98 protein-coding genes, 1 other RNA gene, 1 pseudogene and 1 riboswitch (2 of these 101 cut by a window edge) are annotated in these 115,343 nt (G+C 49.6%); of the genes and pseudogenes, 34 read left to right on the top strand and 66 right to left on the bottom strand.

Going from position 1 to position 115,343, the window contains the following annotated elements; genetic code table 11:
* Positions 1 to 626, top strand: partial view of a polymorphic toxin type 23 domain-containing protein gene (locus G499_RS0103210; protein WP_161627683.1) — the 3' portion only. Its footprint begins 295 nt before the window's first position; only the last 626 of its 921 coding nucleotides appear in the window; the start codon falls outside the window, past its left edge; its stop codon occupies positions 624 to 626.
* 57 nt (positions 627 to 683) lie between these two features.
* On the opposite strand, the gene G499_RS0103205 is transcribed toward G499_RS0103210, so the two are convergent.
* From G499_RS0103205 to G499_RS0103185, 5 genes are all read right to left on the bottom strand, one after another.
* Positions 684 to 1,175, bottom strand: a complete 492-nt coding sequence (locus G499_RS0103205; RefSeq protein ID WP_026998755.1) for a hypothetical protein — start codon at positions 1,173 to 1,175, stop codon at positions 684 to 686.
* Positions 1,176 to 1,218: 43 nt separating this feature from the next.
* Positions 1,219 to 2,097, bottom strand: coding sequence for an alpha/beta hydrolase family protein (locus tag G499_RS0103200; RefSeq protein WP_026998754.1), 879 nt, complete (start codon positions 2,095 to 2,097; stop codon positions 1,219 to 1,221).
* Positions 2,098 to 2,309: 212 nt separating this feature from the next.
* The gene (locus tag G499_RS0103195; protein WP_026998753.1) at positions 2,310 to 2,870 is read right to left on the bottom strand and encodes a TetR/AcrR family transcriptional regulator; all 561 of its coding nucleotides are present in this window, start codon (positions 2,868 to 2,870) and stop codon (positions 2,310 to 2,312) included.
* Positions 2,871 to 3,092: 222 nt separating this feature from the next.
* On the bottom strand, positions 3,093 to 4,439 hold the full coding sequence (locus G499_RS0103190; protein ID WP_026998752.1) for a zinc finger MYND domain-containing protein: 1,347 nt from the start codon (positions 4,437 to 4,439) through the stop codon (positions 3,093 to 3,095).
* A 4-nt stretch (positions 4,440 to 4,443) separates the two neighbouring features.
* The gene (locus tag G499_RS0103185; RefSeq protein WP_026998751.1) at positions 4,444 to 4,704 is read right to left on the bottom strand and encodes a hypothetical protein; all 261 of its coding nucleotides are present in this window, start codon (positions 4,702 to 4,704) and stop codon (positions 4,444 to 4,446) included.
* A gap of 165 nt (positions 4,705 to 4,869) precedes the next feature.
* Between G499_RS0103185 and G499_RS0103180 the strand changes: the two genes are divergently transcribed.
* The gene (locus G499_RS0103180) at positions 4,870 to 5,433 is read left to right on the top strand and encodes an ORF6N domain-containing protein (RefSeq protein WP_026998750.1); all 564 of its coding nucleotides are present in this window, start codon (positions 4,870 to 4,872) and stop codon (positions 5,431 to 5,433) included.
* A gap of 584 nt (positions 5,434 to 6,017) precedes the next feature.
* Here the strand turns inward: G499_RS0103180 and G499_RS0103175 are convergent.
* Together G499_RS0103175 and G499_RS0103170 are read right to left on the bottom strand one after the other, a co-directional pair.
* Entirely contained in the window at positions 6,018 to 6,641 is a 624-nt protein-coding gene (locus tag G499_RS0103175) for an LEA/WHy family protein (RefSeq protein WP_026998749.1), read from the bottom strand.
* Positions 6,642 to 6,650: 9 nt separating this feature from the next.
* Complete coding sequence (locus tag G499_RS0103170) at positions 6,651 to 7,004, bottom strand: hypothetical protein (protein ID WP_026998748.1); 354 nt, start codon at positions 7,002 to 7,004, stop codon at positions 6,651 to 6,653.
* A 188-nt stretch (positions 7,005 to 7,192) separates the two neighbouring features.
* Between G499_RS0103170 and G499_RS18500 the strand changes: the two genes are divergently transcribed.
* The gene (locus G499_RS18500) at positions 7,193 to 8,686 is read left to right on the top strand and encodes a hypothetical protein (protein WP_051295861.1); all 1,494 of its coding nucleotides are present in this window, start codon (positions 7,193 to 7,195) and stop codon (positions 8,684 to 8,686) included.
* A gap of 73 nt (positions 8,687 to 8,759) precedes the next feature.
* Entirely contained in the window at positions 8,760 to 9,266 is a 507-nt protein-coding gene (locus G499_RS0103160; RefSeq protein WP_026998747.1) for a hypothetical protein, read from the top strand.
* 193 nt (positions 9,267 to 9,459) lie between these two features.
* Here the strand turns inward: G499_RS0103160 and G499_RS0103155 are convergent, their stop codons facing one another.
* Positions 9,460 to 9,834 (bottom strand): hypothetical protein, encoded by a 375-nt coding sequence (locus G499_RS0103155; RefSeq protein WP_026998746.1) that lies wholly within the window; start codon positions 9,832 to 9,834, stop codon positions 9,460 to 9,462.
* A 461-nt stretch (positions 9,835 to 10,295) separates the two neighbouring features.
* Between G499_RS0103155 and G499_RS0103145 the strand changes: the two genes are divergently transcribed.
* Positions 10,296 to 12,836 carry a M14 family zinc carboxypeptidase gene (locus G499_RS0103145; RefSeq protein WP_026998745.1) on the top strand — a complete coding sequence of 847 codons (2,541 nt, stop codon included), beginning with the start codon at positions 10,296 to 10,298 and terminating at the stop codon, positions 12,834 to 12,836.
* Positions 12,837 to 13,076: 240 nt separating this feature from the next.
* Complete coding sequence (locus G499_RS0103140; protein ID WP_026998744.1) at positions 13,077 to 13,799, top strand: DUF434 domain-containing protein; 723 nt, start codon at positions 13,077 to 13,079, stop codon at positions 13,797 to 13,799.
* Here G499_RS0103140 and G499_RS0103135 read toward each other — a convergent pair.
* Entirely contained in the window at positions 13,788 to 14,078 is a 291-nt protein-coding gene (locus G499_RS0103135) for a hypothetical protein (RefSeq protein ID WP_154658293.1), read from the bottom strand. The genes G499_RS0103140 and G499_RS0103135 overlap by 12 nt on opposite strands.
* Before the next feature lie 125 nt (positions 14,079 to 14,203).
* Complete coding sequence (locus G499_RS0103130; protein ID WP_051295860.1) at positions 14,204 to 17,152, bottom strand: FAD-binding and (Fe-S)-binding domain-containing protein; 2,949 nt, start codon at positions 17,150 to 17,152, stop codon at positions 14,204 to 14,206.
* Between the two features lie 556 nt (positions 17,153 to 17,708).
* Between G499_RS0103130 and G499_RS0103125 the strand changes: the two genes are divergently transcribed.
* Positions 17,709 to 19,184: an MBOAT family O-acyltransferase gene (locus G499_RS0103125; RefSeq protein ID WP_026998741.1), complete on the top strand. Its 1,476-nt coding sequence runs from the start codon at positions 17,709 to 17,711 to the stop codon at positions 19,182 to 19,184.
* Between the two features lie 411 nt (positions 19,185 to 19,595).
* Here G499_RS0103125 and G499_RS0103120 read toward each other — a convergent pair whose 3' ends face one another.
* Both G499_RS0103120 and G499_RS0103115 read right to left on the bottom strand, forming a co-directional pair.
* Complete coding sequence (locus tag G499_RS0103120; RefSeq protein WP_026998740.1) at positions 19,596 to 21,659, bottom strand: tetratricopeptide repeat protein; 2,064 nt, start codon at positions 21,657 to 21,659, stop codon at positions 19,596 to 19,598.
* Positions 21,660 to 21,788: 129 nt separating this feature from the next.
* Positions 21,789 to 22,478 carry a hypothetical protein gene (locus tag G499_RS0103115; protein ID WP_026998739.1) on the bottom strand — a complete coding sequence of 230 codons (690 nt, stop codon included), beginning with the start codon at positions 22,476 to 22,478 and terminating at the stop codon, positions 21,789 to 21,791.
* A 169-nt stretch (positions 22,479 to 22,647) separates the two neighbouring features.
* Between G499_RS0103115 and G499_RS0103110 the strand changes: the two genes are divergently transcribed.
* Positions 22,648 to 24,813 carry a type ISP restriction/modification enzyme gene (locus tag G499_RS0103110; protein ID WP_154658292.1) on the top strand — a complete coding sequence of 722 codons (2,166 nt, stop codon included), beginning with the start codon at positions 22,648 to 22,650 and terminating at the stop codon, positions 24,811 to 24,813.
* Between the two features lie 318 nt (positions 24,814 to 25,131).
* Here G499_RS0103110 and G499_RS0103100 read toward each other — a convergent pair whose 3' ends face one another.
* The 6 genes from G499_RS0103100 to dacB all read right to left on the bottom strand — a co-directional run bounded on the left by G499_RS0103100 (position 25,132) and on the right by dacB (position 30,023).
* Positions 25,132 to 25,638 (bottom strand): hypothetical protein, encoded by a 507-nt coding sequence (locus tag G499_RS0103100; RefSeq protein WP_026998736.1) that lies wholly within the window; start codon positions 25,636 to 25,638, stop codon positions 25,132 to 25,134.
* 54 nt (positions 25,639 to 25,692) lie between these two features.
* Positions 25,693 to 26,562 carry a nucleoside phosphorylase gene (locus G499_RS0103095; RefSeq protein ID WP_026998735.1) on the bottom strand — a complete coding sequence of 290 codons (870 nt, stop codon included), beginning with the start codon at positions 26,560 to 26,562 and terminating at the stop codon, positions 25,693 to 25,695.
* Between the two features lie 325 nt (positions 26,563 to 26,887).
* Positions 26,888 to 27,331, bottom strand: a complete 444-nt coding sequence (locus G499_RS0103090; protein WP_026998734.1) for a DUF2214 family protein — start codon at positions 27,329 to 27,331, stop codon at positions 26,888 to 26,890.
* A gap of 32 nt (positions 27,332 to 27,363) precedes the next feature.
* Positions 27,364 to 27,711 carry a bacillithiol system redox-active protein YtxJ gene (ytxJ, locus tag G499_RS0103085; RefSeq protein ID WP_051295859.1) on the bottom strand — a complete coding sequence of 116 codons (348 nt, stop codon included), beginning with the start codon at positions 27,709 to 27,711 and terminating at the stop codon, positions 27,364 to 27,366.
* 11 nt (positions 27,712 to 27,722) lie between these two features.
* Positions 27,723 to 28,268: a tetratricopeptide repeat protein gene (locus G499_RS0103080; protein ID WP_026998732.1), complete on the bottom strand. Its 546-nt coding sequence runs from the start codon at positions 28,266 to 28,268 to the stop codon at positions 27,723 to 27,725.
* Between the two features lie 231 nt (positions 28,269 to 28,499).
* Entirely contained in the window at positions 28,500 to 30,023 is a 1,524-nt protein-coding gene (dacB, locus tag G499_RS18495) for a D-alanyl-D-alanine carboxypeptidase/D-alanyl-D-alanine endopeptidase (RefSeq protein ID WP_051295858.1), read from the bottom strand.
* A 227-nt stretch (positions 30,024 to 30,250) separates the two neighbouring features.
* Here dacB and G499_RS0103060 point away from each other — a divergent pair, with 227 nt between their 5' ends.
* The 4 genes from G499_RS0103060 to G499_RS0103045 all read left to right on the top strand — a co-directional run bounded on the left by G499_RS0103060 (position 30,251) and on the right by G499_RS0103045 (position 32,635).
* Positions 30,251 to 30,730: a GAF domain-containing protein gene (locus G499_RS0103060; RefSeq protein WP_026998730.1), complete on the top strand. Its 480-nt coding sequence runs from the start codon at positions 30,251 to 30,253 to the stop codon at positions 30,728 to 30,730.
* Between the two features lie 109 nt (positions 30,731 to 30,839).
* Positions 30,840 to 31,538, top strand: a complete 699-nt coding sequence (locus G499_RS0103055) for a leucine-rich repeat domain-containing protein (RefSeq protein WP_081413614.1) — start codon at positions 30,840 to 30,842, stop codon at positions 31,536 to 31,538.
* Positions 31,539 to 31,580: 42 nt separating this feature from the next.
* Entirely contained in the window at positions 31,581 to 32,123 is a 543-nt protein-coding gene (locus tag G499_RS0103050; RefSeq protein WP_026998728.1) for an RNA methyltransferase, read from the top strand.
* A gap of 131 nt (positions 32,124 to 32,254) precedes the next feature.
* Complete coding sequence (locus G499_RS0103045; RefSeq protein WP_026998727.1) at positions 32,255 to 32,635, top strand: hypothetical protein; 381 nt, start codon at positions 32,255 to 32,257, stop codon at positions 32,633 to 32,635.
* Positions 32,636 to 32,904: 269 nt separating this feature from the next.
* On the opposite strand, the gene G499_RS0103040 is transcribed toward G499_RS0103045, so the two are convergent.
* From G499_RS0103040 to G499_RS0102975, 14 genes are all read right to left on the bottom strand, one after another.
* Positions 32,905 to 34,107 (bottom strand): vWA domain-containing protein, encoded by a 1,203-nt coding sequence (locus G499_RS0103040; protein WP_026998726.1) that lies wholly within the window; start codon positions 34,105 to 34,107, stop codon positions 32,905 to 32,907.
* 111 nt (positions 34,108 to 34,218) lie between these two features.
* Complete coding sequence (locus G499_RS0103035; protein WP_026998725.1) at positions 34,219 to 35,052, bottom strand: AAA family ATPase; 834 nt, start codon at positions 35,050 to 35,052, stop codon at positions 34,219 to 34,221.
* A 574-nt stretch (positions 35,053 to 35,626) separates the two neighbouring features.
* A complete protein-coding gene (locus G499_RS18490) occupies positions 35,627 to 37,870 on the bottom strand; it encodes a penicillin-binding protein 1A (RefSeq protein WP_035726456.1) in 2,244 nt (747 codons plus the stop codon).
* 149 nt (positions 37,871 to 38,019) lie between these two features.
* Positions 38,020 to 39,993, bottom strand: coding sequence for a CAP domain-containing protein (locus G499_RS20860; RefSeq protein ID WP_051295856.1), 1,974 nt, complete (start codon positions 39,991 to 39,993; stop codon positions 38,020 to 38,022).
* A gap of 152 nt (positions 39,994 to 40,145) precedes the next feature.
* On the bottom strand, positions 40,146 to 40,754 hold the full coding sequence (locus G499_RS0103020) for a DUF697 domain-containing protein (RefSeq protein ID WP_026998724.1): 609 nt from the start codon (positions 40,752 to 40,754) through the stop codon (positions 40,146 to 40,148).
* 84 nt (positions 40,755 to 40,838) lie between these two features.
* Positions 40,839 to 42,053: a chorismate-binding protein gene (locus G499_RS0103015; protein ID WP_026998723.1), complete on the bottom strand. Its 1,215-nt coding sequence runs from the start codon at positions 42,051 to 42,053 to the stop codon at positions 40,839 to 40,841.
* Positions 42,054 to 42,085: 32 nt separating this feature from the next.
* Positions 42,086 to 42,517 carry a hotdog fold thioesterase gene (locus G499_RS0103010; protein ID WP_026998722.1) on the bottom strand — a complete coding sequence of 144 codons (432 nt, stop codon included), beginning with the start codon at positions 42,515 to 42,517 and terminating at the stop codon, positions 42,086 to 42,088.
* A 99-nt stretch (positions 42,518 to 42,616) separates the two neighbouring features.
* The gene (locus tag G499_RS0103005) at positions 42,617 to 43,318 is read right to left on the bottom strand and encodes a histidine phosphatase family protein (protein WP_026998721.1); all 702 of its coding nucleotides are present in this window, start codon (positions 43,316 to 43,318) and stop codon (positions 42,617 to 42,619) included.
* 8 nt (positions 43,319 to 43,326) lie between these two features.
* Positions 43,327 to 44,400, bottom strand: coding sequence for a phosphotransferase family protein (locus G499_RS0103000; RefSeq protein WP_026998720.1), 1,074 nt, complete (start codon positions 44,398 to 44,400; stop codon positions 43,327 to 43,329).
* A gap of 123 nt (positions 44,401 to 44,523) precedes the next feature.
* The gene (locus tag G499_RS0102995) at positions 44,524 to 45,390 is read right to left on the bottom strand and encodes a hypothetical protein (RefSeq protein ID WP_154658291.1); all 867 of its coding nucleotides are present in this window, start codon (positions 45,388 to 45,390) and stop codon (positions 44,524 to 44,526) included.
* 5 nt (positions 45,391 to 45,395) lie between these two features.
* The gene (locus tag G499_RS0102990) at positions 45,396 to 46,850 is read right to left on the bottom strand and encodes a DUF6850 family outer membrane beta-barrel protein (RefSeq protein ID WP_211231577.1); all 1,455 of its coding nucleotides are present in this window, start codon (positions 46,848 to 46,850) and stop codon (positions 45,396 to 45,398) included.
* Positions 46,851 to 47,125: 275 nt separating this feature from the next.
* Positions 47,126 to 48,349: a DUF4876 domain-containing protein gene (locus G499_RS0102985; protein ID WP_035726290.1), complete on the bottom strand. Its 1,224-nt coding sequence runs from the start codon at positions 48,347 to 48,349 to the stop codon at positions 47,126 to 47,128.
* 26 nt (positions 48,350 to 48,375) lie between these two features.
* Positions 48,376 to 51,105, bottom strand: a complete 2,730-nt coding sequence (locus tag G499_RS0102980) for a TonB-dependent receptor (RefSeq protein WP_026998716.1) — start codon at positions 51,103 to 51,105, stop codon at positions 48,376 to 48,378.
* A gap of 405 nt (positions 51,106 to 51,510) precedes the next feature.
* The gene (locus tag G499_RS0102975) at positions 51,511 to 52,500 is read right to left on the bottom strand and encodes an endonuclease/exonuclease/phosphatase family protein (RefSeq protein WP_026998715.1); all 990 of its coding nucleotides are present in this window, start codon (positions 52,498 to 52,500) and stop codon (positions 51,511 to 51,513) included.
* A 659-nt stretch (positions 52,501 to 53,159) separates the two neighbouring features.
* Between G499_RS0102975 and G499_RS0102970 the strand changes: the two genes are divergently transcribed.
* The 4 genes from G499_RS0102970 (at position 53,160) to G499_RS21665 (ending at position 56,084) form a co-directional block, all read left to right on the top strand.
* Positions 53,160 to 53,543, top strand: coding sequence for a thioredoxin domain-containing protein (locus G499_RS0102970; protein WP_026998714.1), 384 nt, complete (start codon positions 53,160 to 53,162; stop codon positions 53,541 to 53,543).
* Between the two features lie 136 nt (positions 53,544 to 53,679).
* Positions 53,680 to 55,239, top strand: coding sequence for a VWA domain-containing protein (locus G499_RS0102965; RefSeq protein WP_026998713.1), 1,560 nt, complete (start codon positions 53,680 to 53,682; stop codon positions 55,237 to 55,239).
* 306 nt (positions 55,240 to 55,545) lie between these two features.
* Positions 55,546 to 55,920 carry a hypothetical protein gene (locus G499_RS0102955; protein WP_026998712.1) on the top strand — a complete coding sequence of 125 codons (375 nt, stop codon included), beginning with the start codon at positions 55,546 to 55,548 and terminating at the stop codon, positions 55,918 to 55,920.
* Between the two features lie 11 nt (positions 55,921 to 55,931).
* The gene (locus G499_RS21665; protein WP_154658290.1) at positions 55,932 to 56,084 is read left to right on the top strand and encodes a hypothetical protein; all 153 of its coding nucleotides are present in this window, start codon (positions 55,932 to 55,934) and stop codon (positions 56,082 to 56,084) included.
* On the opposite strand, the gene G499_RS0102950 is transcribed toward G499_RS21665, so the two are convergent.
* The 9 genes from G499_RS0102950 to G499_RS0102910 all read right to left on the bottom strand — a co-directional run bounded on the left by G499_RS0102950 (position 56,068) and on the right by G499_RS0102910 (position 63,098).
* Positions 56,068 to 57,486, bottom strand: coding sequence for an OprD family outer membrane porin (locus G499_RS0102950; protein WP_026998711.1), 1,419 nt, complete (start codon positions 57,484 to 57,486; stop codon positions 56,068 to 56,070). The two genes, G499_RS21665 and G499_RS0102950, sit on opposite strands and share 17 nt — an antisense overlap.
* Positions 57,487 to 57,778: 292 nt before the next feature.
* Positions 57,779 to 58,186 (bottom strand): rhodanese-like domain-containing protein, encoded by a 408-nt coding sequence (locus G499_RS0102945; protein WP_035726287.1) that lies wholly within the window; start codon positions 58,184 to 58,186, stop codon positions 57,779 to 57,781.
* On the bottom strand, positions 58,177 to 58,500 hold the full coding sequence (locus G499_RS0102940; protein ID WP_026998709.1) for a rhodanese-like domain-containing protein: 324 nt from the start codon (positions 58,498 to 58,500) through the stop codon (positions 58,177 to 58,179). Before G499_RS0102940 ends, G499_RS0102945 begins: the two co-directional genes overlap by 10 nt.
* Before the next feature lie 86 nt (positions 58,501 to 58,586).
* Positions 58,587 to 59,087 carry a DUF6691 family protein gene (locus G499_RS0102935; RefSeq protein WP_026998708.1) on the bottom strand — a complete coding sequence of 167 codons (501 nt, stop codon included), beginning with the start codon at positions 59,085 to 59,087 and terminating at the stop codon, positions 58,587 to 58,589.
* Positions 59,088 to 59,138: 51 nt separating this feature from the next.
* Complete coding sequence (locus tag G499_RS0102930) at positions 59,139 to 59,708, bottom strand: YeeE/YedE family protein (protein WP_026998707.1); 570 nt, start codon at positions 59,706 to 59,708, stop codon at positions 59,139 to 59,141.
* 108 nt (positions 59,709 to 59,816) lie between these two features.
* Positions 59,817 to 61,226, bottom strand: coding sequence for an MBL fold metallo-hydrolase (locus G499_RS0102925; RefSeq protein ID WP_026998706.1), 1,410 nt, complete (start codon positions 61,224 to 61,226; stop codon positions 59,817 to 59,819).
* A 19-nt stretch (positions 61,227 to 61,245) separates the two neighbouring features.
* Positions 61,246 to 62,022, bottom strand: a complete 777-nt coding sequence (locus tag G499_RS18480; protein WP_051295853.1) for a carbonic anhydrase — start codon at positions 62,020 to 62,022, stop codon at positions 61,246 to 61,248.
* A gap of 16 nt (positions 62,023 to 62,038) precedes the next feature.
* Positions 62,039 to 62,275: a DUF6132 family protein gene (locus G499_RS20855; RefSeq protein ID WP_051295852.1), complete on the bottom strand. Its 237-nt coding sequence runs from the start codon at positions 62,273 to 62,275 to the stop codon at positions 62,039 to 62,041.
* Between the two features lie 19 nt (positions 62,276 to 62,294).
* A complete protein-coding gene (locus G499_RS0102910; RefSeq protein WP_035726286.1) occupies positions 62,295 to 63,098 on the bottom strand; it encodes a sulfite exporter TauE/SafE family protein in 804 nt (267 codons plus the stop codon).
* A gap of 75 nt (positions 63,099 to 63,173) precedes the next feature.
* On the opposite strand from G499_RS0102910, the gene G499_RS22365 reads away from it, so the two are divergent.
* The 4 genes from G499_RS22365 (at position 63,174) to G499_RS0102890 (ending at position 67,370) form a co-directional block, all read left to right on the top strand.
* Entirely contained in the window at positions 63,174 to 63,308 is a 135-nt protein-coding gene (locus G499_RS22365) for a hypothetical protein (protein WP_281171853.1), read from the top strand.
* A gap of 446 nt (positions 63,309 to 63,754) precedes the next feature.
* Complete coding sequence (gene trpB / locus G499_RS0102900; protein WP_026998703.1) at positions 63,755 to 64,933, top strand: tryptophan synthase subunit beta; 1,179 nt, start codon at positions 63,755 to 63,757, stop codon at positions 64,931 to 64,933.
* Between the two features lie 65 nt (positions 64,934 to 64,998).
* A complete protein-coding gene (trpA, locus tag G499_RS0102895) occupies positions 64,999 to 65,796 on the top strand; it encodes a tryptophan synthase subunit alpha (RefSeq protein ID WP_026998702.1) in 798 nt (265 codons plus the stop codon).
* 293 nt (positions 65,797 to 66,089) lie between these two features.
* Positions 66,090 to 67,370, top strand: a complete 1,281-nt coding sequence (locus G499_RS0102890) for an N-acetylmuramoyl-L-alanine amidase (RefSeq protein ID WP_026998701.1) — start codon at positions 66,090 to 66,092, stop codon at positions 67,368 to 67,370.
* 111 nt (positions 67,371 to 67,481) lie between these two features.
* On the opposite strand, the gene G499_RS0102885 is transcribed toward G499_RS0102890, so the two are convergent.
* Both G499_RS0102885 and G499_RS0102880 read right to left on the bottom strand, forming a co-directional pair.
* Complete coding sequence (locus tag G499_RS0102885; protein WP_026998700.1) at positions 67,482 to 69,680, bottom strand: hypothetical protein; 2,199 nt, start codon at positions 69,678 to 69,680, stop codon at positions 67,482 to 67,484.
* Between the two features lie 307 nt (positions 69,681 to 69,987).
* Positions 69,988 to 70,890, bottom strand: a complete 903-nt coding sequence (locus G499_RS0102880) for a class I SAM-dependent methyltransferase (protein ID WP_245576634.1) — start codon at positions 70,888 to 70,890, stop codon at positions 69,988 to 69,990.
* Between the two features lie 273 nt (positions 70,891 to 71,163).
* On the opposite strand from G499_RS0102880, the gene G499_RS0102875 reads away from it, so the two are divergent.
* Positions 71,164 to 72,012, top strand: coding sequence for a universal stress protein (locus G499_RS0102875; protein ID WP_026998698.1), 849 nt, complete (start codon positions 71,164 to 71,166; stop codon positions 72,010 to 72,012).
* A 328-nt stretch (positions 72,013 to 72,340) separates the two neighbouring features.
* Here the strand turns inward: G499_RS0102875 and G499_RS0102870 are convergent, their stop codons facing one another.
* Positions 72,341 to 73,666, bottom strand: coding sequence for an efflux RND transporter periplasmic adaptor subunit (locus G499_RS0102870; protein WP_026998697.1), 1,326 nt, complete (start codon positions 73,664 to 73,666; stop codon positions 72,341 to 72,343).
* A 255-nt stretch (positions 73,667 to 73,921) separates the two neighbouring features.
* Between G499_RS0102870 and G499_RS0102865 the strand changes: the two genes are divergently transcribed.
* Complete coding sequence (locus G499_RS0102865) at positions 73,922 to 74,377, top strand: hypothetical protein (RefSeq protein WP_026998696.1); 456 nt, start codon at positions 73,922 to 73,924, stop codon at positions 74,375 to 74,377.
* A 1-nt stretch (position 74,378) separates the two neighbouring features.
* Here G499_RS0102865 and G499_RS0102860 read toward each other — a convergent pair whose 3' ends face one another.
* The 4 genes from G499_RS0102860 to thiM form a co-directional block, all read right to left on the bottom strand.
* On the bottom strand, positions 74,379 to 75,032 hold the full coding sequence (locus G499_RS0102860; RefSeq protein ID WP_026998695.1) for a TenA family protein: 654 nt from the start codon (positions 75,030 to 75,032) through the stop codon (positions 74,379 to 74,381).
* Positions 75,019 to 75,864, bottom strand: a complete 846-nt coding sequence (thiD, locus tag G499_RS0102855) for a bifunctional hydroxymethylpyrimidine kinase/phosphomethylpyrimidine kinase (protein WP_245576633.1) — start codon at positions 75,862 to 75,864, stop codon at positions 75,019 to 75,021. The genes G499_RS0102860 and thiD overlap by 14 nt, the downstream gene beginning before the upstream one ends.
* A 75-nt stretch (positions 75,865 to 75,939) precedes the next feature.
* The gene (thiE, locus tag G499_RS0102850) at positions 75,940 to 76,596 is read right to left on the bottom strand and encodes a thiamine phosphate synthase (protein ID WP_026998693.1); all 657 of its coding nucleotides are present in this window, start codon (positions 76,594 to 76,596) and stop codon (positions 75,940 to 75,942) included.
* Positions 76,589 to 77,380: a hydroxyethylthiazole kinase gene (gene thiM, locus G499_RS0102845; RefSeq protein WP_035726283.1), complete on the bottom strand. Its 792-nt coding sequence runs from the start codon at positions 77,378 to 77,380 to the stop codon at positions 76,589 to 76,591. Before thiM ends, thiE begins: the two co-directional genes overlap by 8 nt.
* 105 nt (positions 77,381 to 77,485) lie before the next feature.
* A riboswitch (TPP riboswitch) is annotated at positions 77,486 to 77,588 on the bottom strand.
* 581 nt (positions 77,589 to 78,169) lie between these two features.
* Between thiM and hisD the strand changes: the two genes are divergently transcribed.
* Entirely contained in the window at positions 78,170 to 79,453 is a 1,284-nt protein-coding gene (gene hisD, locus G499_RS0102835; protein ID WP_026998690.1) for a histidinol dehydrogenase, read from the top strand.
* A gap of 47 nt (positions 79,454 to 79,500) precedes the next feature.
* Here the strand turns inward: hisD and G499_RS0102830 are convergent, their stop codons facing one another.
* Entirely contained in the window at positions 79,501 to 80,973 is a 1,473-nt protein-coding gene (locus G499_RS0102830) for a sodium:solute symporter (RefSeq protein WP_026998689.1), read from the bottom strand.
* 226 nt (positions 80,974 to 81,199) lie between these two features.
* Here G499_RS0102830 and pdhA point away from each other — a divergent pair, with 226 nt between their 5' ends.
* The 4 genes and pseudogenes from pdhA to G499_RS0102815 all read left to right on the top strand — a co-directional run bounded on the left by pdhA (position 81,200) and on the right by G499_RS0102815 (position 83,411).
* A complete protein-coding gene (gene pdhA / locus G499_RS0102825; protein WP_026998688.1) occupies positions 81,200 to 82,237 on the top strand; it encodes a pyruvate dehydrogenase (acetyl-transferring) E1 component subunit alpha in 1,038 nt (345 codons plus the stop codon).
* A gap of 127 nt (positions 82,238 to 82,364) precedes the next feature.
* A pseudogene (locus G499_RS22360) lies at positions 82,365 to 82,481 on the top strand (TetR/AcrR family transcriptional regulator); the annotation flags it as partial.
* A 3-nt stretch (positions 82,482 to 82,484) separates the two neighbouring features.
* Positions 82,485 to 82,910 carry a TetR/AcrR family transcriptional regulator gene (locus tag G499_RS18470; protein ID WP_245576631.1) on the top strand — a complete coding sequence of 142 codons (426 nt, stop codon included), beginning with the start codon at positions 82,485 to 82,487 and terminating at the stop codon, positions 82,908 to 82,910.
* A gap of 108 nt (positions 82,911 to 83,018) precedes the next feature.
* Complete coding sequence (locus G499_RS0102815) at positions 83,019 to 83,411, top strand: hypothetical protein (RefSeq protein ID WP_026998687.1); 393 nt, start codon at positions 83,019 to 83,021, stop codon at positions 83,409 to 83,411.
* 164 nt (positions 83,412 to 83,575) lie between these two features.
* Here the strand turns inward: G499_RS0102815 and G499_RS0102810 are convergent, their stop codons facing one another.
* The gene (locus G499_RS0102810; protein WP_342663914.1) at positions 83,576 to 86,524 is read right to left on the bottom strand and encodes a DEAD/DEAH box helicase; all 2,949 of its coding nucleotides are present in this window, start codon (positions 86,522 to 86,524) and stop codon (positions 83,576 to 83,578) included.
* A 132-nt stretch (positions 86,525 to 86,656) separates the two neighbouring features.
* On the opposite strand from G499_RS0102810, the gene G499_RS0102805 reads away from it, so the two are divergent.
* Positions 86,657 to 87,253, top strand: a complete 597-nt coding sequence (locus tag G499_RS0102805) for a 5-formyltetrahydrofolate cyclo-ligase (RefSeq protein WP_035726280.1) — start codon at positions 86,657 to 86,659, stop codon at positions 87,251 to 87,253.
* Here the strand turns inward: G499_RS0102805 and G499_RS0102800 are convergent.
* Complete coding sequence (locus G499_RS0102800) at positions 87,215 to 87,469, bottom strand: hypothetical protein (protein ID WP_026998684.1); 255 nt, start codon at positions 87,467 to 87,469, stop codon at positions 87,215 to 87,217. The genes G499_RS0102805 and G499_RS0102800 overlap by 39 nt on opposite strands.
* A gap of 211 nt (positions 87,470 to 87,680) precedes the next feature.
* Positions 87,681 to 90,101 carry a TonB-dependent receptor gene (locus tag G499_RS0102795; protein WP_035726279.1) on the bottom strand — a complete coding sequence of 807 codons (2,421 nt, stop codon included), beginning with the start codon at positions 90,099 to 90,101 and terminating at the stop codon, positions 87,681 to 87,683.
* 232 nt (positions 90,102 to 90,333) lie between these two features.
* On the opposite strand from G499_RS0102795, the gene G499_RS0102790 reads away from it, so the two are divergent.
* The 3 genes from G499_RS0102790 to G499_RS0102780 all read left to right on the top strand — a co-directional run bounded on the left by G499_RS0102790 (position 90,334) and on the right by G499_RS0102780 (position 92,742).
* Positions 90,334 to 90,990 (top strand): MarR family winged helix-turn-helix transcriptional regulator, encoded by a 657-nt coding sequence (locus tag G499_RS0102790; protein ID WP_026998682.1) that lies wholly within the window; start codon positions 90,334 to 90,336, stop codon positions 90,988 to 90,990.
* A gap of 109 nt (positions 90,991 to 91,099) precedes the next feature.
* Positions 91,100 to 91,852: an ABC transporter ATP-binding protein gene (locus tag G499_RS0102785; protein WP_026998681.1), complete on the top strand. Its 753-nt coding sequence runs from the start codon at positions 91,100 to 91,102 to the stop codon at positions 91,850 to 91,852.
* 5 nt (positions 91,853 to 91,857) lie between these two features.
* Positions 91,858 to 92,742, top strand: coding sequence for an alpha/beta fold hydrolase (locus G499_RS0102780; RefSeq protein ID WP_081413613.1), 885 nt, complete (start codon positions 91,858 to 91,860; stop codon positions 92,740 to 92,742).
* Positions 92,743 to 92,996: 254 nt separating this feature from the next.
* Here the strand turns inward: G499_RS0102780 and G499_RS0102775 are convergent, their stop codons facing one another.
* Positions 92,997 to 94,178, bottom strand: a complete 1,182-nt coding sequence (locus tag G499_RS0102775; protein ID WP_026998679.1) for an acyl-CoA dehydrogenase family protein — start codon at positions 94,176 to 94,178, stop codon at positions 92,997 to 92,999.
* Positions 94,179 to 94,438: 260 nt separating this feature from the next.
* On the opposite strand from G499_RS0102775, the gene trpC reads away from it, so the two are divergent.
* Positions 94,439 to 95,233 (top strand): indole-3-glycerol phosphate synthase TrpC, encoded by a 795-nt coding sequence (gene trpC / locus G499_RS0102770; RefSeq protein ID WP_026998678.1) that lies wholly within the window; start codon positions 94,439 to 94,441, stop codon positions 95,231 to 95,233.
* Positions 95,234 to 95,255: 22 nt separating this feature from the next.
* Here trpC and G499_RS0102765 read toward each other — a convergent pair whose 3' ends face one another.
* Complete coding sequence (locus G499_RS0102765; protein WP_081413612.1) at positions 95,256 to 95,699, bottom strand: DUF1987 domain-containing protein; 444 nt, start codon at positions 95,697 to 95,699, stop codon at positions 95,256 to 95,258.
* Between the two features lie 694 nt (positions 95,700 to 96,393).
* On the opposite strand from G499_RS0102765, the gene ssrA reads away from it, so the two are divergent.
* Positions 96,394 to 96,766: a transfer-messenger RNA gene (gene ssrA / locus G499_RS21420) on the top strand.
* Positions 96,767 to 96,866: 100 nt separating this feature from the next.
* Here the strand turns inward: ssrA and G499_RS18465 are convergent.
* From G499_RS18465 to G499_RS0102700, 12 genes are all read right to left on the bottom strand, one after another.
* Positions 96,867 to 97,793, bottom strand: a complete 927-nt coding sequence (locus tag G499_RS18465; RefSeq protein WP_035726275.1) for a DNA/RNA non-specific endonuclease — start codon at positions 97,791 to 97,793, stop codon at positions 96,867 to 96,869.
* 76 nt (positions 97,794 to 97,869) lie between these two features.
* A complete protein-coding gene (locus G499_RS0102750) occupies positions 97,870 to 99,807 on the bottom strand; it encodes an ATP-binding protein (RefSeq protein WP_161627682.1) in 1,938 nt (645 codons plus the stop codon).
* Between the two features lie 383 nt (positions 99,808 to 100,190).
* Positions 100,191 to 101,387 (bottom strand): hypothetical protein, encoded by a 1,197-nt coding sequence (locus G499_RS0102745; RefSeq protein ID WP_026998675.1) that lies wholly within the window; start codon positions 101,385 to 101,387, stop codon positions 100,191 to 100,193.
* A gap of 31 nt (positions 101,388 to 101,418) precedes the next feature.
* Entirely contained in the window at positions 101,419 to 102,366 is a 948-nt protein-coding gene (locus G499_RS0102740) for an outer membrane beta-barrel protein (protein WP_081413610.1), read from the bottom strand.
* Between the two features lie 216 nt (positions 102,367 to 102,582).
* Positions 102,583 to 104,253 (bottom strand): DUF1501 domain-containing protein, encoded by a 1,671-nt coding sequence (locus G499_RS0102735; protein ID WP_026998673.1) that lies wholly within the window; start codon positions 104,251 to 104,253, stop codon positions 102,583 to 102,585.
* Positions 104,254 to 104,276: 23 nt separating this feature from the next.
* Positions 104,277 to 105,935, bottom strand: coding sequence for a DUF1800 domain-containing protein (locus G499_RS0102730; protein ID WP_026998672.1), 1,659 nt, complete (start codon positions 105,933 to 105,935; stop codon positions 104,277 to 104,279).
* A gap of 81 nt (positions 105,936 to 106,016) precedes the next feature.
* The gene (locus G499_RS0102725; RefSeq protein ID WP_026998671.1) at positions 106,017 to 106,421 is read right to left on the bottom strand and encodes a hypothetical protein; all 405 of its coding nucleotides are present in this window, start codon (positions 106,419 to 106,421) and stop codon (positions 106,017 to 106,019) included.
* 137 nt (positions 106,422 to 106,558) lie between these two features.
* Entirely contained in the window at positions 106,559 to 107,755 is a 1,197-nt protein-coding gene (locus G499_RS0102720; RefSeq protein ID WP_026998670.1) for an acyl-CoA dehydrogenase family protein, read from the bottom strand.
* Positions 107,756 to 107,801: 46 nt separating this feature from the next.
* Positions 107,802 to 108,566: a glucose 1-dehydrogenase gene (locus G499_RS0102715; protein WP_026998669.1), complete on the bottom strand. Its 765-nt coding sequence runs from the start codon at positions 108,564 to 108,566 to the stop codon at positions 107,802 to 107,804.
* 53 nt (positions 108,567 to 108,619) lie between these two features.
* Positions 108,620 to 109,441, bottom strand: coding sequence for a peptidoglycan editing factor PgeF (gene pgeF / locus G499_RS0102710; RefSeq protein ID WP_026998668.1), 822 nt, complete (start codon positions 109,439 to 109,441; stop codon positions 108,620 to 108,622).
* Between the two features lie 743 nt (positions 109,442 to 110,184).
* Complete coding sequence (locus G499_RS0102705) at positions 110,185 to 111,072, bottom strand: geranylgeranylglycerol-phosphate geranylgeranyltransferase (protein ID WP_026998667.1); 888 nt, start codon at positions 111,070 to 111,072, stop codon at positions 110,185 to 110,187.
* Between the two features lie 66 nt (positions 111,073 to 111,138).
* Positions 111,139 to 114,891 (bottom strand): sensor histidine kinase, encoded by a 3,753-nt coding sequence (locus tag G499_RS0102700; protein WP_161627681.1) that lies wholly within the window; start codon positions 114,889 to 114,891, stop codon positions 111,139 to 111,141.
* Between the two features lie 414 nt (positions 114,892 to 115,305).
* Here G499_RS0102700 and G499_RS0102695 point away from each other — a divergent pair, with 414 nt between their 5' ends.
* Positions 115,306 to 115,343: the 5' end (the start) of a hypothetical protein gene (locus G499_RS0102695; protein ID WP_026998665.1), read on the top strand. The gene runs 1,240 nt beyond the window's last position; only the first 38 of its 1,278 coding nucleotides appear in the window; the start codon lies at positions 115,306 to 115,308; the stop codon falls past the right edge of the window.

Genomic DNA, 115,343 nt, shown 5'->3' with positions numbered 1-115,343 from the left:
ATACTGAATGGCTTCCACCCGACAACCACAGCCAACTGGCTTATGCGCTAGGCTATACATGGATGTATTATGCCGATCAGCGGCAAACCTCGCAGGCCACAGGATGGATTTTTGCCCAATACCGGCAGTGGCAGCTCTTCACCGAAAACGACATCTTGGGAGCGCCCGGCCAAGACCGTTTCCGAACGGCAAGCCTCGACTTGCGTATGCGCCTCGACCCTATCACGGCCTTGGGTGTACAGATGCGCCTCTGGACAGGCGAAACCTCAGGGCTACCCATCCTTAGCCACCCATCCGGGAAGGGAAGAGGCTACAAAGACCTCTCCCAAAACCTACACGGGCGCTACTCCCACGGAATCGTAGCCGCCTACTTGGCGCAGCAAGTGCCTCCCGGAATGCATGCCCGTGTGGCCTTGGGGCTGGATACCGAAGGAATAAGGCATTTTTTTCAGAACCGCCTTATCCACGATTTGGCCTTTTTGCCCTATGGGCGGCGTTTGTCCAATAATCCGCACTTGCCCAAGCTCGATACCGAAGGCCTCCCTTACCTCGACCTCGAAGGCCAAGAGGTGCGAAAGCCTAGGCTGTTTTTGGGAGGTGAGGGCAGCTGGAGTTGGGTGAAATAGTATACAACTGCCATCAGAAAGGCAATACGCAATGGTGAAGTTGAGGCTGTGTTACACTCACAGTGCGCCAAACTGCGACAGGTGGTGCGAGAAATGCTTGACATGAAACCTGAGCAGGTCTTGATAGCTCATGTTTCCGGCATAGAAGTGGAAATATTCTACTGTGGGGTTGGCCTCACATTTTGCCATCATTTCAGACACAGCTTGTTGCAAGTCTTGCTTGGCGGCGGTAATGTCAGGGTGGATGAGCGCCGGCTTTCCATCTTTAAAAAGCGGGTTGGGCATGTTTTTCATCATAGGGGTGTCGCTATAAAAAAACTGCTGCTTAAAGCGCTGTTGCTCTTCTTTGGGTTCCCGAGCGGGATCCCAAGTTTTGAGGGTAGACTTTCGGGTAGCATCCGCAAGGTGCTCTATCATTTCTTGAGCGATAAAGCTTCCCCACTGGGGCTGTGTGTCTGCGTGGATGTTGTCAAGTGCTTCGGCCAAGGTTTCGGTCAGAAACTGCTTGTCTAGCACTATTTGCTCGGGGCTTTGGAGGTGGGTACTCATGGGATTTGTATTTAGGGTAAACGTTTGATTTACTGTGTGGCGGCTATCGATGTGTCTTGTTGACTTGGGCTAGCGCTTGTCGCATCCAATGTTCGGTCGTTTGCCAAAGGGTGGGCTCAAATTTTTTTCTAAAAAACCCGAAGTGCCCGATACTTTTAGCATCAAGCTCCTTGGGGTGTAGGTATCGGCGTTGTACGATGTCTTGGGGGAGGTATTTGAGCAAGCCTTCTACGGCTTCTTGCGGGGCATAGTCATCGTCTTCAAAGCTCCAAACCAGTGTTGGCGCTTGGAATTGAGCATATTGTTGTCGGGCTTCGGGCAAGAAAGCGAATAAATACTCTGGGTGTTTGATCCATTTTGCCCACTCTAAGGCTACCCCCTTGGGTACATCTTGCCCCAAGCCAAACCGAGCCGGAACATAGCCCCACAGGGCGACATTGATGGGTAATATCAAGTGTGAGAGCGTCCACATCAGTCGTCTGCCCTTGCCTTTCCAAGTTTGCCAGGCTCCTGTTTGTGAGGCCACCATCACGCCCAAGTCGATATGTTGGCTTTGTGGTAAAAGTGGGACGATTTGCCCACCAAAACTATGGCCGATTACGACTTTGGCATAGTCGGGGTGGGTTTGGAGTATGTGCTGCAACATCGCGGCATAGTCCTGAAATATCCAGTCACTCATCGTAGTGGTGGCGTTATGTATGCGATCGGGCTTGTTCTTGCCAAAGCCGCTGTAGGCATAAGTATACACCCAATAGCCTTGTGCTGCCAAGTATGCTGCAAAGTCTGTGTAGTAGCTTTCTTTGACTGCATTGGCAGGATTAAGGAGTACTACTGTCTCATTAGGGTTTTGAGGGGAGTAGGCAGTCCCGTGTAGCAGTCTGCCATCTTGGGTGCGGAGTTTGAGTTCGGTTGTGTTTGTCATTATATGCTAGGTTAGTTTTCAAGTTATCAAGGTTAGTGCTTCGAAGTAGTTTTTCCTCACTTCGGCCATCTACATTCCGATATACTCTGGGAAATACTTCGTATGCAAACGATTGACACACGCTGTGTGACGCTCAGGGCGAAATGTGCTTATAATCATCAAGGCAAGAGCGATATTTATTGAATGTTCATTAAAATTTATTCAACAGAAAACTATCCCAAAAGCCTTTCGGAGCGTTTGAGGGCGTTGAGCAGGTACTTTTTGTCTTGATAAAGTTTGGTCAACATAATCCCCCCTTCAATATCCTGCACGGTAGCTTCGGCCAATTCTCTTGCCTTATCGGGTTGGTATTGGCTTTGGTAAATGAGCTGATATGCGGCTATCCACTCCTCAAAAAAAGCCTTCAGCGTATCGAGATATACAGGTGCGGCGAGGGCAGTCTCCAAGGTGGTATTGGCCATAATACAGCCTCCTTCTGTATTGAGGTAAAGCTTTTCCATAAACTTGGTTACCTTAGCAAGCTTCTCTTGGGGGGTGAGTTCGGGGTTTTGGGCCAATAAGCGTAGCCTCTTGACACTCATCTCAAACACATACTCTAAGACGGCCTGCATCAAGGCCTCTTTGTTCTCAAAATAGTAGTAAAACAGCGAAGCCTTTACCTCACAGGCCTTTGCCAAATCGGCAATGCTGGTGTGATGGTAGCCTTGCTGATTGAATGTCAGGGCCGCTTTTTGTATCAGGCTTTCTTTGGTGGTGATTTTGGCAGTGTCCATAAGTCAAATGTATTGAATGATCATTAAAAATCCAAGATAATCGCTACAGGACTTTCGCCAAGGGCATGACGAAGCACTGGAAAAAGCTGTAGAATATCTACAACATCAGTTAAACACTGAGCAGTAATCATTCAAAAAAAACCTTGTAAGCGCGGGTAATCCCTCTTCGTCTTACAAGGTCTTCGTTTGGAGGACTGCCCTCAACCACCAATATCCCACTGATTAGCGTTTAGCAGCTGCTTTTTGCTTGCGCTTGCGAGCTGCGGCGGTTTTGCACTCGTCGGAGCAATACCGCGCACTCGCGCTGTGTTTGGTGGCTTTTTTACCACAGTGCTTACACTTGATGGTGTAGGTGCGGGTATCCGCATCGGTAGCACTATCCGTATGAGGGCTGCGGGTGTTGGCGCTTACTCCTTTGTTGTTGAAAGATTGTTGCTCGGGCTTTACCTGAAAACCAATAGGCTGAGCATATTCGTTTTTGGGATACCCCAAGGTACTCTGTCCGGGCAAGGCTGCCGGCAGGACTTGGGGGTTGTGGGGTAATCCCTCCGGAGGACTTACCACGCGGCTAAGCATCTGTAAGATAGCCTGCAAATCGACTGGTGGGGTGTTGTGAGCGTTTGTTGGCTGCCATTGCGTGCCAGTGTCTGTACCAGCGGGCGGGGTTTGACTTTCGAGGTATACGCGAAAATCGTAATAGGCCAAATAGGCAATACAAAGCAAGGCCATCAGTTCAAACAAGGCACTCACGCCAAAGCCAGCTACGGCATACTGTTTGGCTTTTTGTTGGACAGCACCGGTTTGGCTCAGGGTAGCATCGCTGAGGCGGTCGAGTTTGCGGTCGCGCTCTTGTTGAAGACGCTCTATCTGCGAACTATAAAACTGTAGCTTACGCTCTTCGGAGGGTGGCGTAGTCAGAAAGCGTTTGGCCTTAATTTGTTGCTGTACTTCTGTCTCGACTTGCTGCATCTTTTGTTTGTACTCTTGGATTTGTAGGGTATAGCCGGCTTCTATCTGTTTGAGGGTTTGGTCAGACTGCTGTGTGATGCTGGCCGTGCTGTCCATCATAGCGAGAGTAAGGCGGTAACAACCTACCGTAGAACTACCCGCACTGATGCCAAAGAGCAGTAGTGAAAGCAACAAGGTAGCCAAGGGAAAGGCACCGCGTTTGAACTTCTCCGAAAATAGCTCGCTCCAAAGCAGGCGCTTGCCCGACTCCAACAAGACTAGCAGCACCAAGGCCACCACGGCGGCCAACCACTCGGCATAGGCAAACTTGGGCAGCAGGAACGAAATCAGCTCATAGATGGCAAATGTAGCCAACAAGGCTCCGAAACACTGCATACAGACACCGGCCAAGGCTGCCAAGCGGCGTTTGAGGCGGTAACTTTCTTGGTAACTTTTATCGCGGAAGCGCTCATAGGCCTCGGCACTGTCGGTATTTAGTACATACTGTTGGTAGAGCTTGTCGGACGCTGCCGGAAACAACTGCTTGCGTGACCAGCGAAAGGGTGAGCTACTCGGGGTGGTAACAGTTTCTTTGGGGGGTGATGTGTTTGACTTTTTCATGACCTCACAGGGGTTGGGTGTTGGGGGTGGGCAATACAATCTGCGGATGCCAATGTTGCACACTGAAACGCACCCCTTTGCTTACCAGGTGCGTAATAAAGGGCAACAGGTGCGCCTTTTCGGCAAATAGCAAGCGGACGTGCCGGGAGTTGTCAAACAGGCGGTACTTGTCGCGCTCTAGGAAGTAGAGCGCATCCGTGATGTGGCGCAAAGTGCGTGCACGGAGCACAGGTTGCGAAGGCGGAACGATGCTTACTTCTATCATACCCAAAAGGCCTTACGGCTTTTTTAATTATCTTTGCAAAGATAGGAAACGGGTTGGTAAAATCAAACAAAGTGGTAACACTTTGTAGACCACCTTTTGGAAATTGGCTAAAAAAGCATTGTTTAGCCCTATTATTGTTTTAAAAATTGTTACCACCTGTAGCGTATGGAAAACCCCGAAAACCTCCCCGAGTTTGAAGCCATTGCCAATACCATCTTGCTCATCAGGGGCAAAAAAGTGATGTTGGATGCCGATTTGGCCAAAGTATACCAAGTAACAACCAAGCAGCTCAACCAAGCCGTAAAGCGTAATATTGAGCGTTTTCCGCCAGATTTTATGTTTCGCCTGACCAAGGAGGAGAAAGAAAAGGTGGTAACAGAATGTGACCACCTGAATAACCTTAAGTTTTCACCCTACGAACCCAATGCCTTTACCGAACATGGGGCACTGATGTTGGCCAGCATCCTCAATACTCCCGCCGCTATCCATGCCTGTGTGCAAGTAGTCCGTACTTTTGTGCGGATGCGCGAAATTGTAGACAACCACGCCATCGGCTTCGAAAACCATATCGCAGAGCGCCTCGCACACCTAGAGCACAAAAGCGAAACACAGTTTCAGAGTATCTTACAGGCCATCCAACAATTGCGTACCGGGGGCAGCCTGCCCGAAGCCCCTTCAGAAGACCTTGAAGACTTTGAGGAGCCGTCAGCGCCAACTCCTGAGGAGTAAACCCACTGCGTGTACAGGCGCTTGCGCTAGGTGTAGTGCAAGCGTGAGCACTTTTCTATCAACATTCCATCCCTTTGGGATGCGTAGCAATTAATCTGACACAGAAAAAAGCATCGTCATTCACTTGGGGTTTGAGATGGTATCTAAGCTGCGTACGGACGTGTAGCACTAATAAACTGAAAAGCCCCTGACTTTTCCTGCCTATGCAGAACAGACACCCAATTAACTAAACCGACCATCACATAAGCCAAGCACCCGCTGTTTTTTCAAAAACAGGCAAAGTCATATACTTTGCTTTCATTGCTTAGCTTTGAAGCCCTCCTTCGGAAGACTTAATGCAGCGGGTGGCATTGCTAAACTATTAGCAGCTGAACAAACACAGGGTTTTCTAAAGCACAATAATATCTCAGAAGAATACATACAGGATGTCTTAAAACGATTTAGAGACCCAACACACTTTTCCTGAGTCTCCAATATGGTCTAATATACACCTTTTAGTGCAACCTAATAAGCCGTGTGCGCACGTGTAAGACAAGCCGTTGACTTGCATAACTACGCACAGGGGCCTTATTTGATTGGCGATGTTACTTCTTCCTCCCAATGTCTTGATTTACTTTGATATAGCCTGGGTATTTAACCATTTTTCCAGCTATCAAAAATGCTGGTTTTACCTTGGCTGTAAAGCGGGTGTTGGCCTTCCCTTGCCCGAATAGGTTGAGGATAAGATTGATAAGCGAACGACCAGTTTCTTTTTTGAAAATTTTGTTGGCTTCAATCGTGATATAAATCGGCATGATGGCGTTGCCTTTGGCCGGTACTTCTATCCTGCGGTCGGTAGTGCCTTGGGTGAGCTCGTTATCGTCAAGTAGGAGTATCCAATCGAGTTGGTTGAGGGCGGCCATCTTATCGTTGGGGTTTTCGACCTGAATATTGAATGTAAAGTTGAGTGGCAACTCCCCCTTGCTCAGCTGGAGCAGCAGCCGCCCTGCGTCGATAATGCTGATGTCACTGATGTCGCGAATACCTTGGATATTGACCCCTCCGAGGGTCATCTCGCTCATAGAATGAAAACTAAACTCACACTCGGCGAAACGTTTGCCTTGAGAAATGGCGCGGCAGCCATCAAGCATAGGCAGTAGACATCCAAGCGCCAAAACCAGCAGTAGGAGCTTCCGCTGCCCTGTAGTAGGTCGATAAAATTGTTGCATAAAATGGGTTTATTGTGGGGTTCGGGTATAGGTCTGGCTTTCGGTCTTGTCAAACAAATCACGTAAAACCAAACGTTTGGGGTTTAGGTCTTCAATACGGCTGATGTGCAAGAGTTGTTGGCCTTGATGGCTATAAATCAACAAAGAGTCGCTCCGTAGCTCATAGCGATAACGGAATATAGTGTCGATGTGGTTGCCTATGACTAGCTCATCACCCCCGAAGTAAAGAGTGTTGTAGCGCTCCCATCGGTTGAGGTGCCACTCTCCAGCCAACTCTAGCGCATCATACTGGTTGCTGAGTGGCTTGGTATCACAGGCCAACAACAAAATACAAAAGCACCAAATATTTTTGAATAAACGCATTATGATTGACGATTTGGGATTTGGGATTGACGATTTGGGATTGACGATTCCAAATCGTAACTCTACAGTCGTAAATCTACAATTGTAATTCGTCAATCTGAAATCATAACTCGTCCTTCCTTCATACTTTTTCGTATATTTGGGTAGCGTATACCTGAAAAACTACTGTACCTAAATTTTTTGCTTCCATGGCCGATAACACATCCCTTACGCCCACCCTGATTCCGGTAGCCCAAAAAGTCAGCACACATCTGCGTAGTAAAGGTGGCGTAATGACCCTTCCCGATGCTTCTGCACTGACTGGTATTTCATTGGAAGAGGCCAAAACTGTGATGACCCACTTGATGAGTCGTTATGATTGCAGGCTCAAGCTCACCGAAAACGGCGACCTTATTTATGACTTTGGCAGCAGCCTCCACCCTCGTGGGCAACGCACTTGGGGCGAGTGGTGGCATGCCGTACAACAGTGGCTTTGGAAGGCTTTTATGATCATCTTCAAGCTCTGGATTACGATTACCTTAGTGGTATATTTCGTCATCTTTTTGGTCATCCTGATAGCCATCATTTTTGCGGCGATGAGCGGCTCAGACAATGACTCTAGCTCTAGTTCCTCCTCTTCTTCATCTAGCTCTGGCGGTGGGCTTTTCAATTTTGTGGGAGATATTTTCTTCGCTATTTTCCGCTGGAATACCTACAACGCCGCCCACTCTTATCACTACGAAACTGACAGCCGGGGCTATCGTTATCGTAGCTATGACCCACCCCCCTCTACCTTGGCCAAGGTGAGTAAGCGCAAAGATGCGGATAAGAGTAAGAACTTTGTGGCCTCGGTTTATGATTTCGTCTTTGGCCCTCCACGCTATGAGCCACATCCTTTGGCCAATCAACAAGAGGTAGCCGCTTATTTGCGCAAAAACCAAGGTATTGTCGTTACTACAGAGTTGATGGGGTTAGCGGGTTGGACTTTGGCCGAGGCAGAAAAGTTTATGGCGGAGTGTGTCGTGCGCTTTGGGGGCGATGTCAGTATCAGCACCAATGGGGTACTCTATGGTGATTTTTATGAACTTATTCGCAGCAAAAACCAAGAGGGCGATGCACCTATCGAGTGGTATTGGGATGAATATGAGGCCGAATACAAGCTTACTGGCAACAGTTTTTGGCGCAATGTGGGGGTTGGGTTTATGAATATGTTCAACCTAGCCTTCTCCTCAGCGATTATGTTGTTTGCTATCAGCGATCCAATGATTGCCGAGGATCCCGATGGCATCTACATTATAGCCCTGTTGGGAGGTATTCCTTGGGTCTTCTCACTCTTGTTTTTCGCTGTTCCTATTTTGCGCTATTTCTGGTTGATTCCCAAACGCCGCCGCCGCCATCAAAACAATATCCGCAAGCGCTTGATGAAGGTGATTTATCACAATTACCAAGCACCCATTGCCCTCACCCACCTACTGGAGGCTGTCAATGCCCAAAATAAACAAGAAGAGCGCCTTTCGCAGGCCATCGTCCAGCGGATGATGCAGCAGCTAGTATCAGACCTTGGGGGCGATATCCGCCTCGACGAACAAGGGCAACAAGTCTACTACTTTGAGCGGCTGCGCGATGAGCTAGATGAGGCCAAAAAACTGCGCCAAGCCCGGGATAATAACCGCTCCCTAGGGCAGGTGATTGTAGAAGTATAATAACACTAGCCCCCTTTTGTGCGTAAAACCCTACAAACACTTTTTATTTATTCACCCAAATACTCTAAATGCTATGTACCGCATCATTACCGTACTGACAATAGCCCTGCTTACTTCGCTTTCGCTCACAGCCCAAAGCCAAAAAAATACGCTCAATTGGATTCAGGGCAAGCTGCCGGCCTACTTGCTCGAAACACATCCCGTAAGCGAGAACACCACCGGAGGGCGGTTGTTGGCCTCTGACGACACGCAAATAGACATCACCCGCGATGTAAAGAAAAACTATTTTGTAACCTTCCGCAAAAAAGGTGCTCGGGTATCAGGCTATGACCTCCGGATGGAAAATGTAACCAATATCGAGCAAAAAGGCAACGAGCTGTTCATTGTTACCACCAATGAATCGGTACGATTTATTGGTGCTTACAACAACAAACCCAAGCAGACACAGGAAATCAGGGTGGCTTCGGCCAAGATGATTTTTCACGATGAAGAACAAGCCCGGCAAATGCAACGCGCCCTAGAGCGCCTAGCCGAAACCTGTGGTGCAAAGCTGGTGAAAGAAAAGCTATTTGTAGACTGAGTACGCTACCAATCAAGTCTCTATCCGTTTGGGGTATCTAGCTAAAACTCCACCTTCATACTCGATACGCCTCTGCGACGCATTTTCCTGAAGCTGGAGTCTAGTTTTGTTCTCAGACCAAACCGAAAGCAATCTTACAAAACATACATCACAGACTTTCTAAAGAATTAGGTTCTTGGAAAGTCTGTATTTTTTACTTCTCCTGTAGCCAAGCTTGCGCCTCTTGTATGTTTTCAAAATACCGCGTTTGGAAGGCATTGGTCTTGTCTTCTTCCATTGTTTGCTCTATCGACAGGCTAGGGATAAACTCTTGGGTAAGAATCATCGCGATTTTTTTCATCCCTATGGCTTGGTAAGCAGGGAAGAGGTATTGACCTACCCACTCTTGAACCGAAGGCGGAATAGAGAACTGGAACTCCTGCATTTCGCCCAAAATCGTTTGGGGCTTGTACTGTTTAGTTAAATTTAGAAAAGTTATTAGTTCTTGCAAATATTCATCAGCGGTCATTTGCAAGGTTTCGGCGCTGAACTTGTAGTAAATCTGCTCCTTAGCCTCGTCATAAGCCACGAAGAAGTATTTGCTGTGATGTAAGGTTTTTTATAAAATTTTTAATTAATTAATTTAAGTGCGTACTATTATCATACGGATATGGCAAAAAATAGTTATTAATGTGTCATAAAAACCAAAAAGGCATCAGCAAAAAATAGAAGTTCGCTTTGATATGAATTTGAGACTTTATAGTTTGTTTATACCCAAAGCAATTGTGATTGGGTATAAACAAGTTCTTAGAGTTCCCTTGGCTTTTTGTCAATTTGCTCATAGGTCTCTAACGTATACAATCATATGTGTCTCACACATCCACCCAGAATGTTTGGTATAAGCACTTTTTTGGGTGCATTATTTGGTGAATAGCCCATAAAAAATGCTTATCTTTCGCCATTTCAAATTAACGTTTAGCATTACAGTTTAACTCACAAAAGGCCGCCCGCAGTGCGAGGTTGGCTTGTTTGTTTTTATCAACAAATGATATGAGCCGTTTTCTACACCATTTTCTGGGTTGGGCATTGATTCTATGCCTGACTATCAACACCTTGAACGCCCAATCCCTCCTCAGCCCCGATGATTTTTTGGGCTACCCTCTTGGGCAGCGATTTACCCCTCACCATCGGGTAGTGGCTTATTTTGAGCACGTAGCCGAGCGCTCTCCGAGCGTAGTTTTGGAATACTATGGGCAGACCTATGAGGGAAGGCTCTTGATAGCAGCCTTTGTAGGAGCAGAGCCCCTGATACAAAGCCGCGAAGACATCCGTCTACACAACCGCATCATCACAGGGCTTGACCAAGGCAGCGCGCCCGGTCAACACCGCCCCATTATATGGCTGAGTTACAACATTCACGGGAACGAAGCCTCCGGCACAGAGGCCGCCATGCGCACCCTCTATACCTTGGCTAGCGCCCCTACAGCGGAAATACAAGCTTGGCTCGGAGAAATGTTGGTGGTGATTGACCCTTGTGAAAACCCCGACGGGCGCGATCGCTACGCCATCTGGCACGCCCAAGCTGTCGGCAAGCGCGGAAATGGCCATATCGCCGCTTGGGAACATCACGAACCTTGGCCCGGAGGGCGTTTCAACCACTACATCTTTGACCTCAACCGCGACTGGGCTTGGCAAACCCAACAAGAAAGCCGCGCCCGCACCCGGCTCATTGGCCAATGGATGCCTCATGTACACGTAGATTTTCACGAGATGGGCGTTTTCTCTCAGTATTTCTTCCCTCCTTCGGCGAGCCCCTACCACCCTGCACTCAGCGATTGGCAACGAGAGTTCCCCCAATACCTAGGCGAGACCATTGCCCAATACTTTGACCAAAGCAACCAACTCTATTTTACCAAAGAGGTCTTTGACCTCTTTTACCCCAGCTATGGTGATACTTGGCCTTCGTACCAAGGAGCCTTGGGCTATACCTACGAACAAAGTGGCTCCGGTAGGGGCAGTACGGCCACCTACCGAGGCCAAGACACCCTCACCCTAGAGCGCCGCCTCAACAATCACCACGAAGCAGGAATGGCAACCCTGCGAGCGGCCTATACACACCGCCAAAAAATACTCCAAGAGTTTGCCAACTACTTCAAAACCGCCCGCCAAGGTCCTAAAGGAGATTATAGAAGCTTTGTGGTCAAGGGCACAAACGATACCGCCAAGCTGCGCACCTTGCTACGTATACTCGATGGGCAGCAAATTCAATATGCCTACAGCAGCAGCGGAGGCAGCGGCTGGGATTATAAAGCCCACAAGATGGGGAGCTTTGCCAAAGACGAAGGCGATATTGTCATCTCGACAGCCCAGCCCCAAGGGCACTTGGCCAAAATATTGTTTGAGCCGGTAGCCGCTCTCGAAGACTCTATCACCTATGACCTTACGGCCTGGGCCTTGCCCTATGCGCTTGGCTTGGAAGCCTACGCCAGCAAGGGCAACATCGGCAGCAAGAAAGACAGTGTAAAACTCGATTTTGAACCCAATACCCCAACAGCGCGCCCACCCTACGCTTTTGCCTTCCCTTGGAAAGCCACCCAGCAGGCATCGCTCTTGGCCGCTTGTTTGGAGGCCGGCCTCAACTTGCGTACGACGACAAGCCCCTTCGAAATAGAAGACCAAACCTTTGAGCGGGGGACGATGCTCCTCACTCAGGCCGACAACCGACACCTCGACCCTGAGACCTTTGCCAACCTTGTGATAAGCCTTGCCAATAAGGCACAACAACCCCTCAAACCGTTGTACACAGGCTTGGTCAGCAAAGGCCGTGACTTGGGAGCCTCGGGCTTTCCGCTTATCCGCAAAAGTAATGTCGCCATTGTAGGGGGAGATGGTGTAGCGCCTACTTCGTTTGGAGAAATCTGGCACTATTTTGAGGAACAAGTCAGCACGACAGTTACCGTATTACAGACCAACTACTTGGGCAGTGTTGACCTGCGAGAATTTGATGTAATTGTCTTGCCATCGGGTAATTATCGCAAACACAGCGAACAACTATTGGCCTATATCCACCAAGGTGGCCGAGTCGTGGCCTTAGAGCGTAGTATAGAGCTATTTGCCCAAGCCCAAGAAACTCAGTTGGCTCAGGCCATTGCGGCCAAAGAATCGGCCAAACAAAACAAAGACAAGGACAAACCTGCCAAAGACCCCGCCAAAATGCGCTACGAAGACCGTGAGCGCGAAGCCATGACAGAAGGTATAGAGGGTGCTGTTTACAAGGTATATCTCGATGATTCGCATCCGCTGGCTTTTGGCGAAACCGAAACGGTGTTTTGGATGAAACGTAACCCTAAAACCTATCCATATCTCACAGAAAACGGCGCGTGGACAGTAGGCCGATTTGAAGAAGACAGCTACCTACACGGTTTTGTAGGCCATAAGCTCAAGCCTCAAATCCCAAAAACACTTGCCTTCGGCTTAGAGTTCTATGGCGATGGCGAAATCATCTACTTCACCGATACGCCTGTTTTCAGAGGTTTTTGGCATGCCACACAGCAACTCTTTGCTAATGCCGTTTGGTTGCCTATGGATTGAGCGCACTTTTACAGACTCGACACACTGGAAACTACGCCATTATCCCATTTTGATTTGCATATTGTGTATCTCCGCGTAGGTGATTGGATATATCCTCTGGAAAATCCTTGCTAATCAAGTACATCTTGGTATACAATCCTTCAAGGGCATAAAAACCCTTGGAGGATGATGTGTTTTTGTGATTTTCGAGCTATATTATTGATACATTGCCCATTGCCCATTGGTCTATAAAATCTATGTATGGCACATCAACAAAAACATCGTGGTCAGCATTCATCTGACAAGCAGCTATTTACGGAATCTTGGCTGACAGTACTGCGGCAAGCAGTTCAGGATTTGAGCTATTTGCAAGAACGGGGCTATGCCGAGTCATCGGCATTGAAATTGGTTGGCGACCGTTACCGCCTCAACGCACGCCAACGACACGCCCTGTTGCGGGCTTCTTGCGCCGATAGCACTGCTATCAGCCGTAAGTACAGCGAACGACAAGCGGCTCAGTTGGTAGGGCAGCCGGTGTTTATTGATGGCTACAACCTGCTCATAGGCGTAGAATCGGCACTTTCGGGAGGCTTGTTGTTTTTGTGTCGAGACGGTTGCTACCGCGATATTGCCAGCATCCACGGCACCTACAAGAGTGTAATCGAGACGCAGCCCGCCATCATATGCATTGGTCAAGCCTTGCAAACCCTACAAACAGGGCCGGTTTGTTGGTATTTCGATGCGCCGGTGTCGAACAGTGGGCGGCTACGCCAAAAAATCACGGAGTTTATCGCCCCCTATGCCTGGCAGTGGCAGATTGAGCTGCTCAACAATCCCGACAAAGCCCTAGCGGAGGCGCAGGGCGTTGTCATTACGTCGGATGGTTGGATTCTGGACCGTGCCCCACAGGGGTGGTTCAATATGCTCAAATACCTCATCACCCAAACACAGATAGGGCAGCCGCAGGTTCGGTCATTGGTCTGAGTCTTTTTCGCCAGTTTCTAGTTGGTTGGCGAGTTGGGTGAGTTGCTCGATGATTTCGTTCATCTGATCATTGTGTTGGCGCATCAGGCGAGGACGAAAGCCAAACCAATTGACCAACATCCAAGAAAGCGTAAGCCCATAAACCAACAGCCCGTACTCCCCAGGCATACGCCTAGCATACTCATACATATACAAACAGAGTCCGGTAGTGAGGCCAATAAAGTAAGCCGTAAATACCTTGGCCTGAAACCAACGCATGTACTGCTGGTAGGCCAACATCTGCCGGATATAAAGCCAAACTATATAACAAAAGATAACTAATTGATAGTAAGAGATTTACAACAAATAATATCACCTAAATAGTTACAAAAACTCAATGATATTTTTATAAAAACAGTATACCCCTACTTCCTCAACGCCTCCCAGAGGATTTCGGCGGGGTGTAGGGCTTGGCGCTTTGTCCCGTCTTTGATTTGGTGTCGGCAGCTTGTCCCTACGGCGCAAATCAGCGTTTCGGGGGCTTGTTGGCGGACAGTGGGGAAGAGCACCAGCTCGCCCACCTGCATCGAGAGGGCATAGTGCTCGGCCTCATAGCCAAACGAGCCGGCCATCCCGCAGCAGCCCGAAGGAATCATATGCACTTCGTAGTTGAGTGGGAGGGTCAGTATTTTTTTGGTGGGTGTCATCGAGCTGAGGGCTTTTTGGTGGCAGTGCCCGTGGACTTTCACGAGTTTTTTGTCGGTACTAAACTGCTCAGGGCGAATACGTCCGGCATCGCGCTCTTTGGCCAAAAACTCCTCTAGGGTATAGCAGTGTTGCGCTAGGGCTTGGGCCTGCGGCTTCCAGTCGGCATCGGCCAGGTCGAGGTATTCGTCTCTAAACGACAAGAGCGCCGAAGGCTCTATGCCCACCAAGGGGCTGTCGGCATTGACCAATGGGGCAAAAGTCTGTACATTTTGCTTGGCCAGCTGTTTGGCTTGGCGCAGCAATCCCTTAGAGAGGTAAGTCCGTCCGCTTTCGGCGTGTTGGAGAAGTTTGACCTCATAGCCCAGCCCCGTCAGCAGGCGGATGGTGGTGATGCCGATGGGGGTGTCGTTGTAGTTCGTAAACTCATCACAAAACAGATACAGCACCCCTTGGGGCTTGGCCGGGGCTTGGTAGTGGCGCTTGTACCACTGCCGGAGGGTATGGGTGTGCAACTGCGGCAGGGAACGCTCGGGGGCAAATCCGGCTAACCGCTTGAAGGCCAAAGCACTCAACTTGCTCCCCACGAAGAGGTTGTACAACTTGGGGCTGAGGGCTGCAAGGCGGTTGGCGCGGGTGAAGTTGGCGATCACGCGGGTGCGCAGGGGCACGCCGTGTTGGTCGTAGTAGTGTTGCAAAAACTCGGCCTTCATCTTGGCCACATCCACATTGGAGGGGCACTCAGACTTACAGCCCTTGCAGCTGAGGCAGAGGTCCATCACCTCTTTGATGCGCTCGTCGGCCAAGGGATTGGCGGCTTGGCTTTGGGTCAACACCTCGCGCAAGATGTTGGCGCGGGCGCGGGTAGTGTCTTTTTCTTCGCGGGTAGCCATATAGCTAGGGCACATCGTGCCGCCCGAGAGGTGGGTCTTACGGCAGTCGCCGGAGCCGTTGCAAAACTCTGCCGCCCGCACCAGTCCGCCTACTTCAGAAAAATCGAATACTGTCTGCACCTCGCGGGTAACTTGCCCGGGGGTGTAGCGCAGCGAGGTGTCCATGGGCGGCGCATCTACAATTTTATGGGGATTGAAGCGGTTTTGAGGGTCGAAGAGTTGCTTTACCTGCCGCATCAGTTCGTAGTTGCGCTCCCCGACCATCTGCCGGATAAACTCTGCCCGCAGCCTGCCATCGCCGTGTTCGCCACTGAGGGAGCCACGGTATTTTTTGACCAAGGCGGCTACATCTTCGGCAATGGCGCGAAACTCGCGATGCCCCTCGGCAGTCTTGAGGTCGAGGATAGGGCGCAGGTGCAGCTCTCCATCACCGGCGTGGGCATAGTGTACGGCATAGCGTCCATACTTGGCCAGCACCTCGTTGAACTCGGCAATGTAGGCCGGCAGTTCCTCTACCGACACGGCAGTGTCTTCAATCACAGGGGCGGGTTTGGCATCGCCTACCATATTCGAGAGCAGGCCCAGCCCGGCCTTGCGCAGGTTCCATACCTTCACACTGTCCGCCCCATAGACCGTTGGATAGTGGTAGCCCAGTCCGGCAGCTTGCAGCTCCGCAATGAGGGCTTGGGCGGCTTGGTCAATCTCCTCGCGGGTGTCTTTGGCAAACTCCACCACGAGGATGGCCGCCGGGTCGCCTTCCACGAAAAAGCGATTCTGACGCTGCTCGATGTTGCTCTTGGTACACTCCAACACGTAGTGATCCATCAGTTCGCTCGCCGTAGGCCGGTGTTGCATCGCAATCACATTGGCACGCAGCGACTCATCGACGCTGTGGCAGTGGATACAAACCAGCCCGATTTCGGGCGGGGGCAAGGGCGAGAGGTTGAGCTTGATTTCGGTGATAAACATCAGCGTACCCTCTGAGCCGCAGATGAGTTTGCACATATTGAAGGCCTCTCCTTCGGGAGCGAAGGGCTGTCGGCTAATCAGAAAATCGAGGGCATAGCCGGTATTGCGACGTGTTACGCCGGGGTGTGGAAACTCCCGCCGGATTTCTTCTTGCACCTCAGCAGGGCCGAGCAATTGGTACAAGCCCTGATAGATGCGTCCTTCGAGGGTATCGGCTTGGGTCTTGTGCGCGAAGTCGGTGGCGCTGAGCGCGCCAAAGCTGACCGGTGAGCCATCGCTCAAAAAGCCCTTTACTTCGAGGGTGTGCTCGCGGGTGCTGCCATACACGGGCGAATGCGTGCCGCAGGAGTTGTTACCGACCATCCCCCCTATCATCGCCCGGTTGGCCGTAGAGGTTTCGGGGCCAAAAAAGAGGCCGTGGGGTTTGAGCGCACGGTTCAGCTCATCGCGGATGACCCCGGGCTGCACCCGCACCCAATGCTCCTGAGGATTGATTTCGAGAATTTGGGTAAAATATTTCGACATATCCACCACCAAGCCGCTGCCTACTACCTGCCCGGCCAACGAAGTGCCCGCCGTGCGGGGTATCAGGGCTACGCTGTGGGCATTGGCCCAGCGGATGAGGGCGGCCACGTCGGCTTCTGTTTTGGGAAGGGCAACGGCCAAGGGCATCTCTCGATAGGCCGAAGCATCGGTAGCATAGAGGATGCGCCAAGTATCGTCGGTGTGGAGTTCGCCCACAAGTGCTGAGGCAAGTTGTGTCAAAGCATTGGCGAGGGGGCTGTCGGTGGTGGGGTTGCGAAACATTTTTTTATGGGTAGGAAGTATGAACAAAGACATCTATAGGTAGCCCGAAGCTCCAGCTTCGGGAACAGGCAAGGTTGTATTTTGACTCCAAAACAGTTTGTTTAGCCAAGTTTGGGTAGCTATCTTTTTTAGAGCTTGTTTTGGCTGTTACTCCGTTAAAAATGCTCGCCGTAGCCCTCCCACGATTAACATCGTGGGCTATGTATAAGGCCTGCGTTTTTTACCTAGTAACAGCACAAAAATCATCTGTTTTGAGTGTCGAGCTGAAAATCTAAACAAGCTCTAAAATATTAGCTCACCTCCCAAATATACAAGTTCAGAAGGGTTTTGGGAGAAAATTGATACCTTTGTTTTGCGAAATAGGCAAGATGCTGCCACTTTTATACCAAGATTCACAAGATTTTGAGGGTTCATAGGATTTGATTTTCTTGATTCTCAAGGATTTTCAGCGGACACATTTCCCAAACCATTTTTGATTGGGTATACATAAATGCCCTATTGATAAGGCGCTACTCCATCCAACAAAACACCTCAGTAGCAGGTGTGATGAGATTTTATGCAATTTGATATACTTTGGCAACAGCTACAAGGGCTATGGTTGTACGACCCCAAACAACCAATGCTTTTCAATAGTGGCACTTTTTGGCTGCTTTTTTTACTTTTTTTGGCTTTTTACCGCTATCTCTATCATCGCATACAGGCGCGACTGGTGTATGTAGTGGTGTTTAGCCTGTTTTTTTATTACAAATCCAGCGGCTGGTATGTGTTGGTATTTGGGGGGTTGATTGTGCTCAACTATTATCTGGGGCTATGGCTATCGCGGCTGCGAGTACCCGACAACAGACGCTTGCTCTTGACATTGGGGATTGTGTCGAATCTGAGTTTTTTGTTGTATTTCAAATACACCAATTTTTTGGTACAGCAGATTTTTTACCTGATGGGGGGCGATTTTGAACGCTTGGATATTTTCCTGCCCATCGGTATTTCGTTTTACACCTTTCAGGTCATCAGTTATTTGGTCGATGTTTATCGAGGCGAAATTGCGCCCGAGCGTAGTTTGTTGGGGTTTGCATTTTACTTAAGTTTTTTTCCGCAGTTGGTGGCCGGTCCTATCGTACGGGCGCGGGACTTTTTACCCCAAATCCGCCGCCCGATTACCTTCGACCTTATCACACTACACACGGGGACTTACCTCGTGCTTAAGGGTTTGTTCAAGAAGGCCGTCATCGCCGACTACCTCGCGCAATATGTCGATATTGTATACAGTAATCCAGTAGGCTACTCGGGCTTTGAGAACCTGATGGCGATGTATGCCTATACCTTGCAGATTTATTGCGATTTTTCGGGCTACTCGGATATGGCCATCGGGCTGGGCTTGTGGATGGGCTTTCATCTGCCCGAAAACTTCCGCAGCCCCTATCAGTCGGGGAGTATTACGGAATTTTGGCGGCGCTGGCATATTTCGCTCTCTTTTTGGCTGCGCGACTACCTCTACATCGCGATGGGGGGCAACCGCAAGGGCGTTGCCAAGCAGTATGTGTTCTTGATGCTGACGATGCTCATCGGGGGGCTTTGGCACGGAGCGAGCTGGTCGTTTGTGGTCTGGGGGGGCGCTCACGGGTTGGGGCTGATGGTACACAAGTGGTTTGTGGCCCAAACACCTGCCCGCTGGCGGGAATCAGAGGTAGGGCTGGTATTGGGCTGGCTGCTGACCTTTCACTTTGTGGCGGTGCTGTGGGTGTTTTTCCGCAATGCAGACTTTGCCCTTGCCTTGGGCAGCCTCTGGCAGATAGTGGCGCACTTCGATCTGGCTTTTGTGGCTCCTTTTTGGGCAGCACGCCCGTGGGTCTGTGTGATGCTTTTGTTGGGCTTTACGTTGCATTTTATCCCACACTGGTTCAAACAAGAGGCGCTGGCTTGGTTTGTAGGCTGGCCGCTGATTGTCAAAATCATCTTTTGGGTCTTGGTTGTCCAGCTTATCATCCAGTTTCAGAGCGAAACCGTACAGCCCTTTATCTACTTCCAGTTTTAACAGGGATTTGTACTGTAGGCTAAGGTGCAATCAGGCATTTACCCCAGCCTCAATCCGTAGTTTCGTCCTTCAAGTTACAGCCTTTGCCCGATAGTATCGCCACTCGATTTGCCCTAACTTTGTAATGTAAGCTAGAGAGTTTTGTACTAAGGCGCAAAGTTCTTCTGCTTCACAGCAAAAGCATAGAGTAGAGTTTTCATTTGAGGTTTAGTTTTGAAAAAGGTTTAGTATGTGAAAAGCCGACACTCCCTGAGTATCGGCTTTTTTGTTGGTTTGCCCTGAATGCTACATTATCCCAAGGTTTACTCGACTATCAAGGGTTTCGGCCCATAGGTTTACCAAACCAATTTTGATTGGGTATACAAGCCCTCAGATAAGGCCATTCTACAACATCATCTGTGTTTTTACCACTTATTCCCACTTCAGCCCTATCAACAGCATATCATCAATCTGCGACTCCCTACCGGCGTTCATCCATTCAGTAAGTTTCGTTTGGAGATGCGTCTCTTGTTGTGTTGAGGGCAGGCTGAGGGTTTCTTCGAGCCATAGTTTGAGCCGTGTCAGCCCTAGTTTGCGCCGGTCAGCACCACCAAACTGGTCTTGGATACCGTCCGAAAAGCTATACAGTTGCATTCCGGGGCGGAGCACTAAGGTTTGCTTACCAAATCGGCGTTCTTGTTCGCGCTGCTCCCCCCCGATAGAGTAGCGGTCTCCTTTTAGCTCTGTCCATTGCCCCTGATAGTGGCAAAGGAGGCGATTGCGTGCCCCGGCAAAGTGTAGCTGCTGCGTCTGGTGGTCAATCACCCACAGGGTCAAGTCCATCCCGTCTCGGTTTTTGGTTTCGTATTGTTTGAGCGCTTTGCGCACGCCTATGTGTAGTTGGGTCAGAATATCATCGGGCGAGGTCAGGCCTTGGGCCACAATCAATTCGTTGAGCAGTTGATACCCAATCATACTCATCAGCGCCCCGGGCACGCCGTGGCCGGTGCAGTCTACTGCTGCCCAGAAGCTCAGTCGTTGGTCGTCGGTGGTATGGAAATAGTAAAAATCGCCGCTGACGATATCTTTGGGCTGAAAAAACACAAAGCTATTCGGTACCACCGCCCTTATGTCCGAGAGAGAGGGTAGTATAGCGTCCTGAATACGTTTGGCGTATTGAATGCTGTCGGTGATGTCTTGGTTTTTTAGTTCAATCAATTGTTTTTGTGCTGACAACTCCAAATTGGTGTTTTGGAGTGTTTCGGCGATGACTTTGATCTCTTCGTTTTGTTGATTGATTTCTTCATTTTTTTCCAACAAGGCTTCATTGGCTTTTTGGCGAAACTGGTTGCTGCGGTACAAGACCACCGCCAAAACCACCATCAGTAGCAGGCCAATGCCCCCAGCAGCCAATAGCGATTGTTGTATTTTGGAGCGCTGCACAAGAATCTCGTTTTCTTGGTCGCGGCGTTGTATTTCAAAGTTGGCTTCGAGCTTGCCTATTTCAGCTAGGCGGCTTTCACTATAGAGGCTATCTTTGTGTATACGGGCGGAGTCTGTGTAGTTGAGTGCTTGGGCATAATTTTGCTCTTGGCGGTAGATATTGGCCAGCAACTCATAACTATCGGCTAGGTCTCTTAGGGAGTTTTTTTCTTTGGCGAGCTGTAGCGAAGACAACACATACTCCCTTGCCTCTTTGGGTTTTTGCAGTTGCAAAAGGATGGTGCCGATATTGTTTCCACTGGCCATGAGCAGGATTTGGTCTTGTGTTTTTTGCGCCATTTCCAGTGCCTTTTTGTAATAGTGCAGCCCCTGCTCATAGTCTTGCATGGCGACATATATTCCGGCAATATCATTGTATGAGTAGCTCAGGGCAGAAGAGAATGGGTTTTCTTGCTCACGCAAGGCGATGGCTTTTTGTTGGTACTCAATGGCCTGTTTGTAGTCTTGCTGGTAAAAATAAATATTGCCGATGTTGTTGTAGGCAAAGGCTGTCATAGCAGGGAGTTGGTGCTTTTCGGCCAGCGAAAGCGCCTCTTGATAGAGCTTCAAGGCCTTGTCATAGAGTTGTTGTACTTCATAGACCTTGCCTACTGTTTGTAGGGAGTACACTTGCTGCTCATACATTTGGAGCTTCTTGTACTTTTCGATGGCCATCAGTTGTAGCCGGATTGCCTCGGGGTAGTTGCCTAGCTGATACCTCGCCTGCCCTTGCCTTGCCAAGGCGGCGGCCTCTGCGCGTGCGAATCCCCTTTTCTGGGAGATTTCCAACGCTTCAGAAGCCGTATTGTATGCCTGCTGGAAATCAGAGGCCAATAAGATGCTGCTTACTTGCAACAACATCTTGACACGGGTGCTGTCAGGCCCCTCGTATGTTTTCAATACTTGCAAGAGACTATCCGTATATTGCTGATAATTTTGCTGAGCCTGCAACGGATGAGCCATCATCCCTAGCCCCAGAAGGGCACAAAACAAACGCTTGATAAATAGAAGCATGCAGATAGGCCAAATAGTGTGAAGAGACAGTGGACAATGCTACTAAAATAGCACTTTTCACAAAGATTACACCAAACCTCTCCACATTATTTGTACCGCTAGGGGGCGAGGTAGTGGCTGGCACCATCATCATCTACTCAGATGATACCGCAACGCCAAGCGTATCAACCAAGACTTGTTTCGGAAGCGGTCGTTATCAAAGTTTTCAGGAACGGCTCGATCAAGTGTGTATTCTGTATAAATATGGCTATAACTGCCCAAAACAGCCCACTTCTGCGCGATACGATACCCGATGTACCCATTGGCATTGAGGCTGCCGATGTCGTTATTGCCTATCAACAAAACATTGGGGCGTGTAGGGCTGCCGCGCTCTACTTGTGGCTGACCATCGATAAACAGCGCACCTGTCCGAGCAGGCCCCCAGCCAAACCCTAGGGCATCGATGTTGAAGCCAGCCTCCCATCGGTTGCTCAGTTGGCCGTGGAGGTGGATTTCGGCATTCAGAAAATGTACCAATGGGTCTTCTATTCGCCATTGAGCCTGTTTGGTTTGGTCGGCAGCCAAGGCCGGAGGGGCAGAAATATAGTTGAGCGTTTGCCCCGAAAAAGAAGAAAACCGAAGGCCATAACCAATGCTGAAGCGTTTTTGCAAAGCCACAGGATGTACCCTTGAAGCCGATAACGAAAACTGCCAGCTTGATTCGCCATTGGCCGCTGCCGAAATATCGGCAAATGCGAAAGGCTTTTGCGCCTGAGAATATTCAGGGAAGAAACATAAAAACAGCACTATGCTGCGTAAGGTGCGTAAGGGAGATAACATAAGCCAAAGGTTTAGGGAAAATGATGTCATTTTCGAAACGTGGCCAATTATAGAAAAATTCATCCCTAGGGGGATTTTGTATAGGATTTGGGAAGAAGCGCCCACCAACTGTCAGACGCATAGCAAAATCACTATCTTTGTGTCCTTGTTTACAGAACGCGTTTTTGGTATGCAGTCATTATTTGACCCAAATCAGTTTCCATTGAGTCAGCGTAAGCGATGGGCAGCGCAATTGCGACAGTCGGCCACCGACGCACCCTTGCGCTCCTTGGTTGCTGTGTTTAAGGAGGCCTTTGGCGAAGAAATTTGGGCTTTGCAGTCTGTAGAGGCATATCTTGCCCACAGAGCGAGCGCTGTACCCTCCCCCTTATGGGAGGAAATCTTGGCGCCTCTCGACCATACGCCACTGGGGCTGGCCGTAGGCGAAGGATTGGCCACAATACACCCGCCGCTAGTTCCTGCCCAAGATGAGCGCTGGCTCCTACTCTGGCAACAACGCCTAGGACTCCCTACCACAGAGGCCCCCTACAGGGTATGGAATATCGGCGGCACTTCGGAGATGTTACCCTCCCTGCCCGATAGCTGTACCCTCCAACACCTCTGTACTGGTTTAGAACACTATTACCAACTTCCCCTTACTTGGCGCGACACAGCAGCCGTTGGCTATGCGCCAGCCTTATCAGAAGCACATCTTCAGCAATTGCAAACGGGGCTTTTTGCCCAAACCCAAGCCAATACCCGTGCGTTGTTGGCACAATACCACCACCCGGCAGCGGTGGTTTGGCTCAATCTGCGTACTGTACCGCTGTGGCCTCTCAAAGACAAAGAGTTGGCCTCGCGTGTGGCGCTTTTTTTTGGGGTAGATACTTGGGAAAATCCACAACAAGCCGGCGTAGCTTATTGGCTCTATACCGTTCGGATGCGCTGCCCCCACGCTATTTTGACTTTACAAGTACCCGAGGTACTGCTCTCATCAGAAGGCTATGATTTTGCCCGGCAGCTGCTCTTACAAGCTTATCCGCTGAGCTACTGGGGCTACCAAGAAGCCGAGGGGCAAGGTTGGTGGGTTGGAGCGCCTCAACCACCCAAACACCTGCCCAAAGGGCTATACCGACTGACAAGCCTAGACCCTGACGCGCCTGCTCAGCTTATCCAGCCAGACCAATACGGTCTTTGGCTACACCAAGCAGACCCCGAATACCCCAAGTTGCCCAGCTTGTATGCCCCAACTTCGGAGTCAAAAAAAGTAGTGTCTGTGTTCGAAGCACCAGCTCCGTTTACTCCTACGCCCAAACCTCCAGACCCTACTACCCCTACCGCTGTTGTATGGCTGGCTACAGATGCGTTGCACCTTTGTCCTTATGGTTATTTTACGGCTATATTGCCACCTGGGCGCTCTTTGGCTCTAGACAGCCTGCAGCCGCGAGCACTCCAATGGTACAAACAACAATACCAAGCCTACCAGGCTGCCTATGCGACGGCTGTACGGCAACAACTGGCTTTTTGGATGGATGACAGCTGCTTCGAGCAGTGTTTTGTAGGAGAAAATCTAGCCTATGCAATGCAGTTCTGGGCACATAGTCTGCGCAATAGCCCCGAAGCCGAACGCCTCAAGGCCATCGCTGATACGCCATACCCTCAAGCCGACCAAGATTTCAGAACCTTGCGCAACCGATACCAAACCCTCTGCAAAACATTTGAGCAAAAGGGCGAAAAGGAGTCAAAAAATGAAGAAACATATCAGGTCTTGCAAGATTTTTTCTATCAAACCACCGAAGCCCTACAAATGTTAGAGGGCTATTTTGCGTTTGAAGCTTTTCATCGTTGGATAGATTTGGAAGCCCTCCCTGACCGCATCAGTCCACAAACGCTCAAAGCCTATGCCTTGGCCGTACTGACACACCCCGAATACCCAAACAACTACGCAACCAACCTCCGACACGACCTGCCACGCTTGCCCCTGATGCAGGATTTTGATGTGTGGGCAACTTGGGGACAAGACTGGCTTGATATGCATTCGCCCCACACTTTGCCCAAACCTGCCCAACTACAAACTTCTAGCTCGCAACGTTTCAACGCTGGCGCAGCGCTCAAGTTGACAGCCCAAAAACTACAACTAGGGCAGACTATCGTGCGACTTCCCGAACACTGGTTGCGGCCTTGTAGCTACCTACCCAGCCAAACTTGGATAGAAGCGCTATTGCCCACTCTGGCGCAGATGCGACAAAAACAAGAGGAGAACGGCTTGTTACACTATCTGGCTCAATGGAGTACTTGGTTAGAAGGCCTACAAAACCTTGAAGATCAACGTCCTAAGTGGAAAATCCTGACCTAATCCTGTTTTGATTTGCATATTGTAGCTCAACCATTTCACAGGTGATTGGGCACATAACCCCTGAAGGAACGACAAAACACGCTATTTTCTGCCTATGGTGTCGTAACGAGGGTCTTTTTTCAAAAGATACTTTACTCATTTCCAAAGATGCGGTTGACGCACCAAAAAACAAACCCACGACTTTCATCGTAGGCTGAGTACATGTACTCAATCGAAATAAGTTTGGGAAATACCTGCTCTAAAAATCCTTGAGAATCAAGAAAATCAAATCCTGTAAATCCTGCAACCAATAACTCTTGGTATACTTTTAACAAAAACTTAGGAAGCGGTGGCGGTTTGACTGCTAAAAAAGCGCTTCAGCCACGAGTCTTGCGCACTTTGTAGCCACTGTGTGCGCAGCTCCCCCACAGTTTGAATGGTATTGTTGAAAATAAGCGTGTCGGGAGTGATACGGCCAGCGCTTATCGCGTCTTTGATATTGGCCATAGAGACAAAATTGACACACTCATCTTGCCAATAAGCCAGCAGCATCCGGTCAAAAAAGGAAATGGCCAAATCCTGCTCTAGGCTTTTGAGCAACGCTACTGATTTATCAATAGAGCAACCACTGGCATTGTGGAGGGTTTCATCTACACTAAGTAGCAGAAAGGTATCATACATCAGTTTGTACGAAGCCTTGAGTGGGCGTTGGTGACTATCCCATTTTTCAGTAAAAGCACGTGCCTGTGTGGCTATGTGGGCTTGTTCTTCGGTGGTCAGATGCCTATTGGCTTGGTATATCCATACCCTCGCCTCGGCGGGCATTTCTTCGAAATGTACGAACATAATTCTCCTGTGTTATAAATACCGTTGTTCTAAGAGAACATTCGGTGGTTTGATTTAGTTTGTGCTTAGTCGTTCAAGTGTTTGTTGTATCAGACGGTCGACTGTTTTTAGCGGATTAACAGAAAATTGGCCTTGCGCCCTGTTGGCTACTATAGCATTGAGAGACAACATCCTATGCCCTAACAATTTGGCCAAAGCGTAATAACCGGCGGTTTCCATTTCAAAATTATGCAGTTCAAAGTCTTGGTGTTTGAAGCGCTGGATGGTTTCGAGGTAGGTCTGATGTTGCCCATGTAGGCGTAAATATCGGCCTTGGGGAGCATAGAACCCGGGGGCGGTCAACGTGTTGCCTTGGTAGAGGTCTGCGGCAAGTTGTTGGCGTAACGAGGCATCGCCTGCTACGCAATAGGGGCGAAAAGGCAGCCTGAGCGCTTGCTGAAAAGATTCGGCAACGCCGGCCTGTTGTTGTTCGGGGGCAAGCGGATAAAAGCTCATCAGTGTATCAAGTCCAAGCCCATATACCGAGGCTAAGAGTGTATCGAGGGGGATGTCGGCACGTAGTGTTCCCGAAGTACCGATACGGATGATGTCAAGCGCCTGAGGACGGGTTTTGACTTGCCTTGTCTCAAAATCAATATTGGCCAAGGCATCCAACTCGGTCAACAAGATTTCTACATTGTCTGTACCAATACCAGAAGAGATGACTGTCAGGCGTTTTGAGCCAATGTAGCCTGTGTGGGTTACAAATTCGCGTTTTTGTTGTTTGACCTCTATGCGGTCAAAATATTGAGATACCATCGACACTCGGTCAGGGTCGCCAACAGTGATGATAGTATTGGCCAGCTCTTCGGGGCGTAAGTGAAGGTGGTAGATACTTCCGTCAGGATTGATGATAAGCTCTGAATCGGGTATGGGTGTCGTCATAATATATATTCAATCGAAATTAGTTTGGAAAATATATGCGCTGATAGTCAGGGAGATTCAAGAAAATCAGCTCAAGTAAACCCCTAAGCCAAATAACATCTTAGGATAAAAACAGAGGATAAAGTTGGCTTTTGAGTACTGCTATTGTGTTTGGAGAGCAGTGTGTTTGGTATTTGCCTAAAACTATTGGTCAGAAATCTCTTAGTAATTATTGGATACTCAAAAATTCACTAAAAATAGCCTTACAAACAACGGTCAATATATCCCACAAAAACCTTGCAAATACTAGCATAAAGCCTTGTGTGATATCGTACAATAAATATGTCTACGCAAAAGTACCGATGCCACGCGCCATCAGTGAGGCGCAAAAAGGAATGATTGCTAGTGCCAAAAGCTCTAAACGCACGCACCAAACTAAGAGTGGCGGGATGCTGACCAACTCTTCGTCCTGCCCTTTGCTTTGTTGGAGAAAAAACACTGTAGGGTAGATAGATAGTAGGCCAATAAGGACAAAAAGTCCTATTTTGAGGTGGAAAATCCAGTTTTTGGTATAAAAATCAGCGGGTTTACCCACGCCAAACCACAGTGTAAAACCTGCCGCCAACAACAACAACGCACTGATTCCATATATAGCATCAATGCGTGAGAGGCGACGTAGCTCTTGGCGCGAGAGTGTGGGTTTGAGCAGCAGGTGCTCCCCTACCAAAGCCCCTACAATGGCAAAAATACACAGGAAGTGTACATACTTTATCGAAATTTCTAGTAGCATAAGGTTTTGAGATTTGTCAGATAGGGCTAAGCTTATTGTTCGGCAGCTTCGCGAATAGCTTCATAGGTAATCCCAAGATGCGATTCGTGGTATTGTACTTTGCCCTGCGCCAATACAATGGCCTGAGGTGACTCGTGGTATACGCCCAATTCTTCTGCTAGTTGGAGCGAAGTAGGGCGGTCAGCCACCACATCGACCATATAACACTGTATTTTATGGCCAAAATCAGCTTCCCAGCGTCGCTCTAAGCGGTTCAAGGCCGAAGCACTGATATTGCAGCGATGGCTGTGTTTGAAAATCAGGACTGGTTGTTGTTGGGAGACTGCCACTGCCTCTGCAATTTGTGAGGCTTGGCGAAGGGGAATCCACGTAATATTCATTGAGGTAATGATCAGGTCAAATCAGTTTGGTTAATCATACAACGGAGGTAATAATTGGCATCTTCGTCGTGGAGTTGGATTGCTTTTTTGAAATCCAGCTCGGCTTTGTCATTATTGCCCAGCCTATAATGTGCTAAACCTCGATACCGTAGGGCTTCGGCAGAAGTCGATTTGTAGTGCCAAACGGCCTTGTCTAGTTCTTGTAGGGCTTGTTCGTGTTCTTGGATTTGCATCAGGGCAATGCCCTTGTAGAGGTAGTTTTGACGAAGGGTGTAGTCTATATCAAGGGCTTTGGTGCAGGCGTGTAAGCAATAAAAAGGTTGTTGGAGTTGTAGATGACACTGCGCCTTACAAGTCCAAGCCAAGGCGCTGTTGGGGGATTGTTTGAGCGCTTTTTCAAAATAAGCCAAGGCATCTTCATACTGCTTTTGAGCCAAAAGCGCCACGCCCTCGCCTAGGCGTTTAGCATCGCGCTGTGCCGGACTTTTATGATGCCCCAACATCAGCCGAATGCCGATGTAGAGGCCAAAAATTAAAAATACAGAAAGACCTTCCATAAGTACCACACAGAATTGGATGAAGTATGTTGGCGGACATACTATTTTGAAGAACCATTCACAGCATTAACTATTCAGACAGAGGAGGGGAGACTATGCTAAGGGCTGCCGCTGAATAACCTGTAGGTTAAGCGGCTTGTTTGAGGATAAAGTTATAAATATTGCCGCGCAAAAGCAAGCGCCTGTGATTTTTACACAAATTTCCCACTTTCTGTCTTGGTTGGGAATTGCTTACTGAACCATAGCCGCCAAAAAGGTTTCTATTTTCTGCCGCATTGTGCTATAGTTGCAGGTATGCCGGTTGCTGATGATGGCAAAGGCCATAGGCTCGCCGGTGGCCGTAGTAAAATAGCCTGCATAGGCCAGCACTCCGGTCATTGCGCCACTTTTGGCGCGCAAATTTCCCCGAATGCGGGAGCTGCCTCCCATTCCGGCCAGTGTGCCCGAAACACCTGCTACGGGCAACGAAGCGTAAAAAACCTCATAGCTTTTGCGTTGGGACATCGAGGCTAGGATACCCGTCAGTAGGTCGGTGGTGATGCCATTGCTGACCGAAAGGCCGCTGCCATCGTGAAGCACCCAGCCGGACACATCAAGCCCTTGAGCTTGCCAATAGTCCTTCATCGCTTTTGCGCCGGCAAAGGTGTCACCGTATTGCTTTTTCTCCTCTCGGCCAAGGGCCTTGAGCATGGCCTCAGCATACAGATTTACACTATACCAGTTGGTTACCTGCGCTACTTGACCTAAGGCAGGCGATCGATGTCGATACAAGACCGTACGCACTGTATCAGGCAGGTTTTGGCCGGCTTGCGCCAACAGCCGCGAAGAATTGTTTTTGCCGATTACCTCTACCCCCTGCTGCTTGAGGCGCTCGCGCAAATGGCTGATGAGCAGCATCCCCGGGTCAGGAATGGCTCCCCGCACTTTGAACAGTCCCCCTTGAGGGATAGTGCCGGAAGTATAGCGTACTTGGTCGTAGGGCGCACCATAAATCACGCAATTGTCGCCAGTGCCGGCGGCAGCAGTCAGGGCGCGATTGTGAAAAACCACCCCCGGGAGATAAGGTTCTGTCTTGACTACCTCGGTAGGGTCGCCTATGGTTGCGCCGGGCTTGAGCCAAAGATTGTAGCTATTGTCAAGGCAGTTGAGGGCGTGTACGGGAGCTCCGTAATAGTTGCCCATATCGCCCCAAATCCAGCCGTAGGGCAAGGTATTGGGGTCAAAGAGGCTTTCGTCGGCAATGATTTGCCCCTCAATGCGGCGAATACCTGCGCGTTGGACAGCCTGCACAAAAGGCGCCAAGGCGAGAGGCAGCCCCTGCCCCATCAAGGGGGAAGCAAAAGTAGGGTCGCCCCCACCAACGAGGTAGAGATTCCCTTCCAACACCCCTTGTGTCGTAATGCGCCCGTCGTAGGCCAACGTAGTTTCGAAGCTAAATTGACTGCCAAGCAGCTCTAGGGCAGTGGCAGTGGTAACAGCCTTGAGTACCGAGGCAGCGTTGAGCGTCAGCTGACCCTGATGCTCTACTACTACCTCTTGGCTGCGTAGGGAGCGGACAGACACGGCCAGCATTCCGTGCCTAAGCACTGAGTCTTGAACAAGGGTTTGGAGAGCAGATTGTACTTGCTCAGGGTCATAAGGCATAGGCGCTTGGGCTACATTTTCGGATGATTGACAGGTGAGCAATATACCCACCAATAATAAGACCGGCAAAAATCGCAGGCCGAATAGATTAGCAAGGTAGTTTTTGTACATAAGGCAGGTGGGCTAGTAGTGGCGCAACGGCTACGAAGATAACCAACCCACTGCAAAAAATAAGGAGATAGGGCTGTTTTTGTTTGCACGAACCACACACATCGGGGAACACTCCGGCGCTAGGGACTGTTTGACAAAGGGCTGCTTGCGCAAAATTTTGTAAATTTGTCCCCTTTGCAAGGCTGTTGCCGTGCTCAGCCCAACCAAAAAACAAGCAACCCAAATATATGGCAGAGACCCTTTATGTTCCTCAAACAGCCTCGCGCCAAGAGCGTTACGAGGCCATTGTTCCACAGATAGCCGCCCTAGTAGGCGCTGAAGCAGATTTGATTGCCAACTTGGCCAATGTATCCGCAGTATTGAAGGAAGCCTTGGGCTTCTTCTGGGTGGGTTTTTATTTGGTCAAAGAAGAACAGTTGGTCTTAGGCCCTTTCCAAGGCCCTTTGGCCTGTACCCGAATCCCCTTTCATAAGGGTGTTTGTGGCGCTTGCTACACCCAAGCCCAGACCATCATCGTAGCCGATGTGGAGCAGTTCCCAGGGCACATCGCCTGCAGTAGTGCCTCTAAGTCTGAGATAGTAGTGCCGGGTTTTAAGGACGGCAAGGTAACGATGGTCTTGGATGTAGACAGCGACCAGCTCAACGATTTTGACGAAGTAGATCAGCGATTCCTCGAAGAAATTATGCGAATTATCGAGAAAAAGTAACATATTTGTCACCCAACTTACGTGTGGGCGGCATACTGTTTGCCCCTTCAAAGGCGTTGTATGTACAGCGCCCACAGCGTATACTTCATCAAATTTATTGTGTTTTCTTATGTTACGAATGTTCAGATTCCTAGTGCTAGCGCTAACCATTGGTGTTGGGGCTTGCAGCCCTGCCCATCAAGTAGAAGAAGAAGCTTCGACCAAGGTTGTAGAAGTTGACAAAGAGAGGGTATTTCTTACCTTAGAGCAGGCGCTCCGGCAACCAGAGGCCGTTTATCGCCTAAGCCTGTCGGGCAATGACCTCGAAAGCCTGCCCGAAGCCATCGGGGAGTTACATCACCTCGAAGAACTCAACCTAGCCGGCAACAACCTCCGCCGCTTGCCCGAAACACTCAACCAACTCAAACAGCTCAAAACACTCTACCTGACCGGCAACGCGCAACTCGACTGGGAGCATACTTTTGCGCTCCTGAGCAAGCTCCCAAAACTTCAATACCTCAACCTTCACCAATGTAAAATCCAGCAACTACCGGCAACTATAGGCAAGCTCAAAACCCTCGAAGAACTACACCTCAGCGCCAACTTACTCAGCGCCCTACCCGACGAAATCAGCCAACTCAAAACACTACGCCTGCTCAATATCAGCCAAAACAAAGGCATCAAAATGCTACCCTACAGTATAGACCAACTCAAACTACAACAGCTACAGGCCGAAGGAATCTCCCTCAACGAATGGGACAGGGCGCGTTTCCACGAGCTGCTCCCCGATACCGAGCTGTTTTTTTCTCCCATTGGAGAAGATATTTGATGGGTCATAAAAAGCTTCCTTACCTTATCGTATAAAAAAACTATGCTTCGCAAACTTGCCATCGAAGAAATGAACCGCCTCAGTCCTGAGGCTTATCAGGCAGTAGCCAAGCGTCCTATCTGTTTGGTGCTCGACAACATCCGCAGCCTACACAATGTGGGCGCGGCTTTCCGAACAGCAGACGCATTTTTGGCCGAAAAGATTTACCTTTGTGGCATCACTGGCACACCCCCCAACCGCGAGATTCACAAAACTGCCCTAGGTGCTACCGAATCTGTTGCTTGGGAACACCACCAAGACACCCCCGCCCTCCTCACCAAACTCAAAGCCCAAGGTTACCGCATCTTGGCTATAGAACAAGCTGAAGGCAGTATTTCGCTCGAAAACTATGCCTTTGAGGCTACCGAAAAATACGCCTTCGTATTTGGCAATGAGGTGGCTGGGGTACAAGACCAAGTGCTACCCCTTTGTGATGCCTGCCTCGAAATCCCACAATGGGGAACCAAACACTCCCTCAACGTATCGGTGAGTGTGGGGATTGTGCTCTGGCAACATAGCCAAGGGTTTCTGAGGCATCAGCACTGAGCCGTTTTTAGACCCAAGCAGAATTATACTCAACCACAACTGGTTTGGTAAACCTGCGCATTGCAAATCATTGGTATTCAAGAGGATTAAATCCAGTAGAATCCTTAAATCAAATAAATCTTGGTATAACTATGGTAAATGACCCCGAACTCGATGGGAAATATTTGGGTACTATCACCCAAGACTTTGTGAAGGTAAGCCAAACCCTCCAAGAGGCCTCGTACCAACTTCGGGTACGTAAAATATCTGACTATCCCATTTTTCCTATCTCTAAGGTGGGGCTTCCTGTTGGGCAACTCCTGTTAGATAAAAACACCCACCAATTGACTTGGAACTACTATTTTTCTTTTTTGGATGAGTTTGTCCAACGCCAACTTGTAGCCGATGAACAACGCTTTAAGGATGCCTACAAAAATCCTGAAGAGTTCTGCTGCCTCTTTGTAGTAGATGAGCAATTTACCAATTTCGTGTTTGTGCCCTATCCTGAAGAGGATTTGAACAGCCCCGAATAGCGCAAAACAAAAAAGCCGATACTCAGGGAGTGTCGGCTTTTCACATACTAAACCTTTTTCAAAACTAAACCTCAAATGAAAACACTATGCTACACAGTTGCTGTGAAGCAGAAGAACTTTGCATCATAGCGCAAAACTCTCTAGCTTACAATGCAAAGTTAGGGCAAATCGAGTGGCGGTACTATCGGGCAAAGGCTGTAATTTGAAGGCCGAAACTACGGATTGAGGCTGGGGTAAATGCCTGACTAAGGGGGCGTAACAATGGCCGTTTACCCCTCATACTTGATTTTTTTGTCTTTGAGCGCCTTCATGGCAGCAGTGAGGCCGCCTAGGGTAAGAGGAAACATCCTGTCGTCCATCAATTCGCGCAGCAATTCTATCGAAGGGGTGAAGTCCCAATACTTGGGAAGCGTTGGGTTGAGCCAGATGCTGTAGGGAAACTGCTCGCGCATACGCTGAATCCAGACCTTTCCCGGCTCTTCGTTGTAGTGTTCTACGCTACCTTGGGGAGCGGTGATTTCATAGGGAGCCATGGTGGCATCGCCTACAAAGATGAGTTTGTAGTCTTGATTGTATTTATGGAGCAGTTCGAGGGTAGGGATGCGCTCAGTATGGCGGCGGGTATTGTCTTTCCAGACAAACTCATAGAGGCAGTTATGGAAGTAGTAATATTCCAGATGTTTGAATTCATACTTGGCCGCCGAGAAAAGCTGTTCGCAGAGGCGGATGTGCGCATCCATAGACCCGCCAATATCAAACAATATCAAGACCTTGACACGATTTTTCTTAGACGGCACCAGTTCCAAGTCGAGCACGCCGGCGTTTTCGGAGGTCTTGCGGATAGTGGTATCAAGGTCTAGCTCTTCGCGGCGGCCTTCGCGGGTGAGGATGCGCAGACGCTTGAGCGCTAGTTTGATGTTGCGGGTATCCAGCTCTACATTGTCGTCGAGGTTTTGGTAGCTGCGTTTGTCCCATACTTTTACGGCGCGGCCCTGCCGGCCTTGTTCTTGGCCTATGCGCACGCCTTCAGGATTGTAGCCATAGGCACCAAAAGGCGAAGTACCTTGCGTACCTATCCAAGTATCGCCGCCTTCGTGGCGCTCTTTCTGCTCTTCGAGCAGCTCGCGCAGGCGCTCCATCAGCTTGTCGAGGCCGCCCATCGCCTCGATGGCGGCCATCTCTTCGGGGCTAAACTGCCGGTCTTCAATCCCTTTTTGTAGCCACTCGGCAGGAATTTGGACGATTTTCTCGACCGGGATATTGTCGAGTTGCCTAAAGAACATCCCGAAAAGCACATCGAAGCGGTCGAGGTGCTGCTCGTGTTTGACCAGCGCCGCCCGGCTGAGGGCGTAGAAATCGTCGATGCTGTAGGCCACCACTCCCTTGTCGAGGGCTTCGAGCAGGGTCAGGTGCTCGCGCAGGGTTACGGGGATGCCATTACTTTTGAGGAGGCGGAAAAAGTCGAGAAACATAGTTATTGAGTAGGCAGTTTGGGCGATGGAATATGGAAGTATGAAGAGCCTGTGTGGTTTAGGAACTGCACCAAGCAGTTCCCTGTGTCTCACACGGGGAAATACCCAAAGCTAGCGCCCAAAGCGGCGCAGGCGGTCGAGCAGGGTGTAATCTTGCTCATTTTTGAGCAGCGCGCCCCCATAGGGCGGCATATGGCTGACAAAGTCCACCTTATCGAGGTCGATAGCAGAAACACTGCCTAGCTTGAGGAGGCGTATCCAGTCGACCAACTCGCTGGTAGAAGGCTTTTTCTTAAGGCCTTTGACTTCACGTAGGTTGTAGAACACCTTGAGGGCGTGGTCCATCAGGTCGCGTTCGAGGTTGGGGAAGTGTACCTCAACGATGTCCTTCATCGTAGCGGGGTCGGGGAATTGGATATAGTGGAAAAAGCAACGGCGTAGGAAGGCATCAGGCAGTTCTTTTTCGTTGTTGGAGGTGATGAGGATAATGGGGCGCTGCTTGGCCACAATGGTGCGCTGTAGCTCATAGACATAAAACTCCATCTTATCCAATTCGAGCAGCAAGTCATTGGGAAACTCGATATCAGCCTTGTCGACTTCATCGATGAGGAGCACAGGGGCTTCGTCGGCCTCAAAAGCCTCCCAAAGCTTGCCTTTTTTGATGTAGTTGGCAATATCACGCACGCGCTCATCACCCAGCTGGGAGTCACGCAATCGCGAGACAGCATCATATTCGTATAAACCCTGCTGCGCCATCGTCGTCGATTTGATATGCCAAGTAAGCAGGGGCTTGTTAAGCGCCTTGGCGATTTCGTAGGCAAGCATCGTCTTGCCTGTGCCCGGCTCGCCCTTGATGAGGAGGGGTTTTTCGAGCGCAATGGCCGCATTGACGGCTACCTGTAACTCATTGGTAGCGATGTAGGTATCGGTTCCTTGAAATTTCATAAGCGATGAATGGTGAAAACGTGCGTAAGTTAGTTTGATGAATGGCCACAATTGATAAAGATACATCGTTTGTATCAGGATTACAAATAGCAGCAAAGCAAAACACTCTTGTCAAAACCCATAGAGGGAGGGGATTGTTTGTGGCTCACACCACTGGACATTTTTGAAAAAGTAGCGCGGAGCTCCAGCGTCGAGACAAGTCGAGGCCTCATTTTACCTCCAAAATGAGACTTAGCCCACAGTTTTAACTGTGGTTTTGAAAAATGATCAGTGGCGTGTTTGTGGCTTACCCTAAGGTCATTGACTAAAAATCAGCGGCGGTTTACAACACCTGTACACACAGGCAAAAACACATTTGTGTACCCGTGGCCTAAAAATCATTGTGTGGCGCCTCGAATCAAACATACCCAACCCAAATTGGTTTGGGAAATGTGTCCGCTGAAAATCCTTGAGAATCAAATTTTGTAACTCCTCAAATCTTGTGAATCCTGGTATAAGTTTTGGCATCAATATCAAAACCCTCATCCTACTGTTGTAAGATAAGGGTTTTTGGTTTGCCCAAGAGCAAAGTATTTTAGTTGATATATCGCTCCATCGTATTGAGACGAGCCTTGTTACAGTCTAGCTCAATGGAGAGATTTTCGGGCTTTTCAAAGGGGCGGCGGCGGTAGATTTCCTTCAGGCGCGGGTCTTCATAGACCTTCTGCATAAACAACCCCCACACAGGTAGTGCCAATACAGCTCCCTGCCCGAGTGCGATGGTACGGAAGCGCACACTACGGTTGTCGCCTCCTACCCAAAGCCCTGCGGCGAGGTCTTGGGTAACGCCCATAAACCAAGCATCAGAGTTGTTTTGGGTCGTTCCGGTTTTGGCTCCTATTTGGTTGTCTTTGGTAACACCATAGCTGTGTAGAGAGGTAGAAGTACCCCCGGGTTCGGTGGCAGAAGTAAGTAGATGGAGCATCAGATAGGCGATTTCTTCGCTGATGACTTGCTTTACTTCAGGCACAAACTCAGCGATGACATTACCGTTGCGGTCTTCGATGCGGGTGATAAACTGTGGGCGGACGTGTCGGCCTTTGTTGGCAAAGGTGGCATACGCACCCAATAGCTCATATACCGACACATCGCTAGCTCCCAAACAGAGCGTTGGTACAGCTTCGAGAGGGGAGGTAATCCCCAAATCGCGGGCATATTGGATGATATTGGGCACCCCTACCCGTTTGGTGATGCCGGCAGTTACGGAGTTTACAGATTGCCCAAGCGCTTGGCGGAGGGTGAGCATTTGCCCTGAGTATGAGCCGTAGGAGTTGCGGGCCGTCCAAGAATAAGGGCCACTGCCAAAAGTTACGGGTTCGTCTCTAAACTGCGAACAAGGCGTGTAGCCATTGTCCAGCGCTGTTACATACACAATAGGCTTGAAGGTAGAGCCAGGCTGGCGTGTCCCTTGTTTTACGTGGTCATATTGAAAAAACTTGAAGTCTATCCCCCCGACCCAAGCTTTGACTTGGCCTGTTTTAGGCTCCATGGCCATAAAGCCTGTGTGGAGGAAATGCTGCTGGTAGCGGATGGAGTCTAAGGGGCTGAGGGTGGTATCGCGGATACCAGTGGCATTGTCCCAAGTAAAGACCTGTGTTTTGACAGGTGTATTCATCACCCGCCAGATTTCGCGTTCTTTCAAACCTTGGCGTTGTAGGTCTCTGAACTTGGGGGTTCGGCGAGCCAAGTTTTCGATATAGTTGGGCATCTCACGGTTGTATTGGTCTACCCAAGGGTTGCGTCCTTGCCAGTGCTCGTAAAATATTTTCTGAAATTTCTTCATATGCTCCTTCACCGCCTCTTCTGCATATTCCTGCATTTTGGAGTCGATTGTAGTATAGATGCGTAAGCCATCAGCATAGAGATCGTGGCCGGTAGCTTCGGCCCATTCTAACAAGAACTTGCGGGCTTCGATACGGAAATAAGGGGCTATCCCAGCGGCCAGTTCTTCTACCCCATAGCGCAGTTCGATGGGTGTTTTTTGGTAAAAAGCTGCTTCTGATTCAGAGATATACTTGTATTTGGCCACTTGGGAGATAACCACATTGCGGCGGCGGATGGCGTTGTTGTAGTTCGAAATAGGACTATAGCGTGTTGGTGCTTGTAACAAGCCAACCAATACAGCCGCCTCAGGGAGGGTAAGCTGGCTAGGCTCTTTGTCAAAAAAGGTTTTTGAGGCAGTGTGTATCCCAAAAGCATTGCTCCCAAATTCTACTGTATTGAGATACATCGTGATGATTTCTTTTTTGGTATAGCTTTGTTCGATTTTGATAGCCGTCAACCACTCCTTACTTTTCATCACTACTGAGCGCATCATCGGTATTTTTTCGAGCCATCCCTGGTAGCGCTCCTCTTGTCGAAGGCGGAAAAGGTTTTTGGCCAGCTGTTGTGTCAGGGTACTACCCCCTCCTTTTTTGCCCAAATATAAAGCCACACGCATCAACGCTTCAAGATCTATCCCCGGGTGTTCTTCAAACCGCGCATCTTCGGTAGCAATGAGGCAGTTGATCAAATAGGGAGACAACTCTTCATACTCTACTGGCGTACGATTTTCGCGGTAGTATTTACCCATCAGCACATTATCGGCGGTATAGATTTCAGAAGCCAACTCACTTCGAGGGTTTTCGAGGTTTTCGAGGCTGGGGATTTCCCCAAACATATTGAGGAAATTCGCATTGAGTGCCCAAAAATAAGACACTACAAAAAAGAATGACAAGAAGGCTATCACCCACAAGCCGATGATATATCTGAGGTATTTTCCTTTGGCAATCCAATTCATGACAAAGCAGGTAGTTTGAGGGGAAATAAATGGCAAATAACTAAACACAACAATACCGGCTATACGCAAGCGCGTAAGCCGGTGCAAGTTAGTAATTTTTCACCAAAACAAGCTTTTGGTCAATAAAATAGGGCTTTCGGGCAATCTTACTAACGCCCAAATACCTGAACCCAATAGCCTTGATAATACCCTACCCCTAGCGTAGTATTTCGGCTGAGGATGTTGGCACGGTGTCCGGGGCTGTCCATCCATAGGCGCATAGCCGCTTCGGGGGTGCTTGTACCGGCGATGTTTTCGGCCAAGCCGTGTCCAAACCGACGAATCCGCTCAAAAGTATCACACACTTTCACCAGTCGGCCATTGACTCGATCGTGGCTGTCGTGCTCAAAGTAGTCGTCTGTGGCCATATCGGCGGCGTGGTAGCGCGCAGCTTGGGCTAGGCTTTCGCTCCAAGTGAGGGCGGGTAAGCCATTACGGCGGCGCTCTTGATTGACCAACTCAAGTACCCGCTGCTCGTAGGCCGCATTGTCTGCCGGTACTACTTCATTGCCTTGGGCACAACCCACAAAACTAGGCAGCCCCACACCGCCTCCAGCCCTATTGTTGTTGCCGTTGACACTTGTATTGTTGTTGCCGTTGCGAGCATTATTACCACTATTATCAGCAGTCATGTTGCCGCTACTGCCTGTGTTATTTGTGATGGTTCGGCCTTTTTGCCCAGTATCATATTTGACCAAAAACAGGTCTGATTGAGACCCTGAGCCGGCCTGAAGGCTGGTATTGCCTCCGGCAAAATCGATATTGATAGTGCCAGCGGCTATTTCCCCATACAAGAAATAGTGTTTTCCGGTGCGGTCAAAGCGGCCAAAAACATTGGCCGTTCCACAGGAAGAACGAAACTCTGCCCATCCATAGCTGCCATCGGCATTACGCGCCGGAAAGCTGGTGTTCCAAATGCGTTTGCCACCAACATCGAGGCGGTGCACGAAAACAACCCAGTAGGCCTTGTCTACATCGTCCCAGCGGGAGTAGGTCAACATCACCTCTCCATTGGCGGCTATGGCTGCCGACTCTAGGTATCCGGGTACATCATAGCGCCAGAGTAGCTTCCCATTGGGGTCAAACTTACTCAGGCAGTTGGTAAACCGTGAGCCGTCCGCAGGCTTATCAGCGCTATAGGTCATAAAATAAGCATTTTGGTCAGCGTCTACAAAGGCCGTGATTTTGCCATTAGAAGAAACCAAGCCCCCTCCTTTGATACTCATCAGCTGAAAATCTGCTACTCGGTCTTGTTGTGGGTCAAGGATGATGCGATAAGCCACGCTGCGGTCTGCACCTGGAGCAAAAGGAAGTTTGACGGTAGCGCTACTTCCATCTAGCTTGGTATATGTCCCCTCTCCGGATCTGTTGTCTTTTTCAGGAATCACCCCCAGCAGGTGCACCCTTCCCTGTTGGTCGATAGATAGGCCATAGGTGCTGAATCGAAACTGCCAAGAAACCTGTCCCATATTCAGCTTGGTGGCGTTGCCGTCTTTGTCGAAGCGACAAAGGTGGTCTGAGCGGGTGTATACATAGAGATTGCCGCGCCCGTCGCCCACAAAATGGTGTAGCCCAAAGGTAGAGCGGATGGGGGCGCTTTGGCTGTCTTGTGCCCAGATAAAATTTCCGTTGTTGGCATCCACCCGACACAAAAAATTGGCTTGGTCGTTAGTACTGCTGAAGCGTTTGCTCCCTATAGTCAGCGCGCCTTTATACACTCCGTGTACATACACCGCCTGCCCATCTATGTGGATATCATTGGGGATGCTAAACGAAGTTGTAGGGAGTGTTTTTTGCCACAAAAGCTGGCCTTGTGGGCTATATTTGGCGATATAGGCTTGCCGTTTGTCGCTGTTGATACGGCCATTGTTGCTGGCAGCCGTTCCACGCAAATCCAAATTGCCAACCGTAAAACCGGTGATGTATACATTGCCAGAAGCATCTGTATCCAAAGCTTGCACTGCGCCAATGCCGTCAGCCGAGACATTGCCCTGAAAGCGCCACATCAACTGATAATTCTGCGCATTGGCCGACAAGCCACAAATCAAGACAAGGAGGTAGTAAAGATGTTTTTTTAGCATCATAACAAGAGGAGTTGGGTGTGTGTGGTGTATATGTCTTAAAACTATACGTATACCAAGCTCTTGCTGTTTGAAAGATGCTACTGCCAGTTACCTGTGAAATACAGGCAACTGCGCGGAGCTGAAAACCTCTATGTTGTTCGGAAATATATGGCTTAGAGTTGAGCCAGCAGGGTTGCCTTTTTCTGTTGGTATTCCTCATCCGAGAGGATTCCGCGTTTGTGCAAATCAGCCAATAGCTCCATTTTTTCATAAAAAGCTTTTTGCGCTTCGTTGGCCTGGCTTTGGCTTGCACGGGCTTCATCTTTGTCCCAACCTACCTGCTTACGGAGTTGTTTGACATAATCTTTACCAGTCTCAAAAGCTTCGTTGTATACCTTCTTGGCAGTATCCATACTGAAGGTGTTCTGAATATCTTCGACTTGGAGTTGTTTTTTAAATACTTGTCCCATCGCATAAGTCGATGCCCCGGAAAGCACCACCATCGGCATCCCCCCTAGGAGTGAGCCAATGCCCGGAATGGTTTTGAGCAGCGAAGCGCCCACCTTGGCCAAGGTCGCGCCGGTAAGTGATCCGATAATATTGCGGCCAAAGGTTTCAGAATATTCCCGACCATAGAGTGCGCTCAGCTCTCGTAACATATTGAGTTGGATAGCAGTGATAGCAGCCATATCAAGCAGGGGCACAGGGAGTGCGCCGGCGGCCATAGACCAGAGGATGTGGTTGTCGATGATGGCATCAGCCTTGGCAGATAGATTAGCCATAACAGTATAGCGTTGAGTGGTTAGGTGAGTAAAGGTCTATTATAAGACAGCTTTATACAGATAAAAGTTGCACCAGTATGCAGCTTATTTTTCCGACTTGGCCAAATGGCGCAAAACTGTTTGGCATTTCATCTCTGTTTCGAGCCATTCCTTGCGCGGGTCCGAGTCTTCAGTAACGCCTGCGCCCGCATACGCAATAGCCTCTTGAGCCGTAAGCTGTATGCACCTTAAGTTGACAAAAAGCCGGCTGGCATCTGCAATATTGACCGGCCCCAGATAGCCACTATAAAAGCCTCGTTGGTAGCCTTCTTGTGCCAACAAAAAAGCTTGTGCCGGAGGCTGAGGCATTCCACAAATAGCAGAGGTGGGATGGAGCAGGTCGAGCATTACCGTACCCAATTGGGGGAAGTTGGTGGCTTCCATATCCACCACAAAGTCCGTCTGTAGGTGGATCAAGTGCCCTGCGACTACCGTACGCGGCCCTTGTTCTTCAAATTCGCGCAGGCGTATTTTCTTGAAGCAGTTGATGATATAACGGCTTACGAGGGCTTGTTCGGCGATTTCCTTTTGTGTCCAAGGGGCTTGGCTCAGTGGTCTTTCGGGCAGGTGGGATTGTGTGCCGGCGAGGGCTACCGTACGGAAGGTCTTACCTGCTTCTACTTGGATGAGCGTTTCGGGTGTAGCGCCTATCCACGTACCCTCTCCGGGTATCGAGAAGGTATAGACGAATGCCTGCGGATATGCTTCGCACAGAACCATAAAAAGGGTATAAAGCTCAAAATTTGAGGGCAAAGCGCTGCGTTTGGTGCGCGAAAGCACTACTTTCTGAAATACTCCTTCCTTGATAGACGTAATGGCCGCCGCCACTGCTGCCTCATATTGTGTTTGAGAAGCCGCTATGGGTTGGCTGCTGTTGGGAGGCACTGGGTAGTGTGCGGGAGTGTGGGCTATACAGCCTTGTTTGAGCTGTTCTAGCGCAGGCCAAGCGCCCTCAGCAGCTTGCAGTTGCGCGAGATCGGGCGATGTTCCCTGAGGCCATTGTCCATACAAATCCGCACGAAGCAGGCGTGTCTGACCGCCTTCTGGATTGATAAAAGGCGCTACCGCAAATCCTGCTGGGGATTCCTCAAGGTCGAGCTTGCCTATCAAGGGCTGCGCTTGTGTATCTGCAAGCCAGTGGATAGTGCGCTCACGTGGCAAACGCCAGACTGCCGTAGGCCATTGCAAAGCCCAAGTGGTTTCTAATAAGCGCTGTGGCGCTAGATGGGTATGGGTAGAAGAGAGGGTTGAATGCGTCATATCACACTAATTCCAAATCAGAAATTGGCAGCTTATCGGCTTCCTTTTTCGATAACGGCCATTGTCAGCCTACTGACATTGACCAGCTTATCGGCTTCATTGCGAATTTCAATCTGCCATACTTGGGTCGTTTTGCCAATGTGCAGGGCTTGTGCTTTGCCATACACATATCCTTCGTACACCGAGCGAATATGATTGGAGTTGATGTCCAAGCCCACACATTGGTACTTGTTCATATCTACACTCAGGGCAGCACCTACGCTCCCCAGCGTCTCGGCCAATACCACCGAAGCGCCTCCGTGTAAAATCCCATAGGGCTGTTTGGTTCGGTGGTCTACAGGCATTTTACCACAGACATAGTCTTCGCCAATTTCTGTAAACTCAATGCCGATATGCTCGGCCATAGCGCCTCGCCCGCTGCTGTTGAGGGCTTGGAGGTCAATATCTTTATAGTTCAGAATCATATCTTAAAAATCAAGTGGGGTCTGTGCCAAAAGCACCATACATTTGCCCATAGCGAGGCAAACTCTAAGTGATAACATCTAAACCCCTGTTTCTGTTCATCAGACATAGCTAATCCACTCGTCGGGCAAGTGGGGCACTTGGTTGAATCCTCTCAAGAAAAAGCGTTTGTTGCCATAGGCCAGCTCAGTGATACCGGTGTTGCGTGTCTGCCAGTTGAGGTCTATCACTTGGCTGGGTTTCAGCTCCAGCATCAGGCCGATAAACATCGACACCGTGCCGCCAGAGGTAAACACCAGAATATCCTGATGTAGTTGGGCCTGCTCTTGTAGTAGTTTGTTGGCCTTGTGTACACGGCTGGCAAACTGACTAAACTGTTCGAAGCCTTCGGCCACTAGCTCGCCTTGCGACCAAGCGTGGATAGACTTGAAAAACAATCTCAGGAAGCCTTTGCGCACTTCGGGGTCGTGTTTACCGTGGCTTTGTAGGCGGGCTTGTAGCTCAGGCTCGGCTTGTAGCAGTTCTTCTTTATAGGCCTTGTAAACTTCGGTGCCTTGGTGCTCATTGAACACCGCATCAAACTGCGCCTCGGGCAATGCTGCCCCAAAGCCTTTCACAAAGGCATCGAGTGTTTGGCGATGACGCACCAACTCCCCACACCAGACAGCGCCGGGCTGGATATTTTTTTGGGCAAAATATTTCCCCAAAGCCTCCGACTGCTGCTCGCCCAAGGGCGAGAGCTGGTCGTAATTGTCGCTCAGGAACGAAGCCTGACCGTGGCGTAACAAATAGATATTGGTCATAAGTCTTGTTAAAAGTTACGTATTCTGCCGCTGCGAATGGCGAGTGAGGACATCTTGCCACAGTCTTTTACCATAAAAATTAGCGGCGCAAAGCGCTGGTCTTGAGTGAATCCTTTTTTGTAGCGGAAGTATATCTGCTGGATAATCACCCCTAGCTTAAAGATGGCAAAGGCATAATAAAAGACCATATCGTGAGCCTCACGCTGGGTGCGCTCTTGGTAAAGCGCCAACAACTCCTCCCGGTTGAGCGCACCGGGGCGTATTTTGATAGAAAAATTAACGAGCGAAGCCGCAGGATCTCCCTCTTCGGGGATGTAGGCCAGGGCAGTGGCTAGGTCGCTGAGCGCATCGCCAACAGTGGTCATCTCCCAGTCGAGCACGGCCTTGATTTGGGTCGGGTCGGTGGGGTCGAGCACGATATTGTCAAACTTATAGTCGTTATGAATGAGGGCGTTGTAGCTTGTTTGTGGAATATTTTGTGGAAACCAAGCCAGCGCCTCTTCCATTTCGGGAATGTCGTCGGTTTGGGCATTTTTGTAGCGCTTAATCCAACCTTCGACTTGGCGTTGCAGATAGCCTTCGGTCTTGCCCAAATCGGCTAGGCCGGTGGCGTTTAGATCGAGGTTGTGTAGGTCAGCCAGGTTATCGATGAAGTTTTGATAAAAACGTTGGTTTGTTGCTTGGTCAAAGCCCGTATCCTGACGCGCCCGCAGGATAATACCCTTTACGCGCTCCATCACATAAAAAGGTGCCCCAATAACCTCGGTATTTTCTGTGTATACCAGTGGACGGGGGGCTTTGGGGTAATGCGGCTGTAGGCTGTGCAAGACCTTGTACTCGCGCCCCATATCGTGGCCTTTGGCAATTTTTTCATAACCAAAAGGCGGGCGGCGCAAGACCAACTCCTGCGCTCCGAGCTTGATGAGGTAGGTCAGATTGGAAAAACCACTTGGAAACTGCTCCACCACCAGCTTTTGAGCGCCATCGGTTTGGAGCGCTTCATTCAAAAAAGCTTCCAAAGCGTCAATGTTCAGCTCTTCGCCGCTGCGGATGGGTTTCGATTCATCACTAGATAGACTCATAGTTTGTTAGTTTGAGGAAGCCCTTGAGGTATTCTCCCAAAGGCTTCGATGTTTATTTGGCTCAAATTAACAAGTATGGCCTATTTTTCAAAACGATATTCGGAATTATTTTGCCCGCATAGTTCAAAGCCCCGCAGCCTGCAGCAAGTCCATCACCCGCACCCCCGAGGGTTCTTGATATTGTGCACGCAGCGCACGGTAATGTGTCAAGGTTTTTTCGGCACGACGATAAAGTGCCGAATCCTGTGCCGAAGGGACAGCACCTTCGGGCAGGGCATAGGTAAAATACCCCGAAGGCGCGGCATAGGTCGGAATGTGGAAAAAGCTGCGCTTTACAAACTCCCCCGTTTCTTGGGAGCTCCTGGCAGCTTCCACAAAAAAATCTACGGCGTGCTTCGGATACCCAAACAAGTAGCCATATCCTCTGAATCTATCCAAATTGGGAGCACATTCTATAAAAGCCAGCACCACTGCCGGAGCTGTGTCGGGTGTGAAGCCCCATTGGCCAAAAAAAGCGGCCTGCTCCTGCATCAGCGCCCTAAATCGTCCCCGGTGTACCACCAAGAGCTGGCTGTGTCTTTGCCCCTGATAATTGGTCTGAAACGGTATCCAGCAGAAAGCCCAGCGTGGATGCTCAATGGCTTGTACCAAGGCTTGTACCTGCCGCAAGGTATCGAGATAAATTGCATTGCGCAGGGCATCGGCACTTCCTTCGGCGGTGCTGCTGTCGCGGGCGATAGGAGCCGCAAAACTACGCAATGAACTCATCGGCTTGAGGCTGTCGAGCAGGGTATAGAGTGCCTCGTGGTCAAGGCCATACACCAACAAAGAGTCTATCCATGCACGCTCCTGTGCCAGAAGCGCTGTGTAGGCAGGAAACAAGGCATTGGTCGGGCGGTGGTCAATGCCCGATGGTTTTAGCCCTTGACAGGCCATCAAGCCCAACCATAGGCTGAACGTGAGCAAAAGATATTTGGGGGTCAATTTCATCAGATTCAATAAAAAAATAGCAAACTTCCTTGTACTTGTTGGCGGTCGGTTCTTTGTGCTTGGGCATAATGATAAGCCAAACGCACACGCCAAATTTGGCCTTGCCCACGGCGATAGTCAAAGGCCAAGCTGCTGTGTAATCCACTAACAGCCTGATTCATCACCTCAAAATCAGGGCGATATAAGTTATTACTCAACTCATTGGTCTGCCCACCCAACCACTGCCCCATCAGGGGCTGCTGATGCCAAAGCCCTAGCTCCCACCAGAGCAAATGTTGTTTGAGTACCTGCTGCTGCCCCATATAGCCCAACTCCTGATACCAAAGTTGGAGGGTCTGTTGGCTTTGCAGGCTCAAGTCTTGGGCAAAGTGCTCCGTCCAATGGCTGCGGTAGGCCAGTTGCCAAGGGTTGCTCCGCCGATGGGTTTGCCAGCTGATTTGTGCGCCGTAGCGGGCTTGTTCAGATATAAAACTTACCGCTCTGAACACCGGGTCTTCGCCTTCGTTCAGCACTTGGTGTGTATGCACTTGCAGCGTCCAGAGCTGTGTTTTCTGGAGTTGATAGGCCGCTTGCACTTGCCATTGCTGCCTGTACCACAGTCCACCCGGGTTGGGCGCACTGATGCCCTCTTGCGCCTCCACGGCTCCAGCCACCCAAGAGCCTGCCAGTTGCCAGTGTTGCTTATTTTTTTGGTGAATGAGGTGGACACGCGCCACGGTTTGTGTTCCAGCCAAACGTCGGTCGGCCTGTAATGCGGGGGTGCGCTCAAATGCTCCCAAACCTTTGAGTTTAAAGAGCAACACAGGGTTGTTAGAAAAAAAGCCCATTTGGTTCTCTTCTACCTCATCGCGCAGGCCTACTGTCAGCCCGGCACGCCAACTCCCTGTGGCATTTCGCCAAGCCACCGAGGGCAGCAGCTCCAAATGTCGGTAACGATAAAAAGGTCTTGGGTCTGTGTTGCGTGCTCCTTGGCCTATGCCATAGTCCAAGGCTAAGCCCACCCTCCAGCGCTCACCCAAGGGCAAGGCCGCCAGCACCGTTGTGTGGATGCTATGCCTCCGCCAGCGCCCCTCGAAGGGGTCAGACCAAATAAAGGGATTGCCCGAAAACGGGTTGGCTACATTGGCCCACTGCTGCCCTTGGTCTTGCTGCCAAGCATACACAAAGCCGCCCTGCAAGGTCAGCCGCCCTTGTTGGCGTAAGCCCGCTACTTCCAACCCTGCCACCGTGCTTTCTTCAGGGGCTTGTATCCGCCGCCAAGTACCTTGGTCTTGGACATACCGCAGTCCGATGCGGCTGTAGCCGGGTAGTGAGTCATCGGCCAAGAAGGCCGCCTGTGGCAGTAAACTTTGCCCCACCAATACCCGTTCCCAAGGCTCGCGATACCAATAGCTGCTATCGGGCACTTGTGCACCTGCGGATACAGCCCAGAGCCAAAGTCCTACACTTGCCGTCCACACACGCCAAAACAGCGGCCAGCAATGCCAAAAAACAGATAAATACCGATAAGTCATCCTCAAAAATCAGGTTGATGCAATATTTTTTATTGGGGCTTCCCCCTTCGGGGTCGTGCTGCGCCGCTGTACTCCTCGCTTCGCTGCGGGGTACTGCTGGCGCATCACTAAGCCGCGTACGCACGTGTAGAGGAATCGATGCCAAATAAGTACTTGACCATCAAGGATTTGTATCCCTAGTATTCCTCAAATCAAGTGGGTTTTGGTATACCTTGATGAGACTAATCAAATCGGCGTGGTGTCGGTGTACTGAGCAGCTGAAAATCTTGGGTGCTGTTGTTAAAGTCTTGCAACACACGGCGGTCGCCCACGGTAGTAGCTGTTTTGCGGCGCACACTCTCCGAGGTGTATGTTCCTGTTGCAAAGGTAAACCCGGCATCCAGCGCAACAGGAATACGCTTGAAACTACTGCTTTCGGCATTTTGCAAAGCCTCAAAGGCATCAATCACCGCGCTGTTGGGTACTTTGATGCGTGGTTGCAAACTTGGCGAACTCGGGATAGTTACTTGCTCTAGGTTGGCAAAATTGTCCACACGGAAAATAATCACTCCAGGGCCGAAAACAGTCAATAACCAGTCAAATCCTCCCGTAAAGTACACCCTTGTGAGGTTAGGTACCGTAGGCGAGTCGATATCGCGGTTGTCGGGGCGCTCGTTGTAGGTTTCCCAATCGGCATTAGAAAGATCCACAGGGCTGTTGGGGTTGCCGTTGGGGTCTGTGCGGTGGTTGATGCCATCTTGGGCAATGATGATGCTTTTGCCCGGCTCCAGCGGGTGCTCTTGCCCACTGCCCGGAATCTGCCATACGCTATTGACATATACATTATTGGGGTCATTCTGAAAATCAGTCGGCTGTGAGCTAGGGTTAATCTGCCCCGATACTCCCCACACATCTGCAATGTATAGGCCGTCCAAGAAAATGACTTCGTCGCTGTTGTTATAAATCTCTACAAATTGGTCTGAAAAATAATTACCGCCTGAGGGGGTACGTGAGCCGGTATAATACACTTCTTTAATCACTAACCCACCGGAAGGAGCACCTCGCAAAGTAAGGGTAAAACTAGTTTGCCCTAGGTTGACCATTGCATCATTTTGAGCGGCATTGAGCGTAACAGGCTTGTTAAACACCCCTGTAATGCGTTGTGCTTGTGCCGCATCTAAGCTAATTGTGGCGCTGATATTGTACGTACCCGGCAATACTGCTGCAAACACCGCACTGCCACTTCCTGTAGAGGTCGCTTCATACACTGTTCCGTTGGCGGTATTTTCCATCCGCACCGCAATTCCCTCTCCGGCCTGCTCCGAAAACTCACTAGGGTATTGCAACTGTACTGTTACTTGTACGGGCTGTACCTCTTCACGCTGTCGGCAGGCATCTAAGCCAAAGCCCAATAAAAGTACCAAGCTCCCAAAGAGCCCAATAGATAATACTCTGTTTATATTCATGACTATTCAAATTGGTTGTGTATTGATTAAATTTTGATAAATAACTCTGCTCCAAAAAATAGATTGGGTTGATTGCGTACCTGCGGTGTATTGCTCAAATTGCTTACAAACAGCGGCCTCGAAGCCCAAACATTATTGACATAAAAAGAAAAACCCAAGCCCTCTGAAAGCTCCTTGGTCAGGCGTAGGTTGAACAGCCACAGCGGGGGACGGTTTTGCCACTCCAGCTGCACCGGATTGAGGCCACGCCATAGGTTTTGGAGCGCCGCTGAGCGACGCTCCTCCATCGAGAGCTGCTCAAGTCCTCCTTCTAAATTGAGTAACGCCTCTGGGTAAGGAGAGAAATCGCGCAAGCGGTTAGCCTCTATCCAGATGGTTTGTACCAAGGCCGAGACCACAAACTTGAGCGAGGGGATGTGTTGGATAATGCGCAAGGAAGTGTTAAAGCGCTGCGTCTCTTGCCCTTCACCGGCAGGATATATCGGAATCAAAAACTGTGTTTGGCTTGCAAAAATGGCGCGGTTGGCATCTAAGAATGGCGCCTCTTGTTGGGTCGAGGAGCGAATCCAAGCCCCATTAAGGTTGAGGGTCGTACCCCATCGGCGGATGGGCTGGTCGAAAGAAAACTCTATCCCACGGCTAAAAAGGCTCAAGGTATTTTGGGGATTGTCATAAGCAGCCCAAAACAACACCGTTTCGACGGGTTCTTCGGCCAAGATGGGCGGCATTCCCTGAGGGAACTCTATCGCAGCCAAGCGTGCTACCTCAAAGCGCTGCAAGGAGCGAATCGTCTGATAAGCACCGGTGGTGCGCTCCTCGAAGTAGGTGATATGCAGCCTTGAGTCGAGCAAATCAGCGCCAATCTCCCACTTGCGGGCAATATAGGGCGTAATTTGGCGCGTATCAGGAGTGATTTTACGGGTCGTTACGACGGCGAGGCGCTCGGCGGGGTCGAGGGCGTAGTAGTTAAAGTTGACCAAGTCATAAAAAGTAGGGTTGGGATACAATACCGAAAGGGTCGGCATCTTGGCCGTATGCCCATACCCCGCCCGCAGCCATTGGCCGGGTAGCAGCTCCACTCCCATATTGAGGCGCGGGCTAAGCACCTGACGCGCCTCTTGGGAGGCATCATCAAGCCAAAGATAGTCATAGCGCAGCCCGGCCTGCAAAATCCAATCGCGGCCTAGAGCCGTCCAATGGGTTTTGTTTTCGAGGTACGGCGCCAATTGGTACATCGTGGGAATATCTCTAAAACTACGCGGTCGGTCGCCTACGCTGTAGTTTTGTCGGGGTGGGGTGCGGGGGTCAAACTGCCGACCGAGGCCATTGTTGGCATCAAGTCGGGCTTCGGCTCCTGCGATGAGTTGGTGTGTCAGGTTGCCGGTAGTCCAGCGCGTATTGAGTTCCAGCCGCCCATAGAGGTTGAGCGGGCGGCCATCAACCGTAGTTTGGTTGATGTATTCGCTTTGGCCAAAGCCTACGGCCATCGTGGTATCGCGAAGGGCATTGCTTACCGGAAAAATGTCCCGCACAATCAAGTCCTGAAAATAGCCCTTCTGCCTTGCGTAGGTCAGCCCTGCGTCAAGGTTGAGGCTGTTGAGCCACTGCCAACCAGGCTGGTATTGATGGTGCATACTAAAACGGATGCCTCGGTCATTGCTTTGGCGCGAGCGCAACGGGTTTTGCGCGTCGGGGTCTTGCCGCGATTGGTCGAGTCCTTGGTAGAGTCCAAGGCGGAAAGTGCTGCGCAGCGGGCTGTTTTGTTGCCAGTTGTGCGACCAAGTGAGTTGGGTATTGAGACGGCTAAAGGCATTGTTGAAATCGCGAGGGTCATCTTGCGAGCTGACTACGTCCGCATCAATACTCAGTGTACTGTGGGTCGAGGTTTTGAACCCCACGCCTGCACCAGCCTGAACGAGATTGGGATTAATGCGAGTAGTAAGGGTAGGTGCAAACACTCCGGCGCGGGTATTGACTAATACCGCCCCGGCGGTCAGGTCGCCATAGCGAGCAGAAGGCACGCCCCTAATGACCTCTACCGAAATGATTTGGTCGGCAGGGATTTGACGTAAATCTACGCCCCGATTGGCAGTAGACGAAAAAGGCGGCAGGCTGCCCGGAGCGGAGTTGAGGATGGTATTGTCGAGCTGTAGGTTAGCATTGTTGGATTGTGGGATACCATCTAACAAAACTGCCGTGCCTAAAGCATTGGCACGATTGCCCGCCGCCCCAATGGGGGCTTGTCTTAGCAGAATTTGTTGAGGGTTGCTCAAGTCAGGGTTTACGGCCAACTGCCCGGGTACTAACTGCAACACATCGGCCAAGGATACGGGCTGTACGTGGCGAATGGCCTGCTGCTCTATCAAGGAGCTAGACTGTAATTTGGTCTCACGAGCAGTTACGGTTACTTCTTGAAGTGCCAGACTGCTCTCTTGCAGTATAAACACAGCTCCGGTGGCATTGGCTTGTGTTAGAGTAAAATTTTCTTGTAGTGTTAGCCAACCTACACGGCGAAATACCAAGGTATAAGCCCCCGGCTGTAATCGCTCAAACTGAAAATGGCCAGTTTCATCGCTGATGCTCCATTGGTTGGTTTCGACCAGCTGTACCATCACCTCCGACACAGGTTGTTTAGTACCTTGTGCCTGTACCTGTCCTCGAAACTGTACTGTGTTTTGCGCTGCTAAAAGCTGACAAAAAGATAAACTGATAAAAAATAATAGAGGAAGCCCGCCGAGGGCTATCATTCGCCACATAGTTGTATTTGCAATGTTGATGCAAATATAGAAACTGATTTTTTATTTTTGCAACTATATTGCAAAAACTTTTGTCATCACAAGCCCTACAACAACAGAGGCGGCGTTTTGGTATTCCCAAGCTGTACTAAGGATTATATCCCTCTGAGAAGCGTGTGGCCATTCTTGGGGTTTTGTGATTGTGCCCAATGGAGCGTTGAGGAGGGATGAGTAGTTTTAGAGATTACATTGAGTTATCAGGCAATATCCAAATCGCCCACACCACTGGACATTTTTGGAAAAATGGCTCATAGCTCCAGCTCTGAGACAAGCTGAGGTCTCATTTGGGGGTACAATGAGACTTGGCCTATAGGGATTTGAAAAATGTCCAGTGGTGTAAATAGTAGCCAATCCTTGTTGCTTTGTTTATTTTATTTGGAAGGTCGCGTGTAGGGGCAGGTGGTCGCTGAGCGTACGTAGACGTTCGGGGTCGTTGCCAAGCAGCCCACCAATGTGTAGGCTTTCGGGGAGATAGTTTTTGTGCATGGCGGAGTTCATCAGGATGTAGTCAATACGCCAACGAGGTGCGTCGGCAGGGTGTGAAAAAACCTCGGTGTGGTTGGCCAGCGGGTCTATCCAGCGGGGGTGGCGTTTGCTTTGGGGCTGGGTGAGGCTGCGCAGCTCGGGGCTGTCAGGGGTGGCGTTGAGGTCGCCCACCAATAAGAGAGGGATGTTTTTATTTTCTTGTGTCAGACGTTGGAGTTGTTGTTGGAGCATCGCAATCTGTCCTTGCCGGGCGGCCTCATCTTCGGGGTTTCGCCCAGCCTTAAGGTGTACACCTGTGATGACCAAGGCCTGGTCGGGACGTACAAACACCTCCTGCGAAACAATGCGGGAGTTGATGTTGATTTGCGCCTTATCAGGTTGGGGTTTGCCATCGGGCTGGAGCAAAGAGGTGTATAGACTCCGGTAGCCATAGGTAAGGCCAAGGGGATATCGGCTCATCATCACGACATTCATATACCAGTTGAAACTCTCTGCACCGGCAAAAAACTGATACCCCATATCGGGTAATAGGCTGTCGGCCAAGGCTTTGAGGAAGGCAGCGCTTTCAAACTCTTGAAGCACCACCAAATCGGCATCAGCCTCACGCAGGGCTTCGACCAATAGCGCTATCTTGATAGCATACAGGGCGGTGTCGGGGCTGTCTTCACGGCGGTTGTGGATGTAGGGGTTGTCGTGAAGGTCTACAAAGTGCTCTACATTCCAACTAAGGAGGGTGAAGCTGCTTTTTTGAGGATACTGATACCCTTCGGGCACGGCCATACCGCGTGAGGCGAGGGCTTGAGAAAATACCTGTCCAGTGGCTAGAAACAAAAACAGGGGCATAATCCAAAGATGTGTAAGCTGTCGCATTTGTTAAAACAAAGTATTGGTAAGTGTTGAAACATCAAATATATCCCCACCAACGGCCAATGGCAAATTTTGAATGTAAAGGCTTTGTTATGCCTTTTGGAGAAGGGGAAAGCTCTCGCTATTCAGACTGCATACAAATAGTAGAAAAAATGCAGACAAATTTGCACACTTCCCAACCATCCACTACCTTTGTGCCACTGTGGTCTTTTTGACGCAATCTAATAAACGAACTTTTCACTCATGTATTCACTATCACACCCATTACATACTTGCCTCGGGCAAACATTCAATAGAATGTTTGAACGTAGTGTTGTATGGAGCGATGATGCCCAAAAACTAGTGGGCATTGCATTCGTTCGGGCGTGTGTACAGATAAATTTAGGGCAGTCGTAGCCAAATGACCCCTAAACCCTACACAAAAGCCCGATTCGCTCAGAGTTCGGGCTTTTTTCATGGTTTTTTTCTCAGCCTAGATACCACAAGCCCGGCGCGCTCCTAAGCGAACCCACGCCTCCAAAGAGTTGGTATGTGCGCCACAGGCCGCACCGCTACCAACAGCTAAAAGTATCTATATCACCGATGCTGCACCGCTAGGCGGAGGCAGTATCTACGCGGGGTGTACGTGTTGCCCCTGCCCGACACCTGAGAACATAGGAATCATGTTGAACCTATTCCAATCCAAGAAAAAAGAAGTAAAAAAAGTACTTCAAACCCAATTGTTGGTGCTTTATATACACGCCGATTGGTGCGAAAACGGCAAGACGATGCAAACACGTTTTGACCAACTCCGTAACAAATTTGACGGACAAGAGGTGCTCTTTGTCAAACTTGACTATACCAACAACACTACCAAGCACCAGTCTGCCCTCCTCGGCATTGCCCTCGGGCTGCGCGACGTATTGGAGCGCGCCAAAGGCACAGGCTTTATGTTGGTTGTTTCGGCCAAGAGCCTGCAAGTGCTCAATGGGTTCAACCATAAGAAGAACCTCTCTGAGATGATTGCCCTCGTCGAAGCCAACCTCCAAGAGGTGATGGCTAGCTAAATACAACCCGTTAGGTTTTTACCTGACGGGTTTTTTGTGTAATTTTTCATCCGCTGATTGCGTTGATATACACGATGGTTCTTCTAAATTTGACCTCCATTGATAATGTTTCCCTAAACCTTTTTGCGATTGGCCTATGTATTTCAAAACCTGCCTCTCCCCTTTCCTCTTGAGCCTTTGGCTGCTACTGGGAACTTTTGTGGGGGGTTATGCCCAAAGTTCCCCTTCGGTATTGCAGGCCTGCAATACCCACGTACATTATCTTAACCAAAGCGTGCAACAAGGCTTTTTACTGAGTATGCGGCTGTTGGCTTACAATAAAAAAGCCAAGAACTATCTTTTTCTCAACACCTACCAGCGTCGGGGGTACTTACAATATGCGGCTGCCCCTTTGCCCCTGCTCAATCCAGCCCAAACTCCCGATCACCCTGCCCTCAATGCCAAGGCGCAGGAGTTGCACCACCTGATGCGCGAGATAGCCGAAACCGAACAGGCCTTGATTGATTATCTTGGAGCTGATACTTACCTCGAAGATGACCTACAACGCGGCAACCGCCATCTCAGAGAGTTTGCCCAACATCTTGAAGCACTTGAAAGTCGCCAACTTGACTACTACCGCAGCATACAGCAAGTATATGGCAGCCAGTCGTTGCCGCAGCCCGGCGCTTGGGAGCGTGCTGCACAAAATTTGCAAAAAGCCCTAGATGGCGCAGAGCAGGTATTGGGGCAAAGCAAAGCCTACACCCAAAACCCGGCCTTATCGCTCCCGCAAGCCAGAGAATTGGCTGCGACAGTTGCCAGCCTGAAAAACCAACAAACACAAATACTACAAGGTATTCCGGCTGTAGGGGGTGAAAACCCACTCTGCCCACACCACCAATATGCCAGAATGATACTGGCTCTAGAGCGCATGACACAGCTCGTAGAAGGGCTCAAAGAATTTCGCAATACGGCCTACTACCACCCACCTTACAACGAAATTCTGCAAAGCTACAACGAGGCCATCCAGCATTATAACCGCTGGGTCGGGTTGGCTCCGACAGGTACGGTACTGCTCTACCGCAATTACCGCGCTCCGATTTTCCACCCAAAATACCCACAAGAAATCTTGCCCGCCGCCGAGGAGCTCGATTATACCTTGTTGACTTCGATGGAAGGGCTGCCGCCGGTTCACTTGATTTTCTTGGTCAATGTCTCTCAGTCGATGGACTATACCACGCGCCTACCGCTGTTCAAGAAGTCCTTCCGTCATACGGCAGGCATATTGCGTGCCGAAGACCGACTCAGCTTGGTCAAATATGCAGGCAAGCCCAAGGCCGTACTCAAGGCCGTCAGCGCCAAAGAAGCCAAGGCTTTTGACGCTCTCAAGCAGCTTACCCCTAAGGGCCTGCTCAACAATGAGGATGGATGGGAAGCTGCATACCAACTCGCGCAGCGCTCCCACAAAGAGGGCTACCATACGCGTATCATCCTGATTACAGACTCGTTTTTCCAGCTGCCCGAAACTACCCTCAGCCGTTTGCAAGCCGCCGCCGAGCAGGGGATTCCTACTTCGGTGTTTGACTACGGCACGAATATGGATGCCGGAGCACAGCTGTCGGGCATTGCCCAAGCCGGCAAGGGCAACTATGTCAAAATAAATCCTGCTAGCGCCGACTACTATATGCTCCAAGAGGCTAAGATTCCTTTGCGCTAGGTAATTTATACCAAGACTCACAAGATTTGGAGATTTACAGGGTTTGATTTCCTTGATTATCAAGGATTTTCAGTGCGCAGATTTCCCAAACCAATTGTGATTGGGTATATACCCTATGCTTTATCATCTCCCCGCATCCTAAAAGATGTGGGGTTTTGTTTTTGGATTGTTTGTCAGCGCATCTCCAAACAAATCGGTGTTATCACGGTGTTGAATATGTTTTTCAACAAAAAGCTAATTTTTTTAGCAATTTGCTTTTTTTATTAGCAATAAACACTGTTATTTGCTAAAATAAAAAGCAAAACAATGAGAACCTTGCTATTACTCTTGTTGCTCAGCTGTTGGATGAGCGCCAACGTATGGGCACAAAAAACTACTCAAACCTCTCTTATCAAAACCAATACGTGGGCGCTTAGTTTTGAGCAAAAGCTTCAAATAAGCCCTCAAGAACTAACACAATTTGAAGACTTTTTGGCAGAACTACTCTGGGGCGATGCTGTCTTTGGAGGCTTTAGCGCACAGTTGTGTGATGAAGACGAATCTGTAACTTTCACCCCTCGCGACGGAGGCCCTGCTTTTTCTTTATATCTCTCAGAATTGCTGGAAGCAGTGCGTGTTTTGCGCTTATACCAACAACTCAGCCATAGAGACTCGGATTATTGGGTGTTTTTTAACGAATAAAATCTCTTCCTATGTTACCTTCCCCCTCCCCTTATTTCAGTTGGGATATTGAGCAGATTCGCCAACGCTCCCAATCTACGCCCCTCAAGACACAACCACAAAATAAACGCGCCAGTCGCCGTCGTGCGTCACGTGTGGCCGTAACTGTCAAAACCGATAGTTGAGCGCCAGGGTATGCAGCCACATATCAACTTTGTTGATACGGTAGCGGTTGTCATCATACCACTCACCCAAAGCCCCTTTGTATACCAACAAAAGCTGCAAGCTCAGGCCCTGCCAACTGTTGGCAAAGAGGTAGTTTAGTTCCAAATTAGCCCGCCAATAGGTCGGCATTCCGTACTTGTTGAGCCGGATGTTGCGCACATCAGGCATTTGGTAATAGCCTATGCCACCCTCCCAAAACAGCTGCCTATGCTGATGGTGGGCATACAAATTCCACGCACTGACTTGGCCGTAGCCATCAAAGCGCTCTCGACGCATAAACCCATACAGAAATCCTTCCGTTCCCCACTCTCTAGGCATCAAAAACCGCCCCGTATCGCCCACACGCGTATGGTTTAGGCTGATGCGGGTTTGCTGATGTTGCCACTCCACCCGCCCGGCGAATAACCATACGTGGCTACCCGGCTCAATGTAAGCCTGCCGTGGATTGGGATTGCCGCCATCGGCTACAGCATCTTGGCGAATGGTTTGTACGCCTAAGAGCAACTGCTGTGTTTCGTTGAGTGTCAGCGTATGCTCTGCCTGAGCAATGGCAAGGTTGAATACATTTTCGAGATGGTGATTATACACCGAGATGGCCGTCTGCGCACTGGGGCGATAATGCAAGGAGGCTAAAAAATACCCCTTGCTCTCAATATTTTCGGCATAATCTACCCTTGAGCCGTCAAAATTCAGCCCGCCTGATAAGATGCCCAGGCTCTGTCCCATACCATACCATCGTTGGGTTCCTCTTGGCGAAGCCCCATACAACCACCCGCCTTCTGTACGCCAACGCTGCCCAAGGACAATATTGGCCCATAGGCCCTCTACCATCGAGGGGCGCAGGCGGCTGTCTTGCGAATTGACAAAGGGCATCGTGATGATTTGTTTGCCCCAGGTGATGCGTGAGCGTCGGCCTTCGCCCCAAGCGTATTGCAGATTCAACTCTTCGAGCCGCACCAACTGGTTTTTGTTGGTCGGATTGGTGAGGTCATACATAGCGACAATGTAGCGGTCGGCAGCATTGGTTTGTGGATCGCGGCGGCTTAGGTCTGAGGAAAAAATATCATATACCACCGAACCACCAAAAGTTACCTTCAGGTTGCGCCAATAAGGGCTTTCATAGCGGATGGCCAAGGCAATGGCCGTGCCGTAGTTGTCGAGTAGGTCGTCGTCATTGTCGATATAGGAGCTGAAAAGCCGTGCATGCCCTTGTGTACGTCCTTGTTGCCACCAATCGCGAAACACCTTAGGGGCTTGGCGGGTGCTGTCTTCGGTAAAGTAGCTGTCTGCTTGCCCTAATACCGAGAAGCCGAAAAATATCCATACGAGGATTGCAAAAGCAGAAAGAATGAACTTTTCCACGAAAGATAGGTGCGTAGGGGGGGTATGAAGTATGTCTAATATCGCCGATGTGTCGCTAACCCTTGAAGGGTTGTTGATTTGATGAGCTACGCTGCCGTCAGGTACACGTGCGCACACGGCTTAGGGACATCCGAGCACGAGAGTGCAAAGGATGCGGGCGCTAGCCCCAAAAATCGCAGGAACACACAACAACGCAATACACCAAGATTCACAGGATTTCATCTCCTTGATTATCAAGGATTTTCAGTGCGCAGATTTCCCAAACCAATTGTGATTGGGTATAAACAAACGCTTACTTTTTGACCACTGGCAGGCCTTGCGCCGCCCACATGTTGAAGCCTTGACGCATTTCGTAGACTTGGGCAAAAGCTTGGAACTGGCCAAGTGCACGCCCGCTGCGGTTGCCAGTAGCGCAGTAAATCATCACCGGACGGCCAGGGTCGAGTTTGGCCACTTGTGCGGCAAAGTCTGAAGCGAAGTAGTCGATGTTGACAGCACCGGGGAGGTGGCCAGCGGCAAACTCCGCCGGAGTGCGGATGTCGATGAGCTGGGTTTGGGGCAGCGCCTCTAGCTTGGTCGCAAAGGCTTCGACCGAAAGGCGCTGCTCGCTGTTTTGGGCTGTGGAGCAATGGGCTAACCACAGCGGTAGAAAAAGCAACAGCCCCAAACGAAGGAAATTACTACGGCGACTTACTTCCATGACATATAGCCACCTTGGAGGTTGTATACCTTGAGAAAGCCCAATCGTGCCATCTGGCTACAAGCGGCGGCACTGCGAGCACCACTGCGGCAATAGACAAAATAGGTCTTGTCGCGGTCGAGTTCCGCTACTTTTTGGCCAAATTCTCCGCCACTGAAGTCAAGCTTTTTTGCTTTGGGGATAGCTCCGGCGCGAAACTCCGCATCGGTGCGCACATCTAGGATGACTGCATCCTTAGTAGAGGCAATTTGCTCTTTGAATTGGGCTACGGTCAGGTTTTCGTAGCCTTTGTTTTTGTTGAATAGACCAAACATAGTGTGTTTATTTTTAAGTATGAGAACTGGGTGTAGAAGCGCGCGTATTGGAGTCGTAAATCCCCAATCGTAACTCGTCAATCAATTTATTTCAGGTTGAATTTTTCGCGCATCCAACCGTATACCCAGGTGCCGGCAATGGCGCTGAGGAGGGTAACCGCCACCACTACAAAGCCACTGCCAATTTGGGCGAATAGAGGGCCGGGGCAGGCACCGGTCAAGGCCCAGCCAAGACCAAATATCAGGCCGCCGAAAATTTGGCTGGGGCTGAATTGTTTGGGGGTAAATTTGACTTCTTCGCCGTTGACTGTCTTGATTTTGAAGACTTTGATAAGGGTTACCGAAATCAAACCTACTACGACTGCCGTGCCAATCACGCCATACATATGGAAGGAGTGCATTCGGAACATTTCTTGGATGCGAAACCAAGAGATGATTTCGGCTTTGACGAACACGATGCCGAAAATAGTGCCTACAATCAGGTATTTGAGGTTACCCATCAGGCCTTCGCCGCCGCGCTGTTCGTTGGGTGCTTCGCAGGCTTCGGGGTGGATGATGGGGTCGAGAGTATCTTTAGGTGCGTTCATAAGTCAATATTTTTTGTGCGAATGATATGGAGGTTATCTTGGGTTGATACCCTAAAACAACAGGCGCATGAGGATAGGCAGGCCGAGATGTGTCATTGCAAAGCCGCCTGCCATAAAGGCGATGGTAGCCACTAGAGAAGGCCACTGCAAGTTGGACAAGCCCATAATGGTATGGCCGGAGGTACAGCCTCCCGCATAGCGTGTGCCGAAGCCTACCAAGAAGCCCCCTATGATGAAGAAAAGTAGCCCCTTGGCGGAGGCGAGCGCCTCCCAGCTGAAAATGTCGGCGGGCATTAGGCCACTAAAATCTTTGATGCCTAGTGCTTGTAAGGCCTCTTGGGTAGCAGGTGCTACCGTGATGGTATTTGGGTTGCTCAAGACAAAAGTAGCAATGACACCGCCCAGAAATACTCCGGCTACAAAGAAGAGATTCCAAGCTTCACGCTTCCAATCATATTTGAAAAAACCAATGTTGGCAGGCATACAAGCGGCGCAAGCGTGGCGCAGCGATGAAGAGATGCCTAATGATTTGTTTCCGATGAGCAACAACGTGGGAACGGTCAGGCCGATGAGTAGTCCGGCTACAGACCAATGCCACGGTTGGGTGATGAATTCTAACATAAGTGAAAATGATGTTAAGAAAATAGCAACAGATGTTGATGATAATCAGTTTTCATAGCCCCGACAGCGATTTTGGTGCTGTCGGGGTTGGGTTTTATTGTCCTCTCCTTACTTGAGTGTAGAGGGGCAAACATAGGCCGTTTTGTTGATGTCAGTCTCGGCGATGGCCTTGAACCCACCGGCAATGTCGATGATGTTGTCGTATCCGCGAGATTTGAGGATAGAGGCCGCAATCATCGAGCGATACCCTCCGGCACAGTGGATGTAGTTGGTGTCGGTTTTGGAGAAGGTCGCCATATGCTCGCTGATGTAGGCGAGGGGTACGTTGTCGGCCTCTACTACGTGTTCGGCTTGGTACTCACTCTCGCGGCGTACGTCTACCACTTTGAGGCTGCCGGCTTTGTGGCGGCGGGCAAACTCTTCGGCGCTGATAGACTCGATTTGGTCAAGCTCTTTGCCTGCGGCTTTCCACGCTTCGATGCCACCTTTTAGGAAGCCGAGAGTATTGTCGTAGCCTACACGAGAGAGACGCGTAACGACCTCTTCTTCACTGCCAGCCTCGGCCACAATGACAATGGGCTGCTGAATGTCGGTGATGAGTGTACCCACCCAAGGGGCAAAGTCGCCATTGACACCAATATTAATCGCATTGGGAATAAAGGCATCTTTGAAGGTTTGGGGCGCACGGGTATCGAGCACAAGGGCTTGGTGTTCGTTGACGACCATCTCAAACTGCTCGGGAGTAAGGGCAGTAAGGCCACGACCCACGACCTCTTCTACATCGGCGTAGCCGTGTTTGTTGAGGGCTACGTTTTTGGGGAAGTAATATGGCGGTGGTAGAAGCCCGTCGGTTACTTCTTTGATAAACTGCTCCTTGGTTTCGGCCTTGAGGGCATAGTTGGTCTTTTTCTGATTGCCGAGGGTGTCAGAAGTTTCTTTGCTCATATTCTTGCCACAAGCCGAGCCGGCGCCGTGGGCTGGGTATACAATCAACTCATCGGGCAAGCCCATAATCTTGTTGTGGAGAGAGTCATAGAGCATTCCGGCGAGGTCTTCTTGAGTCAGCTCTGCACCTTTTTGGGCGAGGTCAGGGCGGCCTACATCTCCAATAAAGAGCGTATCGCCGGTGAAGATGCTGTGGGGCTTGCCTGTGGGGTCGAGCAAAAGGAAGCAAGAGGACTCCATCGTGTGGCCCGGTGTGTGGAGTACACGGATGGTCAGCTCCCCTACCTTGAACTCTTGGCCGTCTTCGGCAATGATGGCCTCAAACGAAGGCGTGGCGGTAGGCCCATAAACAATGGCGGCTCCGGTGCGCTTGGCAAGGTCTACGTGACCTGAAACGAAGTCGGCGTGGAAGTGTGTCTCAAAAATATATTTGATAGTTGCTCCGTTGCGTTCGGCCTTTTCGAGGTAAGGTGCTACTTCGCGCAGGGGGTCAATGATGATGGCGTCGTTGCCGCTTTGGATATAATAAGCACCTTGTGCTAGGCATCCGGTATAGATTTGTTCGATAATCATAACAATGTGAATTTTAGGGTTAATGGTTTTTGTGGGTTGGTTGGTTAATCTGTGTATTGACTTGGGGAGTGTTGGGGCCGCAGTAATCCAAAAGCCTTACCTCTCCTGTCTGATGTATATAATCTGCTCCGACGAGTGCAAGTTCATTGCGCTGTATTTTTTCGGAGATAATTTCTGAGTTGTTCAAAATATAGCGTATCTGATGTACCACATTGGCATTGACACAAGCGTCCATTCGGAATGCTTCGGGGGCTTGGATGGCTGACTGCTCTTCCTCTTCTTCACTAAGGGCGGTGATGATGCGCTGAATGTGGCCGCGCCCTTTGCGCCCTTCGACATAGGCATTGACCGCGCCGCAGTTGTCGTGACCCATCACCATCACGACCGAAACGCCCAAGTGCTCTACGGCATACTCGATACTGGCCAACTCTAGCTCCCACACGATGTTGCCCGCCGTGCGGATGATGAAAAGGTCGCCGATGCCTGCATCAAACAATACTACCAGAGAGACCCTAGAGTCGGAGCAGGTAACAATGGCCGCAAAGGGCTTTTGCTCTTTGGCGGTTTCGAGCCTGCGGTGAGAGCTTTGGTGTGGATGGATGGAGCGGTCGTTGCGAAAGCGCCAATTCCCTGCCATCAGTTTGCCTACCCCTTGGGTAGTGTCCGCAAAAGCCACTGTGGTAGTCAGCAAGGCTGACTGTTCGCTTTTGGCTGTGTTTTGAGGGTTAGTACACGCTTGTAAGAAGACTCCCCAGAACAACCACAAATATGGATGCAAAGAAATGATATTGTTCACGCGGTAGGAGCTATTTTTATTGTTCTATGTTTTGTGCTGTTGTAGCCTTGGCATCAGCCTTTTTGCCGGCGGGGAAACCCCAAGTAGCACCCAACAGTGCGCCATAGGCCGTGCTTATCCAAGGATTGGCAGTGATGGGGCAGCTGCCCGAAGTACAGCCGATGTAGTACCAATAGAGCCATCCGAAGAGTGCGCCTATGCCCGAGGCCAAGAGCAATTTGGCATAAGCTGGGAGTGTGTGGTATCGTTTCATAGTATGTGTGTGCTATCGGTTATTTGAGCCAAAGTTCTTTGACAATGATATAAGCCCCCATCACGAGTACAAACCATCCAAAGCCTTTTTTGAGGCTTTCGCCATCCACTCGCTCCGAGAGGCGGTTGCCTACGAAGATACCAATGATGGCCATTAGGGAGAATATCATCAAGAAAGTCCAATTGATGGGCATCGTCTGAATGTCGCCCGTAAAGCCTATCAGTGATTTGATGGCAATAATCATCAAGGACGTACCCACGGCGGTTTTCATAGGCAGCTTGCTCAGTACTACCAAGGCCGGAATGATGAGGAAGCCCCCGCCTGCGCCCACAAAGCCCGTGATAGCGCCCACTACTAGGCCTTCTACCAAGATGAGCGGGTAATTGAACTTGCGGGGCTGACTGTCGGCCTCTACGCCTTCCTTTTTATCTTTTTTAAGCATCGAAAGGGCTGCCAAAACCATCAAGACCGCAAAGACCATCATAATCAGGAGCGACTTACTGACAGCATAGCTACCAAGATGAAACACCGTTTCGGGGATGGCCGGCATCACATACTTGCGCACCGTATAGACCGAAATAATAGACGGAATGCCAAACACCAAAACACTGCGCATACATACCAAGCCTTGCCGCATTTTCTGTGCTCCGCCTATCAGGCTGCTCAGCCCTACCACAAATAGGGAATAAGCAGTGGCAGTCATTGGGGTTACGCCCGAAATGTACACCAAGATTGGGACGGTGAGGATAGAGCCGCCTCCGCCAATGAGGCCAAGCGAGATGCCTATCAAAACGGATGCTATGTAACCAATGTATTCCATCATCGAATGTGTGCTTTGTTGATTGTGAGAGTTCTTAGTGAGTGTTTGTTGATACAAAGTTCGGCAATGCCCCGCACAATGTCTGTAACTGTTATCACAGTGCTGATTTTCCTGTACTTTGCCGCCGACACCTTTGTCAGCTTGTTGATACAAAGTTCGGCAATGCCCCGCACAATGTCTGTAACTGTTATCACCATTAGCAAAAAACAGTAACTCTCATCGATTTTGGTCAAAATTGGAAACTAAGCCACCATACCTCGACAGCATATGGCTATGGTTATTTGCAAATATTTTTCAGACGCTGATGTTGATGTTTTATTCCAAAATACCTACCTTTACCCCGCTTCAATAGCCCACCCAAGCACTTGTTTTTTCCCAAGATGCACACCTCTATAACCATATTTGCTTTTCCTTTGAGCAACTGCCCTTTGGCAGCGTGGTGGCTTTGGCGCGTTTAGCGCCGTATTGATGATTGGGCTTGCTATGTGCTGCCATCCCCTCCATTTCTCCATTTTCTGGATATTCCCCCTGTCTTACAAACAATCTCCTTGTGCAAGCACTTAGCTTGTTACTGGTGCGAGTGTGTTGTCCAGATTGTGATACAAAACTCCTCTCCATACCCCTACCGTTCCTATTTTCTACCTCTTTCCTACAGACACATGAACTACCAAGCAGATACCCGTGGCTATTATGGCCAATTTGGCGGAGCCTATATCCCCGAAATGCTCTACCCCAATGTAGAAGAGCTACGCCAAAGCTACCTCACTATCATCGAGACCCCTGATTTTCAGCAGGAGTTTGACCAACTGCTGCGCGATTATGTCGGGCGGCCTACCCCGCTCTACTTCGCCCAGCGGCTGTCCGAAATGTACCAAACACGCATCTATCTCAAGCGCGAAGACCTCAACCATACCGGGGCACACAAAATCAACAATACCCTCGGCCAGATACTCTTGGCCAAGCGCCTAGGCAAACAAAAAATTATTGCCGAAACTGGTGCCGGCCAACACGGCGTGGCCACGGCCACGGTTTGTGCTCTGATGGGGATGGAGTGTTTGGTGTATATGGGAGAAGTAGATATTGAGCGCCAAAAGCCTAATGTAGCCCGAATGAAAATGTTGGGTGCAGAGGTCATCCCGGCGACTTCGGGCAGCCGCACCCTCAAAGATGCTACCAATGAAGCAATGCGACACTGGATAAACCATCCCACCGACACACACTACATCATTGGCTCGGTAGTAGGGCCACACCCTTACCCCGATATGGTGGCTCGGTTTCAGTCCGTCATCAGTGCCGAAACAAAAATCCAACTACAAAACCAAGAGGGTCGTGAGTACCCCGACTATATGCTGGCCTGTGTGGGCGGGGGGAGCAATGCCGCCGGAGCTTTTTATCACTATCTACACGATGAGCGTGTACGCCTAGTAGCTGCCGAAGCAGCAGGCTTGGGCATAAGTTCGGGCAAATCTGCCGCCACTACTGTCCTAGGCAAGCCCGGAGTATTACACGGCAGCAAGACTATCCTGATGCAAACTCCTGACGGCCAAGTAGTAGAGCCTCACTCTATCTCTGCCGGGCTCGACTACCCCGGCATCGGCCCAATGCACGCCCACTTGTTCGATAGCAAACGTGGCGACTTTTACGCCATCACCGACGACGAGGCCATGCGCGCAGGACTACTCTTGAGCCGCACCGAAGGCATCATCCCGGCTATCGAAACTGCCCACGCCCTTGCTGTATTGCCCAAGCTCAAGGCAGCGCCGGAGCAGGTGGTGGTCATCAACCTCTCTGGTCGCGGCGACAAAGACCTCGATACCTACATCAAGTACAATTACTAAAAAGTAGTGTGCTACTCTTAATACTAATCAAAACTTCGTTTGCAAAGTATTTATTCTACTCAAATATGTCTCACCCCACAAGCACCCACCGCATCGCGCAAGCATTTGGCCAACAAAACCAAGGTCTGCTCACTGTTTACTATACCGCAGGCTTCCCTAACCTCGACGATACGTTGCCCATTTTGGTACACCTCCAAGGGGCAGGAGTAGATATGGTCGAAATAGGGATGCCCTTTTCTGACCCTATTGCCGATGGCGAAACCATCCAACAGAGTAACCTCCGAGCACTGCAAAATGGAATGAGCCTTGAGTTGCTCTTCAAACAACTGACTGATATGCGCCGCCATATCCATATCCCTGTGTTGTTGATGGGGTATATCAATCCTGTATTGCAGTTTGGTATCGAGCGCTTCTGTCAAGAGGCGGCTAGGGTAGGCATTGATGGACTGATCTTGCCCGACCTGCCCCTGTACGAATATGAGCAAGAATACCAAGCGCTCTTTACCAAGTATGGTATCTCAAATGTCTTTTTGGTAACGCCACAAACGTCTGAGGAGCGGCTCCATAACATCGACCGCCTGACGACAGGCTTCATCTATGCGGTATCAAGTGCCAGCACAACAGGCAAAACTACCGGCATCAGCCCCGAACAAGAGCGCTATTTTGAGCGCTTGCGCCAAGCCAAACTTCAGAAACCTTGGCAAATTGGTTTTGGTATCTCTGACGCACAGAGCTTTGCCACTGCCTGTCGCTATGCTGATGGGGCTATTATTGGCAGTGCTTTTATCAAAGCTCTTGCAACGGAAGACCTTGGTCTTGCCGAACGTATCCGCCGGTTTGTGTCTCATATTAGGGGCAAATAACCTAGAGACCGCGTCTGGGCATTTTTGTTTTTTGTCGCTGTTGTACACATCCCATCCTCAGGCTCTAGACACACATTTAGCCGCAAAGAACGCAAGGGAAGGATAAAAAGTGGTGGCTTTGTGGACTGTCCCGAAGTCCTTATGCAGTAAACACCTGTCAAGGCTGAATTAGGAAATGTCCATTGATGTAACAATAAACACTGATAAGCCCTTACGAAAGAACACTCATTTCTAAAAAACACTATCTTTGAGCCTGACTCCTCCCCAGAGTCAGGCTTCTGATATTGCATCCAATGATTGATTTTCGACACTATCTCCATTTATGGGTTTGTTTGTTGGCAGGCTACCTAAGCTTGGCCAGTGTAGCAGCTGGTTACGCCCAAGGGCATCGCTCTGGAAGCCCTTATTTGCGCCAGCTGTATCAGCAGAAATATGAGCGTTGGCTTCGTGGACATCCCGATGTAGACAACCATATCGCCATTACCGACCAAGGGGTGAGCCTCTATGCCTCTGCTGTAGATAAAAAGGAAGAGCGCGCCGAGTATACTGTACGTTGGGATGAGTTGGTAGTGTTTCAGACCCTCATCAAACAAAACCCGCTGCAAGCCTATGAGTTGTTCGAGCGGCGCAAATCTGTCGAAACCGTTTTGCAAACCCTCAAAAAGGCTCCCTTGCCTCGTTGGCAGGACGATAGCGACCAGCCTTTGGCTGGCTTTCGCATTGCGCTTGACCCCGGCCACGTCGCCCACGATATGGCCACGGCGATGATGGAGGGGAAGTTCATTCAGATGTTTATCAAGGATGTGGGACAAATCGCCTTTTATGAAGCCGAGCTGACCTTGGCCACGGCGCGTATTGTACAAGAAAAACTGGAACGCCTAGGTGCTACCGTCATGCTCACCCGCGAATATCCTTCCGAAACTGCATTTGGTATTACCTTCGAACAATGGTATGAGCAATATCTCAAACGCGCTGAAAAAGAGGGAGTCAATATTGCCAAACTCAACAAACAACGTGTGTTCTATAAAGAGTTTTTGACCGAAGAGATGCGGCAACGAGCCTTTAACATCAATGCCTTCCAGCCACATATGACCCTGATGATTCATTACAATGTTGAGGGTAGCAACAAACCTTGGAACAAACCCACACAATCCAATGCGAATATGGCTTTTATTGGGGGGGCGTTTTTGAAAGGAGAGCTAGAAAAAGAACGCGACCGATTCCACCTCCTGCGAATGTTGCTCAGTGAGGACTTAGAGCGCTCAATTGATTTTTCGAGACAAGTAATGTATTTCTTGGGTACTAAACTCAATGTACTCCCGCTACAAATTCGCTTCAAAAACACCTTGGGTACAGGTGTACCGGGGCTCTATGCACGCAACCTCAGCCTGACTCGCTTGGTGTATGGCCCGCTCTGCTATGGTGAAAGCCTCTACCAAGACAACTACGAGGAGGCCATCGCACTCAATCAAAAAGATGTACGTATTGCCGGAGTACAGACTTCCAAACGTGTAGTCCAAGTAGCAGAGGCCTATTTTGAGGCGATTGTGCAGTATGCCAAAACAATGGAATAGCCCCAAAACCAAAATTGGGAAATATGTGTACTGAAGAATCAAGTATCCCTTAAAGCAAGTTTTAATCTATTTATTTGCTGAAAAAACAAGCATCACCAGCTTCCACTGTGTTTATTTCAGATGCAGCACAGGCTTTTGTAGTGTCCCTCCGAGGCTCCAGCGCAAGGTCGCAGGCTGGCCATAGCGTAATGGCTGGCCGCTATAGTTGGCCAAGGCCAATGTGCCTAGCCGCCCCAAAATAGTCGTTTCGAGTTGGAGGCTCAATAAGCCAGAAACCTGTTGTTGGTTACTGATATGCCCCTGTCCCTGAAGGTCAAAAAAATCGGGTTGTTGTGCTAGTACACCAACTAACCAACCAGCGTCTTGTTGCGCGGCTTCGAGTTTGATTTTAGGGATAATGATTGCCTCTTCATCTCCCGAAGGCCAATATTTCAAAAACAGTTGTAGTTGCTGTGGCAAGGGATATCGTAGTTGTTCCAGCACCAAATTTACCTGCGTGGCCTCTGAGGGTAGCAGCCCCAGAATGGTAAGTCTAGGCCGTGCGGCATAACCCTGCCATAGCATTTGGGCTGCGTCTAAGTTCATTTTTTGAGGCCATAGTTGAATCCTGAGCCCTTCTACCAACCAAGCCTCCCCTTCCCATTGACCTTTGGCCTGAGGGAGTGTGATGTTCAGCGCCTGCTCGGGCCGGCCAAAAGTCTTGAGTGCTCCTTGGCCGCTCCCTTGCCAAGCCAACAACCCTTCGGAGGCCGTAGCCCCAAAATATGGCAAAAGTGCCGTCAAGGCGAGGCTACCATTGGTTTGGTAGCTTAGTTGTGGGTTTTGCCAATTATGCCACTGAGCCTCTAATAAAAAACTATTTTCTCCCAGTTTGCCCGAAAACCCTGCCAAATCTATTTGTAAGGCACTGCCATCAGGCTCAGGATTGTCTATCGTCAGCCTGCCCGAAAGTTGTTGCCAGGCAACCGCCTTAGGTTGTTGCCATTGCAACTGCTGCCATCGGCCTTGGAGTTGAACTTGGGGCAATATGCTGTCACTCCATATACCGGCCACCTTTGCCTGAAGCTGGAGGCTGTCGCCAGAGAGTCCCTGCCAATCAGGCCATATTTTGGCTAACGAGTTGGCTGTTAGGTCAAGGACAAGCTGGGTATCTTCTAGCAAAATAGCTGTAGCCTGCTGGCTATATTGACCCGAAGCCTCTACCCTGCCACCCTCCCAGCGTAACCCTAAGGTGTCGAGGTGAAGCTGCCAAGCTTCTGGGCTTTGGCTTTGGCCTTGTATTTCGGCTTGGAGGTGTATTGGAAGCCCCGCTTGAGGATGCTGCAAATGTCCTTGGCGCACATACGCCTTCCAGTGCCAATTTTGTTGAGTCTGGGCAGGGATGCCGGCCCAAATGCCTTTGGCCTCCAACATAAACCCGGCTACTCCTGCTGTTTTCCATTGGTCAATGTCTTGACTGACCCAAAGGCCGAGCCAGTGTGCCAATGGGCGTTCTTGGGTAGTCGCTTGTAGTGTGTATGCCCACGCTTGATTGGCCTGCTGGGTCAGTTGCCACTGGCTTTGCAGTTGCCATTGGCGTAAGGCCAAAAGTAGTTCTCCATTGATGCGGTGTTGGGGTACATCCACATATACTTTGCCTTGTAGCTGTGTGTTGGCCAGCTGTGGCCAGTGTTGTGGCACAGGAGAGATTTGATGTAGCGCCACCGCCATCTCCAGCTGCCATTGCCGATGTTGCCTGCCACGTCGTTGCCCGGTGATGCTCAGCTGTATGTGCTGGTTTTGAGGCAGGTATAGGTCTAGCATTTGTATATGCCACCGACGCAAGGGTAGCCACCAATCAGCGGCTTGGTCTAGGGCTATGCTGTCGGCCTCGGTCTTGTCTTCGGGGTGGCGTGGAAACTTTTCGATGCCCTCCCAATTGAGTTGGCCTTGCGCATTTTGGCGTAGCCAAATTTGCGGATTCTGTATAGCCACTGCCTGTAGCTCTGGGGTTTTACCAAACAAAGACCACAACCGCACACTCAACGACAAGCGCTCCACACGACAAAGGGTATCTTGGACAAATGCGCTATCTTGGCGCAATAGTCCTGCATCGTAGATATAGACTGTGGGATGTGGAAACTGCGCCAACAACGATACACGAAACCTTGCAGTGTCGTGGAAAAAGCTGGGATGCAACTGTGTCGCCAACCCCTTTTCCAAGCCTTGGCGCAGCTTAGCCCGAAAAAGCCAGGGCAACAAAATCAGTAAGCTGATAATCAGCACTAAAACCAGCGAAAATCGCAACCCAAGGCGTTGGATACGGCTCATTGTTTGAGGAGGTTGGTCTTGTCTTTTGTGTTATATCCAATCAAAATTGGTTTGGGAAATATATGCACTGAAAATCCTTGATCATCTAGTGAATCCTCAAACCAAATAAATCTTGGCCTAAGAGCTTGTCTAAATTTTCGGCGCGGCACTCAAAACAGCTGATTTTTGCGCTGATACTAGGCAAAAAACGTAGGCGTGGTATTTAGCCCACGATTAAAACCGTGGGAAGGCTACGACGAGCATTTTTAACGAAGTAGCAGCCAAAAAGCGGCGTTTTGGTGTCGATGAAGAGAATTTTAGACAAACTCTAAAACCCTTGTTGTAAGCGGCCATAAATACCCAAGGGCAGGCGCTTGCCAAAGCTATCGGCAAGGTACAGCTCACCTATATCGAGAGGCTCGGCCTGTTTGGGGAAAGCACTTCGGAGGAGATTCTCCAAAATTAGGGTAGAAAAACCTAAAGAGTAGAGGTTGATGAGCAACAGGTGATGGTCAGGGTCGAGGAGCGCTGCACAAGCCTTGAGCATCTCATTAATTTGCTCTTCGAGCACCCATTTTTCTCCATTAGCTCCACGCCCATAGGCCGGCGGGTCGAGCAACACTGCGTGATAGCGATTCCCGCGCTTCACTTCTCGTTGTACAAACTTGAAAGCGTCCTCGGGCATCCAGCGAATGTCTTGTAGTTGACTACGCTCCATATTTTCACGCGCCCAGCTCAATACCGGCTTTACCGAATCGACGTGTACCACTTGCGCTCCGGCGGCGGCGGCGGCCAAAGAAGCCCCACCGGTATAGGCAAACAAGTTGAGTACCCGTGGTTGCTCCACAGGCATTTGGCGGAGCTGTGTATAGAGGTAGTCCCAATTGGCGGCTTGCTCTGGGAAAATCCCAACGTGTTTGAAAGACGAAAGGGCTATTTTGAACTGCAAGTGCATCTGTTGGTAGCGATAGCTCATCCACCAACGCTCCGGCGTTTGGGGACGGTTGAGCTCCCAGCGACCTTTTTCTGTACTTCCTTTTTCTTTGCGGAAAATAGCATGTGCCTGCTGCTGCCATTCTTTGTCAGAAAGCGATTTATCCCATGCCGCCTGCGGCTCTGGGCGGGCTACAATATATGCCCCGAAGCGCTCAAGCTTTTCAAAAGCACCGGAGTCAATCAGTTCGTATTCTTCCCAATGTTGGGGCGTTTGGAGGTGAATGTGTGTCTGCAAAATAAGTTTGGGAAATGTATGCGCTGAAAATCCTTGAGAATCAAGTGAATCAAATCTAGTGAATCCTCAAATAAAGTAAATCTTGGTATAAAGTGCAAAGATACATAAGATTCGCCTCAAGGGCGAAGGTCTCCGTTGCTGTGATGGCCTTAGTGTGCGCATTTTGTGAAAAAACACGGCAAAAGTCATTTTTTTAGTAACTTAGCATTCGTATTTTTAACCTACCATCATATTGTTGAAGACCATAATTGCCCCAACACCCTCATTTGACCTATGAAAAAGATTCTCATTCCGACCGATTTTTCAGAGCCTGCCGAATATGCCCTGAGTTTAGCACAAGAGTTGGCCCAAAAAGCCGATGCTGAGTTGCACCTGATTCATGTAGTCATGATGCCTCATAATGAGCGCGTAGAGGTTACTCCTAAAGGTACTTTTGCTGATGGCATTCTGGAAGATTATACGCGTGAGTTTTTGGAAAAAAGCCACCAGTATCTCAAAAAAATAGTCGATGGCCTCAAGCTGCCTGCCGGCAAAGTTCATTACCAAATCAGCTCCGGCCACCCACACCAAGTGATGTTGGCGTATATCAACAAACACAACATCGACCTCGTGGTGATGGGCACACAAGGCGCGGGCAACTCTCCTATGATTGGCTCTAATGCGCAAAAAATGGTGCGTATTGCTACCTGTCCTGTACTGACATTGCGCCAGCCTGTCAGGTTGAGCGATATCAAGACCATTACCTTTGCCTGTGACCTCGACGAGGAGCAGTCGCTTGAAGGCATTGGTGCGCTCAAAAAACTCCAACAAATTACGGAAGCTGAGTTACAAATTCTTTTTGTCAACACCCCAACCTACTTCAACACCAGCCGCCAAATTCAGGACAAGCTGACCTATTTTGTGCAAAAACACCAAATCAAAGGCTACAGTTTTGCGCTTTACCAAGAGCTGAATGAAGAACGGGGCATCTTGTCGTTTCTTGAAGAGCAACCGGAGCAGTCTAGCCAAATGTTGGCGCTCTCGACGCACCAACGCTCAGGGCTTTCTTTCTGGCTGGCCGGCAGCGTAACCGAAGCCGTTGTCAATACTGTGGGAATGCCTGTGTTTACTTTTCAGTTCTAGACACTGATGAGTTAGCTTAAATTGTAAATGCCCCAAAGGCTTGAAGCTTTTGGAGCATTTATACTATATCGAAATACAATCAGGAGTTACATTTATTACAAATCCTTGGTAATCAAGGATATTAAATCCCACAAGAGGCATTCAGAAAAAGCTGCCCATTAATCGACTCCGGAGGGATGAAGAATGCATACCTCCTCACTTTTCCCTCTTTCCTCCTCACTTTTCCCTCTTTGGAAACAAATCCATTATTTACTGAATAATTCCTAATCTCCCAGTCTTGTGAATCTTGGCATAATTTGTATGCAGCAGTAGTACTGCTAGTGTATTGTTATTTCTTGCTGCGCTCGCTGTTGTCTGTTTTGGCGCGTTCTACTACCGTGCCATTTTTGAGGCGTTGTGGGTTAGACAGGATTGCAAAAGGACCGCTGACAATCTCTTCGCCTTCTTTGATTCCTGACAAGATTTCGATATTGTTGAAATCACTGATACCCGTTTTGACGATACGTTGTTCTACGCTCAGGTCTTCTTTGAGCACAAACACCACCTGCTGAAGGCTCTCTTCGCTGCGCTCTTCTTCTTTCTGATTGTTGACTTTCTTGCTGTTGTTTTCGTCGGTCTTGCTGGCGTTGCGGGTAGTTACTGCGGCGATAGGCACTGAAAGCGCATCGTCTTTGCGGTTGGTAATGATATCAACAGAGGCGGTCATTCCGGGGCGGAAAGGCGATAGGCGGCTTTGCGCATCTACCAAATCTTGGTAAGAGTTATTGAGAATCAAAATACGCACCTCAAACTCTATTACCGCATCGGCAGTAGTAGTGTTGTTGGCTGTATTGGCTATTTCGGTAACAACGCCTTCAAATTTACGATCGCCGTAAGACTCTACCACTACTTCGGCTTTTTGGCCTTTGCGTACCCTTACAATATCGTTTTCATTCACATTGACCAACACCTGCATCGCACGTAAGTTGGCAATGATCAGCATTTCTGTACCGGCCATTTGGGCTGTACCTACTACTTTTTCGCCTTTTTCTACCGAAAGCTTTGAGACTACTCCGCTCATAGGGGCATAAATCTCGGTACGAGAGAGATTGTCGAGGTTCTGGCGCAAATTGGCCTGCGCACTTTGCATATTAAACCGCGCCGCTTCTACACTTTGTAGGGCAGACTCCACGTCTTGCTTGGCCACTTGGTAGTTCATCTCGGCCAATTGAAAATCAGCTTCTGAGATTACTTTCTGCTCAAAAAGTTGCTTGCTACGTTTGTATTCGGCCTCGGCGCGTAGGAGTTGGGCCTGGGATTGGGTATGTCGGGCGCGTGCCTGTGAGAGGCTTGCTTGGCTGGAGTTGACACTGGCTCGGGCGTTTTCTACCACTGCCTGAAAATTATCAGGGCGGATACGCAAGAGCAATTGCCCTTTCGTAACCGAGTCTCCTTCTTTGACATACAGCTCTGTAATCTCTCCCGAAATATCTGGGCTGATTTTGACCTCGGTTTCAGGTTGTATTTTACCAGCAGCATTGACCGTTTCGACAATACGGGTCTTTACAGCCTTGGCTGTCGTTACTTCTGTGCCGACTTTCTTGCGGCTGCTAAAACGAATCACGAGTAGCAACACAACTAAGGCTACTACCCCGATAATGATAACTCTTTTCATAATGTTAGTTTAGATGGGTTGCTATTGGGTTAAAAAACCCAATAGCCATACAACAAAGCATAGTAGCCGTAAATTTACGTAAAAATGTATCAGCGCATACACTTACAACCCAATCTTTTGTACAAACATCGCGGTTTGCACCCTCAATGTCATCAATACCTCGACCAATACATGCCTAAGACCAACCTTTGCGCTCCAAACTCGTTCAAAAGGCACGCTACCCTTGCGGCGATAAAACAATCACAAAATACTATTATGCAGCTACTTACATTATTCACAATAGCAGGTGTCTTCTTGCTTTCGGCTGTTATAGGCCAAGCCCAGACCCATACATTTGACGAAATTATTTATAGCTTTCGTGATGCCTCTGTGCCTCCCCCTTACCATAGGAGCTATGTAATCCGCATCAATGCGAAAGAAGCACAGGTAGAGGTATCCGATTATGAGGAGATATTGCACCAAAAAACAACGCCTATTAGCGCCAAACAGTGGGCAGATTTGCAAAACAAAGCCAAGCAACTCGAACAACCAGGGCAAAAATTTCAGGAGGGAGCCACCGGAACCAGCTCGCAAACCATTGTGCTTAAAAACCAACAAGTCGAAAACTATAAGTTGCTATGGGACAGCCTCTCCGAAGTAAGTGCCCCCACAGAGGCATTTGTGGAGGCTATCAAAGCGACTATCCCAAAGTTATCGGGGCTTTTGCGCTAAACTATACCAGCCACTGCTCTTGCACATAGGCACTATGCCAAAAAAGCCACTCCATCCGGGTAGCCTCTACAAAGGCGCTCAGCATACGGGTTTGTAAGGCAGGGCTGGCTTCCTGTGCCAATGCCTCTGCAATGTCAATGGCTTGAGCGACGGCAGCGCCAAACTCCTCTCCGGCATAGGTGTCTATCCAAGCCTGATAGGGGTTTTGAGGGTTAGATTGATGCTGGTAAATATGGTCGCCTACGTCCTTATAAATCCAAAAACAGGGCAACACCGCCGCTACAGCTACCTCCACAGCATCTAGTGCAGATTTGTTGAGCAAAAACTGGGTGTATAACTGACAAGAGGGCGAGGGCTGCACCACTGGGGCGATGCTCAACTCCTGAAAGTAACTAGCGTGCAGGGCGCGCTCCACCACAATGGCGTTGGTCGCAAAACGACTGAATGCCAGCACGTGGTCTACCTCTTGACTACGCCCCGAAATGAGCGACAGCGCTCGCCCAAATTCACCCAAATAGTAGGCATCTTGCGCGATATAAAAGCGGAAGCGTTCGGGGGCGAGTGTACCGGCTTGTAGCTCTTGGTTGAAGGGGAGTGCCAATATTTTTTCGTACAATGGGGCGATCTCAGCCCAAGCTTGTTTAGTCCAGCTCATCGGTTTTTTGGGGGATAGGTTCAAAGAAATGATTCAAAGGGCCGCTACCCTGTCCGGTGCGGATATGGCTGCCGTGTCGGAGAGCTTGATGCACATAGGTTTGTGCTGCTACCACGGCCTTGTAGAGGGTTAAGCCCAGCGCCAAGTAAGCTGCGATGGCCGAGGAGAGGGTGCAGCCGCTGCCATGTACATTGGCGGTAGGGATGCGCACAGTGGGTAGGTGCTTGACAGCCCCTTGTGGGTCTACAAATACATCGCTCAGGGCATCGCCGCTAAGGTGTGCGCCTTTGGCCAAGACTGCCCGGCAGCCTTGTTGTTGGAGTACCAAGGCAGCCTGTTCGAGTGCTTCAAGACTTGTGATAGGCTGATTTACCAAGAGCGCGGCCTCATCTACGTTGGGGGTCAGCAGGGTGGACAATGGAAAAAGTGACTCTTCGAGTGCGGCAACGGTTTCTTCCGCAATGAGGCGGTCGCCACTGGCGGCGACCATCACCGGGTCGAGCACCACGGGTACCTCTGGGTAGGCTCGCAACACCTGCCCTATGGCCAAGGCAAGCTCGGGGGTGGCAATCATCCCAATTTTGATGGCCTTTGGCCGAATATCGTCCATGACAGCACGAATCTGGGCTTCGACCACCGACACCGGTACGGCGTGAATGGCTTGCACCCCTAAGGTGTTTTGTGCAGTGATGGCGGTGATGGCCGTAGTGCCATAGCAACCAAGGGCAGCAAAAGTTTTGAGGTCGGCTTGGATGCCTGCGCCGCCGCCACTGTCAGACCCTGCAATGCTCATCACAGGGATATATTGATGGGTATAGGGAGTATGTATCAAGTTTTTTGGCGTTTGGTGGGTTCAATCTATACTCGAAATCAGTCCGAGCTATGCAAGCGCTACGCTTGGTGCAGCCTAGAAACGCGGGCGCGAGGCTAGGGCATCGTCAATCAACTTCCGGTAGGTTTCGGCGGCTTTGGCAGGGCTTTCGGCGCTACATATCCCCGTCACGACGGCGAGACTGTCAGCCCCGGCTTGTATGAGCGCATCGGCGTGGATAGGTTTGATGCCGCCAATGGCCACGAGGGGCTTGGTGGTTTGGCGGCGCAAAGCCATCAGCCCCTGTAAGCCCCAAGGTTGTTGGGTATCTTGTTTGGTAGGGGTGGCAAATATGGGGCTTACGCCCCAGTAGTCTGCTGCTTGGGCTGCGGGGGCAAAAACCTGCTCATATCGTTCTATCGAAAGGCCGATACAGACAGCATCGCCCAGTTGTGCCCTAGCGGTGGCAAGGGCTACATCGCTTTGGCCGAGGTGTAGCCCAAAGCTACCGAGGGCGTGGGCAATTGGCAACGCATCGTTGATGATAAGGGGTACTTGGTAACGGTCGGTAAGCTGCTGTACCCGCTGCGCACGCTCTAAGAAGGCCTGCATAGACAACTGCTTTTCCCGCAGTTGTACCATCTGCACTCCTCCCTTGAGCGCCTCTTCGAGCACCCAATAAAAGTCGCGCCCGAGGCAGGCCGCCTCATCTGTTACGAGATAAAGCCCATAAGGAAAGGCGGAACTAGGCATAGGCTTCGAGGTCTTGGGGCTGTAGTTGGTGTAGCGCATCGAGGAAGTGTAACTGCAAGGTACCGGGGCCTTGGGCTAGGCGGGCGGCTGCCGCGCCGCAATGTGCCATCACGAGCATCGCCGTGCAGGTAGCTTCGAAGGCAGGTGCCCCTGCCGCCAAAAAAGCACCAATGAGTGCCGAGGCCGTACAGCCCATCCCCGTAACCTTGGTCATAAGTGGGTGGCCGCCACCAATAGTCGTAACCTTGTCTTGGTCTACAACATAATCTGTAGCCCCTGAAATACAAACCACAGCTCCTGTAGTATGGCTGAGGCGCTTGGCGGCATCGAGGGCTTCTTCGGACTGGTGGGTGCTGTCTACACCCTTGGTTTGGGCAGCCTGTTGTGCCAAGGCCATCACCTCTGAAGCATTGCCCCTGATGACGGCAGGGCGCTGTAGGAGTAGCTCGGTCAGTATCTGGTTACGATAGGGGGTAGCGCCTGCCCCCACAGGATCGAGCAGCCAAGGCTTGCCCAAACGCTGAGCCGCCTGAGCAGCTTGGAGATAAGACGCACTCCAGTACTCGTCGAGTGTCCCGATATTGATTACCGTCGCCCCGGCAATGCCGACCATATCGGCCAGCTCAGGGTGTGCATGTGCCATCACAGGTGAAGCCCCCAAGGCCAGCAAGGCATTGGCGGTATTGTTCATCACGACGTAGTTGGTGATGTTGTGTACCAGTGGAGATTGTTGGCGGAGTTGGCTAAGCCATTGGCCAGCCGTTATGGTAGGTGTGTGAGACATCTTGGGAGTAGTTATTGGTCAAACTATTACACATTGCCCAAGAGTGCTTTGCAAAAAATATAGTGCTGAAATAATTGTGGCCAAAGCAGCAAACTAATGCCCCAACAGCCTATCATCACTTTTCCCTTCGACAGTATTAACTGCATCAGGTTCCAAGGGTCTAATCTCAGCTTTCTATTTTTTGGTGAAAGCACCCCTAAAGCAAAAGTAAAGATACAGCAATTGTATCAGGGATACAAACTAAACACCACGGGACATTTTCTAGTTTGGTTTTGATTCAACAAGCTGCTTCACCAAATCAGGGCTTTCGACAAATTCACAAAGGCCGCAATATTTTTGCTCCTTTGCGTTCTTTGCGCATACTTTACGTCCTTTACGGTTAGATGTGTTTCCATAACAAAGGGGCAAGGTACACACAACAACGAGGAAAGTCGAAAATGTCCAGTAACGTGTACAAATTATGGCAAGATTCATAAGATTTGGGGATTTACAGGGTTTGATTTCCTTGATTATCAAGGATTTTCAGTGCGCAGATTTTCCAAACCAATTGTGATTGTGTACAAACACTTGTTTATCATGCTTGTTTCAAACCCCAGCTCAGGCATCCCAAAACAGCGCTTTGTGCCTGCCCCACACTGTCCGCTGATTGGGCTTCGGCATCCCATCAGACAGCTGCCCTGTAAGAACTAGGTCTTTTTTGTTGGCCAAACATATATCGGAATAAAATTTGTAGGGATAATAGGCACTTATCTTTATCTAAACCCTGCCCCATTACCGCATCATTATCCTATGAAAATCATACTTCATCCCGAACGCAGTGCTTGGGCGGATTTGACCATCCGCACCTCCTTAGATACCTACGAAGATCTGGAGCGCGCCGTAAAACCTATCTTGCGCGCCGTAAAACGCAGTGGCGACGCAGCCCTACGCCGCTATATTTACAAATATGACAAAGTACGTGTCAAAGATTTTATGGTGGGTGCTGAAGAATTTGAAGAAGCGCAAAGCTACGTGAGTGAAGATTTAAAAAAGGCCATACAGCAGGCTAAATACAACATTGCACAGTTTCATATGAATCAGCGCGTTTCGAACAAAAAAATCGAGACCGTGGAAGGCGTCCGATGCTGGCAACGGAGTGTGGGTATCCGCCGTGTGGGTTTGTATGTACCCAGCAGGCACGCACCGCTGTTTTCAACGATTCTGATGCTGGGCATTCCGGCCAATATTGCCGGCTGTGGCGAAACAATCCTCTGCTCTACCCCTGACCGTGAGGGTCGATTACATCCCATTATTCTCTACACTGCCAAGCTGCTCAATATCAGCAAGGTCTTCAAAGTAGGGGGTGTACAGGCCATCGCCGCAATGGCTTATGGTACAGAAAGTATCCCCAAAGTCAATAAGATATTTGGCCCTAGCAATCAATATGTAACTGTTGCCAAGCAACTAGTCAGCAAACAAGATGTAGCAGTAGATTTACCCGCAGGCCCTTCGGAGCTACTGGTATTGGCTGATGAGAGCGCCAACCCTGCTTTTGTAGCTGCTGACTTAATCGCCAATGCTGAGCACTTCAACAACAGTCAGCCAATGCTCTTGTCCTCATCAGAAGAGCTTGTCAAAAAAGTGCTGGCCGAAATCAAGCGCCAGCTCCCGGGTTCGAGTCGCCCCGAAAGCGCCGCCAAAGACCTAGAACAAGCCCACGCCATTGTTTTTCAGAGCAATGTGGAGGCCATCGAGTTTATCAATATGTATGCCCCCGAAACGCTCAGCTTGGCCATTCAAAACGCTGAGGCTGTCAGTGAGCGTATCTACAACGCTGGCGCTATCTACATCGGCCATTATACTCCCGAAAGTATCAGTTATGCAGCCGGGCCAAATAATACCCTCCCAACCAACGGCTATGCTAAGGCATACAGCGGCCTTTCGTTGGATAGTTTTGTGCGCAAAATCAACTGCTATGATGTAACAGCTCAAGGCCTGAAGAATATCGGCAAACACGTGGAAGAAATCGCCTCTGCCGAAGACTTGATGGCGCGTAAAAACGCAGTGTCTATCCGATTGACGAATTCGGATTGACGATTGAAGAGTTCAGATTCGTAAATCGTAAATCAAAGGTCGTCAACTCAATCAGTGTTTTGGGGATACGAAATTGCCCATAGCCCCAAAAACGTCAGCATTCCGTTGACAATCAAGATTTCAAAACCAAACTTATAGCCCCATAGTAGCTGTGCTGAATACTGGTTGAGTAGGATACAAAATACGGGGGCCAACACACAGACCAAGGGAACCCAACGGTCGTGTACGGGGCGCTTGCTCATCAGCCCGAAGGCATACAACCCCAACAAAGGCCCATAGGTAAACCCCGCTACTTTGAATAAGCTTTGAATGACACTTTGGTCGTTGATATAGTTGAAGACAATCATCACCAAGGCCATCACTGCCGCCATTCCAATGTGTACCCGGCGTACTAGTCGCTTGCGGTCAGCTTCCTCTAACCGTCGCTCTGCGTCTAGGATGTCTACTGTAAAACTGGTGGTCAGCGCGGTCAGTGCGGAGTCGGCACTAGAATAGGTTGCAGACACAATGCCCAACAAGAAACATACACCGGCCAATACCCCAAAATGGTTGAAGGCTAACATTGGGTATACATTGTCTGTGATTACTTTTCCGGCCTCGTTGGTGGGTAAAGTAATGCCTTTGGTTTGCGCATATACATACAGCAAAGCCCCTAGCAACAAAAACGCAAAATTGACTACAACCAAGACCAAACTGAACCAGAAGACATTCTTCTGTGCATCTTGTAGGGTACGGCAAGTCAGGTTTTTTTGCATCATATCTTGGTCGAGGCCAGTCATTACCAAGGCCAAAAAAGCCCCTGACCAAAACTGCTTCAGGAAGTAATCGGGGCTAGTCCAGTCGTCCCAAAAAAACACCTTTGTATAGCCGCTCCGCCCCAAAGTATCAGAAAGTTGCGCCCACGACCAGCCCAGTTCTTGCCAGATGAGGTAAATACTCATTCCCACAGCCAACAACATAAAGGCCGTTTGTAGAGTATCCGTCCAAACGATGGTCTTGATTCCACCCCTGAAGGTATAAATCCAAATCAAGAACAAACTCAACACTACGGTTAGCTCAAAGGGCACGTGCCATGCCTTGAAAATGCCTATATGCAGTACCATTGCAGCCAAGAAAAGCCTAAAAGCAGCCCCAATCAAGCGAGAGAGCAAGAAAAACCAAGCCCCAGTACGGTAGGATGCTGTTCCGAAACGCTGTTCTAAATAGCCATAAATTGAAATCAAGTTGAGCCTGTAATACAAGGGCATCAACACTAGGGCAATCACAGCATAACCTACCAAGTAGCCCAAAACTACTTGGAAGTATGAAAACTGATTGTAATATACTGCCCCGGGGATAGAAATAAATGTAACCCCTGACAAAGAGGAACCTATCATCCCAAAAGCCACCAAATACCAAGGGGACTGCCTATTGGCCACAAAAAAACCTCTTGTATCTGTTTGTTTGGCTGTCAAGCTGGCGATGCCCAATAAGCCAAAAAAATATATAAAAATAATCGAAATTACTAATGGCGCACTCATAAATCAAAAGCGGTAGACAGTGAGGGCGTAAAGATAAGACAAATTCCATAACCACCTTCTAAGCTTGGGGTTCTGTAGTGCTTCTGCCTCAACTTAGGCAGGCAGTAACGCACTTTTTGCCTCACTAGTGTGTGGGCTTTTTGAATCTCAGGCGAATTTCGCTAATTTTAGGGGCTGAATAGCCATTTGTGCCCACAACATTATATTCCATAACTCACAACACCTTATGGCAACAACAAAAACGAAAACAACAAAAAACAAACGAGATACCTCCAGCGCTGAATTTTCTGCTGAAACTTACCTCTACTGGTATCGCAGCATGCAGTTGCAGCGTAAGTTTGAAGAAAAAGCCGGCCAACTCTATGGCCGCCAAAAAATCAAAGGTTTCTGCCACCTTTACATAGGCCAAGAGGCTTGTAGCTCTGGTGCGGTAACAGCTCTCAAGGCTGGCGATAAGTGGATTACGGCCTACCGCGACCACGGCCACCCCTTGGCGCTAGGAACTCCGGCCAAGGCCGTTATGGCAGAGCTTTTTGCCAAAGCCACCGGCGTATCAAAAGGCAAAGGCGGCTCAATGCACATGTTTGATAAAGAACGCAACTTCGTAGGCGGACACGGCATCGTGGGCGGCCAAGTACCGCTAGGAGCCGGGCTTGCCTTTGCTGAGCAATACCTAGGCACAGACAACCTCTGTATCTGCTACATGGGCGACGGTGCTGTGCGTCAAGGAGCTCTACACGAGGCCTTCAATATGGCCATGCTCTGGAAACTACCGGTGATTTTCGTTATCGAAAACAATGGCTACGCCATGGGTACTTCCGTACAACGTACCTCCAACGTAACCGACCTCTACCTCATAGGCCAGGCCTATGATATGCCTGCCGCCCCCGTAGACGGGATGAATGTAGAGGCTGTACACACTGCTGTAGCCGAAGCTGCTGCCCGTGCACGTGCCGGCGAAGGACCTACCCTGCTGGAGTTCCGTACATACCGCTACAAAGGACACTCTATGTCTGACCCTGCCAAATACCGCAGCAAAGATGAGGTAGAAGAATACAAGCAACTTGACCCCATAGAGCAGGTGCGTAAGACTATCTTAGATAAAAAAATAGCCACCGAAGCAGACCTCAAAGCCATCGATGACCAAATCAAAATAGAGGTCGAAGAATCTGTACAGTTTGCTGAAGAGTCTCCTTACCCAGACCCATCAGAGGCTTTCACCGATGTGTATGTACAGCCAGACTACCCCTTTGTGAAAAACTAATACCGTATAGGCTGACCTCCCCTGACAAGCCGCCAATATTTGACATACTGAGCGACTGCTTGTCAGGGTTGTTTTTTGGGAAGCTTAGCAGGAATAAGATATGACCAAAATCAGTTAAGATACTTGGATTATAACCGGATACCAACCTTTTGCAGACCAAGGGGCTACCGGACTGAAAGTAGAAAGGCTAGCTCAACAAGCAGGGATTAGCAAGTCTTCTTTTTATCATCATTTTGCAGACATAGAGGTGTTTATCGAACATCTTTTGGCCTATCACTTACAGAGAACTGCCGAAATCGCCGAGCAAGAAGCCGCCTGCAACACAATTGACCCAGAACTTATCAGCGTATTGGTAGCCTACAAGACTGATTTGCGCTTTAACCGACAGCTCAGGGTACAACGCGACACCGCGCCTTTCAGTACTTGCTTTGAGGCCTCCAACAAGCTGTTTACGAAACCCTTCATCTCCCTATGGCAAAAGGAGCTAAACCTCACCCAACAACCACAAATAGCTGAAGCACTGTTTGAATTGGCGCTCGAAAATTTTTATCTACAAATCACAGAAGCTACCCTAAACAAGGCTTGGTTGACGGCGTATTTTGCCAAACTCAAACAACTGGTACACGTGCTGAAATCAACCCCCGATTTATCAAAACTGTACGGTAGCGATTAAAATCTGGGGGTAGAATGCTCGATATTTGATTTGAAGCTTGTCAGGCTCGGGAAAACCTTTCGGCCTTGGATAAGCAACACAACGTAATATCAATCAAATACCCTTTTTATGAAGCATTCACATTTTTGGCTCTTCGTTGCCCTAGGTATTGTTTTTGGGCTCAATGGCGTTTTGGTCGTTCGGCTATTGGGCCAACAATTACTCACTACTGGCAATCCATTGCTCATCGTTGCCTTTTTGGTGGCTATCCCAATTACCTTAATCACCTTTGCCATCGCTAAGTACATCAGCAAACTTGCTTTTGGAGAGATGTTGCGACCAGTAGTCGTGATGACTTTTACGGCTACTTGGCTAGATGCCATTGCCTTTACTTGGCTGCATAGCTTATATCACGATTCTCAAGAAATTGCTCTACACGGAGCCGCGCTCATTTTATGGGGTGCAGGTTTAGGGCTGTTTTTTGCCTATCTACTTGAGCAAAAGACACCTAAACACCATTAAAGATTTAGGGTTTGTACAGATGCTGTGCTACAAACGCTCTCTAAATAAAAAGTTCGCAAAGCCTCCTTTGCGGCGGCTATCCCAATCAAAATTAGTTTGAGAAATGCACGCACTAAAGCCCCTTGATAACCAAGGAGATAAAACCTAATACACAATCCAAACCCCTAGCTCAACAGGCTCAACACATCTTCCTTGCTAAGCGATTTGACAAAGCTGTCTTCTGCCGTGATGAGGTTTTCGGCCAGCTGTTGTTTGCGTTGTTGAAGGGCCAAGATTTTTTCTTCTACGGTGTTTTGTGTGATAAATTTATAGGCAAATACGGTGTTTTGCTGACCAATACGGTGCGCACGGTCGATGGCCTGCGCCTCGATGGCAGGGTTCCACCAAGGATCCAGCAAGAAGACGTACTCTGCTGCGGTGAGGTTTAGCCCCACGCCTCCGGCCTTGAGCGACAGCAAAAAGATGGAGGTGTTGGGGTCTTCTTGGAAGCGCTCCACTTGGGCTTGGCGGTTGGTGGTGGCTCCATCGAGGTAGGCATAGCCCCAGCCCTGACGGTCGAAGTGAGTACGGAATAAGCTTAGATGTTTCACAAACTGACTGAATATCAACACCTTACTCCCTTCACTCAGCAAGCTTTCTACTTTATACAACACATCCTCCATCTTGCCCGAATCAGCTTGGTAGCCTTCATCAACCATGCGGGGGTGGTTGGCGATTTGGCGCAGCTCCGTAAGCCCTTTGAAGATAAGCATTTGGGTTTTAGCCATCCCCTGCTGCTCTATCTGATTCAGAATCTCATTGCGGTAGCGGTCTTTGGCCTGCTCATAATGCTCGGCCTGTGCCGGAGTCATCGTACAATATTGTAGATTGACCACCTTTTCGGGGAGGTCTTTGGCTACCTGCGCTTTGTGTCGGCGCAAGATAAAGGGTTTGATGACGGTGGCCAAACGTTCGGCTTTTTGGGCATCGCCTTGTTTCTCGATAGGGTTGAGGAAGCTCTGCTTGAAAAAAGCCTGTGAGCCCAACAATCCCGGATTGATAAAAGACATCTGTGACCATAGGTCAAGGGTGCTGTTTTCGAGCGGAGTACCTGTCAGCAAGAGGCGGTGGCGGGCTTGTAGCTTGCGTACAGCCTGCGACACATTGGCCGTAGGGTTTTTGATGGCTTGTGATTCGTCTAAGATGACATAGTGGAAATGGTAGTTGCTCAGCAGTTCTATATCCACCCTGACAATGCCGTAAGATGTAATGATGAGGTCGTAATGCGCAAACTGAGCCACATCTTTGTTGCGATTAGGCCCTGCATATACCAATACCCGCAGGTCGGGCGTGAATTTATGTGCTTCGAGCTGCCAGTTATAAATCAGAGAAGTGGGGATGACCAAGAGCGTGGCGGGCTGTTTGCGGCTACGGTCTTCATATTGAGCTTGAATGAGGGCCAAGGTCTGGACAGTTTTGCCCAAGCCCATATCATCGGCTAGACAGCCTCCAAAATGGTATTCTTGCAAAAACCGCATCCAGTTGTATCCAGCTTTTTGATAGCTACGCAACTCTCCTTTGAACTTCTCCGGCATCGGGTAGTCTTCTATTTGTTCAAAGTTGCGGAATCGCTCCAACTTATGACTAAAAGACACTTGGGCGTGTGCGCCTGCCTGTAGGTCTTGAACAATGGCCAAGTGGTAGCGGCGCAGCTTGGTCTGGTTGTCGTGGGCTTCCGAAAAACTCAACAGCGTGCTGTATTGCTCAAACCAAGTCTGTGGGATCACAGCAATCTGCCCGTTGGGGAGGGCAAACTCCATTTGGCTTTGGAGAATGAGTTGGCGGATTTTGATAAAGGGGATGTTGAACTCGCCAAACTGCACCTCACCGAAGATATCGAACCAATCGTTGTTTTCCTTGATTTGTATTTCGATTTTAGCCGTTCCCACAAAGTATTTGCGTGACTGTTGTGTGCGGGCTTCCAACACAATGCCGGCCTCTGGCAGCCGGGCTTGGTGTTCGTTGAGCCAGCCAAAGGCGCTCGTTTTGCGGCGGATGGCCGTGCCGTGTTTGAACTCCAGCCCCCAAGCGCTGAGCTGACGCAGATAGCGCTGCTCGTCGTCGGGGCGGCGGTTGATTTTGTAAAATATGTAGGAGTCATCCTTAGGCTCCAACACTACGTGGGTGGGCTGTTTCTGTGCTGCACTTACCTGAAAACCCCCATAATCAAAATGTAACTGGAAGAGCATCTGATCACTCCCTTGCCCCTCTTCGGGGTTTTCGCCAAAAAGCTGGCCTTGGGAAGCTGCCGAAACGGCATACTCTGCATAGCTCAGTACCGCCCTAGGCTGTGTTTCTACGGGTTTGATATCGAAGCCTTTGGCATAGACATCAAAAGAAGCCACAAGGCTACTGACGAATTTTTCGTAATAACTGGCCTCTACCTTGCGCGGGATGACAATAAACTTCTTGTTTAGAAAAGGCTTCAGTTTTTGGCCATCTACCCCATCGGCAAAGTGATAAATCGTATCTTCCAATACGAGCCACGCAGGCTCATTGGCCAACAAAAAGGCTCCCTTGTACATAAAATCAAGCTTTTGGCCTTGGTATTTGATGGTAGGAAAGTAGTGTGTATTTTCTTCGTTGCGCCTGAAATGAAACAGCACCGTAGCCGGTTCGGTGGCCCATTGTAGCTCCTTGCCGATGGGGTTGCCATCTTTGGCGGTGATGTATACCAGTTTGCCTGCAAGCCGTTGGATGATTTTCTGCTTGGTTTGCTCGATATACTTATCTATCTGTGCAATAAGTGCCTTGTTGTTTTTGTCATCGGCGTTTTCATATACCTTCAGAAAAAAATCAGCCGGTTTGATTTTCTTACTGTAAAACTTTTTGAGGATATACTCTTGCCGCAATGCATCCGTCAGGCGTATAAGCTCTAAGTCCTTATCGTCCAGCCCTTTTGCAAACTCATGTGCGTTTTGAGCCGAGAGGCTTTGATGCAAGAAGGTCAGCTCACCCTTGCTGTTGGCTTGTACCACAAAGGCTTCAAACAGATACCCAAGGTACTGATGCTGAAAAACAGCATAGACAATTTTGAATGGTTGTGTAGGCGCTACTTTCATGTCTGAGGTCAAACAAAATCGAAAGTTAAGGATTTTTTACAACAATCGACCAACAAAACCCCTCCAAACCGCTAACTTAGTGATTTGATAACATCAGTACACGCTTGCTAATCAAGCATTTTTGGTTTCCTCAAGCTGCTTCCTATGACCCAAGCCTTACAAAAATCCGAACTCCGCCAGCGCTTCCGTGCTGCACGGCTGGCGTTATCTGCTGACGCTGTTGAGAGCCGCAGCGCGCAAATTGCCGAGCTATTTTGGGCCTATATCTTCCGCCCTGAGCACCGCTATATACACAGCTTTCTGTCTATTGCCTCCAACCACGAGCCTAATACTTGGCCTATCATTGAGCAGCTTTGGCAAGAGCACCCACAAGTGCGGGTGGTAGCTCCAAGGGTACACCGACCCACCAAAACGCTACAACACCTGCTCATTGAGCCTGATACGGTTCTTCATACCGGTGGGATGTCTATCCCGGAGCCGCCTAACGATGCGCTACCGATTGCCATAGCACTGCTGGATGTGATTCTGGTGCCTTTGTATTGCTTTGACGAACGCGGCTACCGGGTGGGGTATGGAGGAGGATATTACGATAAATTTTTGGCGCAATGCGCTCCAAAAACCTTGAAAGTGGGAATCAGTTTGTTGCCACCTGTCGCTGTGATAGAGGGGATAGCGCCTTATGATATCCCCCTCGACTACTGCCTAACACCCGACAAAGTTTGGCGTTTTGCTCAGTTGTAGTTTGAGTTTTTGCAAGTGTTTGAGCGTTTGCTCGCTCAATACATTGGGCGAAATATGTGGCAGCAACTCACTGTGAATAAGCTGCTTCTGTGTATTATAAAACTTCACCACAGCGCCCATAGAAGTGTCGGCGATAGGCTCTATGACCCAAAAAACGGTTGGGCGCTTGCCTGTTGTCTGTGTTGTTGTTGAAAAGTAACGGCTCAGTGCTTTCATCTCTGTATCTGTTTTGAGGTAACAACGGTGGGTATCATTCTATAGCAAAGACACCGCGCTAACCCAAGGGTTGCACGGTGTCTGAAAAATTTAGCCCATATAGCCTAAAATCTCGCATAAATGAGGGGCGCTATTTTGATATCCAAACCTTATTTCTGAGCCAAAATGCTGCATCTCGTTAGCCCAAAGTTGAAGCTTGACTGTTTTGCTGCTATAGCTCTATAATCAGGCCGATGCTGGGCAAGGTAGTGCCGGTAGCGTTTTCAAAAGTGCGCCCAAGGTAACGGTCAGGGTTGTTGGGGTCTACGATAGGGTTGCCGGTAGCATCACGTTGCACATCAATAAAAGGCTGACCAATAAACTGGAAGCCATAAGCATTCTGAATATCAAAGAAAGCGTTGAAGCTCCATCGGCTGAAAAACCACTTTTTGTCAATGCGCAGGTTGAGGTTGTGAAATGCGCCAGCTCTGCCCTCATTAAGGCGGTTATAGTCAGGCACTCCTCTGCCCGTAACATCCCAAACGGAGCGTGTAAGGCTTCGTGCTTCGTCAAATGGCGTAAAAGGCGCTGCCCCCGAAAGCAAAAACCTTGCTCCCAGTTCCCAGTCTTTGCCAAACTTGAAGCCTCCTGTTAGGTTGATGATATGGCGATTGTCCCAAGCAGAGGGGATAAAGCGCCCGTTTTTGTCCTGAAACTCACTCCGTACCCACGTATAAGACACCAAGGCATAGACCCCCTTGGTTAGTTTGCGCTGATAGAGGAACTCTACCCCATAACTACGCCCCTCGGAAGTAGAGCTGACGGGCGCATTGCCAATCACCCCAAAATCAGAGCCTAGATTGGCCAACGAAATGCTGTCTTGCAGCAAAAAAGGATAACGATCATATACTTTCAGAAACCCTTCTACCGTAAGGCGGGAGTTGCTCTTGGGAAGGTTGTACTCCAAGCCACCGACCACTTGTTGGTTGCGGATGTAGCGCAGGCCATTATCTGCATTGACGAGGCGCTCCCCTTCGCGATAGCCCATCACCGTAAGCGGTGCGCGCTGATAATAAATCCCAGTGTTGAAGTTGAAAGCCCAACGAGGTGCAAAGCTGTAAGACAAGGAGAGCCTTGGGGAGAATTGCGCTAATGGGTTTTCCATCGTAGGCGCATAGTCGGCTCCATCCATTCGGAATCCTATCGAAATGCCCAACTTGTCGTTGGCTAGACGGCGGCTTGCCTGCCCAAAAACGGCATAGGTGTTAAATGCCAAATCACTCTGAAATTCGCGCAAAATCACTCCTGTAGGACTGACCGTAAAGGGTACATCGATGCGGTTACGGGTGCGATTATTGTATTTAATCAACTCATAACCAATGCCATAGGTGATTTTCCAGCCTCCAGCTGTGCTGAGGTATCGCTCTAGGCGTAGCTTATTCTCTATCTCTTGGGAGCGATAGTCCAAAATACGTTCTAGGCTTTCGTCATTGTTGGGGTATTTGAAAATTTCATTGTTGAGCATACTCCTGCTGAGCACAAAGGTGTAGAAGCCGTTTTTCCTGAACCAATCCAGCCGCGCCCCGATGCTGTAATTCCACTGGTTATTCACGGGCAAATTGTTGAGGATATAGCGTTGTTCTTCGGTTTCGTTGGCATTGAGGTTTAGCCCAAACTCGTCCAATGCGCCCAAGCTGATGATACTGAGCTGGAGCTTGTCACTGATTTTGTGTTTGTACTTGAACTGATAGTCGTTGTAGGTAGGTAAAAAGGGCAGGCCTAGTGCCGAAAATAAAAACTGTAGATACGAACGTCTTACCGAAAAATTGAGGGTAGACCGCTGCGAAATGGGGCCTTCAAAATTGAGCCCGATGTCGGTAGCGCTCAAGACAAAGTCTGCACCCCAGCGCTCCGCACTGCCATCGCGTTGGGTAAACTCAATCACCGAACTGAGCGCGTTGCCCCTATTGGAGGGGAAAGCCCCAGAGTAAAAATCAACATTCTGTAACAAATTGACATTCAGCAGACCCACAGGCCCTCCTGATGCGCCTTGGGTGGCAAAGTGATTGATTACTGGCACTTCGATACCGTCGATATAAAATCGGTTTTCGTTGGGCGCGCCTCCACGGATGATGAGGTCATTCCGAAAAGCCACCGAACTCGCTACCCCGGGCAAGGCCTGCAATACATTGGAAATATCCCGGTTGGCTCCCGGAAAGCGTTTGATTTCGGTGGTACCAATACTGCGCAATGATACAGGGCTTTCGTCGGTTTTGGCAAAGCTGCTGCTGGCCGTAATCACAACCTCTTCGAGGCTGGCCGCGTCTTCTTCGAGGCTGATATTGAGCGTCAAAGGCCTAGCAAGGCTTACCTCGACTTCGTACAGCAGCTTGGTTTTGTAGCCCACATACGAAACCTGAAGGTTGTATGTCCCTGCTTTGGGCAACCTCAGGGTATAGTTGCCGTCGAGGTCGGTGGTGGTGCCAATGGTGGTGCCCTGTATGACTACAGTGGCCAAAGGAACTACTTCGTTGTTTCGACTGTCTACAATTTGGCCTTTGATAATGGCCTCTTGGCCTTGGGAATAAACCACTTGCCAACAAAAAACCACTAAAAATACGGAGAGTAATAATGGGTGTTTTGAAAAATTCATAATATTATCGTATTAAAAAATAATGTTTTTGAATAAACATCCTTTTGATAACATTCAGTTGTGGGAATTGTTTATCTGATAGGTCAGAAAACACTGGTTGAGCTATATAATTTATTGAAACTTGTCTATATTTTGTTTACCACTTCATTTTTTTGTTGCAAATTGCGGCAAAATGATGGTTAAACATTGATTCCCTATAAAAACACATTTCCCCCTGCTTACTTTTGCGACTATGAGCCATATCACTACACTTAACACAAGCCCATACCCCCTCTTACACGAACTAATAGAGGCGCTCGAAGCCTACGAACAAAGCTTTGGCCAAGCCCCTGCATCTATGGCTAGCTTTGTAGAATGGTTGACCCAACAATACCCCAACCAACCAACCAGCCCTCAAGCTGAAGCTTGGCTCAACATCGAAATTAGCAGCGGGGTGGGCTTGCTCAATCGCTACGCCAAGCATTATAGCAAGAAAATGTTGCAAGATACGCCCTTGGCCAGCACCGACGACCTGCTGTTTTTGATTGCCCTAGCTACCCAAGGCGCAATGAACAAGTCAGCCCTTATACAGATGCACTTGCTCGAAATCACGACTGGCACGGAGGTAATCAAACGCCTGCTGCGCAACAAGCTTGTAACCGAGCAGGCCTCTACCCAAGACCGCCGCGCCAAAGAAGTCGCCATTACCCCCGAAGGCCTTCAGCTATTAGGCCAGCTACAGCCTGATATTCAACGTATAGGAGCCATCATCGCCGGTAACCTCAACACTGCCGAAAAACAACAAATCGTCGCCCTAGTAGGCAAGCTCAAGCGCTTCCACGAACAAATCCATGAGGAACACAAAAAAGCCGCCATTAACACCATTTTTGAGCACTATCTGCAAAGTTGAGAGAGAGAAAATCTCTCTCAACTAACCTAAATCCCGTATAGCTTAGTATCTTTGGCCTGAAGGGGATACCAAGCAATACCCCCTCTCAACAAGCTCAACTGCCAGTAGTATGATAGAAATACGGAATATCCAAAAAGCTTTCGATGGCAAGCCTGTGCTCAAGGGCATCAGTGGTGTGTTTGAAGAAGGCAAGACCAATATGATCATCGGTGCCAGCGGTACGGGCAAAAGTGTTTTGCTCAAATGTATTGTGGGCTTGGTAAAACCCGACCAGGGGGAGGTACTCTTTCACGGGCGCGACTTCCAAAAAGGTGATAAGGACGTACGCCGTGCCATTAGGCGCGAAATTGGGATGCTCTTCCAAGGGGGAGCGCTCTTCGATTCCAAAACTGTGGCCGAAAATGTCCGCTTCCCACTTGATATGCTCACCACAATGACCAAGGCCGAAAAAGAAGCCAGGGTGCTGTTTTGTTTGGAGCGTGTGGGGCTGAGCCGTGCCTACAAACAAATGCCTTCCGAAATCAGTGGGGGGATGAAAAAACGCGTCGGTATAGCCCGTGCCATCGTCATGAGCCCCAAGTACCTCTTTGTAGACGAGCCCAACTCTGGCCTTGACCCCCTGACGGCCATCAAGATTGACAACCTCATCCAAGAAATCACCCACGAAAACAACATCACCACTGTCATCGTATCGCACGATATGAACTCTGTGATGGAAATTGGGCAGTACATTATGTTTCTCTACGAAGGTCATAAGCTTTGGGAAGGCAGCAACCAAGAAATTGCCCGTACAGACGTAGACGAGCTAAACGCTTTTGTATTTTCTAATAAACTCCTGCGCGACTTGCGCACGCATCTCTAGCAGCTATGGCCCATCTCCCGGCAGTGCATTATACCCAAACTGATACCGTTCCCTCATTGGCCTACTACGACAGTGGGGGCAACGCCCCTGCCTTGGTATTCTTGCACGGCCTAGCCAGCAACCATACTGTTTGGCAAGCCAATTTTGCTTTTCTAAGCCGTTATTACCGCTGCCTTGCCCCCGATTTACCGGGGCACGGCCTCTCCGACAAGGGCAACCACCCCTACAATATCCCGTTTTATGCCGAGACTATCCGCCAGTGGCTTCAAGGCTTAGGCCTCAAACAATGTACTGTAGTCGCGCACTCGATGGGGGCTCAGGCGCTTATCTACCTACTCGACCAACACCCCGAGCTACCCATAGACCGGATTGTGTTGGTAGCTCCTGCCGGATTTGAACGTTTTAGCCTCGCTGATAGCCTACTGATTAAACAAGTGGCTTCCGTACAGGCTTTCGGGGCATCGCAGTATATGCAGCAACTCCTGCGCTGGAGGCAGTACCTCCGACCCGAAAACAGTAGTCAAAAACCAAAATATGTACTTGACTTAGAGGCTGATTGGTTTGATATGGAGCGTAATATTGAAATATATCGTGTGCTTTCACGCTCTATGATTGGAATGATTGACGCGCCTATTTTTGACAAACTCTCTCGGGTTACGCAGCCTACCTTGGTGCTATTTGGCGAGAAAGATAAGCTCATCCCTAACCCGATGTTGTATAACGGACAAAAAACTGCCGATATCGCCCGCCAAGGTGCGGCTCAGTTGCCCAATTCGACACTCAAAATATATGAAAATAGTGGGCATTTTCTGCCCTGTCAATGGCCGGAGCGATTCAATATAGAGGTTTACCGATTTCTCAATCCTACGCTTTTTGCGCCCAACAGCTAGGTGTGGTATAAGTAAAAAGCCAAACAAGCCCAAATGACAAAAACCTATAAAGTCTTGGAGACCTTATAGGTTTGGTTGTTTTTTCTTGAAAACTCCTCACACCACTGACCATTTTCCAAACCCACAGTCAAAACTGTGGGCTAAGTCTTATTTTACCCCCAAAATGAGGCCTCAGCTTGCCTCAGAGCTAGCGCTCCGAGCTACTTTTCAAAAATGTCCAGTGGCGTGACGATTCCTCTAGTGCGGCGTTACGCTTAGGCTTTGGCCGGCTCTGGACGAAGGTCTTTGAGCAACTCGCGAGAGATGATTTCCTTCATGATTTCATTCGTGCCTGCATAGATGCGCTGCACGCGGGCATCGGCATAAATACGCCCTACCATATACTCCCACATATAGCCATATCCTCCATGCATCTGTACACACTCATCAGCTATTTTGCACTGAAGGTCTGTCATCTGATACTTGGCCATCGAAGCAAGCGTAGTATCGCACTGCCCACTGAGGTGCAGCTCTGTCAGGCGGTCAATAAATACCCGCGCCATTTGCAACTCTGTGGCCATTTCGGCTAGCTTAAACTTCGTATTTTGGAATGTGCCGATGGCTTGGCCAAAGGCTTTGCGCTCTTTTACATACTGCAAGGTAGTATAAAAAGCAGCTTCGGCTCCGGCAAGCGCAGCAATACCCACTACAAGACGCTCCTGAGGCAGCAACTCCATCATATAGCGGAAACCTTGGCCTTCTTCGCCCAGCAAGTGTGATTTGGGGACTTTGACATTGTCAAAAAACAGCTCGCAGGTATCCTGCGCATGCAACCCTACTTTCTCAAAAGGTACTCCTTTAGAAAACCCTTCACTATTGGCCTCAACCAACAATAGGCTGATGCCTTTGGCTCCGGCGCTAGGATTGGTTTTGGCAGCTACTACGGCCACATCGCAGAGGTATCCGTTGGTGATAAAGGTTTTCGAACCATTGAGTAGGTAATAGTCGCCGCAATCTTCGGCAGTAGTACGCAAGCTCTTGAGGTCGCTACCCGCTCCCGGCTCTGTCATCGCAATGGCATTGATATATTCGCCCGAAACCATCTTGGGCAAGAATTTGTGTTTGGCCTCCTCAGTGCCATAGTCTAGGATATAGGGCAACACGATGTCAGAGTGAAGCGGAAAGCCAATAGCAGGCCCGCCACAGCCAGTCAGCCCGAGTACTTCGGTAAAAATAGCGTTGTAGCGGAAGTCTGTAATCCCTAGGCCTCCGTAGGCTTCGGGGACTTGCATAGCCAAGAAGCCGGCTTGGCCTAGCTTACGCCAGATATCGCGGGAGACCATCTTGTCTTTTTCCCACTGGGCATTGTAGGGAACGATTTCTTTTTCAGCAAATTCGGCTACTGATTGGCGGAAGAGTTCGTGCTCTTCGGTGAAAATATCTCTTGGAATAAACATAGGAGACAGGGCTAATGGTTGTGCACAAAAATACGACTTTATTTGGATTTTATTGGCCGTATCTAAGGGCTATTGAACGCTTTATCTCTTTCGAAAACCTTCGTTGGGCAGGAAGGTTGTAGAATCAAGCGCTTTTTTATAGTTTTGTTTGGGAGGGTTAGCTATCTAATACCTCCCATACCATTGTTTTCCACTATTTCCCATTACTCACTTTCCACCTTTTTCAGACTACGCCTCAAGGCGTATAAACATTGTTGCCTATGAATATTTTAGACCAGATTATTGCCTACAAACGCGAGGAAGTTCTTCGTAACCGTGAGAAGATTGACACCAAAACGCTGGAATCTTTCTTGTGGTTCGACCGCCCCACGCTGAGTTTGGCACAAGCGCTCCGCAAACCTGAAGCTTCGGGGATTATTGCAGAGTTTAAGCGGCAGTCGCCCTCCAAAGGGGTTATCAATGGGCAAGCCAATGCTACATTGACCACCCAAGGCTATCAGGAGGCTGGCGCTAGTGGCATTTCTGTTTTGACAGATACGCCTTCTTTTGGTGGGAGCGACGAAGACCTGATGTTGTCGCGCAAGCAAGTAGGAATACCGATGTTGCGCAAGGATTTTATTGTGGACGAATACCAACTCGTGGAGGCCAAGGCCATTGGTGCAGATGTCATTCTGTTGATTGCGGCCTGCCTCAGCCCTACCGAAGTACGGCGCTTGGCGCAGTTTGCCAAAAGCCTACACTTAGAGGTCTTGTTGGAGCTACACAGCGCCGAAGAGCTAGCCCATATCTGCCCTGAGGTAGATTTGGTCGGTGTCAACAACCGTGATTTACGCAGCTTTATGGTCAGTATCGAGCATTCGTTGTCGCTGGCCGCACACATCCCGCCGGAGTTTGTCAAAGTATCAGAGAGCGGCTTGTCAAAGCCCGAAACTATCCTGAGCCTCAAAGAAGCCGGTTTTCAGGGCTTCCTCATTGGGGAGACCTTTATGCGCCAAGAGCGCCCCGCCGAGGCCTGTGCCTCGCTCATCGGGCAACTCAAACAAGGCGTTAGCTAAAAAAAGGGGCTTCTGGCCCCTTTTATAATGTACTGTCTGTATCTGATATCGGTATCACCTCAAAAGGCAACCTTGTAATCGCGTTGAGTAAGCGAGCCACATCTTGCGAATCCTCGTCCCAGTCGTCTATCTTCCACTCTATCTTGACTTGATGCCCCTCTAACTGTGTGAGCTGCTCCATCCGCTTAAACAACTGCCCCAACATTGCTACTGTGGCAGAGTTGAAATAACGCAGGTAAATACAAACAAGTGTGTGTTTTCGGGGGGCTAATAAGTACTCATCTATCGCATCGAGTACGGGCTGATAAAACCGATAAGGATTTTCGGGAATCGATAAACCTTCTACTTCTAACAAACCCTGCTCAAAATTGAGCAGTATTTTGGGGGTTTTGCGAGTAGCTGTGATTTTGAATACCTGAGGGGTATTGTCAGCCGACCGCTCGTACATACTGTTTAGAGATGACATAACTCAGGGGGTTGGGTATAGATAGAGAATACGCTCAGGGGATTAAGAAAATAAGATTAGTTGACTATACGCAGCACGAAGGGCTTTGTTGAGGAGAGCAAAACAAACCAAGTAAAGCCATATACGTAAGAACGCAAGGACACGTTGTTAATATAACGTATTTTGCGCGATTTTAGTACATTGTAATGCTTTTATTTTTATACAACCAACTATTGAGGTATTTCGAAGGTATTTGTAGTCCTTATTGAGATAGTAAGAGAGGATGGTTTAGTATCTATATCCGCCAAAAGGTAGCGCTATGTATGTTTATAGAAGATTATCGCCCTGTTTTTGTTTTTGGCCTCTTTGTTTGTTGGGCTTTGTTTGCCCTAGTTACGCAAGATACAAAAGCTTCGAAAAACAACAAAAGAAAAACCTTTGATAGTTGATTATTTCTTACAAATGCTTTGTTTTAGGTCGTATAGCCTATTGATTGCAACACTGTGCAATACAACTTTTATACCCCAAAAACCAGTCGCCCCCTCAAGTTATTACACCACCGCCGACTTGTCAAGTGCTCATTGCCTGAGCGCTGCACAATGCGGAATGAGTGTGATGAGGGGATAAAATTTTTGCTAAAAAAATAAATTATCTAATCTTTGCGAACTATTAAGTCAAAATTGTTGTATATTTGTAACCCGATTTCATTAAAACTGGGGCCGACCGGTTTTGACAGCTTGAGATAGAAGTTGTAAGCACGTCGGGAGTTGAGAGCACCTCCTGTTAAAAATGCTTTCAAACGATAACTGGCGAAAATAACTACGCCCTCGCTGCCTAATTTAGAATTAGTGTAGAGAGTATCCGGTAAGTTCCTCCGTTTTGCCCGAACTTACCAACACGGATATCGAACCCGCAAAACTACGGTGCTGGAGGACTACGGTCAGCGCCCGACAATCATAGTAGTTACGGATGGTCTCTAGGGTAGTTGTACTCCTTGGCCTTCCCGACAATCCAAGTACAACTAAGCGTGTAGAAAGCGGCTTACTGTCCTTGTTTGGACGAGGGTTCGAATCCCTCCGGCTCCACTAATCTCCAAAAGACAACTTTTGGAGATTTTTTTATTGCCAAAAAGCCCCCGAAGCCATTGGCTTTCAAGGGGCTTTGCAAATTTACACCTGTTAATATTTCTTAGAAAAACATCTCTAGCCCATCTTCGTGTGCAATAGGCACATTGTCAACCCTGTTTTCAATCACATCTTGGATGGCCTGAGGCACATTGGAGAGGAAGTTGTAGCCCGTCAGCTGCTCTAGGGAGCGTACAGAGCATCGGTATGCCGACCAATGTTTGCTGTTTACGGTTTGGTTGTTGGGCATATTGACCGCAATCACACGGGTGTTGTTGTTGATGCGGCTCAGGTCGTTGCTGCCAACTGGTAATACGACAATCACTTTCCAAGTAATAGAAGGCACTGTTACGTTGCCGCCGGCGATGGTAGTAGCATAGCCATTGCTGCCTGTGCCGCCTGTGCCACGTTGGCCGGCGATGATATAAAGCTCATAACCATTGCGCACGAGGGTGCGGCAATAGCTTTCCAGCTGTTCCCAAGTAATGCGGTTGTTGTTAGGAGACTGTGGGAACATATTGGTCATCAAGAAGGTGGCCGAGTTGTCGGCTACGCTCCCCGTGCGGTCTGCCGAAGGGCATACGTGCCCCCTGTCAAAACCAGAGCCTTGATAATCGGTAGGGCGTACCCGATACCAATCTGCTGGCAAGGCAGTATCCGTACGGAAATCATCTTGGCGTGGGGTGCTGCCTAGCCAAGCTGCGCTCAGATGCCAACTAACCCAGTTGGGCGTACCCCGAAAGCGGTTGTAAGACATTGCAAACTGCGACTTGGTCATCAGGTAGTTGCTGTGTGAGCTATTGGCTCCGCTAGGGTTGCCAAGCGCTAAGTTGTTATCGCGGGTTGGGGTGGCTGTAGAGCCACTCACATTGCCCGGAAGCCACAGCTCTTCGGGGGTTTGGGGCGCAATATCGCTGCGTTGTTGTTGGCAACTGCCCAAGACAAAAAGGACGACTATCGCCCATAGCGACAGTGGATAGAAATACTTCATAAGCGTTTGTGTTTGAGTGTTTAGCGGGGCGAAGGTAAACACAAACTTAGGCTATGGAGCAACTAAATTGTTAGGATTATGTTAATAAATCTCCCTCTTGGGTGGGCGCTGCCGGAAAGCAAAGCAAAAACGTGCTACCTTGTCCGGGGTGGCTGTCTACGCTAATTGTTCCGTGGTTTTGGGTGATTAGACTCTTGACCAAATACAGGCCAAGCCCGCTCCCCTTTTCTCCCGAGGTGCCGACAGTACTGATCGGCTCTGTGCTGAAGAGTCGCTGGAGTTGCTCGTCGGTCATGCCTTTGCCCTCGTCCTTGATAGTCAGATAAGTCTGTTGACCTTTTACTTGGGCTTCGATGCTGATTTGGCCTCCTTCATAACTAAATTTGACCGCGTTGTTGAGCAAATTTCGGACAATTGCACTGAGGTGGTTGGGGTCTGCATACACTTGCACTTCAGGAGGGATTTTTTGTAACAGGTTGATTTTTTTGAGTGCTACAGCAGGCGCTATCAAGTTCAGTTCCTTACTCACCACGACCCCTAAACGCAACATTTCCGGCTTGAGTGTTTCACCACTTTGGATTTGCTCTTTTACCCAAAATAAGAGGTTGTGTAGGGTTTCATCTGTAGCCTGAAACCGTTTGTACAATTCCCCCTTGATATGCCTCACCTCTTCTTGGCTGAGCAACTCTGCGTCTATCAAGTTGAGCGTGCCGCGCAAAGTTGCCATAGGTGCGCGTAGGTCGTGGGCAATAATCGAAAATAGCCTGTCTTTGAAACTATTGAGTCGCTCTAGCGTCTCGGCTTGTTGCTCTAAGGCGCTTTTTTGTTGTTGAATTTCTTCATTCTGGGCTATCAATTCCTCTTGCTTGGTACGCAGCAAAAGATTACTGCGTTGTTTTTGCCAAATACCGAACACCAGCAGTATCAATACCAATAGTGCCAAGCAAGCACCCAAGAAGAAGAAGCGTTTGCTCATCCGTTCCTGCTCTAGCGCTTGTTGTTGTAACTGTCGTTCCTGTATCAGTTGTGTGATTTGAGCTTGTTTGCGTTCGCTCTGAAACTGCGCCTCCAGATAAGCAATGCGCTGGTTGTTGGCTTCCGAAAATACCGAGTCTTTGATTTGGATAAACTTCTGGTAGAACCATAATGCATCTTCAGGCAAGCCTGCCTGTTGTGAAGCCCGCGAAAGACCTTCGTAAGCACGTTGTATTTCGAGCGGAATACCTAAGGTTTGGGCCCAGTACAAAGCCTGCTGAAAGCACTGTTTCGCTTTTTCAAAGTTATCATAGGCCAAATAAGCCAAGCCTAGGCTGTTCAGCGCCTCTGACAATCCATATTGATTTTGAACTTGGGTATGTAGCGCAATAGCCTGCTCCAAGATACGGATAGCCTCTAAGGGCTGCCCTTGTTCGGAATACCATTCTCCCAGATAAATATATGTATACCCCAAGATACGCCAATCTTCAATAGACAAGGCCAAATCACGGGCTTTTTCGAGGGCTTCTAGTGCTTTTGGATAATGTTTTTTACGCAGGTAAATGATACCGTTGTTGCGCCAAGCGGTAGCGATTCCCTCTTGGTCTTTCAACAACTCTTTGATGTGTAGCGACTGTAGGTTGTAGCTCAGTGCTTGGTCTAGCTCCCCCATATCAGCATAGATATTGGCCAAATCATTGTAGCGATAAGAAATGAGCGTAGAGTCTGAGACTAGCAAGGCCAAGCGCAACGAAGCTTGATGATACCCTATTGCAAAATCATACTTTCCTTGCCGATAGGCCATCATTCCTTGATAACCTAACCCTCGTGCTTGGCCGCGCTTATCATCTATATTTTTGGCTAATGTCGTGGCTTCTTGCGCGTATGTTGCGGCCTTCATGACCGCCTGATTGCGCAACAAAAACGCCAAATCGCATAGTAGTGCTATCCTGAAAGTATCGGCCTGATGGTGTTGTGGTGGGTATAGTGCCAACAAACGCTCCAGACTATCGACAGCTGACTGTGCTGCTAAAGACATGGCAAAGCCCCAACACAAAAAAAATAACTTAAACAATAATCTCATACCCTAACCGAGCCTTGATGTCTGTTTGAAAAACCAATGCTACTTCAAAGCGCTATCGGGGGAGTACGTTGGTTGAGTCAAATCTTCCCAACGATTCATCCATTTTACGTTCTCTCCTCTGCCTCATATCTGCCTCTTCGCCACCTAGTCCAGGGCGACAAGCAGGAGACATTGCCATTGTGGCTTATGAAAATTAGCTTGACCCCTCCGAAGCTTTGACGGTAGATTCGTACACCTGTCGTCAAAATTTCGGAAGAGTCAAATTATAAACAAACACTTATCCTATCAGACTCAATGCTGAGGTGTTTTTAACGCCCTCTCGAAAAGGTGTCGTGTTTTTATTCTGCTCCCGAAATCAATCCATTGACATCCGAAGGCGATAATTTGAACAAACAAATACGTGGGAATCGCCCTGTTACGATATTGGTTCCGACTACCGCCATACCGCCATCGGCAGTGAGGGTGTATCCCGAAACCCGATAAGGGCTGCCAAAGCCTAAGAAGCGCTTGCCCAATAGTTGGCCTGTTGCGGCATCATAGGCATAGAGCACTATCTGACTATTTTTGGTATCAGAGGCCAATACAATTACCTGTCTGCTATTGATAGTCAAGCGCTTGGCTACCACCTTTGCATCCGGAGTCAACTCTACGAGCCGGTTACCTCCTAAGTCCTTTGTGCTGGTAACACCCGTTAAGTTGACAGCCTGTTGCGGGAGTAGAAAATTCTCCCCAAAGCTGTACCGAGTCATCACAAAGGTGTTGTTATTCAATGGGACGGCCGCACTGATGGCATCATCATAGCGAAAGCCATTGAGCACTCCTTGTTGTGAGCCGTCGGTGGGGCTTACAAAGAGCGTAGACAGTGTAAAGTTGGAAAAGGTATTGACATAAAAGCTATTGCCCACAGCCCCTGCAAAAAAGGGGAATTGGCGGCGGGTTTTGGTCAAATGACCGATAACACGTTCCTCGGCATCCTCAAACACATCGTAGCGCTGTGTCCAAGCCGCCTGAAAGTTATTGTTGAGGCGTGTCAGGGCGGAGGAGCGCGTCAGGCGATCGTAGCTGACCAACAGAAAGCCGTCGTTGATTTGTGCCATGGCCAAGGGGTAAATCACCCCGGCTACTTGATTGACTATCGACGCGCCAGCGCTGTCGACCTTCATCACCTGCGCGTTGAGGCTGATACCGTCCATAGCCATAAAATAAAACTCGTTATTGACCACAAACAGCTCCGACACAGGGTTTACCTGATTAACCTCTCCTTTGTAGTCCCACAAAAAGCGCCCCAGCGCATCCGTGCGAAGCACATACACGCCATAAAAGTTGCTGTCATCTAGGCGGTGCTCTCCTAAGATGACATAGCCACCATCCGTAGTTTGTTTGACATCTACGGGCAAAAAAGAGCCTCCAAACTCATTGTTATCAAAAATAACCGTAAAGCTTTCGCCCGGAGTAAGTTCTGTTTTGCGGCAAGCTCCCAACCCTACCCACAAAGCCAGAAGGGCCAAGCTCAAAAATCGTATCTGTGTTTTCATGATATTGCTGTTTTGTCTTTTTAGGAATGGGTTACTTCTTGGGGTTCACGCTTTTGTATCCGTCTGTAATCCAGTATTTTAGCGGGAACGCTATGCCAAGATTAAAGGCCCAGCTACGCAGCCGCACATCGTCGGGGGTGTCGCCTATTCCGTTGAGCTGTTGGTTGGTATAGCGGTTAGCCGGGTTGATGAGGTTGCTCATTCCGAGGCGGTAGTTCCCTTCGAGGGTAATGCGGGCATTGCCATAGGTAAAGTGAAACCCTCCACCAAAGATAAAGCCGAGGTTGCGGTTATTGTAGAGGTTACGTACATCGGCTAGGTTGGTAAAGTTGGTAAACAAGGCTGTTCCGCCGGCGGCCAAGTCCCTCCCCGATACATCGACCCGCTGGTCGGCACGGGTAACCCAAGACACATAGCCTCCGGCCTGTAAATAGGGCACAAACGCCCCCGAGAGGAAATCGTAGCGCACCATTAGGGGCACTTCTATTGCGTCAAGGGTGTGGGTATGGGTATAATCCAAAAAGATACGCTCGTTTTCGTTAGTTTCGCTCAGCCAGGCATACTGATTGAGATACTCGTATCGGGAGCGAATAAAGCCCGGCTGCATCACTGCGCTCCAGCCACCCATAAAATTGTAAGTGATATTAAGCCCAAACTCCAGTCCTGTGCGGGTAAAGGCATTGTATTTTTTGTCAAACAAGTCCTCCGGCGCATCTAGTCGGGTGCTTTGGTAAATGCTGTAACGCTCTGTGGGGCTTCCTTTGGAGAGGTTTGTGCCCACACGTACTCCCAGCCACCATTGAGAGCTTTCAAACCCTCCAACACTCGTTCGATCGCGTTTGGGGCCGCTGGGTGGTTTTTTATACAAGCTACTTTTTTGGGCAAATACTGCTCCCTCCGGCAGGTGGAGCAAGACAAAAACTCCTAACAAGACGCAAAGAACGTGTGTTAGGCAGGGAAGGCGCAGATGGCTTGACATAAGGTTATCTGATTAGTAAAAGTACAAAGCATAGAAAAAAGAAAAGGTAGGGTATCCATATCACAACAACGCAAATATAAAGCCTGTTTGTGTGTATGTTTAAGATGTTTGATGGTGATGCTGCCCATCATCATTTCATAAAAAATCAGCTACCGCCATCATCAGTATCAGACAATACCGATGATGGTCTTTGGCAGCCCGCCTTATTTTTAGGCATTATCGGGCTATCAGTAGTTTTTTGGTTGCCTTGTGGCCGGAGGTTTCAAAACTATAGAGATATGTCCCTGCGGGCAGTCGGCTCAAGTCTGCCTGTACTTGATGGCGGCCTTTGTCGAGGGTTTCGTTGACGACTGTCTGTACCACTGCTCCTTGTTGGTTGACAAGCCGCAGGACTACTTTCTCGGGGGCATTGAGATAAAACACAAACGAGGTTTTGTCGATGGCCGGGTTGGGGAAGCAGTCGTCTAAGCGGGTGCGCTCGTGGAAAAAGCCCTCGTTGGAGGTGATTTGACCATTCCAGATAACAGGGAGCGCGCTGCTGAGGTAATCACCAAAAAGGGTGTTGCGCAGCTCGGTTTCAGAAGCGCCCAGCCAATCGCGCAAGACGGCCGTCAGCACTTGACGGTAATCAAACTGCATCGGGACACTGCCACTGCGTACATTCATATCGGGGCTGTTGCCAATCACGCCTGGGTTTACATATTTGCCCACAATAAACATCGGTGCAGCTACGCCGTGGTCAGTACCATAGCTGGCGTTGGAGTCGATACGGCGGCCAAATTCGGAAGTCGTAATGGTCAACACCCTGTCTTCGAGGCCTAGCGCCTTGAGGTCGTCTTGGAATGCCTTCATCGCCTGAGTCGTATGATACATCAGAGCGGCGTGTGAGCCCATTGTGGAGTCATAAGCCTCTACTTGGCGGGCGTGGGTATCGAAGCCTCCGATACGCACCAAGAACACCTTGGTTTTGATACCGCCGCTCAACAGGCGCGCTACTAGGCGCAGCTGGGGAGCCAATGGGTTTCGGCTGTTAGACGCGCCATAGGGGTACAAGGCCGGATATACCGTGCCGCTATTGGCACCTTGGGCATAACGCCTTTTGAGCTGCTCGGCATAGGTGTCGGTTTTGTTTTCCAAATCCAAAATCCAACGCAATTCCTTCCCATAAAAAGTATTTTCGATATTCGTAGGCGGCACACCACGTGGGTCTATCCCTTCTTTGTCCTGAAAGCCCTTCAGTTCTTGTACTTGTTCGAAAAACTGTTCTGGGTTTTGGATAGAGACAGAGACCGGGATGCCGTTGTCACGATGAAACACCAAGGACACATCATTGCCGATTTCTAAGGCCAAGGGGTCAGGCATTTCATTGTTAGGATAATTTTGTGGATAATTGGGGAATATCTGATCCAGATAGCGCCCAGCCCAACCAGAGCCGAAGTAGTCGTTGTAGCTCCCGCCCATAAACCAAACGTCCCGCCCACGGAAGTGCGATTGGTTGTTGTTTTGGTACGACACACTCTGCACCAAGTTTACCCGCCCGTTGTCATAGAGTTGTTTGAGGCCAATCATATCCGGGTGAAGCCCTATTTGTTGTTGATCTTCGAGGCGGTTGTCGAGTGTGATGAACTTGCGCGCCCCAAAATCAGGGATGGCCACATTGGCGCGACGGTTATAATAAAGGTTATATTGATTGATGGGGATGAGGCAATTGAGACCGTCATTACCACCGTGAAGCTGCACGATGACCAGCACGCGGTCATTGGTGGAGTTGGCCGCTGCCTGAAAGAGCGGGGCTGAGTCAGCCATCAATTGTACCGGGATATTATTGAGCAAGAGCGGAGCGCCAGCTATAACAGGTATTTTTTGGAGAAAATTTCTGCGTTTCATAGGTGAGGGGGTATTAAGCGGTCTTAAAATAGTTGGTACTCAGGAGACTGCATCATCGCATTGAATAGGCGCGTGATTTGCAAACGAGCACCTCCGGCAGGGTTTGCGCGGTTGTTCCATTCTACCGCCCAGTTCATATCCGACAAGTCCTCATTCAAAATAAACTTAAAATAGTTTCGACGTTCATCGCTGATGGCCTCAGGCAAGATAATAGCGGCCAACTCTGTTACTAGCGCCATAGGGTTGGCAGGATTGGTGATGTTGTTTTCTACAAACCGAATAACATCTACGTTGAAGTTATAGCGGTTTTTGGCCATTCCGCCCATCATAGTATCCATCGCCATCATATCATCAATCAATTGGTATCGATTGACAAGGCGGTTGGTCGAAATCCAGTTGCGGTTGTACCCTGGCTCTTGGTAGTACGCGTCATAGCCTGCCACATCAAAAGGCTCGTAGAAGTTCATGCCTTGGGCAGTCATAGAGTCGAGCAAGCGGGCGGCGCTTTCCTCGAAGTCTTCGATGTCGGTAGATTTTATCCCAAATACGTGCATCACGCCGATGGTCAGGTCTATTGGCGATTTGATGATTGCGCCAAAGTTGTCATCATTGACATCTGCCGTGGCCGAGTCATAGAAGTGTTGGCTTGTCAGCAGTCTTTCAATGATGGGCTGTATACGGAAGCCATTGTTGCGAAAATCTTGCGCCAAGGGGCGGATGATGTTATTGTCAATCTCATCTGTGATATCATAATATACAAAGAATCGATAGATTTTCCGGCAGATGTTCATAGAAGTTTCTTCGAGGGAGAAGATCAAATCTATAAACTGATCTAACTCATCAAGCATACTGGCTTCGGTGGGTTGCCCGGCCTGTAGCAAGTCAGCTCTTGGCTGTACTACGCCGTTGTTGAAAGCCGCACTAAAGGTTTTGACACTGTTGTCGTGTTGCGCTGGTCGGGCAATGCCTCTTGGCAGGCCTGTAACCTCATCAAGGGTGTCGTAGTTGTTGTCATCAACATAACCCGTCATCACCCGTGCACCCTCTTCTACATCTTGTTGTTTGAAGACCACATAGTCGTCGGGGCCGGTAGGCTGTACATTGCGCCCCCGCCCTACGGTATAAAGCTCGATGAGTTCGCGGGCAAAATTTTCCTGTATCCGTCCTTTGATATTCAACCGCCCGTCGAGCAAACGCAACATCGCATTGTCGATACAGATACGGCGCACGAGGTCTTTAAAAGTCCGTGTGCCGGTTTTATCAAAAGCATATTGTCGGAAGAGGACATTCTGAAAATAGAGGGCGCGGCTACGATCAATGACAGATTGTATGGCCGGAAAATGCGTATGTAAGAAAAAAACTACTTTTTCCTTCGCATTCATCCCACTGTCCAACATCAGGCGCAGGTGCCAACGTTTGAAGACCTCTTGCAAATCGCCATCCTCGCTGGCATTGGCCGGCATAGCGCTAGGCGCTTTGTCTGTCCAAGTATCATTGGTAGCGGGGTCTATAGGGGGGGCTGGTTCCGGTACATTTTGGAACAAATTGGCTACGGCTTGGGCGGCAGTTTGGGTAGCAAACTGGTCTACTTCTGCTTTGGTAGGGCCGAAGGTAGCTCTTCGTAGGAGGTGGGCGGCGCGTTTGTTGCCCAACGCACCGGCAAGTGGATTCAATCCGGCCATTCGACTATCTGGTTTTATTAAAGTTTCACAAAGAAACGGTTTATCGATGATTTTGGTTGCTTAGTCCGTTTTATTTTGCTGTTAATAAGAAGTTAGAAAACTCTTCCAATCGACCCATCCGAGCAGCTCTAGTTGCAAAAGCTCCGATTTTATAGCTTTATTAGGGTGTTGTTGGGTGAGCCAGAGGTTGGCCGCATTGGCCTTGGCAGCGATTGGTTTGCCTGGGCGCAACCACCACATTCCCTCCTGCCAGTAGCCTATGCTGTGACCGTCGGGGTGATAGAGGCTGTCTACCCCCTCAGGGTAGTGTACCAAGTAGGCCAGTGTTTGTAGCCCTTTGAGGTCTGTCAGGCTTTGAGTGGGCTGTAATATGGCCACAGGGTTTTGGTATTGGTCATAGAGTATGGTTGGTGTTGTATTCTGAGCCATCAATACCCCCGTCCCTACACTAAACCCCCAAGCAAGAGCCCATCTGTACCAATTCATCTTACTACAGTTTTATTTTGCCAAAATACTCAAAATCAGTCATTAATTCCAAAGCTAGCCATATAATTCTTTCATTAAAGCCAAAACATCCGGTAGTTTTGTCAACACTACCGGATGTTTTAGGGTTTGTGGTGGTTTTATGAGCGGTATTGCTTCAGGATGCGTTTGGCCAAAGAAGACTTGTGTACTTCATCGGCACCATCGTAGATGCGGGCGGGGCGCTCGTGGCGATACCAGAACGACAGCGGCGTGTCTTCGGTAACGCCCAAGGCTCCGTGTACTTGGATGGCATTGTCTACGACCTTGAGCATCATATTGGCTACAAAAAACTTGATGGCTGAGATTTCATCACGCACTGCCGAAGAACCCTTGGCATCTATCTGACGGGCAGTATCGAGTACCATCAGGCGGGCAGCATTAATTTCGGCGCGGGCTTCGGCTATCCAGTGTTGTACGATTTGTTTGTCGGCCAGAGTTTCGCCGGGATTCAGCTCACGCGATACCGCACGGCGACACATCAGCTCCAGCGCTCTTTCGGCTATGCCTATCCAGCGCATACAGTGGTGTATGCGTCCGGGGCCGAGGCGTTTTTGGGCTAATACAAAGCCTGCCCCCTCCGGTCCCAACAAGTTGGTGGCTGGCACACGACAGTTGGTATAACGCACTTCGGCGTGGCTAGCGTGGCCTTCGCCCGCATCTCCCATGACAGAGATATTGCGCACCAGCTCGAAACCCGGCGTATCAGTGGGCACAATAATCATACTGGCGCGTTGGTGGGCGGGTGCTTCGGGATTGGTAACGGCCATCACGATGGCAAACGAAGCCCCATCGGCAGAGGAGGTAAACCATTTGTGCCCGTTGATGACATAAGTGTCGCCCTCTTTGACAGCCGTAGTGCCCATCCAAACAGGATTGGAGCCGGCAAACTCAGGCTCTGTCATCGAAAAACAGCTGCGGATTTTACCCTCGGACAATGGTTTCATAAACTGCTCTTTCTGGGCAGGTGTACCAAACTCGTGCATCAGCTCAAAGTTGCCAATATCAGGGGCTTGGGCATTGAAGGTATAGTGCCCAAAAGGAGTACGTGCCAGTACTTCACTTACTTGCCCAAACTCGCAGAGGGTCAGCCCCATGCCGCCCATGTCTTCGGGAAGGTGTAGCCCCCAAAGGCCTAGTTTTTTGATGTCTTCGCGTTTGGCTTCGAGCTTTTTGGCCAAGGTGTGGAAGGAGCCGTTCAGAAACTCAGGCTCTAGCGGGATAAGTTCTTCTTCGACAAAAGTTTTGATTTTTGGAAGAATGTCGCGTAGGCGGTCGGTCAAAAATAAGTCTGTCATAATAGTAGGCTGTTTTTTTAGTGTGATGAGATATGATTGTTGTGTTTTAAATCAAAAAGCCCCCGTCAGAAGTAAAGACAGAGCCAGTAGAGTAGGCCGAAGCATCAGAGGCAAGGAAGAGGGTCAGCTTGCCGATGTCGTCGGGTTGGCCAAGGCGTGCAATGGGCAACTGATTCATAAAATGTTGGGTGATTTTCTCGTTTTTCCAGAGCGCTTCGCTAAACTTGGTTTGTATCAGGCCAGGGCAGATAACGTTGGCACGGATGCCATACATCCCCCATTCTTTGGCCATTACCTTGGTGAGCATAATCAAGGCTGCCTTGCTGACGCTGTAGATGCCTAACCCCGGCTCAGGACGGATACCCCCAATACTGCTCATATTGATGATAGAGCCGCTTTTTTGGGCTTTCATGGTAGGCAGCGAGGCCTTGGCTAGCTCAAAGCAGGCTTTTACGTTTACGTCCATAATTTTGTCGAAGGCATCGGGGCTGCATTGTTCCGTTGGCCCAAAGACAGGGTTGGTAGCAGCATTATTGACGATGATGTCGATACGCCCGTATTTTTCTTTGGTTTGTGTGGCTAGGGCTTGGATGTGCTCTAGGTTGCCCATATGCGCGGCGATGGCTGTGGCTTCGCCTCCGGCTTTGAGGATGCTTTGCGCTACCTCGTCAACGGCCTCTTGTTTGCGGCTACTGACCACTACCTTAGCGCCGTGCGCAGCAAGTAATTGGGCACAAGACTCGCCAATCCCTTTGCTGGCTCCAGTTACGATGGCTACTTTGCCACTCAAGTCCATTACGTTTGTTTGCATAGATTATTCGGTTAGGAAGTTAGAGTATATATGTATTATTCAAAAATCAGGTACTATTGGGGCAAGAGCATCAGGCCACTGCCAAAGCGTCCGGTGATGCCCTTATCACGACGATGGGAATAAAACCAGTCGTCATCGTCATAACTACAGTAAGGCGCTATTTCGATATGATTGGGGCGCACACCTGCCTGTATCAAACTTTGTCGGTTGGCTGATTTGAGGTTAAAATGTGGCTTGCCGCTGGCGGGGTGATAGGTAACAAGCTGGTCGAGTGTGCCAAAAGCTTCGTGTACGGCCGTTACCACCTCATCGCCCACTTCATAAACAGGCATTCCGATACAAGGAGCTATCCCTACCCTGAGGTCAGCAGGGTTGGTATCGAAATGATGTTGCATAGCCCGTACCGTTTCGGCAGCGATGTGTTGTACTGTCCCGCGCCAGCCGGCGTGGATAGCTCCGATGGCCTGCCGAACAGGGTCATACAACAGGATGGTCGTACAATCTGCGGAGAGGACGGTTAGGGCAATACCTGTGCTATTGGTGATGAGCGCATCGGCCTTGGGAACGGTACTGCGGTCGGGGTTGCAAAAGCTCGCCGCATTGTCAGGTGTAACAAGGGTAACTGTCTTGCTGTGTATTTGCCCGGGCACACACCAAGGGCGGTTATCCCAGCCCAAAAGCCCGCCCAAAAGTTGATAATTTTGTTCTACTAGCCGCCGGTCGTCGGCAGTGCCTCGGCCTAGATTGAGGCCATTGTATGGCCCGTCGCTGAAGCCCCCCAAACGAGTACTCACAAAATGAGACAACTGTGCACTATAAGCACTTAATTGTGTGAATTGTAAATAGGTAGCCTCCTTAAACCGATGAGCAATCATACTAAAAACACATTATTTGGATGTTTAATTGATAAAAATACATTTCTGTCGGCTAGGCCTCTTTTAGGAGCAAGAACGTGTTAAAGAAATCAATATTTTTTAACTTGATGCGAGTAATGTGTTAAATAAATCGATTTTTGCTTGCCTGTTTTTTTTAATGACTATTTCAGCTATCGATTTTTATTTAATTTTATTAATCTATTCTGATGTTACACAAAACACTATTATCATACTAATATGACAATTTTTTTACTTCCATTTTGTATAAATTCAATACTCCCTCTTTCATATAAGCCCTCTCGATACTCAGAAATGTTATTCTTCTCTAAAGATAAGGCTTTTAGGGATGTTGTGCAAGTGCGGTTAGGGGCTTTACATTTTTGGTATCGATAACCTTTAGCGGGCAGCCCAGCGAAGACTGCCCGGAGGTTATCATCAAAAATAGGTTAGCCTAATTTCCACTTTTGGAGTAAAAAACAGGATTTAACTAATAAACAGCTTGGAGTACACTCCAAGGTTTCCGAACTATTAAATTTTTTTCCTGCCAGTTGCTTGCTCTAAGGATGCCTACTTGAGATTAGGGGGCATTCAAAAAAAGTCACCCATTCATCAACCTCGTAGGCGGCGAACGCTCAAGACCCTAATGTGCTATAACCGTTGCATCCCTTCAGGATGTGGAATACATACACCATCCCTTTGCCCTCTGTAGCAATGGGTAAGTTGTTTATTGAATACCCCCTCAACTATACCAAGCCCACCATTGTCAGTACGCCCGCCAGCATAATCCACTTACAGAGGGTGCTGATGTAAGCGAACTCGCGTTTGGTATCAGCGTGGCGAAAACGCCACATAAAATGCAACAACAGCGGCAGGGTCATCAGCGCCAACAAGCTGTTGAACCAACTCCAGTATACCACCAATATCCAAGACAGGCTAAGCAGAAAAAAGGCAAAAATCCATTGTATGAGCACCTTTGTACGCCGTATCCCCCAGATAATGGGTAGGGTACGACAACCAAAACGCGCATCGCCGTGGCGGTCTTCCATATCTTTGATAATCTCCCGGATGAGCGAAATCAAAAAAGCCAGAAAAGCATACAAACCCACCAACACGGTATTACCGGGGAACACCAACAACAGTATCCAGACCGAAAAAGCTGTCAGCAGGGCAATGGTAAAATTCCCCACAAAGGGCAAGCGCTTGAAGTGATTGGAGTAAGCCCAGAGCAAAAAAATAGCCCAAAAATTGACGAAGCCCAGCAGGGGGTTAATCCACAGCCCCAGCAGTACTCCGGCGGCGTTGAGGCTGAAATTGAGCAACAACACTACGCGCCGCTTGACCAGCCGCCCTACCACGACGCGGTCGGGCTTGTTGATGTTGTCAATCTTGACATCATAATAATCGTTGATAGCATAGCCTGCCGCCGCAATACACACAGTGGAAAGGCTCAGAAAAAAAAGCGTAGGATTTTGGAGATTCCCCAAAATATCGAGCTGCTCATCAATGACAAAAATCTTGACCATATATTGCGTAAAGGCAATAATGAGCAAGTTAAGGGAGCGAATCAACCTAAAAAACCCAAAAAAGGAAGGGTTGATTGGCGGTGCGGTGAGGTCAGGAGTAGGAACCATAGCCTTCAATGGGCGTAAAAATGAGAGCGCATTTGTAAATACAACTTAAGCGGGGGGCTAAGAGTTTCAAAAATCGACCGTAGGCAGCTCAATAAAAAAGCAAGTGCCTTGTCCGGCTTGGGTTTCAAACCAGATGCGCCCGCCGGCGTGCTCTATCCCACGCTTGGCTACGGCCAGCCCAATGCCAGAACCTTCTTGCTTGGTGGTGAAGTTGGGCACAAATATTTTGTGTTGTATTTCTTCGGGCACCCCATCGCCATTGTCTTCTATCTCTACCCTGATGAGGTCTATGTCTACCACTACTAGCCGCAGGCGGATGTGTGGGCGGCGGCCTTCGGGCACGGCCTGTATGGCATTCAGGATGAGGTTGGTAAAAATACGCCCCATTAGGCGGCGGTCGCCAAGGATAAACCGAGGCTCGGTATCGACCTTGGGCTCGAAGTCAATGTCGGGGTTAGACTGATAGAGCTGAACGGTCTCTTCCAATACGGTGATGAGGTCGAAGTGCTCGGCCTTCGGAACGGGCATTTTGGCAAAAGACGAAAACGAGTCGGCGATTTCGGTGAGGGTATCTACCTGTGTGATGAGGGTTTCGATAGGCCGGTCGAAAGTCTGTTGTACATCTTCTTCAAAGCGCTGTAACTTGACCTGCAAGAGCTGCAAGGTCAGTTTGATGGGGGTAAGCGGGTTTTTGATTTCGTGGGCTACTTGTTTGGCCATCTCACGCCAAGCCTGCTCCTTTTCGTTGCGGGCTAGGGCGCGTTTACTCGCTTCGAGCTTTACGAGCATTCCGTTGTATTCATTGACCAGCAGGCCTATCTCGTCTTCGGCGTGCCAAGTAAGCGGCTCGGCATAGTCGTTGAAACTTGTCTTCTGAATTTTTTGGGTAATCATCCGCAGCGGCACGGTCAAAACCCGCGACGCAAAGTACGACAGTGTTACGAACACCAAGAAGATGGCCGTAAAAATGCTCAAAATGCTGGAAAACACTGCAATCAGCTTTTGCTCAGACGTATACTGCGACTCAAAAAAAGGAATGCTCAAGATACCCAACAGTTGTTGGGTGCTATAGGCATATACCGGCACATACACAGAGGCAAAGCGCAGCTGTCCCACCTGCTCGGTTTGGAGGCGGTGCTTGTAGCGTTGTGTTTGCAGCGCCGCATAGGCTTGAGGCTGCATCAGGCGCGAAAGTGGTCCGCCAAGGTCATAAATAGCCGGTTGGGTAGAGAGGAGCAAGCGCCCCTGAGGGTCAAAAATATTGATGTCGGCCTGTGTATATTGGGCTATCTGACGCACCTGACTCAGCAACCCTTCACGCCCTAGCAGGCCGGTTTGGTAGTTTTCGAGGGGTAGCATCAGGTTTTGGGACACACTCTCGGTATTGCGAATGAAGGACTGCTGCAATTCGCGCCGCTCCGAACGGCTCACCACACTCAAAATAATGACCGTTACGAGAATGAGAGGCAGAAAAAAAGCCAAGTTGAGGTAAAACTGTATCCGTGTTGCAAACTTCAGGCGGGAGGTACGCATACTGCGCCACACATTGTAGGCAATCACGCCATTGACCGGAAAAGCCACCAAACACAAAAAAAGCCACGAAAAGTTGGTGAAGAAAGTCCCCACGCCCGGCGCCAAACTCGATACCACGATGCGCTTGCGATTGCCGCCCGTAATGACCAAATGGTGATAGCCTGCTTGGATAAACCCTCGGGCATAAAACTGCTCCAGCCTGCGGGTAGGGAGGTGCTGCTTGTAATCAAAATCGCCCATACTGTAGGCCAAGGTATCGGCAGCATACACCGCAAAACTAAACTGACGGCTGTTGGGTGAGTCGCCGCCATAGCGTTCATCCAGCAGGAGTTCAGGGTATACATTGCTCGAAATAGCGCGTTGCTGCTTCAATTCGATTACGGCATAGCCTACCGGCTGCCCACCCTGTGGGTGTTTGATGGTCGCAAAGGCGACATACTGCCGCACCATATTGACCCCTGAGGCATTGACAAAAAACAGCTGCTCGTGTTCGTCAGTCTGATACCAAATTTTGTTGTAGCGCTTTACGAATGCCTCGTAGTTGTCTTCGGCGTCGGCATCGGGTGTGCCAAAGATGCGCCCCTCACGGTCAAACACATAGACCTGCGCTTGGTATTGGTCAAAATAACTCCCCAAATAACTGCGCCGTATTTTTTGTTTGGCCAAGCTCTTGGGCAAAAACGGGTGTTGGTAGATTGACTGTAAGAGCGCGTCTTGCTCGATACGCTCCAAGGCCTGCGCCAGCTGGGTCTCCGCCGGGAGGTCATTCTCCAAAATAAACTGACTTGCAAACTTGCGCTTTTCGGCCAACAGTTGCCCTTGTCCTTCTTCATAAAACACCAGCATAGCCGCCGCCGCCGCCGCCACTGCCCCCGTAAAAAGGTACATAGAGCTTAGGTACTGAAACCGCGCCAAATATTTGGGAAACCGCAGATAATACACCAAACCCACCCACAAGCCGTGAATCCAAAGGGCGGCCAACCCTACCGACCACTGCCCGTAATACAGCGCCGTTTGGAGCAGCAAAATCCCCAACCACGCCGAGGGAAGCACCCACGGCTTCAGCCCTCCGCCCCAGCGCAACAGCCAGCGCATACTGAGGTGTGTGAGCATAAAATAGCTCGTCGCCAGCAGGATAAATACTGCCCAAGCCCAAAGTCGGAGAGGGCTCAGGCGCAAGCTTTGGGTGATGTCAAGAGAAATGATGTCCTGAGCAGCCAACAAGTGTAGCAAGAGTTGATACCCTTTTGCCAAAAGCGCGACCCAAACCAAGGCAACCAACGCATATATCCCCGCACGAGTACTAGGCCTTATGGGTCGAAGCCATTTTTTGGTGATATAGGGGTAGTACCAAAACAAATAGGTGCTACTGAGCAGCAACAACACGCCCAACAGCCCCATTTCGCCCAGTGTAATGCCCTTGCCTGCAAACAAAGGACTGTATGTGCCCAGCCACAGCGGCCACACACGACTCCAAACCAAGGCCACTGCCAACGCAGCTCCTCCTCCCAGCAATAGCGCCAGCCCCTGCACATACCGCCCTCTGCGCGCCCACAGGCGGGCATAGTGCCAAAGCCCCCATACTGCCCAAAATACCCCCCACAACAGCGCCCAGCCCAGCACCGGATAAAGCGGCGCAGGGAGCTGTGTAGCCGATACTTCTGGCAGCGAAATAGCAAAAAGCGGCTGCCCGTCGGCAGTATGTATTTTGGCCGAGCTATCTGCCCGAGCGTCGAGCACCTGAGGTGTCTGCCCACCAAAAATCTGCGGATTATGTTCTGAGCGAAGGTATCGATTCTGCACCTTATAGTGCCGGTAGAGCGGCACCAGTCCTACCAACTCCAGCGTATCGCGCCCCACCAAGTGGCGACTCTTGTCGACTAGGTAATAGCTCTGTCCTACCTGCATCAGGCGGTAACGATACCTACCACGCAGCTCGGCCTCGTCGGGGATGAGGCCGTGGTCTGTCCAATAGCGCAGCTGCCCCCCCCGATATACCAAATGCGCATACTGCCAGTGCTTGGCGGCCTGCGCTAGGTTGCCCCAGTGTAAGGTATCCCCCAAGCTCAGCAGCACCTCCTTCTCCCCACTCAATTGCTCCAGCGCCTGCTGTGTGCGGAGTTCGGTTTGTTGGCGATACCGCTCGCCGCTGGGCAGCCGATACCACTGCCACGCCGCCCAAGCAGCCAACACCACCCCACTCAACACTAGCCAAAGCCAAGGCTTCGCCCACCAAGGGGTGTGTAGATAGGCTTGCAAATCGTTTGTAGTCCGAGACGCGTTCAAAGGCAATACAGATTAGGTGAGCACAAAACAAATGTAAGCCATAATCCCCCATCGCGCAAATACCCATTGCAAAAAGCCACGCTTTTCAAACTTTTAGCCCCCAATGCCGTGTTATATTTGCGGTAGTCTTTGTGCCAAAAACCTCCTGCTACCCCCTCGCTGACAACGATGATTGGAGACTTCCCCCTTCGGGGTCGGGCTATCACCAGTAGCTTGAGCTTCCGGCAGGTCGCAAGGTTACTTGGCAGGGCTAGCGCCCACATCCTTCGCACTCTCGTGCTCGGATGTCCCCAAGCCGCGTGCGCCTACTTTGCATCAATGATAGACAAGTGACGTAAAAACCCTATCTAGAGACTAAACTACAAACTACTTCATACCCCATAGTCCCTAGTTCATACTCCAAAAAACACCCTTATGCCCAAACTCACCTCCCTTACCCTTTTGCTGACTTG

Source organism: Eisenibacter elegans DSM 3317, assembly GCF_000430505.1.
In the GTDB taxonomy this organism is placed as follows: Bacteria; Bacteroidota; Bacteroidia; order Cytophagales; family Microscillaceae; genus Eisenibacter; species Eisenibacter elegans.
The sequence above is the reverse complement of the archived record's forward strand: the minus strand, read 5'-3'. Positions and strand labels throughout refer to the sequence as shown.

Coding starts and splice junctions, on each gene's coding strand:
- G499_RS0103205 (WP_026998755.1), bottom strand. CDS start 1,175: ATGAGTACCCACCTCCAAAGCCCCGAGCAAATAGTGCTAGACAAGCAG.
- G499_RS0103200 (WP_026998754.1), bottom strand. CDS start 2,097: ATGACAAACACAACCGAACTCAAACTCCGCACCCAAGATGGCAGACTG.
- G499_RS0103195 (WP_026998753.1), bottom strand. CDS start 2,870: ATGGACACTGCCAAAATCACCACCAAAGAAAGCCTGATACAAAAAGCG.
- G499_RS0103190 (WP_026998752.1), bottom strand. CDS start 4,439: ATGAAAAAGTCAAACACATCACCCCCCAAAGAAACTGTTACCACCCCG.
- G499_RS0103185 (WP_026998751.1), bottom strand. CDS start 4,704: ATGATAGAAGTAAGCATCGTTCCGCCTTCGCAACCTGTGCTCCGTGCA.
- G499_RS0103180 (WP_026998750.1), top strand. CDS start 4,870: ATGGAAAACCCCGAAAACCTCCCCGAGTTTGAAGCCATTGCCAATACC.
- G499_RS0103175 (WP_026998749.1), bottom strand. CDS start 6,641: ATGCAACAATTTTATCGACCTACTACAGGGCAGCGGAAGCTCCTACTG.
- G499_RS0103170 (WP_026998748.1), bottom strand. CDS start 7,004: ATGCGTTTATTCAAAAATATTTGGTGCTTTTGTATTTTGTTGTTGGCC.
- G499_RS18500 (WP_051295861.1), top strand. CDS start 7,193: ATGGCCGATAACACATCCCTTACGCCCACCCTGATTCCGGTAGCCCAA.
- G499_RS0103160 (WP_026998747.1), top strand. CDS start 8,760: ATGTACCGCATCATTACCGTACTGACAATAGCCCTGCTTACTTCGCTT.
- G499_RS0103145 (WP_026998745.1), top strand. CDS start 10,296: ATGAGCCGTTTTCTACACCATTTTCTGGGTTGGGCATTGATTCTATGC.
- G499_RS0103140 (WP_026998744.1), top strand. CDS start 13,077: ATGGCACATCAACAAAAACATCGTGGTCAGCATTCATCTGACAAGCAG.
- G499_RS0103135 (WP_154658293.1), bottom strand. CDS start 14,078: ATGTTGGCCTACCAGCAGTACATGCGTTGGTTTCAGGCCAAGGTATTT.
- G499_RS0103130 (WP_051295860.1), bottom strand. CDS start 17,152: ATGTTTCGCAACCCCACCACCGACAGCCCCCTCGCCAATGCTTTGACA.
- G499_RS0103125 (WP_026998741.1), top strand. CDS start 17,709: ATGCAATTTGATATACTTTGGCAACAGCTACAAGGGCTATGGTTGTAC.
- G499_RS0103120 (WP_026998740.1), bottom strand. CDS start 21,659: ATGCTTCTATTTATCAAGCGTTTGTTTTGTGCCCTTCTGGGGCTAGGG.
- G499_RS0103115 (WP_026998739.1), bottom strand. CDS start 22,478: ATGTTATCTCCCTTACGCACCTTACGCAGCATAGTGCTGTTTTTATGT.
- G499_RS0103110 (WP_154658292.1), top strand. CDS start 22,648: ATGCAGTCATTATTTGACCCAAATCAGTTTCCATTGAGTCAGCGTAAG.
- G499_RS0103100 (WP_026998736.1), bottom strand. CDS start 25,638: ATGTTCGTACATTTCGAAGAAATGCCCGCCGAGGCGAGGGTATGGATA.
- G499_RS0103095 (WP_026998735.1), bottom strand. CDS start 26,562: ATGACGACACCCATACCCGATTCAGAGCTTATCATCAATCCTGACGGA.
- G499_RS0103090 (WP_026998734.1), bottom strand. CDS start 27,331: ATGCTACTAGAAATTTCGATAAAGTATGTACACTTCCTGTGTATTTTT.
- ytxJ (WP_051295859.1), bottom strand. CDS start 27,711: ATGAATATTACGTGGATTCCCCTTCGCCAAGCCTCACAAATTGCAGAG.
- G499_RS0103080 (WP_026998732.1), bottom strand. CDS start 28,268: ATGGAAGGTCTTTCTGTATTTTTAATTTTTGGCCTCTACATCGGCATT.
- dacB (WP_051295858.1), bottom strand. CDS start 30,023: ATGTACAAAAACTACCTTGCTAATCTATTCGGCCTGCGATTTTTGCCG.
- G499_RS0103060 (WP_026998730.1), top strand. CDS start 30,251: ATGGCAGAGACCCTTTATGTTCCTCAAACAGCCTCGCGCCAAGAGCGT.
- G499_RS0103055 (WP_081413614.1), top strand. CDS start 30,840: ATGTTACGAATGTTCAGATTCCTAGTGCTAGCGCTAACCATTGGTGTT.
- G499_RS0103050 (WP_026998728.1), top strand. CDS start 31,581: ATGCTTCGCAAACTTGCCATCGAAGAAATGAACCGCCTCAGTCCTGAG.
- G499_RS0103045 (WP_026998727.1), top strand. CDS start 32,255: ATGGTAAATGACCCCGAACTCGATGGGAAATATTTGGGTACTATCACC.
- G499_RS0103040 (WP_026998726.1), bottom strand. CDS start 34,107: ATGTTTCTCGACTTTTTCCGCCTCCTCAAAAGTAATGGCATCCCCGTA.
- G499_RS0103035 (WP_026998725.1), bottom strand. CDS start 35,052: ATGAAATTTCAAGGAACCGATACCTACATCGCTACCAATGAGTTACAG.
- G499_RS18490 (WP_035726456.1), bottom strand. CDS start 37,870: ATGAATTGGATTGCCAAAGGAAAATACCTCAGATATATCATCGGCTTG.
- G499_RS20860 (WP_051295856.1), bottom strand. CDS start 39,993: ATGATGCTAAAAAAACATCTTTACTACCTCCTTGTCTTGATTTGTGGC.
- G499_RS0103020 (WP_026998724.1), bottom strand. CDS start 40,754: ATGGCTAATCTATCTGCCAAGGCTGATGCCATCATCGACAACCACATC.
- G499_RS0103015 (WP_026998723.1), bottom strand. CDS start 42,053: ATGACGCATTCAACCCTCTCTTCTACCCATACCCATCTAGCGCCACAG.
- G499_RS0103010 (WP_026998722.1), bottom strand. CDS start 42,517: ATGATTCTGAACTATAAAGATATTGACCTCCAAGCCCTCAACAGCAGC.
- G499_RS0103005 (WP_026998721.1), bottom strand. CDS start 43,318: ATGACCAATATCTATTTGTTACGCCACGGTCAGGCTTCGTTCCTGAGC.
- G499_RS0103000 (WP_026998720.1), bottom strand. CDS start 44,400: ATGAGTCTATCTAGTGATGAATCGAAACCCATCCGCAGCGGCGAAGAG.
- G499_RS0102995 (WP_154658291.1), bottom strand. CDS start 45,390: ATGAAATTGACCCCCAAATATCTTTTGCTCACGTTCAGCCTATGGTTG.
- G499_RS0102985 (WP_035726290.1), bottom strand. CDS start 48,349: ATGAATATAAACAGAGTATTATCTATTGGGCTCTTTGGGAGCTTGGTA.
- G499_RS0102980 (WP_026998716.1), bottom strand. CDS start 51,105: ATGTGGCGAATGATAGCCCTCGGCGGGCTTCCTCTATTATTTTTTATC.
- G499_RS0102975 (WP_026998715.1), bottom strand. CDS start 52,500: ATGCGACAGCTTACACATCTTTGGATTATGCCCCTGTTTTTGTTTCTA.
- G499_RS0102970 (WP_026998714.1), top strand. CDS start 53,160: ATGTTGAACCTATTCCAATCCAAGAAAAAAGAAGTAAAAAAAGTACTT.
- G499_RS0102965 (WP_026998713.1), top strand. CDS start 53,680: ATGTATTTCAAAACCTGCCTCTCCCCTTTCCTCTTGAGCCTTTGGCTG.
- G499_RS0102955 (WP_026998712.1), top strand. CDS start 55,546: ATGAGAACCTTGCTATTACTCTTGTTGCTCAGCTGTTGGATGAGCGCC.
- G499_RS21665 (WP_154658290.1), top strand. CDS start 55,932: ATGTTACCTTCCCCCTCCCCTTATTTCAGTTGGGATATTGAGCAGATT.
- G499_RS0102945 (WP_035726287.1), bottom strand. CDS start 58,186: ATGGAAGTAAGTCGCCGTAGTAATTTCCTTCGTTTGGGGCTGTTGCTT.
- G499_RS0102940 (WP_026998709.1), bottom strand. CDS start 58,500: ATGTTTGGTCTATTCAACAAAAACAAAGGCTACGAAAACCTGACCGTA.
- G499_RS0102935 (WP_026998708.1), bottom strand. CDS start 59,087: ATGAACGCACCTAAAGATACTCTCGACCCCATCATCCACCCCGAAGCC.
- G499_RS0102930 (WP_026998707.1), bottom strand. CDS start 59,708: ATGTTAGAATTCATCACCCAACCGTGGCATTGGTCTGTAGCCGGACTA.
- G499_RS0102925 (WP_026998706.1), bottom strand. CDS start 61,226: ATGATTATCGAACAAATCTATACCGGATGCCTAGCACAAGGTGCTTAT.
- G499_RS20855 (WP_051295852.1), bottom strand. CDS start 62,275: ATGAAACGATACCACACACTCCCAGCTTATGCCAAATTGCTCTTGGCC.
- G499_RS0102910 (WP_035726286.1), bottom strand. CDS start 63,098: ATGATGGAATACATTGGTTACATAGCATCCGTTTTGATAGGCATCTCG.
- G499_RS22365 (WP_281171853.1), top strand. CDS start 63,174: ATGTCTGTAACTGTTATCACAGTGCTGATTTTCCTGTACTTTGCCGCC.
- trpB (WP_026998703.1), top strand. CDS start 63,755: ATGAACTACCAAGCAGATACCCGTGGCTATTATGGCCAATTTGGCGGA.
- trpA (WP_026998702.1), top strand. CDS start 64,999: ATGTCTCACCCCACAAGCACCCACCGCATCGCGCAAGCATTTGGCCAA.
- G499_RS0102890 (WP_026998701.1), top strand. CDS start 66,090: ATGATTGATTTTCGACACTATCTCCATTTATGGGTTTGTTTGTTGGCA.
- G499_RS0102885 (WP_026998700.1), bottom strand. CDS start 69,680: ATGAGCCGTATCCAACGCCTTGGGTTGCGATTTTCGCTGGTTTTAGTG.
- G499_RS0102875 (WP_026998698.1), top strand. CDS start 71,164: ATGAAAAAGATTCTCATTCCGACCGATTTTTCAGAGCCTGCCGAATAT.
- G499_RS0102870 (WP_026998697.1), bottom strand. CDS start 73,666: ATGAAAAGAGTTATCATTATCGGGGTAGTAGCCTTAGTTGTGTTGCTA.
- G499_RS0102865 (WP_026998696.1), top strand. CDS start 73,922: ATGCAGCTACTTACATTATTCACAATAGCAGGTGTCTTCTTGCTTTCG.
- G499_RS0102860 (WP_026998695.1), bottom strand. CDS start 75,032: ATGAGCTGGACTAAACAAGCTTGGGCTGAGATCGCCCCATTGTACGAA.
- thiE (WP_026998693.1), bottom strand. CDS start 76,596: ATGCCTAGTTCCGCCTTTCCTTATGGGCTTTATCTCGTAACAGATGAG.
- thiM (WP_035726283.1), bottom strand. CDS start 77,380: ATGTCTCACACACCTACCATAACGGCTGGCCAATGGCTTAGCCAACTC.
- hisD (WP_026998690.1), top strand. CDS start 78,170: ATGAAAATCATACTTCATCCCGAACGCAGTGCTTGGGCGGATTTGACC.
- G499_RS0102830 (WP_026998689.1), bottom strand. CDS start 80,973: ATGAGTGCGCCATTAGTAATTTCGATTATTTTTATATATTTTTTTGGC.
- pdhA (WP_026998688.1), top strand. CDS start 81,200: ATGGCAACAACAAAAACGAAAACAACAAAAAACAAACGAGATACCTCC.
- G499_RS0102815 (WP_026998687.1), top strand. CDS start 83,019: ATGAAGCATTCACATTTTTGGCTCTTCGTTGCCCTAGGTATTGTTTTT.
- G499_RS0102805 (WP_035726280.1), top strand. CDS start 86,657: ATGACCCAAGCCTTACAAAAATCCGAACTCCGCCAGCGCTTCCGTGCT.
- G499_RS0102800 (WP_026998684.1), bottom strand. CDS start 87,469: ATGAAAGCACTGAGCCGTTACTTTTCAACAACAACACAGACAACAGGC.
- G499_RS0102795 (WP_035726279.1), bottom strand. CDS start 90,101: ATGAATTTTTCAAAACACCCATTATTACTCTCCGTATTTTTAGTGGTT.
- G499_RS0102790 (WP_026998682.1), top strand. CDS start 90,334: ATGAGCCATATCACTACACTTAACACAAGCCCATACCCCCTCTTACAC.
- G499_RS0102785 (WP_026998681.1), top strand. CDS start 91,100: ATGATAGAAATACGGAATATCCAAAAAGCTTTCGATGGCAAGCCTGTG.
- G499_RS0102780 (WP_081413613.1), top strand. CDS start 91,858: ATGGCCCATCTCCCGGCAGTGCATTATACCCAAACTGATACCGTTCCC.
- G499_RS0102775 (WP_026998679.1), bottom strand. CDS start 94,178: ATGTTTATTCCAAGAGATATTTTCACCGAAGAGCACGAACTCTTCCGC.
- trpC (WP_026998678.1), top strand. CDS start 94,439: ATGAATATTTTAGACCAGATTATTGCCTACAAACGCGAGGAAGTTCTT.
- G499_RS0102765 (WP_081413612.1), bottom strand. CDS start 95,699: ATGTCATCTCTAAACAGTATGTACGAGCGGTCGGCTGACAATACCCCT.
- G499_RS18465 (WP_035726275.1), bottom strand. CDS start 97,793: ATGAAGTATTTCTATCCACTGTCGCTATGGGCGATAGTCGTCCTTTTT.
- G499_RS0102750 (WP_161627682.1), bottom strand. CDS start 99,807: ATGTCTTTAGCAGCACAGTCAGCTGTCGATAGTCTGGAGCGTTTGTTG.
- G499_RS0102745 (WP_026998675.1), bottom strand. CDS start 101,387: ATGAAAACACAGATACGATTTTTGAGCTTGGCCCTTCTGGCTTTGTGG.
- G499_RS0102740 (WP_081413610.1), bottom strand. CDS start 102,366: ATGTCAAGCCATCTGCGCCTTCCCTGCCTAACACACGTTCTTTGCGTC.
- G499_RS0102735 (WP_026998673.1), bottom strand. CDS start 104,253: ATGAAACGCAGAAATTTTCTCCAAAAAATACCTGTTATAGCTGGCGCT.
- G499_RS0102730 (WP_026998672.1), bottom strand. CDS start 105,935: ATGGCCGGATTGAATCCACTTGCCGGTGCGTTGGGCAACAAACGCGCC.
- G499_RS0102725 (WP_026998671.1), bottom strand. CDS start 106,421: ATGAATTGGTACAGATGGGCTCTTGCTTGGGGGTTTAGTGTAGGGACG.
- G499_RS0102720 (WP_026998670.1), bottom strand. CDS start 107,755: ATGACAGACTTATTTTTGACCGACCGCCTACGCGACATTCTTCCAAAA.
- G499_RS0102715 (WP_026998669.1), bottom strand. CDS start 108,566: ATGCAAACAAACGTAATGGACTTGAGTGGCAAAGTAGCCATCGTAACT.
- pgeF (WP_026998668.1), bottom strand. CDS start 109,441: ATGATTGCTCATCGGTTTAAGGAGGCTACCTATTTACAATTCACACAA.
- G499_RS0102705 (WP_026998667.1), bottom strand. CDS start 111,072: ATGGTTCCTACTCCTGACCTCACCGCACCGCCAATCAACCCTTCCTTT.